Raw genomic sequence first — 112,158 nt, forward strand, 5'->3', positions numbered from 1 at the left:
GTCGAGCTCCAGGTGATCGAGGACCAGCGCACGCTGCACACCGCGGTACGCCCCCCGCTGATCAGCCGTCGGCGGCTGCTCTTCGGCGGAGGAGCGCTCACCGTGGCCGCGACGGCCGGCGGCGTCGCCTGGTTCACGCGCTCCCGCGACGAGGGGACGGGGGCCACCCCCGTACTCGACTGGACCCGTGACCTGCCCCGGCCCGGCATGGCCTTGAGTGCGGTGACCCGGACCACGCTGCTGTGCACCCAGCAGGCCACGGGGGCCTGCTTCGACCGGGAGACGGGCAAGCTCCTGTGGCAGGACGCCGACGGGCAGAATACCGACGCCCTCACCGACGACGAGCGCGTCTACACGGTCCGTACCGACGGCAAGGTGCACGCGTTCGACGGCCGGACCGGGCGGGAGCTGTGGAACGCGACCCCGGACAAGGACGAGGCTCCCCGGCTGGAGTTCACCGACGGCGCGCTGGTGGTGACGACGAGCGGCAGACGCCTCCAGGGCCTGACGGCGTCGAGCGGCGAGGTGCGCTGGACCTCGTCCGCCGTGCAGGGCGTCCTCGCGGTCGTCGGCACCTCCCCGGCCGGCACCCTGATCGTCTGGGGAAGCCCCGCGAAGACGGACCCGGCCGCGACGACCAAGGGATACGCCTCCCTCGCCCCGGAGTCGGGCGAGCGCGTCTGGGCCAAGGACCTGGTCGCCCTCTACCCGCCGGACACCGGCAAGGTGCTCTACGGCATCGACGGCGCCATGAACCTGCTCGCACTCGATCCCGCAAGCGGCCGAACGCTCCGGAGCACGCCCACGAAGCTCCCGCCGACGAACAGCGAGATCCTCGGATTCGACGGGTCCCTGAACCTGGTCGAGGGAACCCTGTTCTGCTACCCGAACACCGGCGCCAACGGCTCGACCCGCGGGCTGCTCGTCGCCTTCGACCCGGGCACGGGCAAGACCCTGTGGAGCGTGCAGACCGCCGCCCGCGGCAACCGCGGCTACGCACGCTCCGGCGCGACCGTCTGCTACCTGGACAGGAACGTCCTGCACGGAATCGACGCCGGGACCGGCGCGAAACGCTGGACGGCGGGCTCCGGCCTGGGCGAGCTGGAGTTCCTCGGCCCCCTGCGCGGACTCTTCCTCGCCGCCGGCGCCAAGGGCCTGTACGCCTTCCACGCCGAGACCGGCCGCCAGGTCTGGCACCACGCGGCCGCCGCCGGTTCCGGTACGGGCCGCTGGTCGACGCACGTCGTCGACGATCACCTCTACGCCACATGGTCCGGCAGGCTGCTCCGCTTCTCGCTGCCCCCGGCCTGACGAACGTCAGGCCGGGGCGTCCGGCCGGCCCGCGTCCGTTTCGTTCAAGACCGGGCCGCCCGGCAGCCCCTAGCGTGCGGGACATGGACACAGCACCCCGTATCGCGCCCCGCCTGGACCTCGTCGGCGTGGTGGTCTCGGACATGGCCGCCTCGCTCGCCTTCTACCGCCGTCTCGGCCTGGACGTCCCGGCCGGGGCGGAGACCGCCCCGCACGTGGAAGCCGCGCTGCCCGGCGGGCTGCGAATCGCCTGGGACACGGAGGAGACCGTGCGCTCCTTCGATCCGTCCTGGCGGCGCCCCGAGGGCGGGAACCGGATCGAGCTCGCCTTCCGGTGCCGTACGCCCGAGGACGTGGACGCGGTGTACGAGGAGCTCGTGGGCGCGGGCCACGGCGGGCATCTGAAGCCCTGGGACGCCGTCTGGGGCCAGCGCTACGCGGTGGTCCTCGACCCGGACGGCAACGGCGTGTCCCTGTTCGCGGACGCGCCGACGGCCGCTTCGTAGGCACTGAGCGTCGTGCCGGCCAAGGCCCTCGTCTCGCGCGCGAGATGGGCCTGGTCGGCGCAGCCCGCACGGAGGGCGGCCTCGGCGTACGGCAACCCGGCCCTGACCAGGGCCAGGGCGCGCTGGAGGCGGAGGATCCGGGCGAGTGTCTTGGGGCCGTAGCCGAAGGCCTCCAGGGAGCGCCGGTGCAGCTGCCGGGCGCCGAGCCCGACCGCGTCGGCGGTCTCGGCCACCGGGCGGCCCGCGTCCAGGCGGGCGACGACGGCCCGCAGCAGCGGGTCGGGGGCCGGAGTGTCCGCCGCCCTGCGCAGGGCCAGGGTCTCCAGGGCCGCGGCCGGGTCGGGGGCCTCCGTGATCCGTTCGCCGAGCCGGCGCGCCTCGGCCTCGCCCCAGAGGGCGCCGAGGGCGACCCGCCGGTCGCGCAGTTCACGGGCCGGTACGCCGAGGATGCCGGGCGCCTCCCCCGGCGCGAAGCGGATCCCCGCGTACCGCGTGACGGGCTCCGCCGGTACGTACGCCCGTGTGTCGGGTCCGGCGACGAGGAGCAGGCCGTCGGCCCAGATCAGGTCCATGCAGCCGTCGGGCAGGACGGGACGTACGGATCGAGGGGCCCCCGGGAGGGTCCTCGTCCACAGGACGGCTCCCGCGAGCCGGGACGGGCGCTCCTCGTACATCCTTCGAGCCTACGGACGACGGGACCGGACCGCCTACTCCTTCTCCCAGCCCGAGTGGATGCGCGACTTCACGTCGTCCGGGGGCAGGAACTTCGACCAGCGCTCCGGGAACTCGGACGGCATGTCCGGATCGTCCTCGTCGACGTCCTCGGCCTCGGCGCGGACGCGGGCGACCAGCTCGGCGGCCTGGACCGCGCGGGCCCGCTCGTTGGCCTCGCGGGCCGCCGCGGTGGCGACGGAGGGCCAGACGCGGTCGATGGCGGCGTTCACGGCGGCCCCGACGAGGACCGCGAAGGCGGAGATGCCGATCCAGAGGAGGACGGCGATGGGCGCGGCGAGGGAGCCGTAGATGGTCGGTCCCTCGACCTGGCTGGTGAGGTAGATCCGCAGCAGGAAGCTGCCGAGGACCCACATGCCGAGTGCGACGAGGGCGCCGGGGATGTCCTCGATCCACGGCGATCTGACGGGTACGGACACGTGGTAGAGCGTCGTGAGGAAGGCGATGGAGAGCAGGATGACGGCCGGCCAGTACAGGACGGCGACGACTTCCGTCCCCCAGGGCACCAGTTCGACGACGCGGTCGGGTCCGACGACCGCGAGCGGCAGGACGACGGCGCCGATGATCAGGGCCACGATGTAGAGCAGGAAGGCCAGGAGCCGGGTCTTGACGATGCCCCGGTGGCCGTCGAGCCCGTACATGACGGTGATGGTGTCGATGAAGACGTTCACCGCGCGCGAGCCGGACCAGAGGGCGATGGCGAAGCCCAGGGAGACCAGTTCGGGCCGTCTTCCCCGCGTGACGTCGTCGAGGAGCGGTTTGGCGATGTCGTGGACGCCCCGGTCGGAGAGGACCGTTCCGGCGGCGCGGAGGATGTTCTCCTCGATGCTCGCGACGGTGTCGGTGTTGGTCCAGTCGTCGGCGTAGCCGAGGAGGGCGATCATGCCGAGGAGCAGCGGTGGCAGCGACAGCAGCGTGAAGAACGCGGCCTCGGCGGCGAGGCCGAGGATCCGGTACTCGATGCCCGAATTGACGGTGTCCTTGAGGAGGAGCCAGACCATCTTCCGCTTGGAGACGTTGCGGTAGAGGACGCGCGCGCGGTGGAGCCTGCTCCAGGGCCGCCGCTCGGGCCGATCGGGTGTTTCGCTTGCTGCCTGCACCTGCTTACCGTATCGGCATGGCAGCGAGCACCCACACCGTGACCAACCAGGCTCCGCCCCTGGTGGGATACGACGTCTTCACGTGCGACCGGACGCTGGCGGAGGCCGTCGAGCGGCACCTCGCGCCCGAGGTCCTGGCGGAGGCCCGCGAGGAACTGGTCATCCTTGGCCAGGCCTCGGGGTCCGAGCAGGTCAGGGAGTGGGGCGAGCTCGCGAACACGTACCCGCCGCGGCTGCGGACCCACGACCGGTACGGGAACCGGATCGACGAGGTCGACTTCCATCCAGCCTGGCACCGGCTGCTCGGCAAGTCGGTGGGGGCCGGTCTCACGGACGCGTGGAGCCGCCCGGGTGGTCATGTGCGGCGCGCCGCCGGGCTCCTGGTGGTGTCGCAGGCGGAGGCGGGGCACGTCTGTCCGCTGTCGATGACGCACGCGTCGGTGCCGGCGCTGCGCGCCGAGCCGGAGCTCGCGGCGGTGTGGGAGCCGGCGGCGACCTCGCACGTGTACGAGCGGGAGCTGCGTCCCGTCGCCGAGAAGCCGGGGGCGCTGCTCGGGATGGCGCTGACGGAGAAGCAGGGCGGCAGCGACGTACGGGCGAACACGACGGAGGCGCGTCCGCTGGCGGCCGACGGGGAGTACGTCCTGACGGGGCACAAGTGGTTCTGTTCGGCGCCGATGTCCGACGCCTTCCTGGTCCTGGCGCAGGCTCCGGCGGGGCTGACCTGCTTCCTGCTGCCGCGGGTCCTCCCCGACGGCTCGCGCAACGCGTTCGCGATCCAGCGGCTGAAGGACAAGCTGGGCAACCGCTCGAACGCCTCCGCCGAGGTGGAGTTCGACGGGACGACCTGGGCGCGCCGGATCGGCGAGGAGGGGCGCGGGGTCCGGTCGGTCATCGGCATGGTGGCGGCGACGCGGCTCGACTGTGTGCTCGGCTCGGCGGCGCTGATGCGGCAGGCGGTCGCGCAGGCCGTGCACCACTGCGCGTACCGCCAGGCCTTCGGCGGGGTGCTGATCGAGAAGCCCCTCATGCGGAACGTCCTCGCCGATCTGGCCCTGGAGTCCGAGGCGGCGACGGTCCTCGCGATGCGCCTGGCGGCTGCGTACGACGCGGTGGACTCGGGTGCCCCCGGGGCGGAGCTGGAGCGGGCTTTGCTCCGTATCACCGTGCCGGTGGCGAAGTACTGGGTGACGAAGCGGTGTACGCCGGTGGTGGCCGAGGCCCTGGAGTGCCTGGGCGGCAACGGGTACGTGGAGGAGTCGGGGCTGCCGCGGCTGCTTCGCGAGTCGCCGCTCAACTCGGTCTGGGAGGGCTCGGGGAACGTCCAGGCGCTCGACGTGCTGCGGGCGCTGCGGACCGGGCCCGCGTCGTTCGACGCCTTCCTGCGCGAGGTGGGGGCGGCGCGGGGCGCTGACCACCGGCTCGACCGGGCGATCCGGGACCTGCTGGTCGAACTGGCCGATCTGGAGGGGATCGAGGCGCGGGCGCGGCGGCTCGTGGAGCGGATGGCGCTGGTGCTCCAGGGCGCGCTGCTGGTGCGGTGGGCGCCGCCGGAGGTGGCGGACGCGTTCTGCGCGTCGCGGCTCGGCGGGGACGGGGGGTCGACGTTCGGGACGCTGGCGCACACGCTGGACCTGCGGGCGGTGGTGGAGCGGGCGCGGGTGACGGTCTGATGCGTCGTACGGCTCGCGCGGGCCGGAGTGTTGAGCCGCGCGTACCAGGGGTGGACCCGTGAGGGTCGGCACGCGCGGAGAGCGGGGGTGGTGCTGCGCCGACACGGCACCACCCACCGCTCACATCACCCTCATGCACAGGGCCGGTCGGTCGCCAGAGTTGCAAAGGGTTGCAGGATTACCCGAACCGGGCCGCGCCGGACGGCCCCGAACGGCACCATGGGCAGCGACACTCCGGACATCTGCCCAGTGCAGAACCGATACAGCACCACGGGTGGCTGGGAGAGACCGATGAAGAACACGCAGCTCGACATGAAGCGGCTTGCCACCATGGACGCCGCCCAGGCCGCCCGGCTGCTGCACCGGGTCCGTGACGCGACCCTGGCGGGCCGTACGCCGCCGATCGCGCCCCGCGCGGTCATCGACGCGTCCTGGCAGCGGATGGCCCGGCTGGGGCTCGACCCCGACCAGGGCACGAGCAGCGTGCTGCTCCAGCGGGACGAGCTGGAGCAGCGGCGCAGGAGCACGCTCCTGTCCGAGGTGATGCAGACACTCAGCGGCGGCCTCGCCGGCATCGCCGACACCTCCCTCCAGATCATGGTGGTCACCGACGAGAGCGGCCGCGTGCTGTGGCGTCAGGGGAACCTCGCGGTGCTGCGCCAGGCGAACGGCATCTGTCTGGAGGAGGGCGCGGCCTGGACGGAGCACGCGACCGGGACGAACGCGGTCGGCACGGCGCTCGCCATGGGCCGGGCCGTGCAGGTGCACTCCGCAGAGCACTACGTGCAGTCGCTGCACAACTGGACCTGCGCCGCCGCGCCCGTGCACGATCCGCGCGATCAGCGGCTCCTGGGGATCCTGGACGTGAGCGGACCGGCGTCCAGCTTCCATCCGGCGATGCTGGCGCTGGTCGCCTCGGTCGCCCAGCTCGCCGAGGCGGAGATGCGCGAACGGCACCGGCGGTCGGTCGAGCGGCTGCGGGCGGTGGCCGCGCCGATCCTGTGCCGGGTGGGAGGGCGCGCCGTGGCGGTCGACGTCCACGGCTGGACGGCCGCGGTGACCGGTCTCGCGCCGGTGGACCGGATCCCGCTGCCCAAGTCCTTCCGCGCGGGCCGGGTGTGGCTGCCCTCGCTCGGCGTGTGCGCGGTGGAACCGCTGCCCGGCGGCTGGCTGCTGCGGGTGGAGGAGGAGACCCGGCCGGTGGACCCCGGCGCGGCCGCGGCGAGCCGGGTGGTCCTCGACCTGAGCAGGCCGCGCCGCTGGACGGTGGCCGTCTCGGGGGAGGCGGGCAGCTGGCAGCTGGAGCTCAGCCCCCGGCACGCGGAGCTCCTCTATGTCCTGGCGCTGCACCGCGACGGGCGGACGGCGGCGGAGCTGGCGGACGACGTCTTCGGGGACCGTACGAGGACGGTGACCGTACGGGCGGAGATGTCCCGGGTACGCCGGAACCTGGCGGGGGTCCTGGCGCACCGGCCGTACCGCTTCCGGGAGGAGGTCGCGGTGGAGATCCTCCGCCCGGAACGCCCGGCGGACCTGCTGCCGCACTCGACGGCCCCGGCGGTGACGGCGGCGCGCACGGTCGGGGACGCGTAGCGCGCTCGGCGGTAGGGGGCTCGGGTCCGGCGTTCGGTCGTCCCACTCCTTGGACACCCTGCCCATGGGGCGGCGAAAGCAACCACCCCGGTCGCCTCCCCGCGGGGGCTCGTGATGCGATGGCTCCATGCACATCACGCTCACCACCTGGTCCCTCGAACAGACCTCGCCGTCCGACCTCCGCCCCGCCCACGTCCCGGAGGGCGACGACATCACGATCGCCCGGGCCGAGGTGCCCTCGGCGGAGTACAGCCGCTTCCTCTACACGGCGGTCGGTGGCGACATCCGCTGGAACGACCGCCTGGCGCTCACGTACAAGCAGTGGCAGGAGATCGTCGAGAAGCCGGGTGCCGAGATCTGGGTGGCGTACGACCGGGGGACGCCCGCCGGGTACGTGGAGCTCGACCCCCAGCCCGACGGCGTCGTGGAGATCGTCTACTTCGGCCTGATCCCCGCCTTCCGGGGGCGCCGGATCGGCGGCCACCTCCTCTCCGAGGGCGTGCGGCGCGCCTGGGACCTGGCCGAGCGGTGGCCCGAGCGCGAGGCCACGAAGCGCGTGTGGCTGCACACCTGCTCGCTCGACGGCCCGCACGCGATGGCCAACTACGAGCGGCGCGGCTTCCGGCTCTTCGACACGAAGGTGGAGGAAGTGGAAGAGTCGGAGACCCCCGGCCCGTGGCCCGGCGCCCACGCCTGAGACACGCACCGACCACGGAGAAGGGGCCCTTACGGGGCCCCTTTTTCGTGACCCAGAACACAGCGTCTCGCTCATCGAGACATCTATGTCCAAATCGTGGACGATGCTGGACTGGGTCCAAAGTCCCGTGACACGCTTCCGTCATGTCTGGAACTGGAACTGCCTTGGTGAGTCGGCGGCACGTCGACCTCGGCCGCATGTCCAGCGCCATCTGTCCGGCGCGCTGAGACCACCAGCACCGCCGCGATATCTCCTCTGCCCGACCCTGCTGCGCACTGACGCGCCACCCTCTGACCTCAGCGCGAGTGTGCAGGTCAGAGCCGCCCTCTCGCAGTCCCGAAGGACAAGACGCCATGGCCGCCACCCCGGAAAACCCCACACCCGCCGCCGCCCGCCGCAAGACCGGGCGCCACCGTGGCGAGGGTCAGTGGGCCGTGGGGCACTTCACCCCGCTGAACGGCAATGAGCAGTTCAAGAAGGACGACGACGGTCTCAATGTGCGGACACGCATTGAGACGGTCTACTCGAAGCGCGGTTTCGACTCCATCGACCCCAACGACCTGCGCGGACGCATGCGCTGGTGGGGCCTCTACACCCAGCGCAAGCAGGGTCTGGACGGCACCAAGACGGGCGTTCTGGAGCCGGAGGAGCTGGACGACGAGTACTTCATGCTCCGGGTCCGCATCGACGGCGGCCGGCTGACCACGCAGCAGCTCCGGGTGATCGGCGAGATCTCCGAGGAGTTCGCGCGCGGCACGGCAGACATCACCGACCGGCAGAACGTCCAGTACCACTGGATCCGCATCGAGGACGTCCCCGAGATCTGGAACCGCCTGGAGGCGGTCGGCCTGTCGACCACCGAGGCCTGCGGCGACACCCCGCGTGTCGTCCTCGGCTCGCCGGTGGCCGGGATCGCCGAGGACGAGATCATCGACGGCACGCCCGCCATCGACGAGATCTACCGGCGGATCGTGGGCAACAAGGACTTCTCCAACCTGCCCCGCAAGTTCAAGTCCGCGATCTCCGGCTCGCCGCTGCTCGACGTGGCGCACGAGATCAACGACATCGCGTTCGTCGGCGTGCGTCACCCGGAGCACGGCCCCGGCTTCGACGTGTGGGTCGGCGGCGGTCTGTCCACCAACCCGAAGCTCGGCGTCCGGCTCGGCACCTGGGTCTCGCTCGACGAGGTCCCGGACGTGTACGAGGGCGTCATCTCGATCTTCCGCGACTACGGCTACCGCCGGCTGCGCAACCGCGCCCGCCTGAAGTTCCTCGTCGCCGACTGGGGCCCGGAGAAGTTCCGCCAGGTCCTGGAGGACGAGTACCTGAAGCGCAAGCTGTCGGACGGCCCCGCCCCGGAGCAGCCCGCCGGCCAGTGGCGTGACCACGTCGGTGTGCACCGGCAGAACGACGGCCGGTTCTACGTCGGTTTCGCGCCGCGCGTCGGCCGGGTCGACGGCGCCACCCTGACGAAGATCGCCGAGATCGCCGAGGCGCACGGTTCGGGCCGGGTCCGCACGACCGCCGAGCAGAAGATGCTCGTCCTCGACGTCGAGGAGTCGCAGGTCGACGGGATCGTCTCCGCGCTGGAGTCGCTCGACCTGCGGGTCACCCCCTCGCCGTTCCGGCGCGGCACGATGGCCTGCACCGGCATCGAGTTCTGCAAGCTCGCCATCGTCGAGACGAAGGCCCGCGGCGCCTCGCTCATCGACGAACTGGAGCGCCGGGTCCCGGACTTCGACGAGCCGCTCACCATCAACATCAACGGCTGCCCGAACGCCTGCGCCCGCATCCAGGTCGCGGACATCGGCCTCAAGGGCCAGCTGGTCCTGGACGACGACGGCAACCGCGTCGAGGGCTACCAGGTGCACCTGGGCGGCGCGCTCGGCCTGGAGGCCGGCTTCGGCCGCAAGGTCCGCGGCCTCAAGGTCACCGCCGCCGAGCTCCCCGACTACGTGGAGCGGGTCCTCAAGCGCTTCCAGGCGGAGCGCGAGGACGGCGAGCGCTTCGCGACGTGGACGGCCCGCGCCTCGGAGGAGTCCCTCTCATGAGCGAGCGCGCCGCACCGTTCCACTGCCCCTACTGCGGGGACGAGGACCTGCGTCCGAACGAGCAGGGTCACGGCGCCTGGGAATGCGCCACGTGCAGCCGAGCCTTCCAGTTGAAGTTCCTGGGGCTGCTCGCCTCGGGCACTTCGGGCAACACCGCTGGAAGGGAAGAGATATGACGGCCAATCACACGGCATACAGCCAGATCGAGCAGGACGCCACCGCGGCCGACCTCAAGGCACTCGCCGAGCAGGCCGGCCGCGACCTGGAGGACGCCTCGCCGCTGGAGATCCTCCGGTGGGCCGTGGACACCTTCGGCGCGCGCTTCTGCGTCACGTCCTCCATGGAGGACGCGGTCGTCGCGCACCTCGCCTCGCGGGTCCGGCCCGGCGTGGACGTCGTCTTCCTCGACACGGGCTACCACTTCGAGGAGACCATCGGGACGCGGGACGCCGTCGACGCCGTCATGGACGTCAACGTCATCACCCTGACGCCCCGCCAGACCGTGGCCGAGCAGGACGCCGAATACGGCGCGAAGCTGCACGACCGCGACCCCGACCTGTGCTGCGCGCTGCGCAAGGTCAAGCCGCTGGAGGAGGGCCTGACCGCGTACAGCGCGTGGGCCACCGGCCTGCGCCGCGACGAGTCCCCGACCCGGGCGAACACCCCGGTCGTCGGCTGGGACGAGAAGCGGCAGAAGATCAAGGTCTCCCCCATCGCCCGCTGGACGCAGGACGACGTCGACGCGTACGTCATGGAGCACGGTGTCCTCACCAACCCGCTCCTGATGGACGGTTACGCCTCCGTCGGCTGCGCCCCCTGCACCCGCCGCGTCCTGGAGGGCGAGGACGCCCGCGCCGGACGCTGGGCGGGCCGCGCGAAGACCGAGTGCGGGCTGCACGGCTGATGACCCCCACCCCTCAGACCTCCCACACCTCCCAGGAGACCCACGTGACCGGTGCCACCATCTGGCTCACCGGCCTGCCGAGCGCCGGAAAGACCACCATCGCGTACGAGCTGGCCGGCCGCCTCCGCGCGGAAGGCCACCGCGTCGAGATCCTCGACGGCGACGAGATCCGCGAGTTCCTCTCCGCGGGCCTCGGCTTCACCCGCGAGGACCGGCACACCAACGTGCAGCGCATCGGCTTCGTCGCCGAACTGCTCGCCTCGCACGGCGTGCAGGTCCTGGTACCGGTCATCGCCCCGTACGCCGACAGCCGCGAGGCGGTCCGCAAGCGCCACGCGGCCGAAGGCACCGCCTTCGTCGAGGTGCACGTGGCCACCCCCGTCGAGGTCTGCTCGGTCCGCGACGTCAAGGGCCTCTACGCCAAGCAGGCCGCCGGCGAGATCAGCGGCCTGACCGGCGTCGACGACCCGTACGAGGCCCCCGAGACGCCCGATCTCCGGATCGAGTCCCAGAACCAGACCGTGCAGGAGTCCGCGGCGCAGCTCCACGCGCTGCTCACCGAGAGGGGTCTGCTGTGACCACCGTCGTCAACGTCCACGAGGCGACCGACAGCCCGTTCGCGCTGTCGCACCTCGACTCCCTGGAGTCGGAGGCCGTCCACATCTTCCGTGAGGTGGCGGGCGAGTTCGAGCGGCCGGTGATCCTCTTCTCCGGCGGCAAGGACTCCATCGTCATGCTGCACCTGGCGCTGAAGGCCTTCGCCCCGGCGCCGGTCCCCTTCACGCTGCTGCACGTCGACACCGGGCACAACTTCCCCGAGGTCCTCGAGTACCGCGACCGCGTCGTCGCCGAGCACGGGCTGCGGCTGCACGTCGCCTCCGTGCAGGAGTACATCGACGCGGGCAAGCTGCGCGAGCGCCCGGACGGCACCCGCAACCCGCTGCAGACCGTCCCGCTGACCGAGGCGATCCAGCAGCACCGCTTCGACGCGGTCTTCGGCGGCGGCCGCCGCGACGAGGAGAAGGCCCGCGCCAAGGAGCGGGTGTTCTCGCTGCGCGACGAGTTCTCCCAGTGGGACCCGCGCCGCCAGCGCCCCGAGCTGTGGCAGCTCTACAACGGCCGCCACGCGCCCGGCGAGCACGTCCGCGTCTTCCCGCTCTCCAACTGGACCGAGCTGGACGTGTGGCAGTACATCGCCCGCGAGGGCATCGAGCTGCCGGAGATCTACTTCGCTCACGAGCGTGAGGTCTTCGCGCGCAGCGGCATGTGGCTGACCGCCGGCGAGTGGGGCGGCCCGAAGGACACCGAGACGGTCGAGACGCGGCTCATCCGCTACCGCACCGTCGGTGACATGTCCTGCACCGGTGCCGTCGACTCCGACGCCACCACGCTCGACGCCGTCATCGCCGAGATCGCCGCCTCCCGCCTCACCGAGCGGGGCGCGACCCGCGCCGACGACAAGATGTCCGAGGCCGCGATGGAAGACCGCAAGCGCGAAGGGTACTTCTAGCCATGACGAGCACGACCGAGCAGTTCGCCGAGTTCGCCGACGTCTCGGCGACCACCCTGCTGCGCTTCGCCACCGCCGGCTCCGTCGACGACGGCAAGTCGACGTTGGTGGGCCGCCTGCTGCACGACTCCAAGTCGGTCCTCACCGACCAGCTGGAGGCCGTCGAGGCCGCGTCCCTCAAGCGCGGTCAGGAGGCGCCCGACCTGGCGCTCCTCACCGACGGTCTGCGGGCCGAGCGCGAGCAGGGCATCACGATCGACGTGGCCTACCGCTACTTCGCCACCGCCCGCCGCCGCTTCATCCTCGCCGACACCCCCGGCCACGTGCAGTACACCCGGAACATGGTCACCGGCGCCTCCACCGCCGAGCTGGCCGTCGTCCTGGTCGACGCCCGCAACGGCGTGGTCGAGCAGACCCGCCGGCACGCCGCCGTCGCCGCGCTGCTCCGCGTCCCGCACGTGGTCCTGGCCGTGAACAAGATGGACCTGGTCGACTACCAGGAGCCCGTCTTCGCCGCGATCGCCGAGGAGTTCACGACGTACGCCTCCGAGCTGGGCGTCCCGGAGATCACCGCGATCCCCATCTCGGCGCTCGCCGGCGACAACGTCGTGGAGCCGTCCGCGAACATGGACTGGTACGGCGGCCCGACGGTCCTGGAGCACCTGGAGACCGTCCCGGTCAGCCACGACCTGACGGGCTGCCACGCGCGCTTCCCGGTCCAGTACGTGATCCGCCCGCAGACCGCCGAGCACCCGGACTACCGGGGCTACGCCGGTCAGATCGCGGCCGGTGCCTTCCGTGTCGGCGAGCAGATCACCGTCCTGCCGTCGGGGAAGACCTCCACGATCAGCGGGATCGACGCGCTCGGCGAATCCGTGGACATCGCCTGGGCCCCGCAGTCGGTCACGATCCGGCTCGCCGACGACATCGACATCTCGCGCGGCGACCTGCTCGCCCCGGTCGGTGACGCCCCGGCGACCAGCCAGGACGTCGAGGCGACGGTCTGCCACGTGGCCGACCAGCCGCTCGCCGTCGGCCAGCGGGTGCTGCTCAAGCACACGACCCGCACGGTCAAGGCGATCGTCAAGGAGATCCCCTCGCGGCTGACGCTGGACGATCTCTCCCAGCACCCGAACCCCGGGCAGCTGGTCGCCAACGACATCGGCCGGGTCGTCGTGCGCACGGCGGAGCCGCTCGCGCTCGACGCGTACGCGGACTCGCGCCGCACCGGTTCCTTCCTGCTGATCGACCCGGCGGACGGCACCACGCTCGCGGCGGGCATGGCGGGCGAGTCCTTCGCCACCACCAAGGCCGTCGCGGTCGTCGAGGACGAGGAGGGGTGGGACTTCTGATGTTCCAGGACATCTACGCCACCTTCGCCAAAGAGGGTGGCCGCGTGGGCGGCGGCACCCTCGGCACGGGCCAGGGAGGCGTTGCGCGATGTTGCGCGCCGACCTCCACGCACCGCGCGAGCGGTGCGACGCGGCTCCACCTTCTCCACCCCGAACGACATAAACGCAGACTTCGCAGAAGTTGACACCGAGGGGACCACTTCCCGTGCCTGCCACCACCCGTACCACCCTGCGCCGCAGCCTCACCGCCGCCACCGTCCTGCCGCTGCTGATCGGCGCACTCGCCTCCTGCGGCTACGGCTCCGACGCCAAGAACGACGAGAAGAAGGTGGCCGCCGAGGGCGCGAAGCTCTCCGCCGACACCGTACGGCTCGGGTACTTCCCCAACCTCACGCACGCCACCGCGCTCGTCGGTGACCAGGAGGGCCTCCTCCAGAAGGAGTTGGGCGGCACGAAGCTGGTGTCCACCACCTTCAACGCCGGTCCGTCCGAGATCGAGGCGCTGAACGCCGACTCGATCGACATCGGCTTCATCGGCCCCTCGCCGTCGATCAACGGCTACGCCAAGAGCAAGGGTGCCAACCTCCGCATCATCAGCGGTTCGGCCTCCGGCGGCGTGAAGCTCGTGGTGAACCCGGCGAAGATCAAGACCCTGGACGACCTCAAGGGCAAGAAGATCGCCACGCCGCAGAAGGGCAACACGCAGGACGTCGCCTTCCTCAACTGGATCGCGGAGAAGGGCTGGAAGGTCGACTCCGCCAGCGGCAAGGGCGACGTCTCGGTCGTGCGCACGGACAACAAGACGACGCCGAACGCCTACAAGTCGGGCTCGATCGACGGCGCCTGGGTGCCGGAGCCTACCGCTTCCAAGCTCGTCAGCGACGGGGCGAAGGTCCTCCTCGACGAGTCCGACCTGTGGCCGGACAAGAAGTTCGTCATCACGAACATCATCGTGTCGCAGAAGTTCCTCAAGGCCCACCCGGACGTCGTCGAGGCCTTCCTCCGCGGCGCGGTGAAGACCAACGAGTGGATCAACGCCAACCCGGACAAGGCGAAGGCCTCGGCCAACGCCAAGCTGAAGGACCTCTCGGGCAAGGCGCTGGGCGCGAAGGTGATCGACGCCGCGTGGCCGTCCATCCAGTTCACCAACGACCCGCTGGCGGCCACGCTCCAGTCCCAGGCCGACCACGCGGTGAAGGCCGGTCTCCTGGAGAAGCCCGAGCTCGCCGGCATCTACGACCTGAAGCCGCTCAACAAGGTCCTGAAGGCCGCGGGTCAGCCCGAGGTCGCCGACGCCGGTCTCGGCGTCAAGTAACCAGGCGTCAGACACCAGTGCAGCAGCCCGAGTTCAGCTTCACCAGGAGGTGACGACCATGGCCACGACCGCGACGCTCGCCAAGGCCGAGGACCGTGCGGCGGTGACCCATGCCGCCCGTATCGAGCATGTCTCCAAGTCCTTCGGCGGACCCGCCGGCGGACAGCTCGTCCTCGACGACATCTCGCTCGACGTCGCCCCCGGCGAGTTCGTCACCCTCCTGGGCGCCTCGGGCTGCGGCAAGTCCACGCTGCTCAACCTGGTCGCCGGGCTCGACCGGCCGTCCGCGGGGTCCATCGAGACCCCCGGCGGCCGGCCGGCCCTGATGTTCCAGGAGCACGCTCTCTTCCCGTGGCTCACCGCGGGCAAGAACATCGAACTGGCCCTGCGGCTGCGCGGGGTGCCCAAGACCGAGCGGCGCCCGGAGGCCGAGCGGCTGCTCGACCTCGTCCGCCTCGGCGGCTCGTACGGCAAGCGGGTCCACGAGCTGTCCGGCGGCATGCGTCAGCGGGTCGCACTGGCTCGCGCGCTCGCCCAGGACAGCGACCTGCTCCTCATGGACGAGCCGTTCGCCGCGCTCGACGCCATCACCCGGGACGTGCTGCACGACGAGCTGACCCGGATCTGGCGGGAGACGAACGTGTCGGTGCTCTTCGTCACCCACAACGTCCGCGAGGCCGTGCGGCTGGCCGAGCGCGTCGTCCTCCTCTCGTCCCGGCCGGGGCGGATCGCCCACGAGTGGACGATCGACATTCCTCAGCCGCGCCGCATCGAGGACTCCGACGTCGCGGAGCTGTCCCTCGAGATCACCGAGCACCTGCGTGGGGAGATCCGCCGTCATGGCCAGCACTGAAACCAGCCCGAAGGCCCAGAGGGCCGACGATCTCGCCGGCCTGGAAGCCGGTCTGGACGCGCTGGACAGCGTGCAGATCCGGCGGACCCCTTTCCGCGAGGTCCTCCTCAAGAAGGTGTTCCCGCCGCTCCTCGCGGTCGCGCTGGTCCTGGTGGTCTGGCAGCTCCTCGTGTGGGGGAAGGTCACCGACGAGTACAAACTCCCCGCCCCGTCCGCGGTGTGGGACAGCCTGACCACCATGTGGCTGGAGGGCACGCTCCTCGAAGTCCTCTGGACGAGCGTCTCCCGGGCACTGCTCGGCTTCCTGCTGGCGCTCGCGATCGGCACCCCGCTGGGTCTGCTGGTGTCGCGCGTGTCGTTCGTGCGCGCGGCGATCGGTCCGATCCTTTCGGGTCTCCAGTCGCTGCCCTCGGTGGCCTGGGTGGCGCCGGCGGTCCTCTGGCTCGGTCTGAACGACAGCATGATGTACACGGTGATCCTGCTGGGCGCCGTCCCGTCGATCGCCAACGGTCTCGTGTCCGGCGTCGACCAGGTCCCGCCGCTCTATCTGCGGGCCGGGAAGACGCTCGGCGCGACGGGCCTCAAGGGCGCCTGGTACATCGTGATGCCGGCCGCGCTGCCCGGCTATCTCGCCGGACTCAAGCAGGGCTGGGCGTTCTCCTGGCGTTCGCTGATGGCCGCGGAGATCATCGCCTCCTCCCCCGAGCTGGGCCTCGGTCTCGGCCAGCTCCTGGAGAACGGCCGCAACGACTTCGACATGCCGGGGATCTTCCTGGCGATCATCCTGATCCTCGTCGTCGGCGTCGCCATCGACCTGCTGCTCTTCAGCCCGCTGGAGCGTGCGGTGCTGCGCCGCCGCGGCCTGCTCACGAAGGGCTGAGCCACACCATGAACCGCCCCGTCCTCCTCGTCATCGCCCACGGCAGCCGCGACCCGCGGCACGCGGCGACCGTCCAGGCGCTCGTGCGCCGGGCCGGCACGCTGCGGCCGGGGCTGCGCGTGGAGACGGCGTTCCTGGACTTCAACCTGCCGTCGGTGACGGGGGTCCTCGACCGGCTCGCCGCCGACGGGGTACGGGACGTGGTGGCGCTGCCGCTGCTGCTCACCCGGGCCTTCCACGCGAAGGCCGACATCCCCGCCGTCCTGCGGCAGGCCCCGCCCCAGCTGAGAATCCGGCAGGCGGAGGTCCTCGGACCGTCGCCGCTGCTGATCGCGGCGGTGGAGCGGCGGTTGTACGAGGCCGGGCTCACGCCCGGCGACAAGAGCTCGACCGGGGTCGTCCTGGCCTCGGCGGGCTCCACCGACCCGGAGGCGATCGCGGTGATCGCAGAAACGGCGCGGGAGCTGCGGCGCACCGGTTGGTGCTCCGTGCGGCCCGCGTTCGCCTCCGCATCTCTCCCCCGTACGGAGGAGGCCGTCCGGGCCCTCCGTATCGACCCGGGCGTCCGACGCGTGGCCGTCGCCCCGTACGTCATCGCCCCGGGCAGGCTCCCGGACCGCATCGCCGCCGGCGCGGCCGAGGCGGACGTCCTCGCGGACGTCCTCGGCCCCTCCCCCGAACTGGCCGCGCTCCTGGTGGAGCGCTACGACGGCGCGGTGCGCGCCTCGGAGCGTGTGGCCGCGGCCGTCGGCTAGCCGCACGCGTCAGTCGAAGTCGAGACCGCCCGTGCGGGTCCTCTTCAGTTCGAAGAGGTCGGGGTGGGCGGCCAGGACGCGGAAGTGGTCGAAGAGTTCGGCGGCCTTCTCGCCGCGCGGGATGGCGCGGAGGACCGGGCCGAACCAGACCGTGCCGTCGACGTGGATCGTCGGGGTGCCGACGTACGCCCCCGCTTCGGGGTCCTTGCCCGCGTCGTGGCTGCGGCGGACGGTCTCGTCGTACGCCGGGTCGTGGGCGGCGGCGGCCAGTTCGGGCGGGAGGCCGAGTTCGGTGAGGGACTCGGCGATCACGGCGTCGAAGTCCTGCTGCTTCTTCTCGTGGATGCGGGTTCCGTACGCGGTGTAGAGCGGGCGCAGGATCTCCTCGCCGTGCTGCTCGGCGGCGGCGGCCGCCACGCGGACCGGGCCGATCGAGGCGTCGACGAGCTCGCGGTACCAGTCGGGCAGGGTGTTTCCCTCGTTGTGGAAGTACAGACTCATGACCTTGAAGCGGAGGTCGACGGGCCGGTGGCGTTCGACCTCCAGCATCCAACGGGAGGTGATCCAGGCGAAGGGGCAGGCGGGGTCGAAGTAGACGTCGACGGTGGTGCGGGGCCGGGTGGTGGTCGCGGTGCTCGTCATGCGATCGAATCTAGCCAGCGGGTGGCCCGTCGCTCTGGGCCAATCAGTGGCTGTCGGGGCGGGCCACTTGCCGTCAGCCCTCGTGGGTCATCTCGACGAGCTTGACCACCGTGTTCCAGTTCCGGGCCGTGGCCACGAGCCCCTTGACCACGGCCGGGCGGCTGACGACGTCGCCCAGCTTCGACCGGCCGAGACCCTCGGGGACGTAGAGGTAGAGCACGCGGTCGCCGAGGGCGAAGTCCTCCGGCAGGTACGCCTCCCGGTCGATCGCGGCGAAGCGTTCGGGCTCGGCGGGGCCGGAGTAGTAGATGGCGTGGAGCTGCTTTCCCTCCAGCTCGGCGGCCGGGAAGGGGCAGGCCTCGGCGACGGCCGCGAGGTAGTCGCCGTCGCGGACGAGGCAGTCGACACGGAAGCCGAAATGACGCTCGATCGCGTCCTCCAGCTCGGCGGTGAGGTCGTCCTCGGAGGCGGGCGAGTCCGTGGTGAAGACGGCGTTCCCGCTCTGGAGGTACGTGCGGACGTCCCGGTGGCCGAGGCCTTCGAGGACGGAACGGAGCTCCGCCATGGGGACCTTGCGGTGTCCGCTCACGTTGATGCCGCGCAGCAGGGCCGCGTACGTCGTCGCCATGGGTTCACCTTAGGCGGCCACCGCGCCTCGTGGGGGGCGGCACGGTGGCCGGTTCGAACACTCGCCGATGGGAGCGACCCGGGAGAAGACCCTTCACCCATCTGTGACTTATTCAACAAGGTTTCGTAATGACGAATCCATCATTTGCGGTAATAGCGGGCGAGGACCCGGTTGCCGTCCTCCTCCAGCCGTCTGCGCAGCTCGGCTGCGTCGATGGCCCCGCTGTAGTACTCCTGGAAGGCCGGGGTCGCCACCTTGTCCTTCCATTCCGGATATCCGCGCACGGCCTGCGCGGGGGCGGGCCGCAGTCGCTCGGCGACCTCGGCACCGGTCGCCCAGCCGTCCCGGGCGGTGTGCAGGGAGGGGTCGGCGAGCGCGGCCGTGCCGGTGGGCAGCATCCAGTCGCCGCGGGCGAGCCGCACCATGCTCTCCGGCCGCAGGAAGAAGTCGAGGAACTCCATCGCCTCCTTCTTGTACGGGCTGTCCTCGGCGATCGACAGGGTCTGCGGGGAGACGCCCTGGGCGAGCCCCTCGCTCCCGGCGGGGGCGGGCAGCACCGTCCACTCGAAGCCCTCGGGTGCCTGCTGGGCGATCTGCTGCCGGTAGGCGAAGCCCAGCGGGACCATGGCGTACTTGCCGGCGAAGAAGCCGGGCAGGGTGTCGGAGCCGCCGCTGCCGAGCGTGGTGCGCGGGGCGGTGCGGTCGACGACGACCTGGTCATGGACGGTGCCGGTGACGACGGCGTCCGCCTCGGTGAAGTCGACGGTGATCCGGCTGTCCGCGCCCAGGTGGAAGAGGGCGCCGCCGGCCGAGACGCCGAGGTTGAGGCTGACGGAGACGGGCTCCTTGAGCGGCCAGGCGACCGCGTACCGGTCGGGTCCCATGAAGGTGGTGAGGTCCCGGGCGATCTGCCGGAACTCGGTCCAGGTCCAGGGCTTCTCGGGGGTGGGGACGCGGACGCCGGAGGACTCCAGGATCTTCCGGTTGGCGATGATCACGCGGGGTTCCTGGAGGAAGGGGACTCCGTAGATCCCGTCGCCGAAGGTGGTGGTCTGCCAGCTGCGGGCGGGGATGTCGGCGCGCAGCCGCTCGGACAGCAGCGGGCGCAGATCGGCGAGGTCGCCGCCGTAGGCGAAGTCGCCGAGGTCGTCGGCGGCGTCGTGGATGATGTCGGGCGCCTCGCCGCCCTCGAAGGAGGTGAGGAGCTGGTCGTGGACGGAGTCCCAGCTGCCCTGGACGTAGTCGACCTGGACGTCGGGGTGGGCGGCGTTCCACTCCGCGACGAGCTGCTTGTTGGCGTCGACGGACTCCTTCTGCCAGGCGAGGGACTGGAAGCGGAGCCGTACGACGCCGTCGTCGGGGCGCTCGTCGCCGCCGGCGCAGCCGGTGAGGAGCAGGGCGAGCGCGGCGGTGAGGGTGACGAGCCGTCGTCCCATCACTTCACCGCCCCGGCCAGCATGCCTCCGGCGATCCGGCGTTGGAGGACGGCGAAGACGACGAGGGAGGGCAGGGTGGCGAGGAAGGCCGCGGCGGCGAGCGGGCCGAGGTCGGCGACGCCCTCGGCACCGAGGAAGTGGGTGAGGACGACCGGCAGGGTCTGCTTCTCGGGGGTCTTGAGCAGGACGAGCGCGAAGAAGAACTCGTTCCAGGCGGTGACGAAGGCGAAGAGGGCGGTGGCGACGATGCCGGGGACGAGCAGCGGGGCGGTGACGGAGACGAGGGTACGGAGCCGGCCGGCGCCGTCGACGGCCGCGGCCTCCTCCAGTTCGGCCGGGACGGCCTTCACGTACCCCATGAGCATCCAGAGGGCGAAGGGCAGCGACCACACCACGTAGACCATGACGAGGCCGGGGACGCTGTTGATCAGGTGCAGGTTCTTGAGGATCAGGAAGAGCGGGATGATCACCAGGACGAAGGGGAAGGCCTGGCTGATCACGACCCAGCCGGTGGCCGCCGTGGCGAGCCGGCCCCGGTGGCGGGCGGTCACGTAGGCGAGCGGGGTGGCGACGACGACCGCGATCAGTGCCGCGGCGAGCGCGGCGACCAGGCTGTTCCCGGCCGCCCTGAGCAGCGGCTGCTCGTCGAAGGCCTGCCGGAAGTTGGCGAGGGTCGGCTCCTCCGGGATCCAGGTGGGGTGGAGCGAGGCCAGCTCGGGGGCGGGCTTGAAGGCGGTGGAGATCAGCCAGAGGAAGGGGAAGGCGAGGAAGACCAGGTAGGCGAGGAGGGCGAGGTACTGGCCGATCCGCGCGGGTCTGCTCGTCCGGAGGGCGCTCACCGGTCCTGGTCCCCTTTCAGCCGGCGTACGAGGGAGAGGGCGATCAGCACCGAGACGGCGGCGACCATCACGCAGCCCATGGCGGCGGCGTAGCCGAACTGGCCGTAGCGGAAGGCCTCCTCGTAGGCGAAGAGCATGGGGAGCCGGGTCCGGCCGCCCGGTCCGCCGTTGGTCAGGACGTAGACCAGGGCGAAGGAGTTGAAGTTCCAGATGAGGTTGAGCGCGGTGATGGCGAGGGCCACGGGTCTCAGCGCGGGCCAGGTGACGGTGCGGAAGCGGCGCCAGGCGCCGGCGCCGTCGAGGGCGGCGGCCTCGTGGAGTTCGCGCGGGGTGTTCTGGAGTCCGGCGAGGAGGGCGACGGTGGTCTGCGGCATGCCGGCCCAGACGCCGACGACGATCACGGCGGGGAGGGCGGTGGCGAGTCCGGAGAGCCAGTCGTGGCCCTGGCCGAGGCCGAGGTCGCGGAGGGTCTCGTTGAGGATGCCCGCGTCGGGGTTGTAGACGAGCCGCCACATGATGCCGACGACGACCTCGGGCATCGCCCAGGGGACGATCGCGAGCGCCCGCGCCAGCCAGCGGAAGCGGAGCTTCTGGTTGAGGAGGAGAGCGAGGCCGAGGGCAAGGAGGAACTGGGGGACGGTCACCCCGACGGCCCAGACCAGGCCGATGCGGAAGGAGTCCCAGAAGAGGGTGTCGTGGAGCAGGTCCTGGAAGTTGAGGGTGCCGACCCAGCGGGTGGACTGGGTGCGGCCGGACTGGGCGTCGGTGAAGGCGAGCGCGATGCCGTAGAGGAGCGGGCCGACGCTGAGGACGAGGATCGGCAGGAGCGCAGGGAGCACCAGGAACCAGGCGCCGAAGTCGGGCCCCCGGGGGCGTGCCGGGCGGACGGTCCGCGGTGTCCGCGTCCCGCCCGGCCGCTTCGTCGCGGTCGCCGAGCTCATCGATCCGACCCCCGTCTGCCGGTGCCGCGCCGGTGGGAACCCCGTCATGGTGCTGACGGGCCGTGAGGTCGTCAAGGCGGCCTGCGCGGCCACTTAGGGGGTGGCGTGCAGATCAGGCCGGGCTCGCGGGGTCTGGCACCGCGCCTCGCCGCGTTGTCGTCACTCGCCATGACTCCGCCATGACTCCCTCCTCCGCCTTGCGATCCACGGCACCAGACCCCGCTCCCTGATCCGGCCTGATCCCCACGCCACCCCCGGCCGGATGCGAGACTTTGGCTCAAACGCACAGGTAGGGAGAGGTCGATGGACGAGGCGCGGGCGCGGGAGATCCTGGCCGCGGCGGGGCTGCCGGCAGCGGAGGCGCGGCTGCTGGCGCTCGGGGAGAACGCGGTCTTCGCCGTGGGCGACCTGGTGGCGAAGGTCGGCAGGGACGCCGAGCTGTTCGAGCGGGCCGGGCGGGAGGTGGACCTGTCCGGCTGGCTCGCCGAGGCCGGGGTCCCGGCTCCGCGGGCCGCCGAGGAGAAGCCGCGGCTCGTCGACGGGCACCCGGTCTCCTTCTGGCACCGGCTGCCCGATCCGGTCCGGCCCGCCGAGCCCCGTGATCTGGCCCCGCTGCTGCGGGCCGTGCACGCCCTGCCCGAGCCGCAGGGGTTCACGCTTCCCCGGCGTGAGCTGCTCGGCGGCGTCGAGCGGTGGCTGCGGCTCGCGGGCGAGGCGATCGACCCGGCGGACGCGGCCTTCCTCCGGGAGCGGCGCGACGCCTTCGCCCCGGCGGCCGCCGCACTCGCCCCGCGTCTGACGCCGGGTCCGATCCACGGCGACGCCCTCCCCCGGAACGTGCTCGTCGGCCCGGACGGCCCGGTCCTGATGGACCTGGAGACGTTCTCCTCCGACCTCCGCGAGCACGACCTCGTGGTGCTCGCGCTCTCCCGGGACCGCTACGGCCTGGACCCGGCGGCCTACGACGCCTTCACCGAGGCGTACGGCTGGGACGTCCGGGAGTGGGAGGGGTGCGCCGTGCTGCGGGGCGCGCGGGAGACCGCGAGCTGCGCGTGGGTGGCCCAGCACGCGCCGGCGAACCCGAAGGCGCTGGCCGAATTCGAGCGGCGGGTGCGCTCGCTGCGGGACGGCGACCCGGAGGTCCGCTGGTACCCGTTCTGACATCATGGCCCGCGTCGAACCGGCCGTCGGGAACGGGGTGTTGTGATGCGGGTGGAGTTGTCGGACGTCACGCTGGACGTCGAGGTGAGCGGCGAGGGGCCGACGGTGCTGCTGGTGCACGGCTTCCCGGACAGCCACGCCCTGTGGCGCCACCAGGTCCCGGCCCTGACCGCGGCCGGGTACCGGTGTGTCGTCCCGACCCTGCGGGGCTTCGGCGCGTCGGACCGGCCCGAGGGGGGCGCGGAGGCCTGTCACCCGATCAAGCACGTGGGCGACCTGCTGGAGCTGCTGGGTCGGCTCGACGTCGACCGGTTCCACGCGGTCGGCCACGACTGGGGCTCGGGCGTGGTGCAAGGGATCGCGCAGACCGTGCCCGACCGCGTGACGAGCCTGACGCTCATGTCGGTGGGGAGCATCGCGGCGATCCTCGGCGCCGGCTGGGAGCAGCGGCAGCGCCTGTGGCACCTGACGCTGTTCCCGTACGAGGGCCTCGCCGAGGAGTGGCTCTCCCGGGAGGACTTCGCGCATCTGCGGGACATGCTCTCCGACCACCCCGAGGTGGAGACGGTCCTGGAGCCGCTGCGCTCTCCGGGCGCGCTGACCGCCGCTCTGAACATCTACCGTTCGGGGCTGCCGATCGAGACCCAGCTGGCCCCGCCGCCGGCGCTCCCCCCGCTCTCCGTCCCGGTCATGGGCGTGTGGTCCACCGGCGACCGCTTCCTCACCGAGCGGCAGATGGTGGACACCGGCGAGCACGTGACCGGTCCCTGGCGCTACGAGCGCGTGGCGGACGCGGGCCACTGGTTCCCGCTCGACCGGCCGGAGAAGGTGAACGAACTCCTGCTCGCCTTCCTCAAGGACAACGGCTGAAGGACGACGGCTAGGAGTGGGCGAATACCGCCGGGCGGAGGGGCCAGGTGGACTCGATGACCGCTTCCGTCTCGCCCTTGCGGCGCAGGAAGGCCTGGAAGTCCTCGGCCCAGACGCGGTACCAGGCGATCTGGCGCTCGTGGAGCTCGGCCGGGTCCAGTTCGGCGACCTGGCGGTGCCGCTCGGCTATCGCGACGGCGACGCGGACGGCGGCGAGTGCGTCGGCCGCGGCCTGGTGGGCGGCTTCGAGGACGACGCCGTACTCCCCGCAGACCGCCTCCAGGGTCCGCTTGCCCCGCCGGTAGCGGTCGACGGCCCGGTCGATCGTGTACGGGTCGACGACCGGGCCGATGTCGACGCCGCCGAGCCGCTCGCTCAGCGAGGGCAGCCCGTGGCGGCGCAGCTCGGCGGAGAGGAGCGTGAGGTCGAAGGAGGCGTTGTACGCGACGATCGGGACGCCGTCCTCCCAGTACGCGGCGAGGGTCTTCGCGATCTCGTCGGCGACCTCGCGGACCGGCCGGCCCTCGGCTGCCGCGCGCTCGGTGCTGATGCCGTGGATCGCGGAAGCCTGCTCCGGGATGCGGATGCCCGGGTCGGCGAGCCAGTCCTGTCGTCGTACGACGTCTCCCCCGCCGTCGACTTCGATGATCGAGGCCGTGACGATACGGGCCTCCAGCGGATCGGTGCCGGTCGTCTCCAGGTCGAAGCCGACCAGCGTGTCGCCGTGCCAGGCCATCGGGTCCTCCTTACGTGATCTCCCCCGTGGTGGTGACCACCCTCGCACGCACCACTGACAACGCCCCCGGGCGGTGGTCGGCGACCGGTCAGGAAACCGGCCGGGAGTCGAGCCACACCGACTCGAATTCCTCCCGATATGTCTCGAAAAGTCCGTGTTCGCCGTCGCCGCTCTGCTGGCCGTGGCGCACCACGCTCCGGCCGCCGCCGCGCAGGACGAGGACCGGGGCCTCCATGCCGCGGGCCTTGCGCAGATAGGACTGCACGACGCCCACGCCGTCCGGGCCGTCGCCGTCCACCAGGTACGCGGTGAAGCGGGGCGTCTCGTCGAAGACGTGGATCTGGAAGGCGCCCGGGTCGCGCAGCTTCGACCGCACCCGGCGCATGTGCAGGATGTTCATCTCGACCGAGCGGCTGAGCTCGCCCTTCTTGAGGCCGAGTTCCCGCTCGCGCCGCTTGACGGCGCTGCTCGCCGGGTTGAGGAAGAGCAGCCGCGTCCGGCAGCCGGACTCGGCGAGCCGGACCATGCGGCGCCCGGAGAAGTTCTGCACGAGCAGATTCAGGCCTATGCCGGTGGCGTCGAGCCGGCGGGCCCCGCCGAAGAGGTCCTCGGCGGGCAGCTGCCGCTGGAGGCGGACCCGGTCGGGATGGACGGAGACCACGTCCGCGTACCGGTCGCCGACGAGGTCCTCGACCGCGTCCACGGGCAGCCGGTCGGCGGACGGCACCCCGGCCCCGCTGCCGAGGATCTCCAGGAGCCTCGCCGACGCCCGCTCGGACTGGGCGAGCACGGTCAGCGAGAGCGCCCGGTTGCGGGAGACGACGTTGCGCGTGACCTCCAGCTCGTCCAGGGCGAGTTCGACCTCGCGCCGGTCGTCGAAGTAGGGCTCGAAGCAGGGCCAGTGCTGCACCATCAGCTCGCGCAGCTGCGGCAGCGTGAGGAAGCTCAGCACGTTGTCGTCGGCCGGGTCGAGCAGATAGCCCTTGCGCCGCGACACCTCGCGCACGGCGACGGCCCGCTGCACCCACTCCTGGCCGGCGGGACCGGCCGCGGCCACGACCCACTCCTCGCCGTGCACGGGTTCGTACACGGGCCGCAGGACGGCCGCGACTACGGCCCGCAGCCGCTGCTCGACCAGGTTCAGCCAGATGTAGGCGCGCCCGGCGCGCTGCGCGCGGGTGCGCACCTCGCCCCAGGCCTCGGCGCCCCAGTCGAGTTCCGCCCCGATCTCCACCGGCCGGGCGACGGAGACCGTACCGGGCGGGACGACCGTCCCCGGCGGGACCGCCGCTCCGGGCGGGACGACCGCACCGGGCGGCACCTCGGCGGGGCCGGCCGGGCCCCCCTCGCGACCCGCGTCACCTGGGGGCAGCTCCAGACCTCCCGAGCTCACCCGCGCACCGCCTTCTGCTCCTGGAAGCCCGTTTCGACCAATCCGACAACGATCAAGGAAGGGTACTCCGCGAGCGGGAGGCGGTGCAGCAGGATCGCCAGGCTGCTTCCTCAACTCCCCAGATCGGGCTGCCCGTTCTGGGAGGCGAGATCGGACGGAGTGAGCGGATTCATAGCGGTTACGTCCCGGGGCGCGAGCTGGAAGCCCTGCCAGTGGACCGGCATCGGCTGCTGGTCCTCGTCCCGGGCGACGTGGTGGAACCCGATGTTGACCCACACGGACGGTTTGGTCAGAGTCTCACCGTTGACCCATTTGTCCACGCTGTCCCCGGCGTTGGTCCCGCAGTTCCCGGTGTTGTTGCTCGCGAACTGCTCGCAGGCCCGTGACTGGGTGAAGTACACGTCGTGCTTGGTGAAGCCGCGGCCGGCGTGGGTGTCGGTGTGGCCGGGCACGATCTCGTACGAGCGGGCGTGGCCGTCGGCGTTCTTCCCGGTGCCGCTGACCACCCGCCACCAGCGCATGTTCTTCGCGTCGCCGGCGAGCTCCTTGGTGACGACGGTGCGCTTCGTCTTCACGGTCGGTCCGCCGCCGTTGGCGGGCGGCGCGGTGACGGTGGAGTCGAACTGCTCGATCCGGTCCTTGGTGGAGCCGTCGAGGCCGAAGTCGAGCTTCCAGAAGACGTTGTGGGCGTGGCTGGTGGCGTAGGCGCGGGCGCCCTTGCCGATGGGCCAGCCGCGGCCGTCGGTGGCGTTGTAGTCGACGGGCGAGAGGCTGCCGGTGGCCCCGACGTTGGCGCCGATGGTGCCGTCGGCGGAGAACCGCCACTCGGAGATGTACTCGTACCAGCCGACCTTGTTCACGGTGTAGACGAGCAGGTCCTTGCCCTGCACCTGGTACACCTGGCCACCGGCGCCGTCGGCGGCCATGCGGTACGCGTGGCCCCGCGCCCTGGTCGTGGTGCACAGGCCCTTGACCTGGCCGACCTCGGGCACCTTGACGGTGGAGATGGTGCCGCCGGGGCACTCGGCGGGCTTGAGGTTCTGCAGGCCCCAGCCGAAGCCGGCGCCGGTGAGGTCGTCGTACTCGGCGGCGCCGTCGTCGTACGGCACGTGGATCTGGGCGAGCCGGGCGCTGGTGAGGACCTTGATGGGCGCGCCGCCGGGCGGCTGGTAGGTGACGCGGTCGAGCGTGAGGCCGGCGTCGGTGTTGTAACGCCAGCACATGTTCCAGACGGCGCCGCCTTCGAGCTTCTGCGTGATGCGGTACGCGGCGGAGCAGTCGGGCTGGGCGGGCGGGCGCGGTGCGGCCGTCGGCAGCGGCGGGGCCGGCGCGCGGGGCGCGGCGGTCGCGGGTCCCGCGGCGGCCGAGGCGGTGCCGAGCAGGACGGCCGCGGTCAGGACGGCGCCCCTCCGGCGGGTGCGCGTGGTGCGCTGGGTGGACATGGGAACGTACTCCCTCGTACGGAGATGTCTGGGAACGCGGGAACCGGGTGCGGCGGTGGTCAGCCGACGCGCGTGACGGTCCTCGCGGAGAGGTCGACGATGAGGTTCCGGGTGTTGATCCAGGCCCCGTTGAGGACCTTGGTGACGAGGCGTACGCACCGGTGCTCGCCGCAGTCGGCGAGCTGCGCGGGCACGTTCGCCTCGCGGTAGGGGCGGTAGACGTCGCCGTTGAACCACAGCTGCCCGGTGGAGGTGAGCTGCTTGCCCGTGGCGTCCTTGTAGTCCTCCTTGACGCCCTTGCCGAGCGGGCTCGCGAGGATCAGCTCCAGGGCCTCGCGCAGCTCCTCGGGGTGGGCGGAGGGCTGGACCCCGCGCTGCGCCGCGGACCTCTCGACCTTGCCCGTGCCGAGGTTGACGGTCCGGGTGACGAGCTCGTCCTTCGCGTAGTCGTAGAACCGGACCTCGGCGCGGCGCGTGCCGTCCCCGGGCAGCGGGTCGGCGAGCAGGGTGCCCAGGTGCTGCGGGCCCCGTCCGCCCTCGACGTTCTGCTGGGCGGCGGCGGCCGGCGGGGTCAGCGCCAGTCCCTCGGCCCTCGCGAGCTCGTCGTCGGTGAGCGGGTCGGAGCCGATGCCCTTCTCCCCCTCGGTCGCGGCCGGGGCCACGGTCGCCGGCGGCGGCGCGGCACCCTGCCCCTGCCCCTGCCCCTGGCCCTGCGCCTGCGCCTGTGCCCCGACGCCGGACTCCGCCGCGCCGGCGCCGTCCGCGTCCCCACTTCCTCCACCCACACCAGCCGTACCGCCGAGCGTGGTACCACCCACAGGCCTGGGCGCACCTTCCTCTGCCGCTGAAACCCCCGGGAGGCTGATCGCGACCGCGACGGCGGTTCCCGTCACCGCCATGGCCGCTCCGGCCACCACCTTCCCCAGGTGGCGGCGCGCTATTTCGTACACACTTCCCCCTCTTTCCCCCTCTTGATGTGCGGTCACCCGGTAGGACGGGGCGAAGTCCTAGGAGGTTGCCCCTCTTTCGGGCAGGATCTGGCCGAAGAACACCCCCTAAACCCGGACAGAAGAGGAAGAGTCGAATCCATGCAAGTCTGGCCGGGACAGGCGTATCCCCTGGGCGCCACCTATGACGGAGCGGGAACCAACTTCGCGGTCTTCTCGGAGGCCGCCCACAGGATCGAGCTGTGTCTGCTCCACGACGACGGCTCGGAGACGGCGGTGGAGCTGCGCGAGACGGACGCCTTCGTCCGGCACGCCTACCTGCCGGGCGTGATGCCCGGCCAGCGGTACGGCTTCCGGGTCCACGGCCCGTACGCCCCCGAGCGCGGGCTCCGCTGCAACGCCGCCAAGCTGCTCCTCGATCCCTACGCGCGGGCGGTGTCCGGGCAGGTCAAGTGGGGCGAGGCGGTGTACGGCTACCCGTTCGGGCGGCCGGACGCGCGCAACGACCTCGACTCCGCCCCGGACACGATGACCTCGGTCGTGGTCAATCCGTACTTCGACTGGGGCGACGACCGGCGCCCGCGCACCGAGTACCACCACACCGTGATCTACGAGGCCCATGTGAAGGGCCTGACGATGCTCCACCCGGACCTGCCGGAGGAGCTGCGCGGTACGTACGCGGGTCTCGCGCACCCGGCGGTGATCGGCCACCTGAAGCAACTCGGCGTCACCGCGCTGGAACTGATGCCCGTTCACCAGTTCGTGAACGACCACCGCCTGGTGGACGCGGGCCTGTCGAACTACTGGGGCTACAACACGATCGGCTTCTTCGCCCCGCACAACGCCTACGCGTCCTGGGGCGACCGGGGCCAGCAGGTCCTGGAGTTCAAGTCGGCGGTCCGGGCCCTGCACCAGGCGGGCATCGAGGTCATCCTCGACGTGGTCTACAACCACACCGCCGAGGGCAACCACCTGGGCCCGACGCTCTCCTTCCGGGGCCTGGACAACCCCTCGTACTACCGGCTCTCGAACGACCCCCGGTACTACACGGACACGACGGGCACCGGGAACTCGCTGCTCATGCGCTCCCCGCACGTCCTCCAGATGATCATGGACAGCCTGCGGTACTGGGTGACCGAGATGCACGTGGACGGCTTCCGCTTCGACCTGGCGGCCACCCTGGCCCGGCAGTTCCACGAGGTGGACCGGCTGTCCTCGTTCTTCGACCTCGTCCAGCAGGACCCGGTGGTGAGCCAGGTGAAGCTGATCGCCGAGCCGTGGGACGTGGGCGAGGGCGGTTACCAGGTGGGCAACTTCCCGCCGCTGTGGACCGAGTGGAACGGCAAGTACCGGGACTGCGTACGGGACCTGTGGCGGGGCGAGCCCCGTACGCTCGCCGAGTTCGCCTCCCGCCTGACGGGCTCGTCCGACCTCTACCAGGACGACGGGCGCCGCCCGCTCGCCTCGGTCAACTTCGTGACCTGCCACGACGGTTTCACGCTGCGCGACCTCGTCTCGTACAACGAGAAGCACAACGAGGCGAACGGCGAGGGCAATCGGGACGGCGAGAGCTACAACCGCTCGTGGAACTGCGGCGAGGAGGGCGACACCGAGGACGTCGGGATCACCGAGCTGCGCGCCCGCCAGATGCGCAACTTCCTCGCCACGCTGATGCTGTCGCAGGGTGTGCCGATGCTGAGCCACGGCGACGAGTTCGGGCGGACGCAGGGCGGCAACAACAACGCGTACTGCCAGGACAACGAGGTGTCCTGGGTGCGGTGGCCGAAGGCCAACAGCGAGGCGGAGGCCACGCTCCTGCGCTTCACCCGGTCGATGGTGCGGCTGCGGCGGGAGCATCCGGTCTTCCGGCGGCGCCGCTTCTTCCACGGGCGGCCGGTGGAGGGCACCCACGACGAGCTCACCGACATCGCGTGGTTCACCCCCGAGGGCGAGGAGATGACGTCGAGGGACTGGCAGGCCGCGCACGCCCAGGCGTTGACGGTCTTCCTCAACGGCAACGCCATCTCGGAGCCGGGGACGCAGGGCGAGCGGATCGCCGACGACTCCTTCCTGCTGATGTTCAACGCCTCGGCGAAGGAGCTGGAGTTCGTGGTGCCGGACAGCCACGGCCGGTACTGGCGGATGGTCGTGGACACCTCCGACCCGGAGGGCATGCCGCCGCAGGAGGGTCCGGAGCTGGCGGGCGGCGAGCGGGTGACGCTCGCGCCGCTCAGTCTGACCGTGCTGCGACGGCCGGCCTGACCTCCCGTACGGGAGGCGTCACCCGCACCGTCCAGGACAGCAGCGCGCAGGCCACGGCCGCCCCCACCGCCACCGCGAAGGCGGCGGGGGCGCCGTGGCCCTCGGCGAGGCGCCCCGAGACGGCGAGGGCGAGGGCCTGGCCGCCGACGATCCCGCTGGTGAGGAAGGCCATGGACTCGGCGAGCCGGGCGGCCGGCACGGTCCGCTCGGTGAGCCCGAAGACCGTGATCAGGTGCGGGGCGTAGGCGGCGCCGAGGACGACCACGACCGCGTACAGCGCGCCGAGGGAGCCGACGAAGAGCAGCGGCACGGAGAGGACGACGAGCCCGGCGGTGGCGGCGCGCCAGCGCGTGGTGAGCCCGATGCGGGCGGGCAGGGCGGCGAGGGAGAGGCCGACGGCGGCGCTCATCACGCCCATCGCCGCGTAGACGAGCCCCGCCTGCGCGGGCGCGCCGAGCTCCTCGGTGAGCGCGGTGATGCCGGCCTGGGAGGCGCCGAACATCGCGCCCTGGAGGACCATCGTGCCGCGCAGCGCGTACGCGGACCGGGGCAGTCGCGCCCGCTCGGCCGCGTCCGTTCGGGTGGCCGTCGTGGCGGTCGTACGGGCCGTGGGGTGCAGGGCGAAGGCGGAGCCGCAGACGGCGAGCAGGAGCGCGGCCACGAGGAGCGCGGCGGCGGGGTGGGCGAGGGCGGCGGCGAGGCCGACGAAGGCCGGGCCGAGGACGAAGGACACCTCGTCGAGGGTGCCCTCGAAGGAGAGCACCGCGCCGACGAGCCGGTCGTCCGCGCCGGAGCGGCGGGCGAGGGCCACCGAGCGGGTCCGGGCGAGCGGCCCGATCTGGGGGACGGTGGCCCCGGCGAGCGCGCCGAGCAGCATCAGCCAGCCGGTGGCCGCGTGGGCGAGCGCGGCGAGGACGAGGGCGGTGACGGCGACCGCGTTGGCGAAGGAGGCGGCGAGGACGACGCCCCGCTGGCCGTGCCGGTCGGCGAGGCGGCCGATGACGGGTCCGGCGACGGTCTGTCCGGCCGCGAGCGCGCCGCCCGCGAGGCCGGCCGTGGCGAGCGAACCGCTGGTCTCGGCGACCAGGAGCAGGCTGCCGAGCTGGCACATGGCCGTGGGCAGCCGGCCGAGGAAGGAGACGACCGGCAGGACCGGCCCGAGCAGCGAGAACGTGTCGCGATACATCCGGAGCATCACTGGAACGTAACGCGATGCACTCGAACGGGTGCATGGGGCGATGACACAGAAGCCCTCGCGCGGGGTACGTACGTTCGCATGACCTCCCTCCCGTCCTTTTCCTCCCGCACGGCCCCCTCCTCCTCGCCGACCGGTTCCGCCCTCCCGGCCGCCACCTACCGGCTCCAGCTCCAGCCGGATTTCCCGTTCGCCGCCGCTGAGCGGGCCGTGCCGCATCTCGCCGGGCTCGGGGTCTCGCACCTCCACCTCTCCCCCGTCCTGGAGGCGGTGCCCGGCTCGACCCACGGCTACGACGTCACCGACCACCGGTCCGTACGGGCCGAGCTGGGCGGCGAGGAGGGGCTGCGAGCCCTGGCCGCGACCGCGCGGGCCCACGGTCTCGGCCTCGTCGTGGACCTGGTCCCCAACCACATGGCGGCCTCCCCCCGGCACAACCACGCGCTGCGGTCGGTGCTCCGCGAGGGCCCGGACTCGCCGTACGCCCGCTGGTTCGACGTCGACTGGAGCGCCGGGGACGGCAGGCTGCTGCTGCCGGTGCTGCCCGCGCGGCTTCCCGAGGTACGGGACCGGCTGCGGGTCTCGGACGGGGCGCTGCACCTCGACGACCAGGAGTTCCCGCTGCGGGCCGGTACGGAGGGGCTGCCGCTCGACGAGCTGCTCGACGCCCAGTGGTACCGGCTCGGCTGGTGGAGGCTGGCCCGCACCGAGCTCAACTACCGCCGCTTCTTCACCATTTCGGAGCTCATCGGGGTGCGGGTGGAGGACCCCGGGGTGTTCGCGGCGACCCACGCGAAGATCGTGGAGCTGGTGGCGGACGGGGTGGTCGAGGGGCTGCGCATCGACCACCCGGACGGGCTCGCCGACCCGCAGGGGTACTTGGAGGACCTGGCGGCGGCGACCGGCGGGCGCTGCTGGACGGTGGTGGAGAAGATCCTCACGGGAGCGGAGACCCTGCCCGCCGCCTGGCCCGTCGCGGGCACCACCGGCTACGACGCGCTGCGGCAGATCGAGGGGGTCCTCACGGATCCGATCGGATCCGACGAACTGGCCGACGTGTACCGGGAGTTCACCCACAGCGCCGGGGACCGGGGCGGCCACTGGGAGGCGACCGCGCGGCGCGCCGCGTACGAGGTGGTGACGCACGACCTGGCCGCCGAGACGGCCGCGCTGACCCGGCTCGCGGAGCGGATCTGCACGGCCGACCCGGCACTGCGGGACCACGCGCCCTGGGCCCTGCGGACCGCGGTCCGGGAGCTGCTCGTCCGGGTGCCGGTCTACCGGACCTACCGGACGGGCGGCGAGGAGGTCCTGACCCCGGCGGCGGCGCGGGGCGCGAAGGCCGCGTTCGCCGTGCCGGAGGAGGCCTCGGCCGTCGACCTCGTACGGGAGTTGGCGCTCGGCTCGCGGGGGGACGGTCCGGAACACCGGGCGTTCCGCGCCCGGTTCGCGCAGACCTCCTCGGCTCTGCGGGCCAAGTCCGTGGAGGACACGGCCTTCTACCGGTACACGCCGCTGCTCTCGGCGAACGAGGTGGGCGGCGACGCGGGACGTCCGGCGGTGTCGGCCGACGAGTTCCACGCGTACTGCCTGCGGATCGCCCGGGACTGGCCGGCCACCGGGACCGTGCTGTCCACGCACGACACCAAGCGCAGCGCGGACGTGCGGGCCGCGATCGCGGTGCTCGCGCAGTGCCCGGAGGTGTGGGCGGCGCTCCTGACCGAGGTCGCGGGGGTTCCCGCGCCCGATCCGCACCTCGCGTGGACGGCCTGGCAGACGGCCTTCGGCTTCGGCGCGCCGGACGCGGACCGGCTCGGGCCCGCGGTCCTCAAGTCCGTACGGGAGGCGGGTCTTCGGACCAGCTGGACCGAGCCGGACACGGCGTACGAGCGGGCGGTGACCGAGTTCACGGCGGCGGGGCCCGGCCGGATCCCGCTGCGGTCGGCCTCGGAGGCGGCCTTCGCGCTGGAGCCGCACATCCGGGCCCACGCGCTCGGCGCGGCCCTCGTCCAGCTGACGATGCCGGGGGTGCCGGAGCTGTACCAGAACACGGAGCGGGAGTACCGGGCGCTCGTCGACCCGGACAACAGGGCCCCGTTCGCGATCGGCCCGGACGACGACAGGACGGCCCTGGTCCGGGCGGCGCTGCGGCTGCGCCGGGAGCGCCCGGAGGCCTTCGGCGCCACGGGCACGTACATCCCGCTGACGGCCGAGGGCCCGGCCGCCGCGCACTGCCTGGCCTTCGCCCGCTCCGGCGAGGTGATCACCGCCGTGACCCGGCTCTCGCTGCGCCTCGCGGAGGCGGGCGGCTGGCAGGACACCGAGCTGGTACTTCCGGACGGCCACTGGGCCGATGTCCTGGACGGCGTAAGGGAGTTCACCGGCGGCCCGGCGACGGAGCTGAAGCTCGCGGAGCTCTTCGCGGACCGGCCTGTGGCGATGCTCGCCCGGTTGGACGGCTGAGGCCTGTCCGGCGGACCGCGGCCCCGGCCATGATCCGCCGGACAGGCCCTGAGGGCTCCCGGGGACGGGCCCCGGGAGCGGCAGGTCGATCAGAAGCGGGAGGCTCGCGTGACCTCGCACTCGGTGTACTCGGAGCCGTCGCCGGTTCCGATGTACGGGGTGGTCACCTCGGCGCTCACGGAGGCGCCCGCCGCGACCGCGATACCGGTCTTGAGCGCGGTCGCCGGGAGGACACTGCCGCCCGCGACACCCTTGAACTTCATGGTGACGTTGTAGTCGTAGTCCATCGAGCCGTCGTTCTTGACGGTGATCCGGGCGACGAGGTTCTTGGTCGCCTGGTCGTACTTGCACTCGTTGATGATCACGTCGCGGATCGCCTTGTCGGCGCTGCTGGAGCCGCCGGGCAGGGAGCCGCCGGAGGTGCTGCCGTTGTCGTTGTGGTCGCTGCCGCCGGAACTGCTGGAGCTGCCGCTGCTGCCGCTGCTGCTGTTGTCACAGCCGCCGCCGCCGGAACCGCGGGCACCGGTCAGGGCGACGACCGCGACGGCGGCGACAGCGATGGCGCGGACATGACGCATCTTCATGTTTCAATCCCCGTTGAAAGTGGCAAGAAAGAGGGGCTCTTTGACGAGCGCACGTCACCCTAGCAGCGGTGGCGGACCCCTCGTCCAAGCCCCGGATCAGCCTCCCGGGCGGACGATCAGGCTGCGCGGGGCACGGGTGATGAGGCCGGTGGCGGCGGGACGGAAGCCGTCGGCGAGGCGTAGCCGGGGCATCGCCGTGAAGAGCGCGCGCAGGGCGTACTCGGCCTCCAGGCCGGCGAGCAGGACGGCGGGGCAGAAGCCGCTGCCGTAGGTGAGCTGGCCCGGGTCGTCGCGGAACGGGTCGAAGCGCTCGGGCTCGCGGAAGCGTTCCGGGTCCCGGCCGGCGGAGCCGACGAGCAGGGCGACGGACGCGCCCGCCGGGATGAGGCCGCCGCTGACCCGGACCTCGGAGCGGGTGCGGCGTACGGCGATCTGCACGGGCGGGTCGCGGCGCAGCGACTCGGCCCAGGCGCGGGCGGTCAGCCCGGTGGGGGCGTCGCGGAGGGCGGCGACCTGGTCGGGGTCGGCGAGGACGTTGCCGAGGAAGGAGGCGAGGGCCTTCTCCCGTACGGCGATCTGGCCGCCGCATTCGCCGGCGAGCGCCCCGGCCGCCCGGCCGCGCACGAGCCGCATCATGTCGCGGTAGGGCACGCCGACGGCGGCGGCGACGGTCCCTGCGGGCAGCCAGTGGCAGAAGTCGGCGACGAGGTCGGCCTGCGGGCGTTCGGCGATGCGGCGGGCGAGGACGTACGCCGTGCGTTCGGTGACGTTCCTCAACTCGGCCATGTCGACGTCGACATGTGCCCGCGAGCAGGGTGGGTCGCCCGGCCGGTGCCCGTGGGTGAACCGGGTGTCGGTGAGGGCGGCGGCGACGTCCGCGTACCGGCTGAGGACCCAGGCGCGCAGCAGTGGGTCGTACGTGAGCGGGAACTGTTCCCGCAGGGTCCGGTGGATCGCGTGCGGGTCGTGGGTGGCGCCGGGGTCGAGGGGGCTCGGTGCGACGGTCCGCCCGGTGGGCGCGAAGGGTTCGGCGAGTCCGGCGGGCCCCACGGGACCGGTGGCCGTCGGGTCGGCGGCGGTCCGCACCCGGCCCGGGAAGGCGGTGCCCCGGAGCGCGGTCGCGCCGGGCTCGACGGTCGGGATCGCGGCGGAGACCGTGCCCGGTGCCATCGACGGCAGTCTCGTCCAGGGGTCCCCGGACTCCTCCGGCCGGTCGTTCCGTGTGCCGCGGTCCGGTATGCCGCGGGTCGGCTCGTCGCTCATCGCGCCCCCTGTCGATCGGCGGTGGGTGCCGCGGCCGGAGAATCGTGGCGCGCGTCTCCCCACCCCATCACCGGGCGGCCCGCACGGCGCGTCACGTACCGCCGAACGGGTGATGGGCGGGGGCGGGCGGTTCAGCCGTGGGAGAGCCGGAACGACATCTGGCCGAAGCCGATCACGTCTCCGGGCCGTACGACCACCGCGCCGGAGACCCGGCGCCCGTTGACGGTCGTCCCGTTCGTCGAGCCGAGGTCGCGCAGCACCCACATCCCGCTCTGCAGCGAGAGCTCGGCGTGCAGCCGGGAGGCGGTCTCGTGGCTGAGCCGCAGGCCGTTCACCGGGTCGCGGCCGATCCGCAGCGGGTGCGGGCCGGGGAGCGGGAGCAGCAGCTTCGGCAGCCGCTCCGCGCGCCAGGCGCGCCCGATCCGCACCGTGAACGCCGACATCCGCTCGACCGCGCCGACGACCCGCCGGGTCCAGGTGCCCTCGGTCCGCAGGTCGGCGACGAGCAGGTCGAGCTCGTCCGACCGGCGGGCCTGGAGCGCGCGCTCCATCCGGTAGACGAAAGTGTCGTGCGAGAGGCGTCCCTGAGCGGCGCCCTCACGGAGCAGCCCGAGCGCACGGTCCCGCTCGGCGTCGGTCAGCCGAGGGGTGTTCGCCGGAAGCTCGAAGGGGGTCGTCACACCCGTGATTGTCGGCCCGGCAGGCCCGAAGTGTCCAGAAGGGCCCCCGACCTGGGAACTCCGTACCGGCCTGACAAGATCGCTGCTACGGTCTGCGGTCTCCACATCAGAGATCCCCAGGGGGAAACACGACGTGACCGCGTCTTCTTCTACCACTTCCGTTGCGCAGGCCGCCGGTGTGGCGAACCTCGTCATACGTCCGCTCGCGGGACCCGAGGAACTGGACCTGTTCCTCCGTCTCACGTACTCGCTCGACCACGAGCTCGCCGACGACCTCGCCACCGGCCGCCGCCTCCCCGCGTGGATGTGGGTGGCGCTGGACGGCGACCGGCTCCTCGGCCGGATCGCCTGGTGGACGAACAAGGAGGGCGCCGAGCCGCTGGCGCTCGACTTCTTCGACCTCGCCCCGGAGCTGACGGATGAGGAGCGCGCGGACATCGGCCTGCGGCTCCTGGAGACGGCGATGGCCTCGGTCGTCCCGGCGGGCACGCAGCGCCCCGAGTTCGGCCGGTTCATGCCGGCGGACTGGCGCGAGGTCCCGGAGACCCGGTCCGTCCTGGAGTCCCTGTTCGCGGTACTGGAGCGGACGGACGCCCGTCCGCTGGTCGAGCGGTTCCGGCTGGAGTGGCAGCCCGGCACGCCCGTACCGGAGCCGAAGGGCCGCCTGGAGTTCCGTCCGGTGCGGGACCGCGAGGATCTGATCGCGCTGATGACGCCCGTCATGGAGGGCACGCTCGACGCGCACGGCCAGGCCGACCTGGCGACCGGGCTCTCGGCCCGGGAGGCGGCCGAACTGCACTACGACGAAGAGCTCGCGCACTACACCTCGCCCCAGGAGTGGTGGCAGGTCGCGCAGCTGCCGGAGAGCGGCGAGCCGGTCGGCTTCGTGATCCCCGCGCGGAACAACTACCACCACACCATCGCCTACATCGGCGTGCTGCCCGCCCACCGCGGGCACGGCTACATCGACGACATCCTGGCGGAGGGCACCCGGATCCTGGCCGCCCAGGACGTGCCCCGGATCAGGGCGGCGACGGACCTGGGGAACGTCCCGATGGCGGCGTCCTTCGCCCGGGCGGGCTACGTCAACTTCGAGCGCGCGATCAACTACGTGTGGGACGCGCCGGGCGCGTCGGAGTCCTGACTGCCAGGATGGACGGGGTAGTCAGTGGTTGAGTGGCTGGTCCGTCGACGAGGGGATTCCCGTGCTCTTCGAGGTGTGGGCGCCGAGCGCCCGTAACCGGGTGATGCTGGCGCTGAACGGCACCAACCACCCCTTGGAGAGGGACGCCGAACGGGACGGCTGGTGGACCGGTGTCGTACCCGCCGAGGACGGCGACCGGTACGGCTTCGCCCTCGACCACCGGCCCGTCCTGCCGGACCCGCGCTCCCGCCGGCTGCCCGACGGCCCCGACGGCCTGAGCGCGGTCGTCGACCACTCCTCGTACGTCTGGCGGCACGAGTCCCCGCGGCTGCGGCTGCGCAGCGCGGTCCTGTACGAGCTGCACGTCGGCACCTTCACCCCCGAGGGCACGCTCGACGCGGCGACCGCCCGCCTCGGGGAGCTCGCGGGCCTCGGCATCACCCATGTGGAGCTGATGCCGCTGTGCCCGTTCCCCGGGGTGCGGGGCTGGGGGTACGACGGGGTGGCGCCGTGGGCGGTCCACGAGCCGTACGGGGGCCCGGAGGCCCTCAAGCGGTTCGTGGACGCCGCGCACGGTCTCGGCATGGGCGTGGTCCTGGACGTCGTCCACAACCACCTCGGCCCGTCCGGCAACCATCTCCCGTCCTTCGGCCCGTACTTCACGGACACGCACCACACGCCGTGGGGTGCGGCGGTGAACCTGGACGCGCCGGGTTCGGACGAGGTCCGGGCGTACTTCCTGGGGAGCGCGCTGGCGTGGCTGCGGGACTACCGGATCGACGGGCTGCGGCTCGACGCGGTGCACGCGCTCGCCGACACCCGGGCACTGACCTTCCTCGAAGAACTCTCCTCTGCCGTGGACGAGTTGGCGAAGGAGCAGGCCCGCCAGCACTTCCTGATCGCCGAGTCCGACCTCGCCGACCCGCGCACCACGACCCCGCGCACGCTCGGCGGCCTCGGCGTCCACGCCCAGTGGAACGACGACTTCCATCATTCCCTGCACACGGCGCTGACCGGTGAATCCCAGGGCTACTACGGCGACTTCGCGCGAGCCCCGATCGCGGCGCTCACCAAGACGCTCACGCACGTCTTCTTCCACGACGGTACGTACTCGACGTTCCGGGGCCGCCGCCACGGCCGCCCGGTGGACCGGGAGCGCACGCCCGCGCACCGCTTCCTGGGGTACGCCCAGACCCACGACCAGATCGGCAACAGGGCCCTGGGTGACCGCCTTTCGGCCTCCCTCTCCCCCGGTCTGCTCGCCTGCGCGGCGACCCTCGTCCTGACCGGCCCCTCCGTGCCGATGCTGTTCATGGGCGAGGAATGGGGGGCGCACACGCCCTGGCAGTACTTCACCGACCACACCGACCCGGAGCTGGCGGAGGCCGTACGGCGCGGCAGGCGGCGGGAGTTCGCGGAGCACGGCTGGTCCGAGAACGAGGTCCCCGACCCGCAGGACCCCGCCACGCGCGACCGCTCGGTGCTCGACCGCACCGAGCGCGAACGGGACCCCCACAAGCGTCTCCTCGCCTGGCACCGCCAGCTCATCGCCCTCCGCCGCACCCTGCCGGACCTGACGGACCCGGACCTGGCGGGTGTGAAGGTCGCCTTCGACGAGGAGTCCCGCTGGCTGGTCTTCCGCCGGGGCGACCTGCGGGTCGCGGTCAACCTGGGCAAGGAGCCGGCGGTGATCCCCCTCGGCTCGAACGGCCGCGACCGGGTCCTCGCCGCCTGGGACCCGGTCGACGCCCCGGGCGCGGACGGGGTCCTGCGCCTGCCGGGCGAGTCGGCGATCGTCCTGACGGACGGCTGACAGACGCAGGGCGGGCTACTCGACGATCGCCATCTCGTGCGGGGTGTTGTTGAAGCGGTGGCCCTCGCCGTCCTCCGTCGCCGTCACGATGTCCTCGATGCGGACGCCGAAGCGGCCCGGGAGGTAGACGCCCGGTTCGATCGAGAAGCACATGCCGGGGACGATCGGGAGCTCCTCGCCCTCGATCATGTACGGGGGTTCGTGCGTCGTGACGCCGATGCCGTGGCCCGTGCGGTGGATGAAGTACTCGCCGTAGCCGGCGTCCGTGATGACCTTGCGGGCCGCGCGGTCGACCTCCTGGCAGGCCGCTCCCGGGCGGACCGCCTCGAAGCCGGCCTGCTGGGCCTCGCGGACGAGGTCGTGGACGCGCTGCTCCTCGTCGGTCGGTTCGCCGACGTGGACGGTGCGGGTGGTGTCGGAGCCGTAGCCGTGCTTGAGGCCGCCGAAGTCGAGGACGACCATGTCGCCGCGCTCGATCGTCCGGTCGCCCGCCTCGTGGTGCGGATTGGCGCCGTTGGGGCCGGATCCGACGACGGTGAAGTCGACCTGGGAGTGGCCGAAACGCATGAGGAGCGCGGCGAGGTCGGCGGCGACATCGGTCTCCTTGCGGCCGGCGAAGCGGACCTTGAGGATCTCGCCGTACGCCTGGTCGGCGGCGGCTCCCGCTGCCGCGATCCGTGCGAGCTCGTGCGCGTCCTTGACGCCGCGGAGCATGGGCAGGGCCTCGGTGAGGGAGACGTACGACGTGCCGGGCAGGGCCTGCTGGAGACCGAGCAGGTGCATGGCCCAGGCGTTGTCGCTGACGCCGAACCTCCCTCCGACGTCGAGGAGCGGCGCGGTGACCGCGTACGGGTCCTTGCCGTCCGTCCAGTCGCGCAGCGTGAGCGCCGCCGCCCCCGTCGCCTTCTCGGCGTCGGGCGCCTCCAGGGTGGGGACGACGAGGACCGGCTCCTGGCCCGCGGCGAGGACGAGGACGGTGAGCCGTTCGGTGATCGCGGTCGGCTGGTAGCCGGTGAGGTAGACGAGGTCGGGGCCGGGCGCGACGAGTACACCCGCGAGCCCGGCGTCCGCCGCGGACTCGGCCGCTCGGGTCATCCGGGCCCGGTAGTCGTCCGCGGTGAAGGGCACGACCTCTTCGACGGATGCGGGGGGAGTGCTCGGCATGGGGTGCTCCTTCTCGGCGACGGTGGCGAGCGCGGCGGTGGCGGGCGCGGCGGGCAGCGGCGGGCGCCCCTCGGCGCCGGCGCCGTACAGCATCCTGCCCCCGGCCGGGCCCCGACGCGACCGCTCAGCGGCGGTCCGGGCCCTGCGCGATGAGCCGCTCAAGGAGTTCCTGGAAGTCGTCGCCGACGACGATCCGCAGGTCGCCGCGCTCCTCGTCGTGCTCGCTGAGCTGGGTGAGCGTGCCGCCGCGCCACCAGAAGACGTACGGGCTGATGGCGCCCGGCGTGTCCTCGTACCCGGAGGCGGCGAAGGAGGCCATCGCGCCGAGCGCCGGGATGATCGAGGTGTCCCGGATGGGATGGAAGGCGAGCTGGTGACGGAAGGGCAGGGCGACGAGCGCACCGTGCTCGCCGAGCGGCAGGCCGGTGACGCGCTGGGCGACGCCGTCCAGGTCGAGGACGCGGCTCGCGGTGTAGAAGGAGTCGCCGAGGATGATCTCGAAGCACATGCCGTCGGCGTCGCGGACGGTCTCGTGCTCCTCCACGGGCAGCCCGCGCAGATTGCGCAGCGCCCGGTCGCGGAGCTGTGCGTGGTCGCCGAGCCGTTCGAGCGCCTCGTCGGTGAGCATCATGACGCTCTCCGGCAGGTCGAGGGCGAGGACCTCGTAGAGCCCGGGGGCGACGGTCCTCGCGTAGCCGAAGGCGCCGGCGTCGATGCCGTCGCCGCTGACGACCCGGGGGTAGAGCTGGGCGCGGATCTGCTCCGGCCGGAGGGTCTCCAGGGCGGACGGTCCTTCCATCGCCCGGACGACCAGCTCGACATGACGGTGGATCAGCTGCGGCCAGACGCGCGCGCCCCGGCGGTCCTGGTGGCAGACGGCGGCGAGGTTGCCGAGGCCGAACCTGCGCCCCTTGTCGTCGACGACGTGGTCCGCGAAGACCGAGACCTCCAGGCCCAGCTCGGCGAAGGTGGCGCGGACCCGGCCGCGGAAGAGCGCGGCCTCCCGCTCCGAGAAGTACGCGAACTCGGGATCCCTCGGCTCGTCCTCGCCGTCCCGCTTCGGTCCTCGCCGCAGCCAGCCCACGTCAGCCCGCCTTCCGTCGCCCCGTCGCCGTTGCGCACAGGGTAGCGAGTGCATGTGTCAGCTCTTGAGCCGTCGCGCGAACTCGGCAGCCGGACCGGCGGGTTCACCGGTTTCGTCCCCGCCGTGGCCCGGGAGGAGGAGTTCGGTGCGGTGGACGAGCCGGGGTGCGACCAGCGGGACGGCGGCGGTGCCCGGGACACCGGCCGCCACGGGGAGCGGCAGGAGCGCGAGGCCGTGCCCGGCGGCGGCGAGGGCGGCGAGGGTACGGGTGTCGGTGCCCTCGTAGCGCAGGGCCGTACGGAAGCCCCGGCCGGCGGGTCCGGCGTGGACGGCCCGCAGCTGACCGAGGGGGACGCCGGCGGCGGGCGCGTCGAGCCAGCGGGCGTCCACGAGGTCGTCGAGCCGGAGCCCGGTGCGCCCGGCGAGGGGATGGCCGGCGGGCAGGACGACGGCGAGCGGCTCCTCGGCGACGCCGGTCGCGGAGAGCGGGGCGACGTCGGGCAGCCGCAGCGGGTCGCTGGGTGCGGCGATCCCGTCGACGAGTCCCGCGTCGGCCTCGCCGGTGGCGACGGCCTCGGGCACCCGCTCGCGGGGCAGGCCGTGCAGGGTGACCCCGGTGGCAGGAAGGGCGGCGAGGGTACGGGGGTGCAGGGCGAGCGGGGAGGCGGCGACGCTCAGGGTCGTACGGGGCGCGGCGGCGAACCGGCCGAGGTCGGCGCGGGCGGCGTCGAGGCGGAGGAGGAGCGCCCCGGCGTGTTCGAGGAGCCGTTGCCCGGCGGGGGTGGGTGCGACGGGCCGCCGGGTGAGGAGGGGCAGCCCGAGGTCGGTCTCCAGGGCGGCGATGTGCTGGGAGACGGCGGACTGGGTGTAGCCCAGCTCGCACGCGGCCTCCGAGAAGGAGGCGAGGCGGGCGACGGTGACGTACGTACGAAGCAGGTGCGGGTCCACGCAGGCCGCTCAGGAACCGTCGCGCGCGGTGAGCAGAGCACGGGCGTAGTGGGCGAGCGAGCGGTTGTAGCGGGGCAGCAGCGGCGCGAGGGCGCCGAGGGCGAGGGAGGCGGCCTCGCGGTCGCGGCCGGTGTCGGCGAGGGCGAGGGCGAGGAAGGCGTCGACGGCGCCGGAGAGCGCGAGCTCGTCGGCGTCGAGCCGGTCGGCGGGGATGTCGCGCTCGGCGGTGAGGAGTTCGACGCTGCGGTCGGGCCGGCCGAGGTTGCGGAGGCTGCTGGCGAGCTGGACGACGGCCCGGCGGCGGCGCAGCCCGGTGAGGCCGTGGTCGAGGGCGCGCTCGTAGAGGCGGACGGCCTCCACGGGCAGGCCGGTGGAGTCGTGGGCGGCGCCCAGCTCGAACAGGGCCGCGGCGTCGTCGGCGGGCCGCTCGGCGGCGAGTCCGGCGACGAGGGCGCGGAACGCGGCGGGCTCGTGGTCGTCGAGGTGCGTCCAGAGCGCGGCGACGCGGCGGTCCCAGTCCTGATCGGTGGAGGTCATGCGGCCACCCTATCCACGGCCGCATAAGCAAATGTGATGGAGAGTGCAGGAATCATCGTTGGACGTGAAGAGAGGCAGCCGACGAGCATGGCCGCCATGAACACGAACACCTCGCACCGCCCCACTCCCCGCATCGCCCTGGTCGGCGACCGTTCCCCGCACGTCAGGTCCCATGTCCGCGTCCCCGTCCTCCTCGACGCGCTCGCCGAGCGGGACGGGCTCGTGCTCGACGCGTACTGGATCCCGACGGGCGACGCGGAGGCGCCGGGCGCGGTGCAGGGCTTCGACGCGGTGTGGGTGCTGCCGGGCAGCCCGTACGCGAGCGAGGCGGGGGCGCTGGCCGCGATCCGTACGGCCCGCGAGGACGGCATCCCCTTCCTCGGCACCTGCGGCGGCTTCCAGCACGCCCTCCTTGAGTACGCGCGGAACGTCTGCGGCCTGTCCCGCGCCGCGCACGCCGAGAACGACCCGGCGGCGGACTCCGGCGACCTGCTGATCGCGCCGCTCGCCTGCTCGCTCGTCGGCCACGAGGGCGTCGTCCGGGTCACCCCCGGCTCGCTCGCCGAGCGCGCCCTCGGCGCGGAGCGGACCACCGAGCGCTACCACTGCGAGTACGGCCCGGACAGCCGTCACCTCGACACCCTGCGGGCCCACGGGCTGCGTTTCACGGGCGCGGACGAGGAGGGCGGGATCCGCGTCGCGGAACTCCCCGCGCACCCCTTCTTCCTGGCGACCCTGTTCCAGCCGGAACTCGCGGGCGACGGCACCCGCCCGCACCCCCTGATCCGCGCCCTGGCGACGGCGGCGGCAGGGCACGCGGGGAAGCGGGCCGTTTCGGCAGGGGCGGGGTCCTAGGGGTTCAGACGCGCGGCAGGTGGTTGCTCACCACGTCGAGCAGCTGCTCCGCTTCTTCCGGGGAGCTGAGCCCGCGCTTGGGCAGGACCTCCGCGAGCAGGATGTTCGGGTCGCGGCTGAGGAGCACCACGTGGTCACGGGTCTCGCGGTAGCCGCGGAAGACCGACCAGCGCTGGAGGAGCGTCACGTGCTCGGTTTCGGTCGTGATCCCCGTCCCGCTCACGGAGGCCCGGTACTCGCCCTGCCATTCGACCGTGCGCAGCGCGTGGTTCGCCTGGATGTGGGGTGTCGCCCAGATCAGGACGGCGCAGAAGGCGGCGAGCGCGATCGGCACGGTGAAGCTCCGCTGCGCGACCACGAGCAGCAGGGCGCTGCCGCCGAACAACAGCGTGAAACCCCATCGGACGAGGTGGAGGCGCCGCAGCCGCTCGCGCACGAGAACGGCCGTGAGGATGTCGGCGCGCGTCGGCCGGTAGACCAGCTCGACCGCGTCCTGGACGCTGCTCTGCCCTGATTCCGTGACCATGACACGCGATCGTACTGTCCCGCTAACTCATCCTCACGATCAGGTGCGCGCGGTCCCGACTCCGGGCCACCACACGGGCGTTGACCTCGTCCGAGTCGTGGACCCAGCGCTCGGCCCGGGCCCGGTCCTTGCCGAAGCGGACGTGTCGCTCGACGAGTCGGGGGACGCGGCGGCGGTCGTCCAGGTCCAGGTACCAGACCTCGTCGAGGAGGGGCAGGGCCGCGGCCCAGGGGCCCTCGTCGTGGAGGAGGTAGTTGCCCTCGGTGACGACGAGCGGGACGTCGGGCGGTACGGGTACCGCCCCGGCGATCGACTCCTCGAGCGAGCGGTCGAAGGCCGGGGCGTAGACGGTGGTGCCGGGCGCGGGGGCGCGGAGCCGGGCGAGGAGAGCCGTGTACCCGGCGGCGTCGAAGGTGTCGGGAGCGCCCTTCCGGCCGGCCCGGCCGAGGCGCTCCAGTTCGGCCTGCGCGAGATGGAAGCCGTCCATCGGGACGAGGACGGCGAGCCCGTCGAGGCGCGCGACGAGCCGGGCGGCCAGCGTGGACTTCCCCGCCCCGGGCGCGCCCGCGATGCCGAGTATCGGCCGGTGGCGCGCGCCGGGCCCCGGCGTCTCCCCTTGCCCCTGCCCCTGCCTCTGCCCCTGCTCCTGCTCCTGCTCCGCGAGGGCGCGCGCCCGGGCGGCGAGCCGGTCGAACTGCTGCGCGTCCATGCGCGGCATTCTCGCACCGGGCGAGCCGGTTGACGCGGGTAGATTCCTCCGTATTACTTTTGACCCCATGCCGTCCATCGCACTCGTCACCCTCGTCGTCCGTGACTACGACGAGGCCATCGCCTTCTACACCGACGCCCTGGGCTTCGACCTCGTCGAGGACACCGACCGGGGCGACGGCAGTCGCTGGGTCGTCGTCCGCCCGCGCGGCGCGGCCGGGGTCGGCGGCCTCGGCAACGCGGGCCTGCTCCTGGCCCGCGCGAAGAACGAGGCCGAGGCGGCCTCGGTCGGCAACCAGACGGGCGGCCGGGTCGGCTTCTTCCTCCACACCGAGGACTTCGCCCGCGACCACGCCCGGATGACGGCGGCGGGGGTCGTGTTCAAGGAGGAGCCGCGCCACGAGCCGTACGGCTCGGTCGCCGTCTTCGAGGACCTCTACGGCAACCGATGGGACCTCCTCCAGCCGGCGGACGACGCCCCCTCCTCGTAGCGACGCCTACGCCTGCCCGGACAGCCGGTCGAGCCGGTCGCGCTGGGCCGGTGTCAGACGGAGGTCTGCCGCCGCGACGTTCTCCTCCAGGTGTGCCACGCGCCCGGTGCCCGGGATCGGGAGGATCACCGGCGAGCGGTCGAGCAGCCACGCGAGGGAGACCTGCGCGGGAGTGGCGTCGAGTTCGGAGGCGACGGCGGCGATCTCGGCCGCCGCGCCGCCCGGCGCCTCTCCGGCGACGGGCCGCCACGGCAGGAACGCGATGCCCGCCGCCTCGCAGGCCGCGAGCACGGGCTCGTGTTCGCGGTCGACCAGGCTGTAGCGGTTCTGCACGCTCGCGATGTCGACGATCTCCCGCGCCCTGTCGAGTTCGGTGACGGTGACCTCGGACAGGCCGATCCGTCCGACCTTGCCCTCCGCCTGGAGCTCCCGCAGGGCCCCGAGCTGGTCGGCGAGGGGCGTTCCCGGGTCGATGCGGTGCAGCTGGAGCAGCTCGATCCGCTCGACGCGCAGCCGCCGGAGAGCCTGCTCGACCTGGTCGCGCAGGGCGTCCGGCCGTGCGTCGTGCTTCCACCCCTCCGCCGAGTCCGTACGCACGATGCCGACCTTGGTGGCGATGAGCAGCCCGTCGGCGTACGGGTGCAGGGCTTCGGCGAGGAGCTCTTCGTTGGCGCCCCAGCCGTACATGTGAGCGGTGTCGATCAGCGTGACGCCGAGCTCGACGGCCCGGCGGGCCACCTGGAGGGAGGCCTCGCGGGCCTCACCCGGCCCGGCCGGCAGGCGCATGGCTCCGAATCCGAGCCTCCGCACGCTCAGGTCCCCGCCGATACGAAACGTGGTCGCTGTCATCTCTCGTCTCCACCCCTGGTCAAAGGGCAAGGCTAACAACGCGGTTGATCCGGACGGCGGGCGAAAACCGCTGTCGCTCGGCCCGCCGCTCTCCCTACACTCACGTCTCGGCGCACCGATCGGTGCGTCGGGAGCCGTCCGACCGAGGGGAGAAGACCGTGCGCAGCCACCGTGCCGTCGCCGTGTCCTCCTCCCGTGCCCGGTACGACGTGATCCTCGCCTCCTCCGCCGAGCGGTGGCGGCTGCGCGCCCGCCATCGCCGCCCGTGACGACGTCACACACCTGACCTTCGTCCGGGAATCGCGCTGCCCTGTTCTCCACGCAGCAGCGAAAGGCACGACACCGTGCGTACGAACCTCACGCCCGTCATCCGCAACCTCGGCATCCTCGCCCACGTCGACGCGGGCAAGACCACCGTCACCGAGCGGATCCTCTTCCTCACCGGTGCCATCCACAAGCGCGGCGAGGTCCACGACGGCACGACCGTCACCGACTTCGACCCGCAGGAGCGGGACCGGGGCATCACGATCTTCGCCGCGGCCGTCAGCTGCGACTGGGCCGGCCACCGGATCAACCTGATCGACACACCGGGTCACGTCGACTTCTCCGACGAGGTCGAGCGCTCGCTGCGCGTCCTCGACGGCGCCGTCGCCGTCTTCGACGCCGTCGCGGGCGTCGAGCCGCAGAGCGAGACGGTGTGGCGGCAGGCGGACCGGCACGGCGTCCCGCGCATCGCGTTCGTCAACAAGCTCGACCGCGCGGGCGCGGACCTCGACGGCGCCGTGGAGTCGATCCGTACGCGGCTCGGCACCGTCCCGCTCCCCGTGCAGCTGCCGATCGGGCGCGAGGACGGCTTCACCGGCGTCGTGGACCTGGTCCGGATGCGGGCGTACGTGTGGGCCGACGGCGCCGACACGTACACCGTCCTGCCGGTCCCCGACGGGCTCCGGGACGAGGCCCGGCACCGCAGGCGACGCCTGGAGGAGACGGTGGCGGAGCTGCACCCGGCGGCTCTGGACGAGTTCTGCGCGACGGACGCGCTCTCCGCGGAGACGCTCACGGGCGCGCTCCGCGACCTCACCCTCACCGGCGAGGCCGTGGTCGTCCTCTGCGGCTCGGCCTACCGCAACCGTGGCACCGAGCCGCTCCTCGACGCCGTCGTCGCGTACCTCCCGGCACCGTCCGACATGCCTCCGGTACGCGGCGAGACGCCGGCGGACCCCGCGGCACCGTTCACGGCGCTCGCGTTCAAGGTGACCGCGACGGCCACCGGCCGCATGACCTACGTCCGCGTCTACGCGGGCACGCTCACGAAGGGAGACACCGTGCTCGACACCACCACCGGCCGCACCGAGCGGATCTCCCGCATCCTGCGTGTCCAGGCCGACCGGGCGACGGAGCTGGACGCGGCGCGCGCCGGGGACATCGTCGCCGTCGTCGGCCCGAAGACCGCCCGCCCGGGCGCGACGCTCTGCGCTCCGGACGCGCCGGTCGTCCTCGAACCGCCGACGACCGCCGACCCGGTGGTCTCGGTCGCCGTGGAGGCCCGCCGGAGCACGGACACCGGCCGTCTGGCGACGGCGCTCGCCCGGCTCTCCGAGGAGGACCCGTCGCTCGTCGTACGGTCCGACCCGGAGACGGGCCAGACGGTCCTGTCGGGCCTCGGCGAACTGCACCTGGAGGTCGCGGTGGAGAAGCTCCGGCGCGACCGGGGCCTTGAGGTGACGGTCGGCCGTCCGCAGGTCGCGTACCGGGAGACGGTGGCGAAGGGTGTCACCGGTCTGCTCTACCGTCACGTCAAACAGGACGGCGGCGCGGGCCAGTTCGCCCACGTGGTCGTCGACGTCGAACCGACGGGCTCGGACTCGGACTCGGAATTCACCTTCCGCTCCACGGTCACGGGCGGTCGCGTACCGCAGGAGTACATCCGCGCGGTCGAGGCCGGCTGCCGGGACGCACTCGTCGAGGGCCCCCTCGGCGGCCACCCGGTGACGGGCGTCCGGGTCACGCTCACGGACGGCGCCACGCATCCGAAGGACTCCTCGGAGATGGCGTTCCGCACGGCGGGCCGCTTCGCCCTGCGCGAGGCGCTCCGCGCCAGCGCGATGACGCTCCTGGAACCGGTGGCCGAGGTGACGGTCACCGTCCCGGCGGAGTCGGTCGGCGCGGTCCTCGGCGACCTCGCGGCCCGCCGGGGCCGGGTGACGGACCAGACGACCCGCTCCGGTACGGCGGTGGTGTCGGCGACGGTCCCGCTGGCCGAGCTCTTCGGCTACGCGTCCCGCCTCCGCGGCCGCACCCAGGGCCGGGGCACTTTCACCACCAGCCCCGCGGGGTACGCCCCGGCTCCGGCCCCGTAGGACCACCTGAACGTCGACGCGTCGGCCCGCACATCCAGTGCGGGCCGAACGCACGGCGGCGCCGGAGCTCTACGGCGCCAGGGTGCGCAGAACGCAGAACTCGTTGCCCTCGGGGTCGGCCATGACCACCCAGCTCCGGTCCGGCCCCTGGCCCACGTCCACCTTGGTGGCGCCGAGGCCGATCAGCCTGGTCACCTCGTCCTCGGTGCTGACGTCGATCGGGCTGATGTCGAGATGCAGCCGGTTCTTCACGGTCTTGCCCTCGGGCACCTTGTCGAAGCACATGGTGGGCGGCATCTGGCGGGCCCGGACTTCCTCGGCGGTCGGCACCCAGGAGCCGATCTCGATCAGACCCTCGTTCCGGTCGATCACCTTGAAGTCCAGGACCTCGCACCAGAAGGCCGCGAGCGCCTCCGGATCGTGGCAGTCAACGGCCAACTCGGTGAACCTACTTGTCATGACACTCCCAGATAGCGTGGAAACGGCTCAGGGTACGTCGCTCGTCCGGCAGATCCGAGTTCTTTTACGGACGGTCGGCGGCGCCAGTGCCGAGGCCGATGCGATCGGCCACCACCCGCTGGAAATGGGCGCACCGGGTGACGTCCTCGTGGTCGCAGCCGAGAGCGCATTCGATGAGTGCGAGGGACGCCTGAGCCGCCGCGATCCGCGAGCGCAGCGCCTCGGCCTCCTCGCGCAGGAGGCCCCTGCGCCGGGCGGGATCGGCGGTGGCGACCAGAGCGCGGATGGTGTCGAGGGCGAGCCCCGCCTCCTTGGCGCGCAGGATGACGGCGACGCGTGTGAGGTCGGCGGCCCCGTAGCGGCGGCGGCCGGCGGCGTCACGCGCGGGCGTGAGCAGCCCCACCTCCTCCCAATGACGGAGGACGTGCGTGGCCAGACCGAAACGTTCCGCGATGGCCCCGATGCTCATCGCCTCGCACGCGCTTGACTTCATGCCGACATTAAGTCGCAGCCTGGCACTCATGACCAAGGAAACGGAGCATGACGGCCGGTCGACGGACGGTCTCATCGCGCGCCTGGACGCCGCCGACCGACTGCCCGGCGCCCACGAACTGCGCTCTCTCTCCTACGACATGATCGGAGCCGGGCCAGGAGAGTCCGTGGTGGACGTGGGCTGCGGCGCCGGACGAGCGGTGAGGGAACTGTCCGAACGGGGCGTGCGAGCAGTCGGCGTGGATCCGAGCGAGCAGATGATCGCCGTCGCCCGAGGCCGGTGGCCCGAGGAGGACTTCCGGATCGCGGGGGCGTACGAACTGCCGCTGACGGACGGCTCGGTGGACGGCTACCGGGCAGACAAGGTGTTCCACGAACTGGCAGAGCCGGAACGGGCGTTGGCAGAAGCCCGCCGAGTGCTCACGCCCGGAGGGCGGATCGTCCTGATCGGCCAGGACTGGGACACTATCGTCATCGACTCCGACGATCCGGCCCTCACCCGCACCCTCGTCCATGCCCGCGCCGACCTGACCACCGCCCCACGCGCCGCCCGCCGGTACCGCAGCCTGCTGCTGGACGCCGGCTTCGACGACGTGGCGGTCGAGGTGCACACCGGCGTGTTCACCGGCCCGGCGATGCTGCCCGTGCTCCTCGGACTGGCGGAAGCAGCCCGCTCGACCGGACTCGTCACCCACGAGCAGGCCGACACCTGGATGACCGAACAGCGCACGCGGGCCGAGACCGACCGGCTCTTCCTGGCACTGCCGATGTTCATGACCACGGCGACGGCACCACGGTAAGGCGTGGTGGGCCGGCGGTACGTCAACTCTGCCGGCCGCCTCGCGAACGACATCACTCGCTGATCTGAGTGTGTGCCGGTCCTGAGTCGTAGCGGTCGAGAAACGCGTTCGCCGGGAGGTCGAGCGCATGCAGTTTGGAGAACACCTCCGTACCCGCGCCCATCTCCTCGTCGCCGTCGGAGATCCGGTATGCCTGCACCATGTCGAGGACTTCGAGGTCGCCCTCCCTGGCGTACTCGGCCGACTCCCGCTCGGCCAGTTCGACGGCCTCGTCGAGGGACCGTGCTCGGAACAGCACGACACGCTCCTCGAAGGGACGGTTTTCCCAGGTCAGCCATCTATAGAAGGTTCTGGCGCTGTACCACGCCTTCGGCTCATGCCTCATTGCCGGTCCGCCATCCCCTCACGCCAAACCGTGATCATGGCAAAGGAAGATCCACGTTCGCAACAGGTCTTAGTCCCTTTTGCCCCGGCGTACGAGAGCGACGATCGCGCCGGGCGCCAGGACGATCGCCGCGACGAGCATCACGAGGAGGGTGGGGGACTCGCCCTGGTAGGAGTCGCTGACCTCCACCTGCGAGGCGAAGAAGCCGGCAACCAGAACGAGGAGAACCGAGACACCCAGAACGATCATCCCCCACGCCCTGCCGGCCGGGATGCTGCGCATCGGGATGAGCGAGATCGACAACCAGACCACTGCGACGACCAACAGCACGGTCGGTGAACCAGACATCGGCACTCCCAAATCATCGTCAAGCCACCTCACATGGCTTCGAAGAACTTAGGACGGATGCAGCACGCGCGACGTGTCATGCGTGCAGGGAACCTTGTTGCCTGTGCATTGTTGAATGCAGCCTCTGCGCCTCGACCTCGTTGCGTGGCATGACTGGCCTCTGCCACTCTGGTGCCTGGCTGACTGCGCTGGGGGCGACTTGTGAGGGTAGGAGCCGAGGCGTTGCACCGCAGTGCCGACAGCGGGTCCCGACCCGTGCCTGTCCGGTGAGCCCCGTCCTGGACACCACCTCTGTTCCACCGCGAGACCGGGAAGAGGTGGTCCGGTACGCCGTGTGGGAGTCCGTCGTACGGATCGATATCGAACACCATCTGCCGCCCGATGACCTCGCGGTGCACATCGGGCTGGATACCGTAGGGCCCATCGGGGTCTGCTCGGCGCGAGCGACTGCGCTCACTATTCAGCGGACTCCGCGGCTGGCGCGAGAGGATGTCGAGCCGGCCGTCTTTCTTGGCCTTCAGGTGACCGGGACCAGTGTGGTGGTGCAGAACGATCGCGAAGCCCTGCTGAAGCCGGGAGACTTCGCCCTCTACGACACGTCCACCCCCTACACCCTCCTCTTCAACGAGGGGGTCGACCAGCACTTCCTCCGTTTTCCCCGCGCGGCACTCGCGCTGCCCGAGAGGTCGCTCCGGGATGTCACCGCGGTAGCCCTCACCTCCGACAACCCTCTTGCTCGTCTGGCCTCTGCCTACTTTCGCCAACTGGCCGTCAGCGAAGAGCTGCACCGGGGCCGGCCCGCTGAAGCGGTCGTGGAGCCCAGTGTCGAACTCGTCCGGGCTGTCGTGGCAGCCCAGGTCGGAAAGGCGGACCTGGCCCGGGGGCCACTGGCGGAAACACTCGGCCTGCGCATCACGCACTACATACGGGCACACCTCGCAGATCCCGACCTGTCGGCGACGCGGATCGCCGCCGCGCACGGCATTTCGGTCCGTCATCTCTACACCGTGCTGGCCCGGTCGGGTATCAGCCTCGGAGACTGGATCCGCACGCACCGCCTGGCGGAATGCAAGCGGGAGCTGGCCGCCCCACAGGGTCGGCACAAGACCATTGCGGCGATCGGTCGAAGCTGGGGCTTTGCCGACGCGACCCACTTCAGCAAGGTGTTCAAACAGGCCTATGGCATCTCGCCCCGGGCCTGGCGCGACCACAACCGCCCCCAACCCTCCGCCTGAAGGAAAGCATCGTTCCGCCCGTCGCCGCCTCGATCCGTCTCACTGCCGACGGCTGCTGTCGTCCCTCACCCCTGTGTCCTGATCGGCGGCCAGGCTGGCGACGGACCCGCCTTTATGGACGTCTTGGCCAGCATGCGTGTTCGGCGTCGCCGTGGGCAGCCTCGGAGCGAGCCTGATGATCGCAGGCATCTTGTCTGGTCCGCGCGCCGCGGCTGCCGACATCCGCGCTTCTCCCCGGAACCGCCCGCCGTGCAATTCTCCGACAACGCGCTTGAGCCGGCCCCTCGACGTAGGTGCCGCTCGCCAGTGCGATCTCCTGATGAGCAGGACCGTAGCCCGTCCTGGGCCAGGTGACGGTGGACCGGGGCCGTGCTGAGATGACCGGAGGTATGCCCACCTCTACGTTCGCAACAGGTCCTAGTACCAGAACGCCTTGACGACGGCGCGGTGTGCGGTGGCCGCGCGGCTGTAGAAGTCCCGAAGGCCGGTGTGGTGGGCAACGTAGTTCTGCTTGGCCGCGCCTTCCGGGTCCTCCCACTGAGCGTACGGCGCGGTGAGTTTGGCCCCCTCCACCTGCCAGAGTGCTTCGAAGGAGGCCCCGGCGAGCAGGTCCGCGACCGTGGCGACCTCGTCCGGAGCAAGGATGACGAAGGGCGACTGCCGGTCCGTGTGGGCGGGGACGATCCGACCCCCGTAGATCGGCAGTTCCCATGACGAAGTCCCGCCGATGAGCGTGGGCCCTGCCAGGTAGAGGTCGTTAAGGGGGCCGAAGTCCTTGGCTATGGACTCCGCGATGCCTGCCGCGTACTCGGCTTCGTGGTTGTCCCAGGCCGCGCTCATGAACTCTTCCAGCGAGGCGTGGTCGTCCCGGACCTCATTCTCTGCCACCGCTCGAAGGTGAAGGTGAAAGCCCATGTCTTTGTCTCCTCGTGACTGCCTGAGTCGATCTTGCATGACGGTCTACCCGCCTGAGGGACACGCAGGCCGGCCGCTCCGGGTCCGGGGCAGATCGAGCTCCGCCCGTACGGTCTTCCCGACCGGTACGCGGTCGAGCACCGTCCACCGCGAGGCCAGCGCCTCGACGAGGAGCAGACCACGCCCGCCCTCGCCGTCGATGAGCCTGGCACGGTCCGGCGCCCCGCAGGGCGGCCGGCGCTCGCCCCTGGTGTCGGAGACGTCGACCCGGAGCAGCAGCCCGGGCGTGTACGTGAGCGTCAGCTCGCAGTCGCGCCCGGGCACCCGCCCGTGGGTGACGGCGTTGGCGGCGAGCTCGGCGACGAGCAGCTCGACGGTGCCGGAGGCCTCGGAGCCGTACGGGAAGCCCCAACGGTGGAGCTGGTGCACGGCGAGGCGGCGGGCGAGCCGGGCTCCGCGCGGGGTGGAGCTGAAGCGCTGCACGAACACACGTACGGTGACGGGCACTTCGCGGGTCACGGGGGTGGTCATGGGGCCAATGTGGCGCCGCGCAGGGCTGGTTACCAGGTCAGAAACTCGTACGCCGCGACAGCGTACGAGTTCACGCTCTGGACGGTACCGGTAACTACCCGTGACGATGGGTGCGTTCCAGGCGAGCGCACGGGTGCGGGAGGTGGCCGGGTGATGGACGAGGTTCCGGACGAAGTGACGGACGAGGCGTCGGACGAGGCGACGAACGGGGGCGAACCGGAGTCGACGGACAGCCTGAAGGCCTTCGGAGAGGTGGTCAAGGCCTTCCGCAAACGGGCCGGACTCACGCAGGAGCGCTTCGCTCCGATGGTGGGGTACTCGGTGCCGACGGTGGCCTCGATCGAGCAGGGCAGACGCTTTCCCCCGGCCGCCTACGTGGACCGGTCGGAGGTGGTACTGGACGCCTTCGGGGCGATCCGGGGTGCGGCGAAGCACGTGGCGCGGAACCCGGGGCTCGCGAGTTGGTTCCGCCAGTGGGCAAAGCTGGAGGCCCAGGCGGTGACGCTCTACACGTACGAGAACCGGCTGGTGCCGGGTCTGCTCCAGACTCCCGCGTACGCGAAGACACTGTTCGACGAGCAGATCCCGGCGTTGGGCGACGAGGAGGTCGAGACGAAGCTCGCGGCCCGCGTCAAGCGGATGAAGCTGCTGACGGACCGCCCCCACACCATCTACAGCTTCATCGTGGAGGAGCACGTCCTGCGCCGCCAGACGGGCGGTCCTGAGGTCATGCGCGAGCAGGTCGCACACATCCTCGGCATCTGCGCACGCCGCAACATCGACTTCCAGATCATGCCGCAGTCGCGCGGGCACCACGCAGGTCTCAGCGGACCCATGCGTCTCCTGGAGACCCCGGAGAACAAGTGGTACGCATACTGCGAGGGACAGGAGAACGGCCTCCTCCTCTCGGACCCCAAAGTGGTCAGCATCCTCCAGAAGCGGTATGCCAGGATGCGGGCACAGGCTCTGTCCTTCGAGGAGTCCGTGAGCCTGCTGCGGGAGATGCGAGGAGCACCATGAGGACCACAGACCTGGCCTGGTTCAAGAGCAGCTACAGCAGTGGCAGCGGAGACGACTGCGTCGAAGTCGCCCTCTCCTGGCATAAGTCGAGCTACAGCAGTGGCGGTGACGGCGACTGCGTCGAGGTCGCCTCCTGCCCCTCCACCGTCCACATCCGCGACTCCAAGAACCCCACCGGCCCCCAACTCGCCCTCTCCCCCGCCATGTGGACGGATTTCCTCGCCCGCCTGGCCTGAGACGGCGAACGACCGGAAGCATCACTCCTTGCCCCGGAGCCGCAAAGCGGCGGAGTTCTCAGCGCCTCCAGGGTGGCGGTCGGACGGGCCGCTTCTGTTTCTCGATGCACTCCTTGGGCGATGCTCGCCGGTGCGCCGACGTAGGGGCCTGCGAGGTGGGTGCGGGATCAGAAGACGGCCCCCATCCCGATGCCGTTGATCCGGCCGGTGCACTCGGCGCGCAGGTATCGGGAGCTGACCCTCGTCGGCTGGTGGCCGGGCTGGCGGTTTGATTCTCGGCGGGTGGCGACTTGTCGCCAGGAGGGCCGTTGCTGTCGGTGGCCGGCTCTAGGGTGGCGGTGAGGGGGTGGGCTGGGGTGATTCGTGCGTACAAGTCCCTGATGCGGCCCACTGTGGGCCAGCGGGTCGCACTGGGCGAGATGCTGCGCGATCACTGTTCCCTCTACAACGGGGCACTCCAAGAGCGCCGTGACGCCTACCGGCACGTGTCGAAGACGAGCATCAAGTATGGCCAGCAGTCCGCACAGCTCAAGGACATCAGGGCGTTTGCCCCGGAGCGGCAGGGCCGCTGGTCATTCTCGTCGCAGCAGGCGACCTTGCGCCGGTTGGACAAGGCGTTCGCCGCGTTCTTCCGCCGGGTCAAGGCCGGCGACACCCCGGGCTACCCACGTTTCCGGGGCGTCAACTGGTTCGACACGGTGGACTTCCCCAGGGACGGCGACGGCTGCCGCTGGGACTCCACCCCGCGCGACCCCGCCACCCGCGTACGGCTCCAGGGTGTGGGGCACGTCAAGGTCAACCAGCATCGGCCGGTGGTCGGCACGGTCAAGACCGTGTCCGTCAAGCGTGAAGGCAAGCGCTGGTACGTCATCCTGACCGCCGAACAGATGCAGCCCGAGCCGTTGCCCCAGACGGGCAGAGTGGTCGGCATCGACATGGGCATAGCCTCGTTCCTTACCACCTCCAACGGTGAGCATGTCGCCAACCCCCGCCACGGCCGTAAGGCCGCTGCGAAGCTCGAAGCCGCACAGCATGCCCTCGCCCGGTTCCCGCGTGTTCGCCGCGACAAGCGCACCGCCAACCACCGGCGGGCCGTCCAGAAGGTTGCCGACCTGCACCGCAGGGTCTGCCGTCTGCGGCTCGATCACGCGCACAAGACCGCTCTTGACCTCGTGCGGGAGCACGACTTCATCGCGCACGAAGACCTCAAGATCCGCAACATGGTCAAGGCCCCTGCGCCGAAGCCCGCCCCCGAGACGTCGGGCGGATTCCTGCCCAACGGGGCCGCCGCGAAGGCCGGACTCAACCACTCGATCAACGATGCCGGATGGGGGGTGTTCCTCACGATCCTCACCAGCAAGGCTGAAAGCGCCGGTAGGGAAGTGATCGCCGTGGACCCCCGCAACACCTCCCGGACCTGCCCCGAATGCGGGCACGTCTCAGCGGAGAACCGGCCCACCCAGGAGAAGTTCCACTGCCAATCCTGCGGCCACTCGGCGCACGCGGACACGGTGGGCGCCCTGAACGTCCTACGGGCCGGGCTGGTCCGTCGCGAAGCCCCACCGGCATAGCGAGAAGCCCCCTCATTCATGAGGGGGAGGAGTCACGTCCTCGGTTCGTCACAAACCAGAGAGGAACGGCATAGCGTGGCGGCGCCGGTACAGAATCGGATCGTCAGCCACATCGTTCTAGCCAAGTGATGCACACGGGGGTTCACCATGGGCGCTGCCCGGAAGAGTTGGAAGACGTACGCCCTGGGAGCCGCGGCGGTCGCCGCGCTCCTCTCGTCCACGGCCTGTCAGCCGGGCGGCGGCTCGGACGACGGGGCGTCGGGTGCGACGCCCTCGGGTAGCGCGAGCGCGACGACCGGCTCCGAGCAGCCCAGCACTCCGGGTGCGACCGAGACCACCGCGCCCAGCGAGTCGGCCGCCCCGCCCGTCGCGACCGACTCCGCCACGCCCGGCGACGGCGGCGGAGACGGGGGCAGCACGGCGGCCGCCGAGGCATGCGTCGACGACGACCTCTCGTACGACACGTCGTACTGGCCGAGGGATTCGGGCCAGCACCTCCTCCTCACCGCCACCAACAACTCCGACAAGCCCTGCACGCTCTACCACTACCCGTTCGTCTATTTCGGCCAGGAGACCGAGAACCCCCTCGGCCCGATGGAGTCCAAGCCGACGGCCATCGCCACGATCGGGCCGAAGGAGAAGGCGTACGCGGGTATGAAGCTCTTCCTCGGGGGCGAGAAGACGGTCACCTACGAGTCGTTCGGGCTCGCTCTCGCGAACCCCAAGCAGGCCGAGCAGGGAGCGCCGCTCGACATCGCGGTGTCCGACGAGGTCAAGTTCGTCACGGTCGGCCCCAACCCCTCGGTCACGTTCTGGAACCGCGACCGCCGCGAGGTCGAGAAGTACGTCTTCAAGGCCAGGTGACCGTGCCGTCCGCCTTCACCTAGCGTCGGGCTTGCTCGGCTGCGGCGACCTCGGCTGCTGTCGCCGTGGCCCTCCGGCCTGCCTGGACCTGCTGGAGTCGCTTGATCGTGGCAGCCAGCACGTCATGGGCGTCGGTGGGATCCCCGCCCGCGTCCTTGACCCGGACTCGGAGGACGACGGTGCCGGACCTGCTGTAGCCGTAGACCGTGCCGCTCGATCCGGTGTACGCGAGGAAGACCGATTCCTCTCCGACCTGAGAGGGCATCTTGGCGGGAGTCTTCTCGTCCCGGTCCTGCCACCGGTCGTACGCCGTCTTCGCGTGCACGGCGTTGTCGAACTGGCAGACGTCCAGATCGATCTCCCGCGAGCGGGTCGATCCCTGGTAGTCGTAATCGCCGCTGCCTGCCCGCTGCCAACCGGCCGGGGCGGGGGCCTCCGAGGGAGCACAGTCGTCTGGCTCCCCCGGCATGGTCTTGTGCAGGCTGCCGGGGTAGTAGCCGGGGACCACGTCCTCGGCGTCGGGGATCGCCTGGGTGAGCTCGCCCCGGCTGAGCTGCCTGGTCAGCGGTACGTCGGTGTCGTCCCTGAAGGGCTGCACCTCGCCGGTCCTGCCCGCGGACGGCTTCCCTGCGGCTGCCGGCGGCGCCCCTTCCGGAACCTCGCCCCCCGAGCAGGCGGAAAGCGTGAGACAGGTCAGAAGGGCGGTCGCTATGGCGAGGTGACTACGTGTCATGTGATCAAGATAGCCAAGCCTCGGTCGCCCGCGGTCGGGCCGTCGTGATCGGCCGCGGTGCCCGGCCTGACCGACGCCTGACCGACCACCCGGTCGGCCGACCACCCGGCCGGCCGCGATACTGGCCGCCATGACCAGCACACCCGCCGCCACGACCGCCCCGTTCTCCCGGATCAAGATCCGTACCGGGGCCCTGGTGTTCTGCGGCGACGACGTCGCCCTCATCCGCCGCGACCGCGCCGACTCCACCCACTACACCCCGCCCGGCGGCAACGTCGAGCACGGCGAAGACCTCGACCAGGCCCTCGCCCGCGAACTCGCCGAAGAGCTCGACCTCGACACCGCCCTGGCCGAAGGCGGCGACCTGATGTGGGTCGTCGACCAGCGCGTCACCCGCCCCGGCCCCACCCCGCCCCCGCGCAAACTCCACCTGATCTACCGCCTCCACATCACCCCCGAACTCCGCGCCACCCTCGCCGAGGTCGAACAGGACGAACTGCCCGACGGCAGCCACGAGATCGGCGTCGTCGAATGGATCGACTACCGCAAGACCGCCGAACTGCCCATCTTCCCGCCCATCGGCCCAGCCCTCGCCGCCCTGCCCGACCCCCGCGCCACCGTCACCGATGCCGCCCTCCCCGCCGTCACCGACGAGAACTACACCTGGGTGTGACCGCCGGCCCGCCCAGCGTGGGGTGCCGCGCGGCGGCCCGGTCCGGTCGGCGATCGTGATGCGGGTCATCTGCCCGCGAGGGCCCTGTGCCAGGATGCGGGGACCGGCCATCCACCGCACAGGGACGAGTCGGCGCCGTACGACACGAGGAGCGCCACGATGGACACGAACCCCGCCGTCTACCTCTCCGGGCTGTTCTCGCTCGACGGGCGCACCGCGCTCGTCACCGGCGGCAGTTCCGGTATCGGACGGGCCATCGCCGGGGCGCTGGCCCGGGCCGGGGCGCGTGTGGTCGTCCTGGCGCGCAAGGAGGGCGAGCTCGTCGCGACCGTGGACGAGCTGACGGCCGCCGGCTGCCGGGCCGGCTGGGTGAGCGCCGACCTGAGCACCCGCGAGGGCATCAAGGCCGGGGCGGAGGCGGCGGCGGCCGTCTTCGGCGAGCCGGACATCCTGGTGAACTCGGCCGGGATCAACCTCCGGCCCCCGCTCGGCGAGTTGGGTGACGAGGTCTGGGACACGACGATGACCGTGAACCTCGAGGCGCCGTTCCTCCTCGGTCAGCGCTTCGGCCCCGGGATGGCCGAGCGGGGCTTCGGCCGGATCATCCACGTCACGTCCCAGCAGGCGCATCGCGCGTTCGTCCAGAGCGGGGCGTACGGGGTGTCCAAGGGCGCGCTGGAGTCGCTGGCCCGCTCGCAGGCGGAGGCCTGGTCCCCGCACGGCGTCACGGCCAACACCCTGGTGCCCGGCTTCGTGATGACCCCGCTCAACCAGCGGCTCTCCTCCGACCCGGAGAAGGTGGCCGCCCTGGCCGCCCGCACGATGGTCGGCCGCAACGGCCTCGCCGAGGACTTCGCGGGCGCGGCCGTCTTCCTGGCGAGCGCGTCCTCCGCGTACGTCACGGGCCAGTCGCTCTTCGTGGACGGCGGCTTCTCCGTCCACTGAGCCGTCAGGGGCGGAGTGGAACTCCCGACCAGGCGGCCAGGGCCTCGGCGCAGGTGTGCAGGATCGCCGCCGTGGGGGCGAGGGACGCGGCCGGGGCGGCCGAGAGGGTCAGGACGGGTCCCTCCGCCGGGTTGCCCACCGTCACGGCGCACTCCACCGTGGCGGACGGACCGTCCGTGCCCGGCGGGGCGGTGACCGTCAAGGTCAGTTCGCAGCCGCCCGCGCGGACGCCTGCGGCGTCGAGGCGGGCGGTCATCGCCGCGATCAGCGGTTCGGTACTGCTGTCCAGGGAGCCCGGGCCCAGCGGGAAGACCTCGTCCACGGCCACGACGCCGATGCCCCGCAGGGTGGTCGCCCGCAGGCGCACTGCCCGGGCGCCGTACACGCCGCTGCTGTGCAGGACGTAGACGGCGACGAGCGCGGCTCGTACGGCGGCGGCGAGGTCGGCGGAGTCGCCGCCCTCGCCGGGCAGCGGGAAACGCCGACGGGGCGCGCGGAGTCGTGTCGGTGCGATCCCCTCCGCGAGCGCCGTCAGGCCCTCGCGGACGGTCGCCCCGAGGAGCCAGGCGCCGCCGGGGCCGAGCAGGACGAGCCGGCCTTCCTCGTCGACGGCGAGCAGCGCGTCCGTGTCCGTACGGCCCAAGGGGAAGAGCCGGACTCCCAGGTCGGCCGCGAGCCGGTCGAGCTGCGGGGCCGCGAAGCGGGCCTCGCGGGGGTCGACGACGCAGCCGGTGGCGGCGACCTCGCGCCCGCCGTCCGGGGCGGGCGGGACGCGCAGGCCGTGGAACTCGCGGACGGCCCGCTCGGCGGCGGGGAAGACGCTCCCCCCGCCGACCGTCACCGTCGTGAGGATCGCCAGCATGGCGGCGTCCCCCGCGTCACGCCCCTGCCGCCAGCCGGCCTTCGTCAGTACGTCGTCCACGTCGTCCACGTCGTCCACGTCGTCCACGTCGTCCACGTCGTCCACGTCGTCCACGGGAAGGTCACGCCTCGCCGTGGAGGACGTCGATGCCGAGCCGGTCGAGGAGCGCCGTGCAGGAGCGGCAGACCTCGGCCTCCGTACCGTGCTCGGGGTCGCCGTGCGGGCGGATCTTACGGGCGACGAGCGCGGCGCCCTCGAAGTGCGGGGCCGCCTCGTCCAGGGTGATGGTCCGGCCGTCGGCCCGCTGCCGGTCGAGACCGTAGAGCTCGTCGGAGACGAGCGCGGACTCGGCGCAGTAGCCGATGAACGGCTCGCGCAGGGACGGCGGGAGCGCGTCGAAGAACTCCTGGACGGCGGGGTGAAGGTGAGGCTCGCCGTCACCGGCGAGGTTGGTGTGGCTGGTGATCGTGCCGTGCATGAGCAACGACGCGGCCGTGCCGGGAATCAGGTCAGACATAGAAATCCTCCGCGTCCTGCAGGGGCCAGCGGAAGAGGCCGATCATGGCCTCGTGCTTGCCAGTGCCCAGGTAATAGTTGCCGAAGCTGTTCATGTTGAAGAAGCGGCTCTGCTCGTCGATGACGAACACTTCCCCCTCGCCGGAGTCCCAGCCGATCGGGAAGAGGCGCACTCCTCCCAGGCCACGGCTCAGCTCCGCCATGTCCTCGAAGAGAGCGCACCAGACGGGGACGGGCGTGAAGTGGAAATGATCCTCGCGCTGGACGTCGTGCATCACCCGGAGCCCGGCGTGCTCGGTGAGGAAGTCGGTCGCGGCGGCGAACGGCTCCACCGGGAACCCGTCCTTCCGGCTCTCCTCGACGACCTCCGCCACGAACGCCGAAGCCTGCTCGGCGGCGTCGCGACCGGAATACCAGCCGTACGCGGCGAACCAGGCGTCGACGTCCGCGGGGACACGGAGATGAGGCACAGGGAGCTCCTAACCCGCCGCCGTGCCGGGCGCCAGGTCAGACAAAGTAGTCCTCCGCGTCCTGCATGGGGGCGTGGGCGAGGCTGATCATCGCCTCGTGCTTGTCGGCGCCCATGTAGTAGGCGCCCGTGTGGTGCAGGTAGAAGAACCTGCCCTGCTCGTCGACGAGCACCGGGGACGAGTCCGAGCTGTCGAGGCCGACCGGGAAGAGCCGTACGCCGAGGTCGCGGCTCAGTTCGGCGACGTCGGCCGGCGCCGACCGGTAGCCCAGGTAGGGGGTGAAGTAGAGGTACTCCTCGCGGGGGGCGTCGATCGTCAGGCGCAACCCGCCGTGTTCGGTGAGGAAGGCGGTCGCGGCCTCGAAGGGCTCCACGGGGGAACCTGCTTCTCGGTACTGCTCGGCGACCTCCCTCATCATCGCCGTCGCCTGATCGGTCACGACGCGGCCGGGGAACCATCCGTGTTCCCCGAACCAGGCGTCGACGTCCTCCCGGGTTTCCATTCGCGGCACGGGAACTCCTTATCCGGTGTAGGCGGAGACACCCGCCATGTCCATTGCGATCTCGCACGATCGGCACGGGGCTTTGTACTCGCCGTGGCCGAGGGGGTGCGGTTTGACCTGGTCGCCGATCTGCACGCTGTAGACCTGTGATCCCCGCATGGCCTCGCGTACGTCGTCGGCCGACTTGATCGAGGTGCCGTCGGGGTCGAGGCTCCGCAGCCGGTCCGAGACCAGGTTGGCCTCCGCGCATTTGCCGTGTCCCGCGCCCGGGTTCCTGCCTTCGCCTTCGATCTGCGCCTTGACGTCGTCGTAGATCGATTGCATGGCGGGGTGCAGGTCGGGCAGCTTCTGGCCGGCTCCCTTGGTGGAGCTGGAGTGGCTCGTGACGGTTCCGTCGTGCAGGAGGCTACCGGAGCACGCCAGGTCGATCAGGTTTGTGCCCGGCGGGAAGTGGGTCTTGGCCAGGTCGATCTGGTGCTTGGGGTCGTTCGGGTTGTTCGGATCGGCTTTCCGCGCCTTGTCGGCGAGGTCGCGGGCCTCCTGGACGAGCGCCGCCCGCTGCTGTTCGGGCGTCAGGTGGCTGACATCGAGCGGGTCCGTCCGGTGGTGCCTCATGTTGCCGGCGGAGCTGCCGTGCCACGGCGGGGCCGGTGAGATGCGGTTTCCGCCGGGGTTGTTGCCGCTGCCGCTGCCCGGGCCGTTGCCGCCACCGCCACCTCCCCCGCCGTTCCCGCCGCCGCCCCCGCCGTTCCCGTTGTTGTCGTGGTCGCCCTTGCGTTGGCGGGCGAAGCGGTCGCGGAGGTTGTCGTCGGTGTTCTTGTGGTCGACCGAGATCTGCTTCACGGCCTTGGGCAGCGTCTGGCCGACGTGGTCGCCCATGTTCTTCGCGGCCTTGGTGAGCGCTTCGAGGGCCTTGTCCGCGACCGGGTCGATCGCGTCGGCGATCGAGTCACGGCCCCGGGTCCGGCCGTGCGCGGTCTTCGCCTTCGTGAGTTTGCCCGCGGTCTTGCCGTGGATGCCCGCGCTGACGGTGTTGAGCTGGGTGGAGGCGTGGGTGTGCTCGGCATGCTCGATGTGCAGGTTCTTCAGCCCCCCGCCCTTCGACCCGCCACCGCCGCCGGCCGAGGCCAGGCTCAGGGCCTCCTTGCCCGACTGGACGCCCTCCTTGAAGCCGTCCTGCCCGGCGTCCTTGGTCTGGTCGAGGTCCACCCCGTCCTGCAGACCGATCGCCACCGCGCCGAGCTGGACGACGAGGTCGGCGGCCATGCCCTCAAGGGCGGCCACCGCCGGCTCGGTCATCGCGGCCACGACGTAACCGACGGCCTCCTCCACGCACTCCTTGATCAGCCGTTTGATGACCTCTTGCGTGGCCCGCATCGCCGCCGCGCCGATCAGCGCCGACAGTCCGCCCGTCACCGGGATCAGGGAGATCGCGATACCGGCCTCGGCCGCGAGATAGCCCAGCTGGACGAGTGCGGCGAGCTTCATGCCCTCGATCGCGCCCGCGGCCGTGTCCAGAGCGCCCGCGACCGTCCGCGCCGCACCCGAGATGTCCTTCAGATGCTTGGTCTTGATCTTCGCCCAGTGCTCGTTGAGCGCGTCGAGCGCCTCGCCCTCACCCGACGACAGCAGCCGCTCGAAGTGGTTGTTCGCGAGCTGACCGTCGTCCTCCAGGTCCTCCGCGAACTCCCTGAGAGCGTCCGCCATCTCGCGGTACGCGTCCTCGTCGACATTCGGCCACGCCACCCCGATCAGGTCGAGAAGTGTGTCCGCCCAATCCGGAACCGTGACTGCCACGTTCCCCTGCCCCCCGTTGAAGACTGTTTGCAATCCGCAATAGTCCTACCACAGGGGGCTGGTGACGAGGCGTCCGGGCATCAGCCCTCGTCCGGCTCCAGGCGCAGCGAGATCGAGTTGATGCAGTACCGCTGGTCCGTCGGCGTGGGGTAGCCCTCACCCTCGAAGACATGGCCCAGGTGCGAGCCGCAGCGCGAGCAGCGGACCTCGGTGCGGACCATGCCGTGGGAGGTGTCGTCGATCAGCTCGACCGCCGCGGAGTCCTTGGGGTCGAAGAAGGAAGGCCAGCCGCAGTGCGACTCGAACTTCTCGTTCGACGTGAAGAGCTCCGCGCCGCAGGCCCGGCAGGAGTACACGCCCTTCGTCTTCGTGTCCGTGTACTCCCCGCGGAAGGCGGGCTCGGTGCCCGCCTGACGCAGCACCTGGTACTCCGCCGGGGTGAGCTCCGCACGCCACTGCTCGTCCGGCTTCTCGACCTCGTACGCGGTCATCGGATGCTCCTCAGTTCGACAGGTGGTCCAGGATGCGCGGTCCGAGGTCCGTGACGTCGCCCGCGCCCATCGTCAGAACGAGATCGCCGGGCTTGGCCATTCCCGCGATGACGTCCGGGACGGTCGCCTTGTCGTGGACAGGCGTGACGTCGGCGCCGGCCCGCTGCGCGGCGGCGATGATCAGCTCGCTGGTGATGCCGGGGATCGGGTCCTCGCGGGCCGGGTAGATGTCGAGGACGACCGAGGCGTCGGCGAGGGCCAGCGCGTCGCCCATCTCCTTGCCGAGCTCCTGGGTGCGGGAGAACAGGTGGGGCTGGAAGACGACGAGCAGGCGCGCGCCACCGGCGGCGCCGCGCATGGCCTCCAGGTCGGCGGTCATCTCCGTGGGGTGGTGCGCGTACGAGTCGATGACCTGGACGCCCGCGGCCTCGCCCTTGAGCTGGAGGCGGCGGCCGACGCCGGTGTAGGCGGTGAGGGCCTGGGCCAGCTCGGCCGGGTCGATGCCGACGCGGGCGCCGGCGGCGAGGGCCGCGGCGGCGTTGTGGGCGTAGTGGCGGCCGGGGACCGAGACGGTGAAGGTGTGCTCGACGCCGTCGAGGAGGACGACGACCTCGCTCTTCATGCCGTTCGGGGCGATCTTCAGGATCCGGGCGTCGGAGTCCTCGGACTCGCCGACCGTGACGATGTTCAGGCCGTCGCGGTCCGCGACCCGGCGGGCCAGCTCGCGGGCGCCGGCGTGCTCGCCGACGACCAGGGTGCCGCCCGGGCGGATCTTGGCGGTGAAGGCCTCGAAGGACTCGTAGATCTCGTCCATGGAGGCGTAGTTCGCGTGGTGGTCCAGCTCGACGTTGAGGACGATCGCGACCTCGGGGTCGTACTTCTGGAAGCTGCGGTCGCTCTCGTCGGCCTCGGCGACGAAGACGTCCCCGGAGCCGTGGCGGGCGTTGGTGCCGGGGCCGGCGAGGTCGCCGCCGATGGCGTACGAGGGGTCGAGGCCCAGCTCGGTCAGGGCGACGGCCAGCATCGACGTGGTCGTCGTCTTGCCGTGCGTGCCAGCGACCGCGATCGCGCGCAGGTCGTCCATGAGGGAGGCGAGCGCGTCGGAGCGGTGCACGACGGGGATGCCGAGCTCGGCGGCGCGGGCCAGCTCGGGGTTGTCGGCGCGGATGGCGCTGGAGACGACGACGGCGGAGGCGTCGTCGGCGAGGTGCTCGGCGGCGTGGCCGATGTGCACGGTGGCGCCGAGGGCACGCAGGGCCTCGGCGGTCGGGGACTCCTTGGCGTCGCTGCCGGCGACCTTGGCGCCGCGCTGGGCGAGGATCTTCGCGATGCCCGACATTCCGGCACCGCCGATGCCGATGAAGTGCGGCCGTTCCATGGCGGCAGGGATGGCGGGTGCCATGTGGATCTCTCCCCGGGTGGGTCTGGCTGTGTCGTACTGGAAGGACCAGCCTAGTGGCTCGCGCCGGGCGGCCCGGGGCACGGAGGGGTCGGACGTGTCCCCGGCCCGTGAGAGGCCGCCGTGTCCGCGCCCCCTGCACGGGGCGCGGACACGGACCCTCGGTGTTCCTTACTCCTCGCTGTGGGCGAAGAGCTTCAGTACGGGTACGCCCACCTTGTGGCGGGCCCGGGAGGCCCAGTCCCGGTGGAAGAACTCCTCCACGTAGTGCGGAGCGGTGAGAACGATCACCTCGTCCGCCTCCGACTCCTCGACCACCGCCTTCATCTTGGTGAGCGGGTGGTCCTCGACGACCTGGCCGACCGCTTCGCAGCCGGCGTCTCTCAGGGCCTGGAGCGAGTGCTCCAGGGCCAGCTCGGCGGGGACCCGGGCGGCCTTGCCCTCCGGTTCCCCGCCCTCGTGGGCGGCTTCCTTCAGTTCGCCCATGGCGACGTCGTCGATGGCACGCAACAACACGTCGGCCTGGTCACCACGCGGCTGCATCAGGACGATGAAGGACACGCCCTCGTCGCCGTGCAGCGTGGTGACGAACTCCACGTCGACGGAGGTCAGGGGCTTCTCGATCATCAGAACGCTTGTGAACACCTCAGGAGCCCTTCTGCGGAAACCATCCTTCCCCGTGCCCGCACGGGGTCTGCGACATAAGTGTGCCCAGCGGACGGAAAGCGGAACGACAAATTCCGCCGATTGTCAGATCCGACGGTAGCGGGTGAAGAGGAAGCCGTCCTGCTCCAGCACGGAAGCCACGGAGAAGCGTGTCGGGACGGCCACCGAAGGACCCCCGGCGATCCGCTGGGCGCCACCCGCGGTCATCGTCGGCGAGAGCGTCAGACACAGCTCGTCGAGGACCTCCGCCGCCACGAACTGACCCAGCAGCCGGGGCCCGCCCTCGGTCAGCTGGCGCCGCAGCCCGCGCTCCGCGAGGACCGCGACCGCGCGGGCCGGGTCCACGCCGGCCCCGTCGCCCGCGACCAGCACCTCGGCGCCCGCCTTCCGGGCGGCCTGTACGCGCTCGGCGGGCGCGGCGGCCCCCGTGAGGATCAGCGTCCGCACCAGCGGCTCCGTGAAGAGCGGCAGCGAGAAGTCAAGGTCGAGGGAGGCGGTGACCACGGCGATCACGGGTGCGGGACCCTGCCCGGCGGCGGCCCGGCGGGCGGCGAAGGCCTCCCGTGCCCTGGCCGGGCGGTACCCCTCCAGGCGTACCGTTTCCGCGCCCACGACGATCACGTCGGCGAGCCCGCGAAGGGTGCCGAAGATCCGCATGTCCGTCTCGGAGGAGAGCGGCTGGGAGCGGCCGTCGTGCTGGCCCGCCCCGTCGAGGGACGAGACCATGTTGGCCCGCAGCCACACACGGTCACCCTCCGGGTACGCGTAGGCGTCGGCCAGCTCGTCGAGGGACCATTCCCGGCCACCGGCCGGGGCCTCCGCGGTGGTCCCCGCACCGGTCTCCGGGGCCTCCCCCGCGGTGGTCTCGTGGGCTGTCATGTCCGTCACAGGGAGCAGGCGTCGCATCCTCGCAGTCTGACATGGCGCTTACAGTGGGGAACTGTGTCGACCCACGCCCTCACCGAAGCGGCTTCCACCGAAGCGGCCCCGCTCTCGCTCTGCTCCCGAGAGCCCCACGTCCCCGCCGACCGTCTCGTCGCGGAGATGGTGCCGCCGCCTCGCTTCGACTCCGTCCGCTTCGACACGTACCTGCCGGACCCGAACCAGCCGAGCCAGACGGACGCCGTCAAGGCCCTGAGCGGCTTCGCCGAGGGCCTCGGCGGGGCGCACGCCACCGGCGCCGGGAAGCGCCGCTGGTTCGCCAAGAAGCCGGCCGCCCCGAGCGGGCCGCGCGGGGTCTACCTGGACGGCGGGTACGGCGTCGGCAAGACCCACCTGCTGGCCTCCCTCTGGCACGCGACCCCCGCCGAGCCGGCGCTGAAAGCTTTCGGCACCTTCGTCGAGCTGACCAACCTGGTCGGCGCGCTCGGCTTCCAGCAGACGGTGAAGACCCTCAGCGGGCACCGTCTCCTCTGCATCGACGAATTCGAGCTGGACGACCCGGGCGACACCGTCCTCGTCTCCAGCCTCCTCGGCAAGCTCGTCGAGGCGGGCGTGGCCCTCGCCGCCACCTCCAACACGCTCCCCGGCAAGCTCGGCGAGGGCCGCTTCGCCGCCGCCGACTTCCTCCGCGAGATCCAGGGCCTCTCCGCGCACTTCATGCCGCTGCGGATCGACGGCGAGGACTTCCGCCACCGCGGCCTGCCCGAGGCCCCCGCCCCGTACTCCGACCAGGTCGTCACGGAGACCGCGTACGCGACGCCGGGCGCCTCCCTCGACGACTTCCCGCACCTGCTCGACCACCTGGCCAAGGTGCACCCGAGCCGGTACGGCGCGCTCACCGACGACCTCGCGGCGGTCTGCCTCACCGACGTCCAGCCGGTCCCCGACCAGTCGACGGCGCTCCGGCTCGTCGTCCTCGCCGACCGCCTCTACGACCGTGAGATACCCGTCCTCGCCTCCGGACTGCCCTTCGACCGGCTCTTCAGCGACGAGATGCTGAACGGCGGATACCGCAAGAAGTACTTCCGGGCGATCTCCCGGCTCACCGCGCTCGCGCGCGACGCGAAGGGGCTTGTGGCGCAGTAGCTTGGGGGCCGTACCCGATCGAAAGGGATCCACCATGGCCACCGTGCGTCACGCCCACACCGTCTGGCAGGGCGACCTCCTCAAGGGTTCCGGCGTCGTCACCCTCGACTCGTCCGGCCTCGGCTCGTACGACGTCTCCTGGCCGGCCCGGAAGGACGAGCCGAACGGCAAGACGAGCCCCGAGGAGCTCATCGCCGCCGCGCACTCCTCCTGCTTCTCGATGGCCTTCTCCGGCGGTCTGGCCAACGCGGGCAGCCCGCCGACTCGCCTGGAGACCCAGGCCGACGTCACCTTCCAGCCGGGCAAGGGCATCACGGGCATCCACCTGACCGTGCGCGGCGAGGTCCCGGGCCTGGACGCCGACCAGTTCCAGGCGCTCGCCGAGGACGCGAAGAAGAACTGCCCCGTCAGCCAGGCGCTCACCGGCACGACGATCACGCTCACCGCCGAACTGGCCTGACGCCGGATCAGTTCACGCGCCACATGAGGCTGTTGTGGCCCGCATGGTTCACGTGTCACCACAGTGCGTGATACACACATGCGGGTCACACGTCACAGCACACTCCACAGCACAGTCCACAGCGCACGTCACTGTGCACAGCACACGCCTGTCCGCCAACAGGAAAGTGGGTTGCCTCATGTCCGCGACACGACGTCAGATCCTCTCCCGCACCGGCGCGTCCGTCGCCGGGATCGCCTTCACCGGCGCGCTCTCCGAACTCTTCGCCGGCAGCGCGGTGGCCGCGAGAGGAGCGGGGTACGGTCCTCTCCTCCCCGACCCCGCCGGGCTCCTCGACCTCCCGGCCGGCTTCCGCTACAAGGTCCTCTCCCGGCAGGGCGATCCGCTCCGCTCCGGCGAGGGACCCGTCCCCAGCAACCACGACGGCATGGGCGCCTTCCCCGGCCGGCGCGGGCGCGTGCACCTCGTCCGCAACCACGAGAACCGGGTCACCGGGCTCATCGGCGTCCCCACCGTCCCCGGCCTGACGTACGACCCCGCCGCTAAGGGCGGATGCACGGCCCTCGAACTCGACGGCCGGAACAACGTCCTCGGCGAGCGCGTCGCCATCGCCGGGACCGCCGTCAACTGCGCGGGCGGACACACCCCTTGGAACACCTGGCTGACCTGCGAGGAGACCGAGGACAAGGCCGGGACGAACGGCTACACCAAGGACCACGGCTTCATCTTCGAGGTCGACGGAGCCGACCCGCGCCGCACCGGGGCCGTCCCCCTCACCGCGATGGGCCGCTTCCAGCACGAGGCGATCGCCGTCGACCCGTCGAGCGGCATCGTGTACGAGACGGAGGACGCCTTCCAGCAGCCCTTCGGCCTGTTCTACCGCTTCCTCCCGCGCAAGCCGCTCGGCGGCACCGGTTCGCTGCGCGCGGGCGGCGCCCTGGAGGCGATGCGGGTGCCCGGCGTACCCGACCTGTCCGTGATCCAGGAGACCGGCGCGCGCTTCGAGGGCGTCGAGTGGGTCCCCGTACCGGATCCGCAGGCGGCCGAGACCCCGATCAGGCTCCAGGACTTCGGGCCGAAGGGCATCACGCACGCCCAGAAGCTGGAGGGCTGTTACTGGGGCGGACGGGCCGTGTACTTCGTGTCCTCCTTCGCCCGCCTCACGGACGGCTCGGGCGCGACCCACTTCGGACAGGTGTGGAAGTACGAGCCGCACCGGCGCCGCCTCACGCTCGTCGTCGTCTTCGGCCCGAGCACGGACATCCAGCTGCCGGGCGAGTCGCCGGACAACATCTGTCTGACGCCGAGCGGCGGCCTGATGGTCAGCGAGGACGGCGACGGGGCGCAGCACGTCTACGGGGTGAGCAGGAAGGGGGAGGTGTACCCGGTCGCCCGGGGGGCGCAGAACATCGGGACGCCCGAGGCCCCGGAGTGGGGCGAGTTCGCGGGCGTCACCTTCTCCCCGGACGGCTCCACGATGTACGTGAACTGCTACACGCCGGGGACGACGTTCGCGGTGACGGGCCCGTGGTGCTGAGCTGAGGCGGTTCGCGGGCGCGGTCGCGGTCGCGGTCGACCTGGTTCCGTCGCAGGATCGGGGAAGGACGAGTGGCGCGGCGGAAGGGTCACGCGGTGGCGAAGAAGAAGGACGACCGGAAGAAGGCGGACCGGAGGCCGAAGGGGCGGTTGCATCCGCAGGACACGCCCCTGCGGGACGTGCTCCGCGTGCCGGAGGGCGAGCGGCTCGACCTCACCGCGTACGACGCCTCGGCGACCCTGGCCGGCCCCGCCGACAAGGCGGCCGGCCTGGCCGCCACCGCCGCCCTCGCACCGCGCCTCGCGGACCTCCAGGAACGCCTGTACGCGTCGAGCACGGCGGGCGACCGGCGCCGGCTGCTCCTGGTCCTCCAGGGCATGGACACCAGCGGCAAGGGCGGCACGGTCAAGCACGTCATCGGCCTCTTCAACCCGTCCGGCTGCCGCATCCGCGCCTTCAAGGCGCCAACCCAGGAGGAAAGGAACCATCCGTTCCTCTGGCGGATCATGAAGGCGCTCCCGCAGCCGGGCGAGATCGGCATCTTCGACCGCTCGCACTACGAGGACGTCCTCATCGCGCGCGTCCGCGACCTGGTCCCGCGCTCGCAGCTCGGCCGGCGCTACGGCCAGATCAACCGCTTCGAGAAGTCCCTCGCCGACGACGGGGTGACGGTCGTCAAGATCTTCCTGCACATTTCGTACGAGGAGCAGCGCAACCGGCTCCTGGAGCGCCTGGACAACCCCGAGAAGCACTGGAAGTTCAACGCGGGCGACATCGAGGAGCGGGCGGTGTGGCCGGCGTACCGGGAGGCGTACGAGATCGCCCTCGAACGCTGCACGACGGACGAGGCCCCGTGGTACCTGGTCCCGGCGGACCGCAAGTGGTACCGGAACTGGGCGATCAGCAAGCTGCTGCTCGAACATCTGGAGACGCTGGACCCGACGTACCCGCCGGGGGACTTCGACGTGGACGAGTGCCGGCGGCGGCTCCTGCTGACGTGAGCGGCGCCATCGTCCTCCCCTTCCGCCGCGAGCGGGCCGCGCACGCTCAGGCGATGGTGCGTCAGCTCAGTGCGTGGACTCGGGTGCTGCTGCTGTCGAGTCGCGAGCGCTAGTCACTTTGATCGGTTAACTTCCGATCGTGAACATTCCTGTACGAAAGATGGCGGCGTTCGTTCTCCTGGGCGCCGCTCTCGTCGGCTGCGGCGGGGGCGCCGCCGAGAAGCCGAGGGCGCCGAAGGCGAAGACCCCGACCGCGTCCCACAGCCCGTCGGCCGGGGCGAGCGCGGCCGCCGGCCCGAAGCCCGCGCGCGTGCCCGCCGCGCCGCCCACCATGGCGCCGGGGCCCGGGGGGCTCACCCCCGTCTACAGCCGCCGCGCGCAGGGCACCGAGAAGGTCGTCGCGCTCACCTTCGACGCCGACATGACGGCCGACCAGGGCCCCCGGGCCGCGGGCGGCGAGCGTTTCGACAACCCCCAGCTCATCGCGACCCTGCGCCGGCTCAAGGTGGACGCCACCGTCTTCATGACGGGCCGCTGGGCGGAGGAGTACCCGGACCAGGCCAAGTCCATCGGCGGCGACCCGCGCTTCGAGATCGCCAACCACTCCTACAGCCACTACGCCTTCGCGTCCCCCTGCTACGGCCTCCCGACCGTCGCGGGACCTGACATGACCGCCGACGTGCAGCGGGCCTTCGACGCCTTCCGGGACGCCGGTGCCGTCAACGTCGTCCCGTACTTCCGCTTCCCCGGCGGCTGCTACGACGACGCGGCCCTGCGCGCGCTCGGCCCGGCCGGGGTGACGGCGGTCCAGTGGGACGTGGTCAGCGGCGACGCCTTCGCCAAGGACGCGGACGCCGTCGCCGAGCAGGTGCTCGACGGGGTGAAGCCCGGTTCGCTCGTCGTCATGCACTGCACGCGCAGCGCCGCCCCCGTCACCGAGGAGGCGATCCGCCGGATCGTCCCGGAGCTGCGGGCGCGCGGCTACCGCTTCGTGAAGGTCTCGGAGCTGATGGGCGGCCGCTGAGCGTATTCCTCCGGCTGGGCCCGTCAGCCCGAGCAGGCCGTGCGCTGGGCTTCCTGCCACTCGCAGACCGGGCAGAGCGTGATCCCCTTGGTCGACTCCGGGTACTCGGTCGGCTCCTGGCACAGCACGCACGAGGCGAACGGTCCCTCGGCCGCCGGTTCGGGCTTCGGGCCGGTGGGCCCGGGGGTTCCGTCGCAGTACGACGTGGACTCGGTCATACCTTCGAGCGTACTCACTCCAGTCGTGCTGTGGCCCGGCAGGCGAGGGCCGCCGTCGCCGCCGCGAGGAGCACGGCACCGGCACACGCGAGCCAGGGAAGGTGCGCGGTCGTCGTGCGGGAGCCGGTGACCAGCACGGTCAGGGCGTGCTTCGCCGGGGAGCCGGTGGTGACGAGGGCGAGCAGCGAGCCGGACACCAGGGCCGTGACCGACCAGCCGGTGGCCTTGACGAACGGGCGGGCGGTCAGCGCGCCGACGGCGGCGCCCGTCAGGACGCAGGCCGCCGTCGCGAGGAGCCCGGCGCCCGTGGCGGCGAGCGGGCCGATCCCGCGCCGGTCGCCGATCGCGGTGAGACCGAGGACGGCGGCCACGCCGAGGAGGCCCGGCAGTGCGGTGCCGATGACGAGTGCCGCGAGGTGGGCGCGGCTCCGGCCGGCGGCCGCGGCGACGACGTGCCGGGCGGCGGGCGGTTCCTGGGTGAGGCAGATCCGCACGCACCAGGCCGTCACCGGCACCAGGGGCGCCGCCGAGAAACCGAGGGCGCCGAGCACGGGTTCGCCGGCGCGGACGCCGACGGCGAGGAAGGCCGCGTACAGGAGGAGCGGTGCGAGCCAGCGCTGCGAGCGGAGCAGCAGACCCGTCTGGTAGCGCAGGAGCGCCGTCATACCCGGACGCCTTCGGAGTCGAGTCGGTGGATGTGCCAGGAGGCGGCGAGGAGCGCCCCGAGCAGGGCGTCGGAGTGTGCCGCGGCCACGGTGAGGACGAGGAGGCCGGCGGGGTCGGCCGGGTCCGGCGGCTCGGTGGCCGGGGCGCCGGGCAGGCCCTCCGGAAGGGGCTTGCCGCCGGAGGCGGTGATCCGCACCCGGGGGCCCTGCGGGACGTCCCGCGCGGCGGGCGCCACGGCCCGTACCGCACCCGCCTCCACCTCGTACACCGCGTCCGCCTCCCCCGCCAGGCGGCGCGGGTCGTGGTCGACGAAGACGGCCGTGCCGCCCGCCGCGACCCGTTCCCGGACGGCGCGGTCGAGTGCGGTGCGGGCCGTGGTGTCGAGGCCCGTCCAGGCCTCGTCGAGGACGAGGAGGTCCGGGTCGGCGATGAGGGCCTGGGCGACGGCGACCTTCTGGCCGGTGCCCTTGGAGAGTTCCGCCAGTTCGGTACGGGCGTGCTCCCCGGCCCCGAAGCGCTCCAGCCACTCCCCGGCGCGGGCCCTGGCCACCGCCCGGCCGAGGCCCTGGACGCGGCCCAGGTGGACCAGGTAGTCGGCGGCCGTGAAGGGCAGCGCCGCGGGGAAACGCTCGGGGACGTACGCGGTGCGGGGCGGGCGGCCGGTGATCCGGCCCTCGCTCGGTGCGTCGATCCCGGCGATCAGCCGGAGCAGGGTCGACTTGCCGGTGCCGTTGGTGCCGACGACCCGGACGAGGGTGGAGGCGGGCAGGTCGAGGACGGCCCCGCGCAGGACCCACGGCCCGCGCGGGCCGTACCGGCGCCCGGCCCGCTCCAGCCTCAACTCGACGAGTTCTTCTGCGGGGTGAGCTCGCTGGGCCGGACGACGACGAAGCCCTGGCCCTCCAGCTTGAGCTGCACCGCCTCGCCCGAGCCGCCGCGGATCATCGAGCCGACGGACTGCGAGCGGTGCAGCGAGGTGCGGAGCTGCTCGCTCCATCCGACGACGGCGTCGGTGTCGACGTACACGGGGGCCTGCGGGGAGATCGGGATGACGATGGGGCTGCCCTCGCAGATCAGCGCCACCTTCCCGTAGCCGGAGAAGACGGAGTTGAAGATGCCGCCGCCGGTGACCCCGGCGCCCTTCACGGTCTTGATCTCGTAGTGGAGGGTGGAGTCGAAGCAGAGGACGTTGCGGCCGTTGACCGAGAAGGCGTCGCCCTGCTCGATCTCGATGATGAAGCAGTTCTGCGCCTCGTGCGCGAACCAGGCCTCGCCCTGGCCGCGCACGGCCATCAGCGCCAGGCCCTCGCCGGTGACGGCCCGCTTGAGCAGGCCGCCGATGCCCTGGCCCTTGCGCTCGAAGTGGAGGTCGCCGCGGAAGGCGATCATCGAGCCCTGGCGGGCGTGCATCTCTCCATTGACGGTGTACTTGACCGACTTCGCGTTCTGCAGGGTCATGCCCGGGAAGCCGGCCGCCTCGGCGAGGTGTTCGCCGGCGAAAAGATCGCTCTTCATGCAGGGCATCCTGGCCCGGAAGCATCGATTCCCACAAGAATCCCCCGTCGTCGGCCGTACGCCACGGGGTGGCAGACTTGCCGGGTGAGCAGCGACGAGACCGACCTCCGCGATGAGAAGCCCCAGTTCGTCCTCCCCCTGGTGGTACGGATCGAGCGCGACGCGCCCCCGTCGCGCACCGACGCCCTGGAGACCGCCGCGCGGGCCGTCCTGGAGATCCTCGCCGACGACCGTTCCCTCGGTGAGGGCGAGTGGGCGCAGCTCATGACGGACTGGCAGGACGCCCGGATCCGCAAGGTCGTGCGCCGGGCGCGCGGCTCGGAGTGGCGGAAGGCCGGAGCGCTCCCGGGGATCACCGTGACCGGCGCGGAGGCGGAGGTACGGGTCTTCCCGCCGGTGCCGCTCGACGGCTGGCCCAAGGAGCTGGCCAAGCTCCAGGTGTCGGGCACCGACCTCGACGACCCGGTCGCGCCCGGCCCCGTACCGGACGGGGCCGTGACGCTCTGGATCAACCCCGGTCTCGACATGTCGGCGGGCAAGACGATGGCGCAGGCCGGACACGGCGCGCAGCTGCTGTGGTGGGCGATGCCGGACGCGGACCGGAAGGCCTGGCAGGAGGCGGGCTTCCCGCTCGCGGTGCGCACCGCGACGCCGGAGCACTGGGCCGCGCTCGCGGCGGGCGACAGCGGGCTGCCCGTGGTGCGGGACGCCGGATTCACGGAGATCGCGCCCGGGAAGACGGTCGTGTCCGAGGGGAGTCACCTCTTCGCTTCTCACCTGCGGCTGCCCCGGCCGTAGGAGACTCGGGGCATGAGCTCGCACTTAGGCCACCGGGCCGGCCAGGCCGCGTCCCTGCTGCTTCTGTTCGTCCTGGTGGGGATCGACGCCTGTACCCGCCGCCCCCGCAAAGGAAAGCTCCGGAAGATCGCCAGGTCGGACGAGGTCCGGCGGAAGCGGGAGCGCGCCGAGCGTGAACTGCGGGCGCGCGCCGAGGAGATCGGCAGGTCCGGGCCGTGGGGTCCGGCCCTGCGCACCACACTGATGGACGTGTGCTCCCGGGGTGGCGGCAGGAACTTCCTCGACCAGAACGCCCCGAAGCAGCCCGCCATGGACTGCATGATGCGGGTGCACCTGTACTTCGTCGTGGACGGTCCCGCAGGGGACGCCGTCGCGAGCGTCAAAGGCGGGGAGCTGCTGTCCTGGGACTCACCCGGTGACAACGCGCGGGCGAGGATCTCGGAACCGTGCTCCGTGCGGCACAAGGCGATCCTCCGCACCTGCGTGTCCGATCCCGCCGGCATCACCCTCCGCGCGCTGCGGGAACGCCCGGGCACGCTCGTCGAATGGACGCTGACCACGAGCTACCACACGGTCCCGCGCACCAGGTGAGCCGTCACTCCGCCTCCGGTCGGGTGCGGCGGGCGTAGGCGCGGGCGGCGCGGGCGCGGTCGCCGCAGCGGGTGGAGCACCATGTGCGGCGGCCGTTGCGCAGCAGGTAGCGGCGGCACGGGGTGGAGCCGCAGCGGGTGAGGCGCTCGGCGTCGGGGCCGGTGAGGAGGTCGGCGGCGTTGGCCGCGAGGGTCGCGAGGGCGCGGCCGAGGATCTGGTCCGTGGGGCAGGGCGCCGCGCGGTAGGGGCCGTTCTTCTCGTCCCAGTACAGCAGGGCGGCCGTGGGGGCTTTGCTCAGTGCGTCGTTGACGGCGGAGACCGCCATGGGCAGGGCGGGCAGCCCCGCGACGCGGGCGGCGCACAGCGAACCGATGTGTTCGCGCAGGGAGCGCAGTTGTGCCGCGCACATCTCCTGCACCCCGGCGTCGGCCGGCGCGAGGCCGTGCTCGGTGAGCCACCGGTTCGTGGCCTCGGGGGTCCCGAGGAAGTCCATGGAGTGCCCTCCGGGCAGCGCGACGGCGCTGTTCACGAAGGCGAGGGCGGCGTACTCCTCCTCCCCCGGCGCGGGCGGCAGCACGGATTCGGCGGTCTGCGTCGACGTCTCACTCATGGTTCTCATGGTACGGGTTGCGCTTATCCGTGAGGCATGGGCTATGGTTCTCACGGATGGATCGCCACTTATTCGTGAGGTTTTGATGACTGACATCAGCACGCCCACCCAGCACGAGCAGCTCCCCGTCCGCGTCCTCGGCGGCCCGACCGCGCTCTTCGAGTACGGCGGCCTGCGCTTCCTCACGGACCCCACCTTCGACGCGCCCCGCGAGTACCCCGTGCGCGGCGGCCTGCTGACCAAGACGGCGCCCGCCTCCGCCGCACCGGCCGAACTCGGCCCGATCGACGTGGTGCTGCTCTCCCACGACGAGCACCCCGACAACCTCGACGCGTCCGGCCGGGCCCTGCTCGCGGACGTCCCGCTGACCCTGACCACGCCCGGCGGCGCGCAGCGCCTGGGGGCCGGGGCCAAGGGCCTCGCCGACTGGGAGCCGGTCGTCCTGGACCGCCCCGGCGGCGGCACCGTCACCGTCACGGGCGTGCCCGCCCTCCACGGGCCCGGCACCCGCGAGGAGGTCGAGCCGGTCACCGGCCAGGTCGTCGGATTCGTCCTGACCGGGCAGGACCTGCCCACGGTCTACGTCAGCGGCGACAACGCCTCGCTCGCACTGGTCGAGGAGATCGCCGAGCGGTTCGGTCCGGTGGACACGGCCATCCTGTTCGCCGGGGCCCCGCGCTTCACCCAGCTCTTCGACGGCGCTGTGATCGTCCTCGACAGCGCACAGGCCGCCGAGGCGGCCGGGATCCTCGGCGCCCGCCGCGTGGTTCCCGTCCACTGCGACAGCTGGGCCCACTTCACCGAGAGCCGGGACGACGTGGTCGCCGCGTTCACGAAGGCCGGTCTTGCCGACCGGCTCGATCTGGGCGGAGCCGCCCTCCGGACGCCGGAACCTCAAATGTAGCTCTGAACGTCCCCCTCCCGGGGTTCGAACGTCTCCACGGGGGTCATCACGTGGATGACTGAGGACCGAAGGACGGGGGACGGGACATGGGGGACATGGCGGAACTCGGCATCGGCATCGGCTGGCGTCCCGAGATCGCGGAGGCGGTGGAGGCGCTGACCGGCGTCGACTGGGTCGAGGTGGTCGCGGAGAACATCTGCGCCGACCACCTGCCCGACTCGCTGACCCGCCTGCGGGAGCGCGGCGTGACGGTCGTCCCGCACGGGGTGTCGCTGGGGCTCGGCGGCGCGGACCGGCCGGACCCCGCGCGGCTCGCGGCGCTCGGGGAGAAGGCGGTGGCCCTGGGGGCGCCGCTGGTCACGGAGCACATCGCGTTCGTACGGGCCGGGGGGCCGCTCACCGCGTCGCCGCTCCTCGAAGCGGGCCACCTGCTGCCCGTGCCCCGGACCCGGGACGCGCTCGACGTGCTCTGCGAGAACGTGCGCATCGCGCAGGACGCGCTGCCCGTGCCGCTCGCCCTGGAGAACATCGCGGCCCTGATCGCCTGGCCCGGGGAGGAACTGACGGAGGGACAGTTCCTGGCGGAGCTCGTGGAACGTACGGGGGTACGCCTCCTCATCGACGTCGCCAACCTCCACACCAACCACGTCAACCGCGGCGAGGACCCGGCGAAGGCCCTGTCCGAGCTGCCGGTGGAGGCCATCGCGTACGTCCACGTCGCGGGCGGCGTCGAACGCGACGGCGTCTGGCACGACACCCACGCGCATCCGGTGCCGGGTGCCGTGCTCGACGTTCTGGCGGACCTCGCCTCGCGGGTCTCCCCGCCCGGCGTCCTCCTGGAGCGGGACGACGACTTCCCGCCGGCGGAGGAGCTGGCGGCGGAGCTGACGGTGATCCGGGAGACGGTACCCGCTGTGGGCATGTGTTCCGCCGGGGCTGGGGCTACCTCCCGGACGGAGCTCATGGGGCGGGTGAGCACGGCCCACCCGCGCGGCGCCCGATCGTCGGTACCCGCATCCCGACGAGCGCCGCTGCTCATCGGCGCCGGTGCCCGCGTCTCGGGCGGGCCGATGCCGGGCGCCCCCGTCGTACAGGAGCACGCACCCGTGCACGAGCCCATGCACGAGCCCATGCCGCAGGAAGGCGCACGCCAGCGCGTCGCGCTCGCGCAAGCCTCGCTGCTGTCCGCGCTCGTCGCCGGAACCCCCGCCCCCGAGGGCTTCGACAGCCGGCGCCTCGGGGTGCAGAGCCGGGCGCTCGCGGCCAAGCGGGCCGGTGTCGTCGCGAAGGTCGCCCCCGAGCTGCCGGAGATCCTCGGCAAGGGCTTCCGGCCCGCGTTCCTCGCGTACGCCAGGACCCGCCCCATGACCGGCGGCTACCGCCGTGACGCCCTCGACTTCGCCGAGCACCTGCTGCTCGCCGACCGCCCCGAGGACCCGGCCGCCCGACGGCGGCTCACGGAGTGGTGGCAGGACCGTTCCGGCAGCCGTCCCCCCGGCCGCGCCGTCCGGCTCGCCCGGGCCGCCCGCCACGCCCTCGTACGGAGGTCGTCGTGAACACCCTGGTCGTCGTCTTCTACGTGGCCGGCGCCGCCGGCATCGCGCTGCTCGTCACCCGCGTCGTCCGGTCGCGCGGCGGATCCGGCGGGCCGGTCCACGACCGGTACGAGGCCGCCTTCCTGAACGGCGGCCCGGCACGGGTCGTCGACACCGCCATCGCCGCCCTCCAGTACGACGGCCGGATCGCGATCGGCGGCCCCGGCATCGTCGCGGTCGTCCGGCCCGTCGCGCACGACCCGGTGGAACGCGCCGTGCTCCAGGAGCACGCGGCCGCCCCGCACGGGGCCCTGCACCACCTGCGGCTCGCCGCGATGCGGCACCCGGCGGTCCAGGAGATCGGCGACGGGCTCGCGGCGCGCGGGCTGATCGTGGAACCGGCGCGGCGGAGCAGCACCCTCGGCTGGTGCCTCGCGCTCGGCCTCACGGCGTTCTTCCTCTTCCCCGTCTCGGTCGTCCTCACGGTCCTCGACCTCGCCACAGCACAGGAGATGTCGGTGCCGTTCGTGGTGAAGGTGCTGCCCGCCCTGTTCGCCGCCGGGGTCACGGCCATCTCGTGCGGGGCGGTCGCCTCGAAGCGGATCACCTCGGCCGGGCAGGCCGCCCTCGCGGCGTACGGCAGGACCCATGGCCACCTCGCGGACGCCGGTCATCTCGTGGCCCTGTACGGGCTGCGGGGTCTGCCCGACCCGGTGCTGCGGGAACAACTCCTCGCCGCCGCCCGGGTGTACGCGCCGCCGCGGGGACGCGGGCGCGGAAGGCGGCCGGCGGCCGCGCATCACTCCACCGCGGACTACGCCGCCGGTGTCGCCGTCGCGTGGTGCGCGGAGAACAGCTTCTGCGGCGGGGGCGGCTCCTCTCCTGGCGGAGGCTCCGGTTCCTGCTCGTCCGGTTCGTGTTCCTCCGGTTCGTGCTCGGGCGGAGGGTCGAGCTGCGGCGGCGGAGGCGGCGGCAGTTCCTGTTCGAGCTCCAGCGGCAGTTCGTGCTCCAGCTCCAGTTCCAGCGGGAGTTCGTGTTCCAGCTCCAGCAGCTGATCACCCGTTCGAGTGGCGGGCCTGCCGGTCCTGTCGTAGAACTCGGACATGGTCTGGGTTCCGCTTCTCCTCGTGGCGTGCGTCGTGGCCGGCATCGGCTGCGCGCGGCTGTGCCGGGCCACCCTCGTGGCGGCCCGGCCCGCTCCGTCGTCCCCTACAGGGGACGACGCGGAGCTCACCGTCCTCGAAGCCGCCTACCTCGCCGGCGGTCCGCTCCGGGTCACCGATCTCACCCTCGTCACCATGCACCGGGAGCGGCGGCTGCTGCTCGCCCACACCGGCTGGGCGACGGTCGTGGACTCCTCCACCGGCTCACGGGACGAGTGGGAGAGCACCGTACTCGGTGCCATCGGGCCCGGCGGGCAGTCCCCGATCCCCGCGGTCCGTCCGGCGGTGGCCGCCGCCGACGCGGTGCGGGCGCTCGCTCAGCGGCTCGTCGACCGGGGGCTCGCCGTGTCCGAGTCGGGCCGCCGGGAGATCGCGGCCGGGGTCCGCGCGGTGCGGGCCGCCTTCCTGCTGTCCCTGGCGCTCGGGACGGCGGCGGCGCTCCTCGTGCCCGGCGCCGAACGGGCCCCGGTCGTCGCCGCGTTCGCGCTGCCGCTGCTCGCCTGCGGGCTCTGCCTGCTGATCGGCCGCGTCGAGGTGTACCCGTACACCCGCTGGGCGTCCCCCGCCGGGCAGCGGCTGCTCTCCGGCCTCTCCCCCGCCGATCCGCTCACCGCGCTCGCGACCCGCGGCCCCGCCGTCCTGGAGCCGGAGCTCCGCGCGGCACTCCGGGGACACGCTCCGGTACGCCTGCCGTAGGGGGAAAAAGGGCCCGGAAATGACGCCGGTGCGGCGCGCATCATGCGCGCCGCACCCGGAGCCGGACCCGGTGTCGCTGGACGGGAGGGCAATGAAGACGCCCGCCGTCTGATCTTCCGGGTCAAGGGGTGGCGCGCCCGGCCGGGAGCCGGGCCGCCACCAGGTTCGTACGGCCGTGTCAGGCCAGGCCCGCCACCAGGTCGGCGACGCTCTTGCGGCGACCGGTGTAGAACGGGACCTCCTCGCGGACGTGCATCCGCGCCTCGGAGGCGCGCAGGTGGCGCATGAGGTCGACGATGCGGTGCAGCTCGTCGGCCTCGAAGGCGAGGAGCCACTCGTAGTCGCCGAGCGAGAAGGAGGCGACCGTGTTGGCGCGGACGTCGGGGTAGCCGCGGGCCATCTTGCCGTGGTCCGCGAGCATCCGGCGGCGGTCCTCGTCCGGCAGCAGGTACCAGTCGTAGGAGCGGACGAAGGGGTAGACCGAGACGTAGTCGCGCGGGTTCTCGTCGGCCAGGAAGGCCGGGATGTGCGACTTGTTGAACTCGGCGGGGCGGTGCAGCGCCATGTTGGACCAGACCGGCTCCAGGGAGCGGCCCAGCTTGGTGCGGCGGAAGAGGTTGTACGCCTCCTGGAGCTCGTCGCTCGTCTCGGCGTGCCACCAGATCATGACGTCGGCGTCGGCGCGCAGACCGGACAGGTCGTACGAGCCGCGGACGGTGATGTCCTTGGCGGCGAGCTGGTCGAACAGCTCCTGGACCTCGTCGGCGTAACCGGCGCGGTCCTCGGGCAGAACATCGCGCAGCTTGAACACAGACCACAGGGTGTAGCGGATGACCTCGTTGAGGTCCTTCGCCTTCTTACCGGCGTTCGGGATCTTTTCGGGCGCACTCATACGCCTATTCTCGCCCGTCACGAGGAGTGCCCCGCACCGGGGTCGGTCCTTTTCGACGTGGCGATGATCTCGTCGGCCGCTCGATGGGCCGAGGCGACGCACGCGGGGATGCCGACGCCGTCGTACGCGGCGCCCGCGACACGCAGTCCGGGAAGGGCGGCGACGGCCTCGCGGACCCGGGCGACGCGGGCGAGATGGCCCACGGGGTACTGGGGCAGGCCGCCGGTCCAGCGGGTGACGGTGGTGGCGACGGGGCGGGCGGTGAGCCCGGTGGCGGCGGCGAGGTCCTTGAGGGAGGCGGCGACGAGGTCGGTGTCCTCGCGGTGGACCTGCGCCTCCTCGCCGTGGCGGCCGACGGAGGTGCGCAGCACGAAGAGGTCGGGAGCCCCGTCGGCGACCCACCGCCACTTCTGACTGGAGAAGGTGGACGCCTTGATCGTGTGGCCGTCGACGGGCGGCACGAGGAAGCCGGAGCCGTGGAGGGCGGGCATGTCCGCGCGGCGGAAGGCAAGGGTGATCAGGGCCATGGAGGCGTACGCGATCTCCGCCAGTTCCGTGGAGGCGGCGGGCGCGTGGCCGGCGAGGAGCGCGGCGGCGGGCCCGGCGGGGGTGGCGAGAACCACGGCGTCGGCGGCCAGGACCCGGTCGCCCGCTTCTCCCACCACGACCTCCCAGCCGGCCGGTCCGGTGCGGCGCAGGGCGGTGACGGGGGTACGGGTGAGGATCTCGCCGCCGGCGGCGCGGATCGCGTCGGCGACGGCGCCGGGCAGGGTCCCCACACCGCCCTCCAGGCCGAGGAAGACGGAGCCGCCGAGGCCGGTGGCGGCGCCCGCCGCGTCGGCCGGGACGGCGGCTCCGGCCTGCTGGACGGCGTGGACGGCGGCGGTGAGCGTGGGGTGGCGGCGGGCGGCCTCGAAGAGGGCGGGGACGGCGGCCTTCATCGAGATGCGGTAGGCGTCACCGGCGTAGACGCCGCCGAGAAGGGGCTCGACGAGCCGGTCGACGACCTCGTGGCCCATGCGCTCGGCGACGTACGCGCCGATGGCGATGTCGTCGCCGATCCCGGTCGGGGGCAGCTCGCGGTCGAGGCCGATCCGGCGCACGCCCTCCTCGGAGAGCAGCCCGTCGACGGCGCGGGCGTCGCCGGGGACGCCCATCACATGGCCCTTGGGCATGGGGGTGAGCTCGCCACGGGACCAGACGGACGCGGTGGTCGTGGCCGGCGCCTGGAGCCGGTCGCCGAGGCCGACGGCCCGGGCGAGGGCCACGGCCTCGGGGCGGCGGGCGAGCAGCGACTCTGCGCCGAGGTCCACGGGCGCGCCCGCGATCTCCCCGGCGAGGAGCTTGCCGCCGAGGCGGTCGCCCGCTTCGAGGAGGGTCACCCGGTGGCCGGCGGTGGCGAGCCGGAGGGCGGCCGCGAGTCCGGCGATCCCGCCTCCGGCGACGACGACGTGGGGTCCCGTGGTGTCCGCGTTCATGGGACCACTCTCTCAAATCGCCCGCGCGCTCCCGATCCGAGGCCGGAACGTGACCGCATCGCTACCGCCGGACGGCAACCCGCACCGAGGCCTCCCACGTCCAAGGGGCACGACTCGCCACCATTCCCTGGGGGGAAGCATGAACAGAACACGAACGGTGTCACGGGCGGCCCGGACGACGGCGGCCGCCGCGCTCCTGACGGCCTCGCTCGTCCTGACCGGCTGCGGCGCGGGCGACTCGGCGGACCACGGCGGCGGCAAGAGCCAGAGGGACCTGAGCGCGGCGAAGCCCGCCTCCGGGGACGCGAAGGCCGAGGGCGCGGCCGACGCCGCCTCGGGCAGCGAGCAGCAGTCCGCGGCGCCGGGCAAGGCCGTGCGGCAGCAGCAGCACGTCATCCGTACGGCCTCGCTGACCGTGGAGGTCGAGGACGCGGCGAAGGCCCTGGTCACGGCCCGCAGGGTGGCGACGGGCGCCGGCGGTCTGGTGGAGAACGAGTCGACGGAGCGGTTCGACGACACGTACGTCACCTCGCACATCGTGCTGCGGGTGCCGCAGGAGCAGTACGACGCGGTCCTCATCGAGCTGGCGGGCACGGGCAAGCTCCTCGCCCGCAAGGCGGACGCCAAGGACGTCACCGAGCAGGTGGTGGACGTGGAGAGCCGGATCGCCACGCAGCGGGCGAGCGTGGCGCGGGTGCGGGCGCTGATGCAGCGGGCGGAGAAGCTGGCCGACGTGGTGACCCTGGAGGGCGAGCTGAGCCGCCGCCAGGCGGACCTGGAGTCGCTGCTCGCCCAGCAGTCCTCGCTGAAGGACCGGACGACGCTGGCGACGATCACGCTCGAACTGACCGAGAAGGAGAAGCCGGGCGCCGACAAGAAGGAGGACGAGGGCCGCCCCGGCTTCGGTGACGCCCTGTCCGGCGGGTGGAACGCGCTGGTGGGGGCACTCGCCTGGATCGTGATCGTCCTGGCCGCGCTGGCCCCGTGGCTCGCGGTGGCGCTGTTCGCCTTCGTCGTCTGGCACCGCCTGCTCCGCCCGCGCCGCGCGGCACGCCGGGCCACGGCCCCGGCCCCGGCCCCGGAGACCGGCCCGCTGCCGGAAGCCAACGCGGCCGGGGTCACCGCGGCTCCGGAACCCCCGGAGACCCCCGAGAAGTAGTTTCTTCTCATGACTGAACGACTGATCGTGATCGGGGGCGACGCGGCGGGCATGTCCGCCGCGTCGCAGGCGCGCAGGCTCAAATCCGCCGGGGAGCTGGAGATCGTCGCCTTCGAGCGCGGTCACTTCTCCTCGTACTCGGCCTGCGGCATCCCGTACTGGGTCGGCGGGGACGTCGCCGCGCGGGGCGAGCTGATCGCCCGTTCCCCGGAGGAGCACCGGGCCCGGGACATCGATCTGCGGATGCGGACCGAGGTGACCGCGATCGACGTGCCGGGGAGGCGGGTCCTCTCCCGGGACCTCGACGCGGGTACGGAGGCGTGGACGGGATTCGACAAGCTGGTGATCGCGACCGGGGCCCGGCCGATGCGTCCGCCGCTGCCGGGGATCGACGCGCCCGGCGTGCACGGGGTGCAGACCCTCGACGACGGCCAGGCACTGCTCGACTCGCTGGCCCGGACGCCGGGGCGGCGGGCGGTCGTGGTCGGCGGCGGCTACATCGGCGTGGAGATGGCGGAGGCGCTCCTCTCCCGGGGGTACGACGTGACGGTCCTGACCCGGGGCGAGCAGCCGATGGCGACGCTCGATCCGGACATGGGCCGGCTGGTGCACCGGGCGATGGACGGCCTCGGGATCACGACGGTCGTCTCCGCGGAGGTGACGAAGATCCTGACCGGCACGGACGGGCGGGTGCGGGCGGTGGCCACGGTCGCCGACGAGTATCCGGCGGACGTGGTGGTCCTGGGGACGGGCGTCGTGCCGGAGACCTCGCTCGCCCGGGCGGCGGGGTTGCCGCTGGGCGCGTCCGGCGGGCTGCTCACCGACCTCGCGATGCGGGTGCGGGGCCACGAGGACATCTGGGCGGGCGGTGACTGCGTGGAGGTCCTGGACCTGGTCTCCGGCCGGGAGCGGTACGTGCCGCTGGGGACGCACGCGAACAAGCACGGCCAGGTCATCGGGGCGAACGTCGGCGGCGACTACGCCACCTTCCCGGGAGTGGTGGGCACGGCGGTGTCGAAGGTGTGCGACCTGGAGATCGCGCGGACGGGGCTGCGGGAGAGGGACGCCCGGGAGGTGGGGCTGCGGTTCGTGACGGTGACGGTGGAGTCGACGAGCCGTGCGGGCTACTACCCGGGGGCCGCGCCGATGACGGTGAAGATGCTGGCGGAGCGGCGTACGGGACGGCTGCTCGGGGTGCAGATCGTGGGGCGGGAGGGCGCGGCCAAGCGCGTGGACATCGCGGCGGTCGCGCTGACGGCGGGGATGACCGTGGAGGCGATGACGGCCCTGGACCTGGGGTACGCGCCACCGTTCTCGCCGGTGTGGGACCCGGTGCTGATCGCGGCCCGGAAGGCGACGGCGGCTGTTCGGGCGGCGGGATGACCCGAGCGGCGGCGTGACGCGGGGTGACGAATTGCGGGAGCGTCGTCACCATGAGTGTCTGGTCGCATGATCAGACACACCGCGCGTACGCTCTGCGCCGCCTCGCTCGTCATCGCTCCGCTCGCCCTGTCCGCGACCCCGGCCCACGCGGTCACGACCTGCACGGTCAACGGCTTCCCCGTGACCGGAACGGTCGTGTCCGGCACCGCCGGCAGCGACGTCATCCGCTGCGCCTCGGTCGCCGGCGGCGACCAGGTCAACGGCCTCGGCGGCAGCGACACCATCATCGTCACCGGCTCGGTCGCCGGTCTGGTGACCGGCGGTCCGGGCGCCGACTACCTCAGCACCCCCGGCACGATCTCCGGCACGGTGTCCGGGGGTGACGCGGCCGACTACCTCACGGCCGGGACCGTCGCCCCGAGCGGCGCCGTCACGGGCGGGCTCGGGAACGACTTCCTGCGGGTCTCCGCCAACGCGGGCGTCGTCGACGGCAGCCTCGGCTTCGACTTCTGCCGGGTGGGCGTCGGCAACGCACCGATCAACTGCGAGGGCTGAGGCACCTCGACCCTCACACGGACGGCCGTCGGACGACGGTCAGACGGCCGTCCGCGTGTGCACGTAGTCGACGAGGCGGGTCAGGGAGTCCGGATCCATCGACGGCATGACGCCGTGACCCAGGTTGAAGACGTGCCCCTCCAGGCCCTTCGCGGCGGCGAGGATCTCGTCCGTCTTCGCCTCCACGACCTCGCGCGAGGCGAAGAGCACGGCCGGGTCCAGGTTGCCCTGGAGCGCCTTGCCGGGGCCGACGCGACGGGCGGCCTCGTCGAGCGGGACGCGCCAGTCGACGCCGACGACGTCCGCGCCCGCCTCGCCCATGAGGCCGAGCAGCTCGCCCGTACCCACGCCGAAGTGGATGCGCGGGACTCCGTAGCCGGCGACCGCGTCGAAGACCTTCACCGAGGCCGGCATCACCGAGCGGCGGTAGTCGGCCGGGGCGAGGGCGCCCACCCAGGAGTCGAAGAGCTGGACGGCGGAGGCGCCGGCCTCGATCTGCACCTTGAGGAAGGCCGAGGTGATCTCGGCGAGGCGGTCGAGCAGGTCGGCCCAGAGCTGCGGGTCGCCGTACATCATCGCCTTGGTGCGCTCGTGGCTGCGCGACGGGCCGCCCTCGACGAGGTAGCTCGCGAGGGTGAAAGGCGCGCCCGCGAAGCCGATGAGCGGGGTCTCGCCCAGCTCGGCGGTGAGCATCCCGATGGCCTCGGTGACGTAGTGGACGTCCTCGGGGGTCAGGTCGCGCAGCCGGGCCAGGTCGGCGCGGGTGCGGATCGGCTCGGCGACGACCGGGCCGACGCCGGGCTTGATGTCGAGGTCGAGGCCGATGGCCTTGAGCGGGACGACGATGTCGCTGAAGTAGATGGCCGCGTCGACCTTGTGCCGGCGGACCGGCTGGAGCGTGATCTCGGTGACCAGCTCGGGGCGCATGCACGACTCGAGCATGGGGATGCCCTCGCGGACCTTCAGGTACTCGGGGAGGGAGCGCCCGGCCTGCCGCATGAACCAGACGGGGGTGTGCGGCACGGGCTCGCGCCGGCATGCCTTGAGGAACGCGGAGTCGTGCGTCCGCGACTGCTGCTTCGTCTGCTGGCCCTGCGGGCGGTCATTGGCACTCACGCCCAGAATCTTCGCATGTGGCGGGAAGCCGCTCGTCCGGGCCGGGTGTCCCTCCCCGCACCGAGGCCCCGTTCCGCCTACTCTTCCCCGCATGGCTGCGGCTCAGGGACATTTTTCCGATCATTCCGACGGCAAAAGAGGGACGGACGAGACAGCGGACAGTACGGAGACGAACCCGGTACCCGCCGCCTTCCGGCGTGCGGTGGAGGCGCTGCGATCGGCGCGACTGCGTTCCGAGATCGAGATCGACCCGACCAGGCCCCCGCAGCGCCTGGCCCCGTACGCGTACGCGGTGGAGGCGGCCGTCGTCGACGGCGAGGACGATCTCGCGGACGGACGGCTCGTGCTGCTGCACGATCCGGACGGCCACGAGGCATGGAAGGGGACGTTCCGGCTGGTGACGCTCGTCCGGGCGGAGCTGGAGCCGGAGATGGCGGCGGACCCGCTGCTCCCCGAGGTGTGCTGGTCCTGGCTGACCGGGGCCATGGAGGCACGCGGGCTCGCGTACGGGGAGGCGAGCGGGACCGTCACCATGGCGGGCTCGCACTATTTCGGCGGGCTCGCGGACCGGAGGCCGGCGACCCAGATCGAGATCCGGGCCTCCTGGACGCCGCGCGAGGGGCTCGGCGGGGTGCCGGACACGGGGGCGCACCTGGCGGCCTGGTGCGATCTGCTCTGCCAGATCGCGGGGCTGCCGCCCGCACCGGCCGAACCGGCGCCGGGGCCGACGGGGACGGTGTCGGGCGCGGGGGTCGTCTCGCTGCCCCAGCGGCGTGGCCCCCAGCAGGTGTAGGAGCCCTCGGGCGGGTTCTCCGGCGGGCCCTCTCCCGCGGGACGGGAGGGGGCTCGCGCGGGTCCTGGCGAGGGCGCGATCGGGGCTCGCGCGAGGCTCCGATCGGGGGTCCGCTCGTAGGATGATCGATCACGCGTCCGAATTGCCCTAATTGTTACTCACCAAATCGTGATCTTTCCCTAAAGGAGGGGGGCCCAGCTGCCGAAGGAGTCAGTGACCCCTTCAGCAGCACGGGTTCGCCCCCCGGCTTCATCCCCGAGCCGGCTCCGTCCCGCATCCTTCCCCCCAGGAGGCCTGGTGTCCGTTCTCCTCGAGCAGCCCGCAAGCCTGGTCGCCTACCGCCCGAACAAGCCGACGGCCATGGTCGTCGTGGCCGACCCGCGCGTCCGCTCCACCGTGACCCGCCACCTGTGGGCCCTCGGAGTACGCGACGTGATCGAGGCTTCTTCCATCGCGGAGGCACGTCCCCGCGTCGGCAATCCACGCGACATCTGCGTGGCCGACGTCCACCTGCCCGACGGCAGCGGCCTGACCCTGCTGTCCGAGACCCGCGCCGCGGGCTGGCCCAACGGCCTCGCCCTCTCGGCCGCCGATGACATCGGCGCCGTACGCAACGCCCTGGCGGGCGGCGTGAAGGGCTATGTCGTCACCGGTACCCGTACCAACATCGGTCACCCGACCCGGCCCGGAGCCGCACCCATCGGTTCCGCCGCCGCGCGTCTCGGCCACCGCCGCCCCCCGGGTGCCCCGAGCCACCCGGGCGGCTACCGCGAGCTCTCCGGCCGTGAGGTCGAGGTGCTCCGGCTCGTCGCGGAGGGCCAGTCGAACAAGGCGATCGGCGTCTCCATGGGCCTCTCCGCCCTCACCGTCAAGAGCCACCTCGCCCGCATCGCCCGCAAGCTGGGCACCGGCGACCGCGCCGGCATGGTCGCGGTGGCCCTTCGGACGGGCATCATCCACTGACGGAAGGCCGGTGGAAAGCCCGCGCCTGTCGACGGAACGTTCCGTCGACAGGCGCTTGCCGTTCACCGATACCCTTGACAGGTGACCGACGCCCAAGAGACCGCAGCAGACACAGCACTGCGCACCACCGGGGGCGGCCCCCCGGACGACGATGTCCCTGCGAATGGGCTTCCGATCCCGTTGCTGGAGCCCCGCGAGGGGGTTCCGCCCGTCGTCGAGACCGACGAGGCCCTCGCCGAGGTGATCGCCGCGTTCGCCGCCGGGACGGGCCCCGTGGCCGTCGACGCCGAGCGTGCCTCCGGCTACCGCTACGGGCAGCGCGCCTACCTCGTCCAGCTCCGTCGCGAGGGCGCGGGCACCGCGCTCATCGACCCCGTGGGCTGCCCCGACCTCTCGGGGCTCGGCGAGGCGCTCGCCGGGACCGAGTGGATCCTGCACGCCGCGACCCAGGACCTTCCGTGCCTGCGCGACATAGGCATGCTCCCCACCTCGCTCTTCGACACGGAGCTGGCCGGGCGGCTCGCGGGCTTCCCGCGCGTCGGCCTCGGCGCGATGGTCGAGTCCGTCCTCGGCTACGCCCTGGAGAAGGGCCACTCGGCCGTCGACTGGTCCACCCGCCCGCTGCCCGAGCCCTGGCTGCGGTACGCGGCGCTGGACGTCGAACTCCTCGTCGACCTGCGCGACGCGCTGGAGAAGGAGCTCGACCGGCAGGGGAAGCTGGAGTGGGCGCACCAGGAGTTCGACGCGATCGCCGCCGCGCCGCCCGCCCCGCCGCGCAAGGACCCGTGGCGCCGCACCTCCGGCATGCACAAGGTGCGCCGGCGCCGCCAGATGGCGGTCGTACGGGAGCTGTGGACGGCCCGTGACAAGGTCGCCCAGCGGCGGGACGTCTCCCCCGGCAAGGTGCTGAGCGACGCGGCGATCGTCGAGGCGGCGCTCGCGGTGCCGGTGAACGTGGCCGCGCTGACGGCGCTGCCCGGCTACGGCAACCGGATGGGCCGCCGCCAGCTGGAACAGTGGCAGGCGGCGGTGGACCGCGCCAGGGCCCTGCCGGAGAGCGAGCTCCCGCAGCCGGGCCAGCAGGTCGCGGGCCCGCCCCCGCCGCGCGCCTGGGCGGACAAGGACCCGGTCGCGGCGGCCCGCCTCTCGGCGGCCCGCGCCTCGGTCTCGGCCCTCGCGGAGGAGCTGAACCTCCCCCAGGAGAACCTGATCACCCCGGACACGGTCCGTCGGGTCTGCTGGGAGCCTCCGACCCCGGCGACCCCGGAGGCGGTGGCCACGGCCCTGGCGGGCTACGGCGCCCGCCCGTGGCAGGTCGAACTGGTGACCCCGCTCCTCCTGGAGGCGTTGTCGGCGACTGAGTGACCCCGCTCCGAGAGAGCCCCCGGCCGCGTGCGGCCGGGGGCTCCGTCGTCACGGGGGACTCCTGCGGGACTCCTACGGGACTCCTACGGGGCCGGGCTGAGGTTCCCGTCGGTGTCCATGTCGAAGACGCCCTGGGTCTTGCCGTCGACCTTGAGGTGCTTGAGCCAGTGCTTCGAGAGGTTGTGCACGTTCTTGTGCTGCATCTCCCACACCACCGAATGCCCCGCGCAGGCCAGTTTGACCATCAGCTTGTGCGGACCCGCGACGGCGTCGTAGAGCGAGGGGACCGAGAAGTTGAGTTCCGGGTTCGGGTTGGGCGGCGACGTGTTCACCTGGCGGTCGTACTCCCCGTACACGATCAGCACGGGCACGCCGCCGCCGAGCACCCCGCCCTGCGCCGCGGTGGTGTCGTTCCATCCCCACCGCGCGAAGTTCCTGATCCGGTTGAACCCCGTCGGGGGTCCCCATGTGCTGCCGATCGGGTCGTTCGCCATGATCGCGTCCCATGCCACGTCGACGATGCCGGGCGCGCGCTGCCCCGCGCAGGGCGCCTCCGCTGCCCAGCCCGTATCGAATCCGCCCTTGCCGCCGATGAAGGTCGGAAAGCCCGACACCGGCAGCGTGGCCGGCGGGTTCGACGTTCCCAGGGGCGGGTAGATCGGCGCCAGCAGGAACAGGTTCGCCACCTTGTCGGGGTTGTTGACCGCGTACGGCCCCATGGTGAACGCGGCGGCGGACCAGCCGATGAACGCGACCTTGTCCACCTTGCACTCGGCGCGGATGAACTCGACGACGGTGTTCAGTTCGTCCCGGTCGCTGTTCGAGTTGGTCAGCTGGAACGGGTAGCTCGGCGGGCCCGGAACGAATCCCGGTGGCCTCGGCGTCAGCAGGGGCTGCTGGGCCGGGTTGACGTTGTGGGGGTCGTCCATCTTGGGACGCGGGGAGCGACCCGACCCCTGGAGGTCCATCATGAAGACGTCGTAGCCGGCCTTCGCCAGCGCCTCGGCCCAGCTGTACGACTCGTGCTGGAGGTCGAAGCCGGCCAGCACCGGGACGCTCCGGCCGTGGAGCATGAGGACCGGCGTACGCGGCCCGCTGTCGGACGTGTCGCGCCGCTCCCGTACGAAGAGCTTGACCGGGTCGCCCGCGTTGGCGGGGACGGTGGATGTGTGAGGGACCTCGTGGTCGGTGGTGACGATCGGCATAGGAGTCCGTTCCGGCGCAGAGCCGGGGCCTCGTGCCCCGGCCGGGCCAGCCTCCGCCCGCCGGCGGGTGTCCGCGGCGCGACGCGGCCGCTGTCGTGGGCCATCGGGCTGCAGGACCCTTCGATCGGTCGGGCGTACGCGGGGGGCGCGCGGCCGTCCCGGCGGGATCCTCTCCGTGTGACCTTCGCCGCTTGCTCCCCAGGGGCTGGGCAGCCCGGTTACCCGCAAGTAGCATGGGGGAAGCAAGCGCACGCTTAGGCGTGCGCGGCAGCAGCAGTGCCATTCCGCACCTGGAGGAGAGCCATCGTGCCTCGTAGCGTCAGGGACGTCGTCTTCGTCGACGGCGTCCGCACCCCGTTCGGCAAGGCGGGCCCGAAGGGCATCTACCACGAGACTCGCGCCGACGACCTCGTCGTCAAGGCCATCCGGGAGCTGCTGCGCCGCAACCCCGGCCTCGACCCCGCGAAGATCGACGAGGTCGCCATCGCCGCGACCACGCAGATCGGTGACCAGGGCCTGACCCTCGGCCGTACGGCGGGCATCCTCGCCGGGCTGCCGCAGTCGGTGCCGGGCTACTCGATCGACCGCATGTGCGCCGGTGCCCTCACGGCCGTGACGAGCGTCGCCGGTTCGATCGCCTTCGGCGCGTACGACGCCGTCATCGCCGGTGGCGTCGAGCACATGGGCCGTCACCCCATGGGCGAGGGCGTCGACCCGAACCCGCGGTTCGTCAGCGAGAAGCTGGTCGACGAGTCCGCCCTGTTCATGGGCATGACCGCCGAGAACCTGCACGACCGCTACCCGAGCATCACCAAGCAGCGCGCCGACGAGTACGCCGTGCGCTCGCAGGAGAAGGCCGCCAAGGCGTACGCCGACGGCAAGATCCAGCAGGACCTGGTGCCGATCTCGGTCCGCCGTACCGACGCCTCCACCGGTGAGACCGGCTGGGGCCTGGTCACCGCCGACGAGCCGATGCGCCCGGGCACCACCCTGGAGTCGCTCGCCAACCTGAAGACGCCGTTCCGCGTCCACGGCAACGTGACCGCGGGCAACGCGGCCGGTCTCAACGACGGCGCGACCGCCTCGATCATCGCCTCCGAGGACTTCGCCCGCGAGCACGACCTCCCGGTCAAGATGCGCCTCGTCTCGTACGCCTTCGCCGGCGTCGAGCCCGAGGTCATGGGCTACGGCCCGATCCCGGCGACCGAGAAGGCCCTCGCCAAGGCCGGTCTGTCGATCGAGGACATCGACCTCTTCGAGGTCAACGAGGCCTTCGCGGTCCAGGTCCTCGCGTTCCTGGAGCACTACGGCATCGCCGACGACGACGCCCGCGTCAACCAGTACGGCGGCGCCATCGCCTACGGCCACCCGCTCGCCTCCTCCGGCGTCCGTCTGATGACGCAGCTGGCCCGCCAGTTCGAGGAGAACCCGCAGGTCCGCTACGGCCTCAACACCATGTGCGTCGGCTTCGGCATGGGCGCGACGGTCATCTGGGAAAACCCCCACTGGGAGGGCAAGTGAGCACCACCGCCGAGCTTCTGAAGGGCGCCGCCGCGCTCTTCCCCGACGAGGTCGTCACGAGCGCCCACGTACGGCACTTCGAACTCCCCGCCGGTGCGGGTCGGTTCGCGCTGATCACGCTGGACAACGGCTTCGACCACACCAAGCCGACCACCTTCGGCCCGCAGTCGCTCGCCAACCTGAACACGGCGATCGACCAGGTCGAGGCCGAGGCCGCCAACGGTGAGATCACCGGCGTCGGCATCACCGGCAAGCCGTTCATCTTCGCCGTCGGCGCCGACCTCAAGGGCGTCGAGCTGCTGAAGAAGCACGACGAGGCCCTCGCCATCGGCAAGGGCGGCCACGACGTCTTCAAGCGTCTGTCCGCGCTGGCCGTGCCGACCTTCGCGTACTACAACGGCGCGGCCATGGGCGGCGGCGTCGAGGTCGGTCTGCACTGCACCTACCGCACCGTGTCGAAGGCCCTGCCGGCCTTCTCGCTGCCCGAGGTCTTCCTCGGCCTGGTGCCCGGCTGGGGCGGCTGCGCGATCCTGCCGAACCTCATCGGTGCCGAGAAGGCCGTCTCGGTCGTCATCGAGAACTCGCTGAACCAGAACCGTCAGCTCAAGGGCAAGCAGGTCTTCGAGCTCGGCATCGCCGACGCGCTCTTCGAGGGCGCGGACTTCCTGGAGCAGTCGCTGATCTGGACGGCTTCCGTCCTGAACGGCTCCGTCACCGTCGAGCGCCCCGAGATCGACCGCGGCGAGGGCTGGGACCAGGCCGTCGCCAAGGGCCGTGCCATCGCCGACTCCAAGGTGCACGGCGCCGCCCCGGCCGCCTACCGCGCCCTCGACATCATCGAGGCCGCCAAGGACGGGGACCTGCAGAAGGGCTTCGACGCCGAGGACCAGGCCCTCGCGGACCTGATCATGGGCGGCGAGCTGCGCTCCGGCATCTACGCCTTCAACCTGGTGCAGAAGCGCGGCAAGCGCCCCGCCGGCGCCCCGGACAAGTCGCTGGCCCGCCCGGTCACCAAGGTCGGTGTCGTCGGCGCCGGTCTGATGGCGTCCCAGCTGGCCCTGCTCTTCCTGCGCCGCCTCGAGGTGCCGGTCGTCCTGACCGACATCGACCAGGAGCGCGTCGACAAGGGCGTGGGCTACGTCCACGCCGAGATCGAGAAGCTGCTCGGCAAGGGCCGGATCAACCAGGACAAGGCCAACCGTCTCAAGGGCCTGGTCTCCGGTGTCCTGGACAAGGCCGCCGGCTTCGCGGACGCGGACTTCATCATCGAGGCCGTGTTCGAGGAGATGTCCGTCAAGCAGAAGGTGTTCGCGGAGGTCGAGGCGGTCGCCCCGGCGCACGCGATCCTCGCCACCAACACCTCCTCACTGTCGGTCTCCGAGATGGCGTCGAAGCTCCAGCACCCGGAGCGCGTGGTCGGCTTCCACTTCTTCAACCCGGTCGCGATCCTCCCGCTCCTGGAGATCGTCCGCGGCGAGCAGACGGACGAGGCCTCCCTGGCCACCGCGTTCGGTGTCGCGAAGAAGCTGAAGAAGACCGCGGTCCTGACGAAGGACGCCCCGGCGTTCGTCGTGAACCGCATCCTCACCCGCTTCATGGGCGAGATCCAGAACGTCATCGACGAGGGCACCTCGGTCGAGACCGCGGAGAAGGCCATCGAGCCCCTCGGTCTGCCGATGTCCCCGCTGGTCCTCCTGGAGCTCGTCGGCCCGGCGATCGGTCTGCACGTCTCCGAGACCCTGAACCGCGCCTTCCCGGACCGCTTCACGGTCTCCCCCAACCTGAAGGCCGTCGTCGAGGCCGGCAAGCGCGGCTTCTACGTCTACAAGCCCGAGAACGGCTTCAAGCCGGAGCTCGACCCCGAGGTCGCCGCCCTCCTCGTCCAGGGCGACTCCGTCCTGACCGAGGAGCAGGTCCGCGACCGCGTCCTGGACGCGGTGGCGCAGGAGATCGGCCTGATGCTGGAGGAGGGTGTCGTCGCCGAGGCGCAGGACATCGACCTCTGCCTGATCACGGGCGCGGGCTGGCCCTTCCACCTGGGCGGCATCACGCCGTACCTGGACCGTGAGGGCGTCTCCGAGCGCGTCAACGGCAAGCGTTTCCTGGCGCAGGGCGTGGCGAGCGTCCCGGCGTAACACCGGAGCTCACCCCCTCAGGGCGTACGCGAACGGCCCCGGCACCTTCACCAGGTGCCGGGGCCGTTCGCGTGTATCGAGGCGGGCGGGTCAGCCCACGGGGCGCCAGCTCTCCAGCAGGAGGCCGTCCGCCGCGGCCTTCTGGCGCGTGGTGATCAGCGTCCCCCCGCCGGCCAGGGCCATCGCGACCAGGCGGCCGTCGAGCCCCCGGGTGAGGACCGTCGCCAGCTGCCCGCGCGGCTCCCCGGTCTCCGACCAGCGCGCGCCCGACTCCTCCTGCTCGCTCGGGTAGGCGGCGAGGGCGAGCCGGCCGTCGGCCGACTGCTGGGCGAGGACCGTGCAGTCGAAGCCGTCGATCAGACAGCGGGTCGCGGCCAGCCGGCCCGTGCCGATCGCGTCGGCGAGGCGCGTCGGCGCCAGGCCGCGTCCCGGGGACCAGGCGCGGACGCCGCCGTCCTTGTCGCAGTAGAAGAGCGTCACATGGCCCGAGGGGCCGGTCACCGCGGCGAGCGTGCCGGGGGCCGCCTCCGCGGGCACCACGTCCTGGCGGACGGGCTTGGCCCCGGGCTCCTCCTGGACATAGCGGAGCAGGCCCTTCGCGGTCGCGGTGAGGAGCTCGACGCGTCCCTGGCCGTTGACCGCCGCGACCGGGGACGCGTCGGTGCCCGAGCCGTGCAGGTCCCACCACGGGTGCCAGCCGCCCGCGTCCTTCTGCGCCCGGACGCTCAGCCCGCCGCCGCCGTTCCGTACGAAGGCGTACGCGCGGCCCTGGGCGTCCACGGCGACGGCCGGGTTGCCCGTCCACGGCCCCTTGCCGTTCGAGTGGCCGATCGAGCGCCACGCGACGGCCGGACGGCCCGTCTGGAACTGGATGCTGTGCACCAGCTCGACATGTCCCTCGTCCCCGGCCGTGGGCCGCAGACCGACGAGGTGGACGTAGCGGTCGGCGCCCTGGCCGACCGCGAGGAAGGGTGTCAGACCGTCGCCGCCGAGGGAGACGGGTCCGCTCCAGCCGCCGTCGGGCTCCTCGGTCCAGCGCACGACCTCGCCGTCCCGGGGCAGGTACACGCTGAACCGTCCCTCCTCCCCTCTGGTCAGCCAGCCGCCCTGGAGGAGAGGGGCGGAAGTGGAACCGTGGGCAGAGGCTGTGGGGGCCTGGGATCGATTCGCCATGGGGGGATCCAGCGCTCCGGTCGTCGGGGGAGTTCGGGTACGAACCGACTGTAGTCGCCCGCCCGAACCCCGCTGCCCGCCCGGTGCCTTGCCCGCTCAGTACTTCGCTTCCCGGCCCTCCCGGCCCAACCGGCTGTGCCCGCGCCCGTACAGGAAGTACACGACGATGCCGATCGCCATCCACACGGCGAAGCGGAACCAGGTCTCGCCCGGCAGATTGAGCATCAGCCAGAGCGAGGCCGCGATGGAGAGGCACGGCAGCACCGGCACCCAGGGGGTGCGGAAGGCGCGGTGCAGGTCGGGGCGGGTCCGGCGGAGCACCATGACGCCGACGGCCACCATGACGAAGGCGAAGAGCGTGCCGATGTTCACCAGGGTCGCGAGCTCGTTGATGCTCGTGAAGCCGGCGACGATGGCGATGATCACGCCGAGGAGGATCGTCGGGCGGTACGGGGTCTTGAACTTCGGGTGCGTGACGGAGAAGAAGCGCGGCAGCAGGCCGTCGCGGCTCATCGCGAAGAACACGCGGGTCTGGCCGAGGAGCAGGATCAGACAGACCGTGGTGAGGCCGACGGCGGCGCCGAAGCTGATCACGCCCGCGTAGAAGGGATGCCCTGCGGCCTTGAAGGCGTCGGCGAGCGGGGCGCTCACGGAGAGCTCCGTGTAGTGCTGCATGCCGGTGACGACGAGTGCCACGGCCACGTACAGCACGGTGCAGATGAGGAGGGAGCCGAGGATGCCCCGGGGCATGTCCCGCTGCGGCAGCTTGGTCTCCTCGGCGGCGGTGGCCACCACGTCGAAGCCGATGAAGGCGAAGAAGACGACCGAGGCGGCGGTGAAGATGCCCATCACGCCGAAGTTGGTCGGCTCGTAGCCGAAGATGAGCTGGACGAGCGGGGAGTCCCAGTTGGAGCCGCCGCCCTCCGGGGTGACGGCCGGCGGGATGAAGGGGTCGTAGTTGTCGCCGACGATGAAGAACAGGCCGGCGACGATCACGATCATCACGACGGTCACCTTGATCGCCACGACGACCGCGGTGATCCGGGCGGAGAGCTTCATGCCCAGGACGAGGATGACGGTCAGCACCAGGACCAGCAGGAACGCCAGGATGTCGAAGGTGCCGCCGACCGCGTCCGGGCCTTCCAGCGAGGCCGGTAGATGCCAGTCGATGTTGTCCATCAGCGAGCGGACGTAGCCTGACCAGCCGACGGCCACCACCGCCGTACCGAGCGCGAACTCCAGGACGAGGTCCCAGCCGATGATCCAGGCGGGCAGCTCGCCGATCGAGGCGTACGCGAAGGTGTACGCCGATCCCGCCACCGGCACCGTCGAGGCGAACTCGGCGTAGCAGAGGGCGGCGAGGGCGCAGACGATGCCGGCCGCGACGAAGGCGAGGGCCGTCGCCGGTCCCGCGTTCTCCTTGGCCACCTTGCCGGTGAGGACGAAGATGCCGGTGCCGATGATGACACCGACGCCGAAGACGGTCAGATCCCAGGCCGACAGGGATTTGCGGAGCGCGTGCTCGGGCTCCTCCGTGTCGCGGATCGACTGCTCGACCGACTTGGTCCGGAAGATTCCGGAATTCGCCCGTGGCTGTTGGTCCGTACTCACCCTGGCACCTCCGCGCCGTGCCTGACGTCGATCTCGGAGCCTCCGTGGACGGGAGGCTGAGATGACGCCTGCCCGCAGAACGTCAGAAATGCACGCGAAAAGGCCGGTCGGCACCCGGGAGGGTGAACCGACCGGCCCAAAGGTTACGCAGTGTGACCGGAATGCGCTGGTGCGGACTCAGTCGCGCGCGGGCTCCACGGCCTTCGCGCTGGTCTCGAACCGACCGTCGAGACGCGAGACCAGACCGGTGACCTGGCGGGCGATGTCCGGGGCGGTCAGCCCGATCTCGGCCATGACCTCGGCGCGCGAGGCGTGGTCGAGGAAGCGCGGCGGGATGCCGAAGTCACGCAGCGGCACGTCCACGCCGGCGTCGCGCAGCGCCTGCGCGACGGCCGAGCCGACACCGCCCACGCGGCTGTTGTCCTCGACGGTGACGACGACCCGGTGGCCCTCGGCGAGCGGGGCGAGGGCCTCGTCGACGGGCTTGACCCAGCGGGGGTCGACCACGGTGGTGGAGATGCCGTGGTTGTCGAGCAGGTCGGCGATCTCCAGGCACATGGGCGCCAGGGCGCCCACGGAGACCAGGAGGACGTCCGGCCGGTCGCTGCCGGGCTCGCGGAGCACGTCCATGCCGCCGACGCGGCGCAGGGCCGGTACGGCGGGGCCGACGGCGCCCTTGGAGAAGCGGACCACGGTCGGGGCGTCGGTGACCTCGACGGCCTCGCGCAGCTGGGCGCGGACCTGGTCGGCGTCGCGCGGCGCGGCGAGCCGCAGACCGGGCACGACCTGGAGGATCGACATGTCCCACATGCCGTTGTGGGAGGCGCCGTCGGTGCCGGTGACGCCGGCCCTGTCCAGGACGAAGGTGACGCCGCACTTGTGCAGGGCCACGTCCATCAGGACCTGGTCGAAGGCGCGGTTGAGGAAGGTCGCGTAGACCGCGAAGACGGGGTGCACCCCGCCGGTGGCGAGGCCGGCCGCGGAGACCGCGGCGTGCTGCTCGGCGATGCCGACGTCGTACACCCGGTCGGGGAAGGCCTTGGCGAACTTGTCGAGGCCGACGGGCTGGAGCATGGCCGCGGTGATCGCGACGATGTCCGCGCGCTCCTTGCCGAGCTCGACCATCTCCTGGGCGAAGACGCCCGTCCAGTCGGCACCGGAGGAGGAGATCGGCAGGCCGGTGTCGGGGTGGATCTTGCCGACGGCGTGGAAGCGGTCGGCCTCGTCCTGGAGCGCCGGCTGGTAGCCGCGGCCCTTCTCGGTGAGGCAGTGGACGATGACCGGGCCGCCGAAGCGCTTGGCGCGGGTCAGCGCGGACTCCAGGGCCTCGATGTCGTGGCCGTCGATGGGGCCGACGTACTTGAGGCCGAGGTCCTCGAACATGCCCTGAGGGGCGATGAAGTCCTTGAGGCCCTTCTTGGCGCCGTGCAGGGTCTCGTAGAGCGGCTTCCCGACGACCGGGGTGCGCTCCAGGATGTCCTTGCCGCGGGCGAGGAAACGCTCGTACCCGTCGGTGGTGCGCAGGGTCGCCAGGTGGTTGGCGAGGCCGCCGATGGTCGGGGCGTAGGAGCGCTCGTTGTCGTTGACGACGATGACGAGCGGGCGGTCCTTGGCGGCGGCGATGTTGTTCAGCGCCTCCCAGGCCATGCCGCCCGTGAGGGCTCCGTCGCCGATGACGGCGACGACGTGGTCGTCCTTCTTCAGGACCTCGTTGGCCTTGGCGAGGCCGTCGGCCCAGCCGAGGACCGTCGAGGCGTGCGAGTTCTCGATCACGTCGTGGTCGGACTCCGCCTGCGAGGGGTAGCCGGACAGGCCGCCCTTCATCTTGAGCTTGGAGAAGTCCTGGCGGCCCGTGAGCAGCTTGTGGACGTAGCTCTGGTGTCCGGTGTCCCAGAGGACCTTGTCCTTCGGGGAGTCGAACACGCGGTGCAGGGCGATGGTCAGCTCCACCACACCGAGGTTGGGGCCGAGGTGCCCGCCGGTCTTGGAGACGGCGTCCACGAGGAACGTCCTGATCTCGTTGGCCAGCTGGTCCAGCTGTTCCGGGGAAAGCCGGTCCAGGTCTCGCGGTCCCCTGATACGGGTCAGCAGAGCCACCCGTGCCTCCTTGCGTTTGAGCTGGTCGAGCTTGCCGGTTTGTCGAGTCTAATGTTCCGTCTTGGATCGTGGGCATCGGGCCAGGGGGTGAGGCGTCACCCTCATGGCGGACATCCCGCTGATCTGTACGGCTCTGTACGCGCTGGTGCACTGCTCCGGACGCAGCAGTGCCCGGCGCCGGTTTCGCGGCGCCGGACACTGTGGCGAGCGTTACGCACGGGACGACCCTACGCGCGGCCGGCCGTCTTCTGCGTCTTGCGGGAGACCGAGTCGATGATCACGGCGATGAGCAGGACCGCTCCGGTGATCATGTACTGGATCGCGTTCGAGGACAGGTTCATCTGGTTGAGGCCCTGGACGATCGACTGGATGACCAGGATGCCGAGGAGCGCCGACCAGACCTTGCCGCGTCCGCCGAAGAGGGACGTGCCGCCGATGACCGCCGCGGCGATGCACATCATCAGCTGGTTGCCGCCGCCGAGGGAGCGGTCGGCGCCGCCGGTCGCGGAGGCGAGGAAGAGGCCGCCGATCGCGCCCATGGTGCCGGAGATCATGAAGACCGAGATCCGGATCCACGAGACGTTGATGCCGGCGCGGCGGGCTGCCTCGATGCCGCCGCCGACCGCGAAGACCTGACGGCCGTACGTGGTGCGGCGCAGCACGAAGTCGGTGACCAGCAGGATCACCAGGAAGATCACCAGGGAGAGCGGGAGGCCCTGCTCCTGGTTGAAGCCGTACGCGGCGACGAGGACCAGGACCGCCAGGACGGCGGTGCGCAGGATGATCTCGCTCTGCGGGCGGTGCGGCAGCTCGGCCGCCTTGCGGCGGCGGGAGTCGCGCAGCTGGGCGAGGTAGAAGGCGGCGACGACGGCCACGGCGAGGCCGTAGGCGGCGGCGACGTCGGAGAAGTAGTACTTCGTGAGGTCGCCGACGAAGCTGCCGATCGGGGTGGGGATGGTGGACCGGTCGCCCATGACCCAGGTCTGCAGGCCCGCCCAGCCGAGGAAGCCGGCGAGGGTGACGACGAAGGCGGGCACGCCGATCTTGGCGAAGACCAGGCCGTGGAAGGCGCCGATCAGGGTGCCGGAGAGGATGCCGAGGACGATCGCGAGGCCGTCCGGCATGTCCGTGCCGAGGACACCCCAGACCGCGCCGGCCAGGCCCGCCACGGAGCCGACGGCGAGGTCGATCTCGCCGAGCAGCAGGACGAAGACGATGCCGACGGCCATGATGCCGGGGCCGACCGCGTACAGCGTGATCTGGTCGAGGTTGTACGAGGTGATGAAGTTGCCGGTGAGGGCCTGGAAGACGATGCCGATGACGATGAGGCCGACGACGACCGGGAGCGAGCCGATCTCGCCGGAGCGGATCTTGCGCTTGAACTCGTCGACGTAGCCCTTGAGGCCCTGCTGGCGGACGAGGAGGCGGGGGTCGACGGCGGGGATCGCCGCGGCGGCCGGGGCGTCCTCGCCCGTACGGGGGTCGGGCACGGCGGCCTGGTCGCTCGCGGTGGAAGGGGTCTTGCTCACTTCGCTACCTCCGCGTTGCGCGCCTGGCGTCGGGTCACGGCGTTGTCCGTGGCTCCCGTGATCGCGGCGATGATCTCTTCGTGCGTGGTGGTGGCCACCGGGAAGGTGCCGTTGTTCCGGCCCAGGCGCAGCACCGCGACGGTGTCGGCCACGGCCTTGACGTCGGCCATGTTGTGGCTGATGAGGATGACGCCGAGACCCTGCTCGCGCAGCCGCTCGACCAGGTCGAGGACCTGCGCGGTCTGCTCGACGCCGAGGGCGGCGGTCGGCTCGTCCAGGATCACGATCTTGGGATTGCCGACGAGGGCGCGCGCGATGGCGACGACCTGCCGCTGGCCGCCGGAGAGGGCGGCGACGGGGATGCGGACGCTGGGGATGCGGATGGAGAGGGTCGAGAGGAGGTCCTTCGCCCGCTTCTCCATGGCGACCTCGTCGAGGACGCCGCCCTTCTTGATCTCGCGGCCGAGGAACAGGTTGGCGACGACGTCGAGGTTGTCGCAGAGCGCGAGGTCCTGGTAGACGGTCGCGACACCGAGGTTCTGGGAGTCGTGGGGGCGGTTGATCTCGACCGGCTCGCCCTCCCACTCGATGGTGCCCTCGTCGATGGGGTGCACGCCGGCGATCGTCTTGACGAGCGTCGACTTGCCCGCTCCGTTGTCGCCGACGAGCGCGACGACCTCTCCTGCGTGGACTTCGAGATCGACACCGGAGAGGACCTGAACCGCTCCGAACCGCTTGAAGATCCCGCGCAACGCCAACACGGGCGTCTGGGACACGTGAACCAACTCCTTCGCCGCCGTTGCGGCGGCGGGCCTGGCGCGCCGCCCGGGCGGCGCCGAAATCTGAGGGGGGCTTGCACGTCCGGCTCCCGGACCGACAGCGGGGTCTGGGTCGGCCGGGAACCGGACGGCGTGGGTGGGGACGGAGCCCGTTCGTGGCGCGTCCGACGCCGCGCGCTCCTTCACCTCTTGCACGTGACGTCCGGCCGGGAGGGCCGGTCGTACGGGCGGGGAGGCGGGGACGGGGCGGTCGTACGCGGTCACGGGGACCGTCGCCGGGGGGCCGGGCCCTCGCGGGGCCCGGCGGGGCTCAGGACGAGACCCGGAGGGTTACTTGATGCCCAGCTCGGTGCACTTGGCGGCGAGGTCCGCGGTGCAGACGTCGGCGGCCTTGTAGATGCCGTCGGCGATCACCGTGGTCTGGATGTTGGTCTTGTCGACCACGACCGGCGGGAACAGCGTGGAGGGCACGCCGTCGGTCGCGCCCTGGGCGCCGAGCTCCTTGCCCTGGAGCAGGTTCACCGCGAACTTGGCGGCCTCGGGGGCCAGCTGGAGCGGCGACTTGTAGATCGTGAAGGTCTGCGAGCCGGCGACGATGCGCTGGATGCCCGCGACCTCGGCGTCCTGGCCGCCGACCGGGACGTTCTTCACGCCGGCGTTCTCGAGGGAGGTGATGATGCCGCCCGCCATGCCGTCGTTGGCGGAGTAGACGGCGCCGATCTTGTCCTTGCCGACCGAGGAGATCGCGGCGGACATCTTCTCGCCGGCGACCTTCGGGTCCCACTCGCCGGACGCCTCGTAGGCGATCTTGCCGACCTTGCCGTCGAGCGCGGTGTGGGCGCCCTTCTTGAACAGAGCGGCGTTCGGGTCCTTCTCGTCGCCGTTGATCATCACGACGTTGGCGGTGGCGGCCTTGGGGCCGAGGGCGGCGAGCAGCGCCTGGCCCTGGAGTTCGCCCACCTTGTTGTTGTCGTGGCTGACGTAGGCGTCGGCGCCCGGGACGGCACGGTCGTACGCGACGACCTTCACGCCCTTCGCCTTCGCGTCCTTGACCCAGCCCGCGGCCTTGGCCGAGTCCACCGGGTCGAGGGCGATGACCTTGACGCCGTCGGCGATCAGCTGGTCGAACTGCTGCTTCTGCTTGACGACGTCGGAGACGGCATTGTTGTACACGATCTCGCAGTCGGAGCAGGCGGCCTTGACGGCCTTCTCGAACTGCGGCTTGTCCAGGGCCTCGTAGCGCGAGGTCTTGTTCTCGGGAAGGAGCAGACCGATCTTGGTCGAGCTGCCCTTGTCTTCACTGTCTCCGCCACCGGCCTGGCCACAGGCGGCGAGCGAGAGGGCCATCGAGACCGCGGCCGTGGCTATGACGGCGCGACGCGTCACTGCGTTCATTGGGGTTGCCTCCCTGACGAGGCCGCGACGTTGCGGCCGAGGATGCACGAAGTCAACTCGGCCGCAACACCGCCGTCAAGAAGTAAATTCTTAACGAGATGACAACGGTGCCGTTCGTTATCTAAGTGAAGGCAGGCGTGGAGGTCGGGGCGGCCGTCGGCAGCGGGCTCTCCAACAGGGTCGAATCGCCCATCTCGCTCAGGACGAGGGCGAGGGCGCCGAGCACCTCCGCGCGCCCGCCGAGCGCCCCCTGGGTCAGCGAGAGCTGCCGGGCGGCGCTGGGGATCGCGTACCGCGAGACGGAGTCCCTGATGGGCGCGAGGACCAGCTCGCCGGCCTCGGCGAGGTCGCCGCCGAGCACGACCCGGCTGGGGTTGAGGAGGTTGCAGAGGTTGGCGATGCCGCTGCCGATGTGGCGGCCGACGTCGGCGATGACCCGGCGGCAGCCGGGGTCGCCCGCCCGGGCCAGCTGGACGACCCGTTCCATGGTCAGGTCCGGGCCGTGGCTGGGCTGGAGGAGCGGCAGGACGTAGCGGGCGGCGGTGAAGGTCTCCAGGCAGCCGCGGTTGCCGCAGCGGCAGACCGGTCCCGACTCGTCGAGGGTGATGTGCCCGATCTCGCCCGCGGTGCCGCCGGGCCCGCGGTAGACCCGTCCGTCGATGACGAGGCCGGCGCCGACGCCGCTGGCCACCTTGATGTAGGCGAGGTCCTTGACGCCCCGCCCGCTCCCCCAGACCAGCTCGCCGAGCGCGCCCAGGTTGGCGTCGTTGTCGACGTGCACGGGGACGCCGAGGCGGCCGGAGAGCTCCTCGGCGGGGTTGATGCCGCTCCAGCCCGGGAGGATCGAGGTCGAGCCGAGCCTGCCGGAGGAGACGTCGATGGGTCCCGGTACGCCGAGACCGACGCCGATGACCTTGTCGCGGCCGATCCCGGTGGCCGCGATCAGCCGGGTGACCAGCTGTTCCGCCCGGTCGAAGCCCTCGGCGGCGGAGGCGTCCACGTCGAGCGGCTCGGCCTCCTCGGCCAGGACCTGGTGGGCGAGGTTGCCGACGGCGACCCGCAGATGCGTGTGGCCGAAATCGACGCCGATGACGATGCCGGCGTCCCCGGAGAGCGAGACGCTGCGGGCCCTGCGGCCGCCCGCGGAGGTGGGGACGACCTCGACCGTCCCGCCGTCCTTCAGCTCCCGCACGATGTTGGAGACCGTGGCTGCGGACAGGCCCGTCGCCCGGGCGATCTCCGCCTGGGTGAGCGAGCCGGCCATGCGTACCGCCCGGACGACCCGTTCGAGATTGGCCCTGTGCAGAGACGTCTGCGACCCCGGAGTCTCCATCGACTCACTCACTCCCACCGATTTCTCCAACATGTGAACTCTAAGGGGACGCTTTCGGCTTGCTCCCCGTCAAGACCTTGAGCGGTGGGCTTCGGGTGTCACGGCACACGAAGGGCCCCCGGCGCGGCGGCGCCGGGGGCCCTTCGGGGCGGGAGAGCGGGCCTTCGGGGCCCTGGTGCGGCTGTCGTGGCTACTTCACCGCGCCGGCGGTCAGACCGGCCACCACCTGTCGCTGGAAGATGATGTACGCGGCGAGGACCGGCAGCATGGCCATCACGAGACCGGCGAAGAGACCGGACCAGTCGCCCTTGTAGCCCTGGCTGACCGCGAGCTGCACGAGGCCCTGCGAGAGCACCTTCTGCTCCTGCTCCGTGTTGAGCACGGTGGGCAGCAGGTACTGGTTCCACTGCCCGAGGAAGTTGAAGATGCCGACGCTGATCAGGCCCGGCTTGGCCATGGGCAGCATGACCTGGAAGAAGGTCCGGGTGTGCGAGGCGCCGTCGATGCAGGCCGCCTCCGCCACCGAGCTCGGCAGGGTGCGGAAGAAGGCCGTGAGGAAGAAGACCGTGAACGGCAGCGAGTACGCGATGTAGACGAGGATCAGGCCGTGCAGCGAGTTGAGCAGGGCCATGTTCTGCATCACGTAGAAGAGCGGCACCAGCGCCAGGATGATCGGGAAGCTCATCCCTCCGATGAAGAGGAAGTAGATGAAGCGGTTGCCCGGGAAGTCGAAGCGGGCCAGCACGTAGGCCGCCATCGAGCCGAAGAGGAGGGTGCCGATGAGCGAGCCGCCGACCACCAGGACCGTGTTCAGGAAGTAGTCGCTCATGTGCGCGTCGGTCCAGGCGCGCGACCAGTTCTCGAAGTGCAGCTTGTCGGGCAGCGACCACGGCGCGGTGAAGATCGCCTTGTCGGTCTTGAAGGAGGTCATGACCGCCCAGAGCAGCGGCATGACGACCATGATCGCCCAGATGATCAGGACCCCGTGCGAGAAGACGTTGAGGACCCCGCCCTCACGCTTGGGCTCCTTGCGCGCGACGGGGGCCGCCGTCTTGATCGGAGCGGTGTCCGCGCCACCCGGGGAGCCGGGGGTCTTGTCGAGGCCGGTGGAGGCCGTGTCGGTCGTCTTCATCAGAACTCCAGCCGCTCGCGCCGGCCCACCTTCATCACGAGGGCCGCGAAGGCCAGCGTGACGAGGAGGAGCGCGACACCGATGGTCGTTGCGTAGGCGGCCTGACCGTCCCGGAATGCCTTCTGGTACACGTACAGCGGCATGACGATGGTGGAGTAGTCGGGCCCGCCGCCGTTGGGGCCGACGGTCATGATCTGGACGACGGCGAAGGACTCCGCGCCGAGCGCGAGGATGCCCATGTAGATCCACCCGGACTGCACCGTGTCCCAGAGCAGCGGCAGGGTGATCTTGAAGAAGGTGGTGAAGCGGTTGGCGCCGTCGAGCAGGGCGGCCTCGTAGAAGTCCCTCGGAATGGAGGCCATGCCTGCCGAGAAGAGGACGACGAAGAAACCGACCGTGGACCAGACGAGGACCACCATCACGCAGATGAGGGCGAGGTCCGGGTCACCCAGCCAGTCCGGCTGGATACTGCCAAGACCGACGAGCTTCAGCGCGGAGTTGATGGCTCCGCTGTTCGGGTTGTACGCGAACTGGAAGAGCAGCGCGACAATCACGATCGACAGCACCTGCGGGAAGAAGTACACGATCTTGTAGAACGATGATCCGCGCACTCCCGCGATGGCCGCTCCCCGGCGGCGCCGACCGCCGACATTGAGCATGAACGCGAAGAACAGCGCGAGCCCGACGGTCACCAGTGGCAGCACCACGGCGAAGGTCAGACTGTGCTGGAGAGATTTCCAGAAGATCTCGTCGTCCAGCATTCTGCTGTAGTTGTCGAATCCGACCATTCCGAATTCGGGACTCAGTCCGGTCCAGTCCGTGAACGAGTAGTAGATGGACTGGATGAACGGCCAGATGACGAAGAGCGCGTAGAGCGCGAGGGGAGCCGCGAGGAACCCCACGATGAAACGGTTCTTGCCGTGCTGCATTCCTACCGACCCCGATCTTCCCGCGGAGGCGCGCCGCCGGTGCCGCGCGCGAAGGAACCGGGGCCCGCTCCCGGTCGGCGGGAAGGGGCCCCGGCACTGCTCACTGGTGCTTGTAGTGCTTGATGTTCGGGTCCTTGGCCGCCTCGTCGGCGAACTTCTGGATCTTCTTGATCGTCTCGGCCGGGGTCGCGCGGCCGGCCATCATCTCGCCGATACAGGCGACGCCGATCTTCTCCTTCTGCAGGGCGACGTACCAGTCCTGCAGGCGCGGGTTGACGACGTTCTGGCCGGCCTTCTGCAGGGCGGCGACACCGGACTTGAGGCCCGGGGTCAGCTCGATGCCGTCGGTGCCGCCATTGAAGGCGGAGAGGGACTTCACGGACTGCGTGAAGTTCTTCGACGAGGCCTCGCTGAGCATGATGCGCAGCTGCTCCATGCCGCCCTCGGCGTTCGCCGCCTTGGCCGGGACGATGAAGGGCTCGCCGCCGGAGGCCCACATGGTGCCGAAGGGCATCTTGTCGGAGGCGTCGAGGCCGGTCGGCGCGGAGACGGCCAGGTCGAAGTCGGCCGGCATGGTCTTCGCCGCCTCGTTCTCGACCCAGGAGCCGTTCGGGATGAAGAGCGCCTTGTTCTCGGTCCAGGCGGTCTGCGACTGGATGTGGTCGAGGCCGGGGGTGCCCTTGAGGATGTAGCCCTTGCGCTGGAGCTCGTAGTACGCCTCGAAACAGGCCTTGACCGCGGGGTGCTCCCAGGCCTTCGGCTCCAGGTTGTCGATGGCGTCCAGGACCTCGCGGCCGCCGACCTTGCCGATCATCGGGTAGAGCGAGAAGGGCAGGTAGTACGGGTGCTTGCCCGCGTACGTCCAGCCGGCGATGCCCTTCTTCTTGGCCTTCTCGCAGACGGCCAGCATCTCGTCCCAGGTCTCGGGGTACTTCGCATCGAGGGAGTCGAGCAGCTTCTGCGAGTACCAGACGCCGTAGACGGTGTAGGCGTAGTAGAGGACCCAGACCGGGGCCCCGTCGAACTGGCCCATCTCGACGATGCCGGGCCGCAGGGTGTCGCGGACCGTCTTCTTCGGGTCGTCGATGGAGGGCGCGTCGAGGAGGGCGGTGAGGTCCGCCAGCTGCTTCTGGCCGACGAGGACGCCCATGTCCATCTGCTCGGCGCCGGAGTTGTCGATGAGGTCCGGCGGGTTGCCGCCGTTGAAGCGCGGCTGGAGGACCGTCGTGATCTTCTGAGTGGGGGTGAACTTGACCTTGGCCTTGGGGTAGTTCTTCTCGTAGATCGTGATCGCGTCCTTGGCGTACTGCTGGCCGAAACCGCCGTCGAAGAGGACGAAGTCGAGCGCCGCCCCCTCGTTCACCCCGAGCGGGTTCTTTTCGGACTTCGTACCCTTCTCGACCTTTTCGTTACTGTCGCCGCTGCTGCTCGCGCAGGCGGACAGGAAACCCATCGTCGGAACCGAGATCAGACCGATCGCCGCGGAACGCTTGATCAGATCGCGACGGCCGAGGCCGCCCTCATTGGTGTGTGCGGAGGTGGATCCCATGCTCAAGTCCTCGCCTTCATTCAGGACTCAGGCGGTGTACCGGTCGCCCGTACTCACTCGCCACAGGCGAAGGGCCCCGCCACCGCGGTCATTTGCAGCCGGGTCGTGCACGCGTCATGCCGTCGTCGGAGTGTTCCGACTGGGCTGGACGCCGACAGGTATAGTCCACTTCCCTTCACCTGAGCAAGATCGAAAGCAGGTTTCCGCAACCATCTTTCCCGAGTTGAGACCTCCGGGATAAGCGCGCCGAATCTGCGGCGTTTCGTCCAACCGTTGGCCCCGTAACACCCTTGACAGCACATCAGACCTCCACATATTGGAGGCGTTGCCGCGCCATTGATGGGACCCAACCGTGCGGAGATGGGAGGTGAAGGGGCAAAGGCGGACATACGTCCGTGACCGAAACAGTTGTGTCACAGACACCCCGTGAGATGAAGATTCTGTAAGGAGGATCCGGGATCATAGAGGTCTCGCCGACGCCCGTCCTCGCGACGGAGGCGCGGCGAACCTGCCTGTTTCCTACGCATATGGAGTCTTACGTGGCCAACTCTTCTGGCCTGAACCGCACGGGTGTTCTGTCCCGTGTCACTGTCGCGGCGATAACGGCCGGCCTGCTCGCCACCACGACGGCCGCCGTCGCGGCGGACGCGCCGGTCGCCACCCCGCGCGCGGCGGAGGTCTCCGTCGCCGCACCGCAGTCGGACCGCGTGTCCGCCGCCGGCGCTTCCGACGCAACGGCCCGCGCGGAGGTCCGCTACCTGCAGGGTGTCTCCGGCGACCTCCTGTACTACTACCAGCCGACCGGCGAGGGCGGCTACGCGAGCCGCAAGTACGCCAATGACACCTGGGGGGGCATGAAGTGGGCCCAGCAGGCGGACAACGACGGTAACGGCATCGCCGACGACCTCTGGGGCTGGAGCAAGGCCGGCCGCCTCTCGTACGCCGCGGGCGAGTCCTCGTCCACCCAGCTCGTCGACGTCGGCGGTGGCTGGAACATGTACAGCAAGCTGCTCTCCCCGGGGCAGCTCGGTGGCGGCTCCGCGGCGGACATCCTCGCCCGCGACTCGAGCGGCAACCTGTGGCTGTACCTCGGCTACGGCAACGGCAAGCTCACCGGCCGTTACAAGGTCGGTCCCGGCTGGAACTCGTACAGCCAGATCGCCGGTGTCGGCGACCTGAGCGGTGACGGCAAGACCGACATCGTCGCCCGCGACGGCAGCGGTGTCCTGTACCTGTACAAGGGCACGGGCAACTACCGCTCGCCGTTCGCCACCCGCACCAAGATCGGTGGCGGCTGGGGCGGCTACAACCACCTCATGGGCGTCGGCGACATCACCGGCGACGGGCGCGCCGACCTGCTCGCGCGTGACACGTCCGGCAGGCTCTACCGCTACTCGGGCAAGGGCATCGCGTCGTCGCCGTTCTCGGGCCGTGTCCTGATCGGCACCAGCGGCTGGAACACCTACCGCATGATGTTCTGATCATCGCCTCCGGCGCAGCGAAAGGGCCCCGCTCCTCTTCCGAGGAGCGGGGCCCTTTCCCGTTACCGGATCCGGTGGCGTCAGCCGCGGATGAGGTTGCGGAGCACGTACTGCATGATGCCGCCGTTGCGGTAGTAGTCCGCCTCACCGGGGGTGTCGATGCGGACGACCGCGTCGAACTCGACACCGGTGTCGGTGGTGACCTTGACCGTGCGCGGCGTGGTGCCGTTGTTGAGCTCCTCGACGCCGGTGAAGGAGAAGGTCTCCTCGCCGGTCAGACCGAGGGACTCGGCGTTCGCGCCCTCCGGGAACTGGAGCGGCAGGACGCCCATGCCGATGAGGTTCGAGCGGTGGATGCGCTCGTACGACTCGGCGATGACGGCCTTGACGCCGAGGAGCGCGGTGCCCTTGGCGGCCCAGTCGCGGGACGAGCCGGAGCCGTACTCCTTGCCTGCCAGGATCGCGAGCGGGGTGCCCTGCTCGATGTAGTTGCGCGAGGCGTCGTAGATGAACGACACCGGCGCGTCCGCCTGGGTGAAGTCGCGGGTGAAGCCGCCCTCGGTGCCCGGCGCGATCTGGTTGCGCAGGCGGATGTTGGCGAACGTGCCGCGGATCATGACCTCGTGGTTGCCTCGGCGCGAGCCGTAGGAGTTGAAGTCACGACGCTCCACACCGTGCTCGGTGAGGTACTTGCCGGCCGGGGTGTCGGCCTTGATGGCACCGGCCGGGGAGATGT

General features: G+C 71.7%; 111 protein-coding genes and 1 pseudogene (2 of these 112 only partly in view). 53 read left to right on the forward strand and 59 right to left on the reverse strand.

Annotation, left to right across the window (positions count from 1 at the left end):
• Both OG357_RS08630 and OG357_RS08635 read left to right on the forward strand, forming a co-directional pair.
• A protein-coding gene (locus OG357_RS08630) for a protein kinase domain-containing protein (protein WP_329625528.1) crosses the window boundary here: on the forward strand, positions 1-1,311 show its 3' portion. Its footprint begins 870 nt before the window's first position; the window shows 1,311 of its 2,181 coding nt (coding positions 871-2,181); the start codon falls outside the window, past its left edge; its stop codon occupies positions 1,309-1,311.
• Positions 1,312-1,394: 83 nt separating this feature from the next.
• Positions 1,395-1,817, forward strand: a complete 423-nt coding sequence (locus OG357_RS08635; RefSeq protein WP_329620597.1) for a VOC family protein — start codon at positions 1,395-1,397, stop codon at positions 1,815-1,817.
• Here OG357_RS08635 and OG357_RS08640 read toward each other — a convergent pair.
• Both OG357_RS08640 and OG357_RS08645 read right to left on the reverse strand, forming a co-directional pair.
• Positions 1,745-2,491 (reverse strand): helix-turn-helix domain-containing protein, encoded by a 747-nt coding sequence (locus OG357_RS08640; RefSeq protein ID WP_329620598.1) that lies wholly within the window; start codon positions 2,489-2,491, stop codon positions 1,745-1,747. The two genes, OG357_RS08635 and OG357_RS08640, sit on opposite strands and share 73 nt — an antisense overlap.
• A gap of 33 nt (positions 2,492-2,524) precedes the next feature.
• Positions 2,525-3,649: a YihY/virulence factor BrkB family protein gene (locus OG357_RS08645; RefSeq protein WP_329620599.1), complete on the reverse strand. Its 1,125-nt coding sequence runs from the start codon at positions 3,647-3,649 to the stop codon at positions 2,525-2,527.
• Positions 3,650-3,666: 17 nt separating this feature from the next.
• Here OG357_RS08645 and OG357_RS08650 point away from each other — a divergent pair, with 17 nt between their 5' ends.
• The 14 genes from OG357_RS08650 to OG357_RS08715 all read left to right on the forward strand — a co-directional run bounded on the left by OG357_RS08650 (position 3,667) and on the right by OG357_RS08715 (position 17,232).
• Positions 3,667-5,322: an acyl-CoA dehydrogenase family protein gene (locus tag OG357_RS08650; RefSeq protein WP_329620600.1), complete on the forward strand. Its 1,656-nt coding sequence runs from the start codon at positions 3,667-3,669 to the stop codon at positions 5,320-5,322.
• Between the two features lie 291 nt (positions 5,323-5,613).
• Entirely contained in the window at positions 5,614-6,915 is a 1,302-nt protein-coding gene (locus tag OG357_RS08655) for a GAF domain-containing protein (protein ID WP_329620601.1), read from the forward strand.
• A 127-nt stretch (positions 6,916-7,042) separates the two neighbouring features.
• Positions 7,043-7,612: a GNAT family N-acetyltransferase gene (locus OG357_RS08660; RefSeq protein WP_329620602.1), complete on the forward strand. Its 570-nt coding sequence runs from the start codon at positions 7,043-7,045 to the stop codon at positions 7,610-7,612.
• Positions 7,613-7,755: 143 nt separating this feature from the next.
• Entirely contained in the window at positions 7,756-7,839 is an 84-nt protein-coding gene (locus OG357_RS08665) for a putative leader peptide (protein WP_312846743.1), read from the forward strand.
• 126 nt (positions 7,840-7,965) lie between these two features.
• A complete protein-coding gene (locus tag OG357_RS08670; RefSeq protein ID WP_329620603.1) occupies positions 7,966-9,663 on the forward strand; it encodes a nitrite/sulfite reductase in 1,698 nt (565 codons plus the stop codon).
• The gene (locus OG357_RS08675) at positions 9,660-9,839 is read left to right on the forward strand and encodes a hypothetical protein (RefSeq protein WP_329620604.1); all 180 of its coding nucleotides are present in this window, start codon (positions 9,660-9,662) and stop codon (positions 9,837-9,839) included. Before OG357_RS08670 ends, OG357_RS08675 begins: the two co-directional genes overlap by 4 nt.
• Complete coding sequence (locus OG357_RS08680) at positions 9,836-10,567, forward strand: phosphoadenylyl-sulfate reductase (RefSeq protein ID WP_329620605.1); 732 nt, start codon at positions 9,836-9,838, stop codon at positions 10,565-10,567. Before OG357_RS08675 ends, OG357_RS08680 begins: the two co-directional genes overlap by 4 nt.
• Positions 10,567-11,145 (forward strand): adenylyl-sulfate kinase, encoded by a 579-nt coding sequence (cysC, locus tag OG357_RS08685; RefSeq protein WP_329620606.1) that lies wholly within the window; start codon positions 10,567-10,569, stop codon positions 11,143-11,145. The genes OG357_RS08680 and cysC overlap by 1 nt, the downstream gene beginning before the upstream one ends.
• Positions 11,142-12,077, forward strand: a complete 936-nt coding sequence (gene cysD / locus OG357_RS08690) for a sulfate adenylyltransferase subunit CysD (RefSeq protein WP_317600255.1) — start codon at positions 11,142-11,144, stop codon at positions 12,075-12,077. Before cysC ends, cysD begins: the two co-directional genes overlap by 4 nt.
• A gap of 2 nt (positions 12,078-12,079) precedes the next feature.
• Entirely contained in the window at positions 12,080-13,429 is a 1,350-nt protein-coding gene (locus OG357_RS08695) for a sulfate adenylyltransferase subunit 1 (RefSeq protein ID WP_329620607.1), read from the forward strand.
• A gap of 205 nt (positions 13,430-13,634) precedes the next feature.
• The gene (locus tag OG357_RS08700) at positions 13,635-14,744 is read left to right on the forward strand and encodes an aliphatic sulfonate ABC transporter substrate-binding protein (RefSeq protein ID WP_329620608.1); all 1,110 of its coding nucleotides are present in this window, start codon (positions 13,635-13,637) and stop codon (positions 14,742-14,744) included.
• 58 nt (positions 14,745-14,802) lie between these two features.
• Positions 14,803-15,597: an ABC transporter ATP-binding protein gene (locus OG357_RS08705; protein ID WP_329620609.1), complete on the forward strand. Its 795-nt coding sequence runs from the start codon at positions 14,803-14,805 to the stop codon at positions 15,595-15,597.
• Positions 15,584-16,477 carry an ABC transporter permease gene (locus OG357_RS08710; RefSeq protein WP_329620610.1) on the forward strand — a complete coding sequence of 298 codons (894 nt, stop codon included), beginning with the start codon at positions 15,584-15,586 and terminating at the stop codon, positions 16,475-16,477. Before OG357_RS08705 ends, OG357_RS08710 begins: the two co-directional genes overlap by 14 nt.
• 8 nt (positions 16,478-16,485) lie before the next feature.
• The gene (locus OG357_RS08715; RefSeq protein ID WP_329620611.1) at positions 16,486-17,232 is read left to right on the forward strand and encodes a sirohydrochlorin chelatase; all 747 of its coding nucleotides are present in this window, start codon (positions 16,486-16,488) and stop codon (positions 17,230-17,232) included.
• Between the two features lie 9 nt (positions 17,233-17,241).
• Here the strand turns inward: OG357_RS08715 and OG357_RS08720 are convergent, their stop codons facing one another.
• From OG357_RS08720 to OG357_RS08740, 5 genes are all read right to left on the reverse strand, one after another.
• Positions 17,242-17,874 (reverse strand): mycothiol-dependent nitroreductase Rv2466c family protein, encoded by a 633-nt coding sequence (locus OG357_RS08720; protein WP_329620612.1) that lies wholly within the window; start codon positions 17,872-17,874, stop codon positions 17,242-17,244.
• 73 nt (positions 17,875-17,947) lie between these two features.
• The gene (locus OG357_RS08725; protein ID WP_329620613.1) at positions 17,948-18,502 is read right to left on the reverse strand and encodes a DUF1697 domain-containing protein; all 555 of its coding nucleotides are present in this window, start codon (positions 18,500-18,502) and stop codon (positions 17,948-17,950) included.
• Between the two features lie 140 nt (positions 18,503-18,642).
• Entirely contained in the window at positions 18,643-19,938 is a 1,296-nt protein-coding gene (locus OG357_RS08730; RefSeq protein WP_329620614.1) for an ABC transporter substrate-binding protein, read from the reverse strand.
• On the reverse strand, positions 19,938-20,777 hold the full coding sequence (locus OG357_RS08735; RefSeq protein ID WP_329620615.1) for a carbohydrate ABC transporter permease: 840 nt from the start codon (positions 20,775-20,777) through the stop codon (positions 19,938-19,940). Before OG357_RS08735 ends, OG357_RS08730 begins: the two co-directional genes overlap by 1 nt.
• A complete protein-coding gene (locus tag OG357_RS08740; protein WP_329620616.1) occupies positions 20,774-21,718 on the reverse strand; it encodes a carbohydrate ABC transporter permease in 945 nt (314 codons plus the stop codon). Before OG357_RS08740 ends, OG357_RS08735 begins: the two co-directional genes overlap by 4 nt.
• 303 nt (positions 21,719-22,021) lie before the next feature.
• Between OG357_RS08740 and OG357_RS08745 the strand changes: the two genes are divergently transcribed.
• A complete protein-coding gene (locus OG357_RS08745; protein ID WP_329620617.1) occupies positions 22,022-22,879 on the forward strand; it encodes a phosphotransferase enzyme family protein in 858 nt (285 codons plus the stop codon).
• A gap of 45 nt (positions 22,880-22,924) precedes the next feature.
• Complete coding sequence (locus OG357_RS08750) at positions 22,925-23,749, forward strand: alpha/beta fold hydrolase (RefSeq protein WP_329620618.1); 825 nt, start codon at positions 22,925-22,927, stop codon at positions 23,747-23,749.
• A 10-nt stretch (positions 23,750-23,759) separates the two neighbouring features.
• Here the strand turns inward: OG357_RS08750 and OG357_RS08755 are convergent, their stop codons facing one another.
• The 4 genes from OG357_RS08755 to OG357_RS08770 form a co-directional block, all read right to left on the reverse strand.
• Positions 23,760-24,485 carry a 3'-5' exonuclease gene (locus tag OG357_RS08755; RefSeq protein ID WP_329620619.1) on the reverse strand — a complete coding sequence of 242 codons (726 nt, stop codon included), beginning with the start codon at positions 24,483-24,485 and terminating at the stop codon, positions 23,760-23,762.
• A gap of 88 nt (positions 24,486-24,573) precedes the next feature.
• Positions 24,574-25,878 carry an SAV2148 family HEPN domain-containing protein gene (locus tag OG357_RS08760; protein ID WP_329620620.1) on the reverse strand — a complete coding sequence of 435 codons (1,305 nt, stop codon included), beginning with the start codon at positions 25,876-25,878 and terminating at the stop codon, positions 24,574-24,576.
• Between the two features lie 110 nt (positions 25,879-25,988).
• The gene (locus OG357_RS08765; protein WP_329620621.1) at positions 25,989-27,320 is read right to left on the reverse strand and encodes a copper amine oxidase; all 1,332 of its coding nucleotides are present in this window, start codon (positions 27,318-27,320) and stop codon (positions 25,989-25,991) included.
• Positions 27,321-27,379: 59 nt separating this feature from the next.
• Positions 27,380-28,138 (reverse strand): Tat pathway signal sequence domain protein, encoded by a 759-nt coding sequence (locus tag OG357_RS08770; protein ID WP_329620622.1) that lies wholly within the window; start codon positions 28,136-28,138, stop codon positions 27,380-27,382.
• 270 nt (positions 28,139-28,408) lie between these two features.
• Between OG357_RS08770 and glgX the strand changes: the two genes are divergently transcribed.
• Complete coding sequence (gene glgX / locus OG357_RS08775) at positions 28,409-30,529, forward strand: glycogen debranching protein GlgX (protein ID WP_329620623.1); 2,121 nt, start codon at positions 28,409-28,411, stop codon at positions 30,527-30,529.
• On the opposite strand, the gene OG357_RS08780 is transcribed toward glgX, so the two are convergent.
• Positions 30,498-31,715 carry an MFS transporter gene (locus tag OG357_RS08780; RefSeq protein ID WP_329625529.1) on the reverse strand — a complete coding sequence of 406 codons (1,218 nt, stop codon included), beginning with the start codon at positions 31,713-31,715 and terminating at the stop codon, positions 30,498-30,500. The genes glgX and OG357_RS08780 overlap by 32 nt on opposite strands.
• A gap of 90 nt (positions 31,716-31,805) precedes the next feature.
• On the opposite strand from OG357_RS08780, the gene treY reads away from it, so the two are divergent.
• On the forward strand, positions 31,806-34,187 hold the full coding sequence (treY, locus tag OG357_RS08785; RefSeq protein ID WP_329620624.1) for a malto-oligosyltrehalose synthase: 2,382 nt from the start codon (positions 31,806-31,808) through the stop codon (positions 34,185-34,187).
• An 89-nt stretch (positions 34,188-34,276) separates the two neighbouring features.
• On the opposite strand, the gene OG357_RS08790 is transcribed toward treY, so the two are convergent.
• The 3 genes from OG357_RS08790 to OG357_RS08800 all read right to left on the reverse strand — a co-directional run bounded on the left by OG357_RS08790 (position 34,277) and on the right by OG357_RS08800 (position 36,714).
• A complete protein-coding gene (locus OG357_RS08790; RefSeq protein ID WP_329620625.1) occupies positions 34,277-34,771 on the reverse strand; it encodes a hypothetical protein in 495 nt (164 codons plus the stop codon).
• A gap of 96 nt (positions 34,772-34,867) precedes the next feature.
• Positions 34,868-36,034 (reverse strand): cytochrome P450, encoded by a 1,167-nt coding sequence (locus OG357_RS08795; protein WP_329620626.1) that lies wholly within the window; start codon positions 36,032-36,034, stop codon positions 34,868-34,870.
• Positions 36,035-36,165: 131 nt separating this feature from the next.
• Positions 36,166-36,714, reverse strand: a complete 549-nt coding sequence (locus OG357_RS08800; RefSeq protein WP_329620627.1) for a DUF1707 and FHA domain-containing protein — start codon at positions 36,712-36,714, stop codon at positions 36,166-36,168.
• A gap of 178 nt (positions 36,715-36,892) precedes the next feature.
• Between OG357_RS08800 and OG357_RS08805 the strand changes: the two genes are divergently transcribed.
• Together OG357_RS08805 and treZ are read left to right on the forward strand one after the other, a co-directional pair.
• On the forward strand, positions 36,893-37,858 hold the full coding sequence (locus OG357_RS08805) for a GNAT family N-acetyltransferase (RefSeq protein WP_329620628.1): 966 nt from the start codon (positions 36,893-36,895) through the stop codon (positions 37,856-37,858).
• Positions 37,859-37,919: 61 nt separating this feature from the next.
• Complete coding sequence (gene treZ, locus OG357_RS08810) at positions 37,920-39,671, forward strand: malto-oligosyltrehalose trehalohydrolase (RefSeq protein ID WP_329625530.1); 1,752 nt, start codon at positions 37,920-37,922, stop codon at positions 39,669-39,671.
• A gap of 15 nt (positions 39,672-39,686) precedes the next feature.
• Here treZ and OG357_RS08815 read toward each other — a convergent pair whose 3' ends face one another.
• The 4 genes from OG357_RS08815 to OG357_RS08830 all read right to left on the reverse strand — a co-directional run bounded on the left by OG357_RS08815 (position 39,687) and on the right by OG357_RS08830 (position 43,404).
• Positions 39,687-40,835 carry an aminopeptidase P family protein gene (locus tag OG357_RS08815; RefSeq protein ID WP_329625531.1) on the reverse strand — a complete coding sequence of 383 codons (1,149 nt, stop codon included), beginning with the start codon at positions 40,833-40,835 and terminating at the stop codon, positions 39,687-39,689.
• Positions 40,836-40,959: 124 nt separating this feature from the next.
• Entirely contained in the window at positions 40,960-41,919 is a 960-nt protein-coding gene (locus OG357_RS08820) for a hypothetical protein (protein ID WP_329620629.1), read from the reverse strand.
• Between the two features lie 57 nt (positions 41,920-41,976).
• On the reverse strand, positions 41,977-42,867 hold the full coding sequence (locus OG357_RS08825; RefSeq protein WP_329620630.1) for a LysR family transcriptional regulator: 891 nt from the start codon (positions 42,865-42,867) through the stop codon (positions 41,977-41,979).
• A gap of 9 nt (positions 42,868-42,876) precedes the next feature.
• Positions 42,877-43,404: a tetratricopeptide repeat protein gene (locus OG357_RS08830; RefSeq protein WP_329620631.1), complete on the reverse strand. Its 528-nt coding sequence runs from the start codon at positions 43,402-43,404 to the stop codon at positions 42,877-42,879.
• 96 nt (positions 43,405-43,500) lie between these two features.
• On the opposite strand from OG357_RS08830, the gene OG357_RS08835 reads away from it, so the two are divergent.
• Positions 43,501-44,259, forward strand: coding sequence for a CTP synthase C-terminal region-related (seleno)protein (locus tag OG357_RS08835; RefSeq protein ID WP_329620632.1), 759 nt, complete (start codon positions 43,501-43,503; stop codon positions 44,257-44,259).
• A 4-nt stretch (positions 44,260-44,263) separates the two neighbouring features.
• On the opposite strand, the gene OG357_RS08840 is transcribed toward OG357_RS08835, so the two are convergent.
• On the reverse strand, positions 44,264-44,785 hold the full coding sequence (locus OG357_RS08840) for a YcxB family protein (RefSeq protein WP_329620633.1): 522 nt from the start codon (positions 44,783-44,785) through the stop codon (positions 44,264-44,266).
• 22 nt (positions 44,786-44,807) lie between these two features.
• Complete coding sequence (locus OG357_RS08845; RefSeq protein WP_443066645.1) at positions 44,808-45,503, reverse strand: nucleoside/nucleotide kinase family protein; 696 nt, start codon at positions 45,501-45,503, stop codon at positions 44,808-44,810.
• A 58-nt stretch (positions 45,504-45,561) separates the two neighbouring features.
• Between OG357_RS08845 and OG357_RS08850 the strand changes: the two genes are divergently transcribed.
• On the forward strand, positions 45,562-45,984 hold the full coding sequence (locus OG357_RS08850; protein ID WP_329620635.1) for a VOC family protein: 423 nt from the start codon (positions 45,562-45,564) through the stop codon (positions 45,982-45,984).
• 6 nt (positions 45,985-45,990) lie between these two features.
• On the opposite strand, the gene OG357_RS08855 is transcribed toward OG357_RS08850, so the two are convergent.
• Positions 45,991-46,833: an aldo/keto reductase gene (locus OG357_RS08855; protein WP_329620636.1), complete on the reverse strand. Its 843-nt coding sequence runs from the start codon at positions 46,831-46,833 to the stop codon at positions 45,991-45,993.
• A gap of 344 nt (positions 46,834-47,177) precedes the next feature.
• Here OG357_RS08855 and fusA point away from each other — a divergent pair, with 344 nt between their 5' ends.
• A complete protein-coding gene (gene fusA / locus OG357_RS08860) occupies positions 47,178-49,193 on the forward strand; it encodes an elongation factor G (protein WP_329620637.1) in 2,016 nt (671 codons plus the stop codon).
• A gap of 69 nt (positions 49,194-49,262) precedes the next feature.
• Here the strand turns inward: fusA and OG357_RS08865 are convergent, their stop codons facing one another.
• Both OG357_RS08865 and OG357_RS08870 read right to left on the reverse strand, forming a co-directional pair.
• Complete coding sequence (locus OG357_RS08865) at positions 49,263-49,652, reverse strand: VOC family protein (protein WP_329620638.1); 390 nt, start codon at positions 49,650-49,652, stop codon at positions 49,263-49,265.
• 64 nt (positions 49,653-49,716) lie between these two features.
• On the reverse strand, positions 49,717-50,145 hold the full coding sequence (locus OG357_RS08870) for a MerR family transcriptional regulator (RefSeq protein WP_329620639.1): 429 nt from the start codon (positions 50,143-50,145) through the stop codon (positions 49,717-49,719).
• A 28-nt stretch (positions 50,146-50,173) separates the two neighbouring features.
• On the opposite strand from OG357_RS08870, the gene OG357_RS08875 reads away from it, so the two are divergent.
• Positions 50,174-50,944 (forward strand): methyltransferase domain-containing protein, encoded by a 771-nt coding sequence (locus OG357_RS08875; protein WP_329620640.1) that lies wholly within the window; start codon positions 50,174-50,176, stop codon positions 50,942-50,944.
• Between the two features lie 52 nt (positions 50,945-50,996).
• Here OG357_RS08875 and OG357_RS08880 read toward each other — a convergent pair whose 3' ends face one another.
• Positions 50,997-51,329, reverse strand: a complete 333-nt coding sequence (locus tag OG357_RS08880; RefSeq protein ID WP_329620641.1) for a DUF4288 domain-containing protein — start codon at positions 51,327-51,329, stop codon at positions 50,997-50,999.
• Between the two features lie 69 nt (positions 51,330-51,398).
• Complete coding sequence (locus OG357_RS08885) at positions 51,399-51,677, reverse strand: hypothetical protein (RefSeq protein WP_329620642.1); 279 nt, start codon at positions 51,675-51,677, stop codon at positions 51,399-51,401.
• Positions 51,678-51,943: 266 nt separating this feature from the next.
• Here OG357_RS08885 and OG357_RS08890 point away from each other — a divergent pair, with 266 nt between their 5' ends.
• Positions 51,944-52,912 carry a helix-turn-helix domain-containing protein gene (locus OG357_RS08890; protein ID WP_329620643.1) on the forward strand — a complete coding sequence of 323 codons (969 nt, stop codon included), beginning with the start codon at positions 51,944-51,946 and terminating at the stop codon, positions 52,910-52,912.
• A gap of 417 nt (positions 52,913-53,329) precedes the next feature.
• Here OG357_RS08890 and OG357_RS08895 read toward each other — a convergent pair whose 3' ends face one another.
• Positions 53,330-53,866, reverse strand: a complete 537-nt coding sequence (locus tag OG357_RS08895) for a DUF1877 family protein (RefSeq protein ID WP_329620644.1) — start codon at positions 53,864-53,866, stop codon at positions 53,330-53,332.
• 6 nt (positions 53,867-53,872) lie between these two features.
• Positions 53,873-54,358 (reverse strand): ATP-binding protein, encoded by a 486-nt coding sequence (locus OG357_RS08900; RefSeq protein WP_329620645.1) that lies wholly within the window; start codon positions 54,356-54,358, stop codon positions 53,873-53,875.
• A gap of 153 nt (positions 54,359-54,511) precedes the next feature.
• Between OG357_RS08900 and OG357_RS08905 the strand changes: the two genes are divergently transcribed.
• The 4 genes from OG357_RS08905 to OG357_RS08920 all read left to right on the forward strand — a co-directional run bounded on the left by OG357_RS08905 (position 54,512) and on the right by OG357_RS08920 (position 58,049).
• On the forward strand, positions 54,512-55,378 hold the full coding sequence (locus OG357_RS08905) for a helix-turn-helix domain-containing protein (protein WP_329620646.1): 867 nt from the start codon (positions 54,512-54,514) through the stop codon (positions 55,376-55,378).
• Complete coding sequence (locus tag OG357_RS08910; protein ID WP_329620647.1) at positions 55,375-55,614, forward strand: DUF397 domain-containing protein; 240 nt, start codon at positions 55,375-55,377, stop codon at positions 55,612-55,614. Before OG357_RS08905 ends, OG357_RS08910 begins: the two co-directional genes overlap by 4 nt.
• A gap of 356 nt (positions 55,615-55,970) precedes the next feature.
• Complete coding sequence (locus tag OG357_RS08915) at positions 55,971-57,185, forward strand: RNA-guided endonuclease InsQ/TnpB family protein (RefSeq protein ID WP_329620648.1); 1,215 nt, start codon at positions 55,971-55,973, stop codon at positions 57,183-57,185.
• Between the two features lie 147 nt (positions 57,186-57,332).
• Positions 57,333-58,049 carry a DUF4232 domain-containing protein gene (locus OG357_RS08920; RefSeq protein ID WP_329620649.1) on the forward strand — a complete coding sequence of 239 codons (717 nt, stop codon included), beginning with the start codon at positions 57,333-57,335 and terminating at the stop codon, positions 58,047-58,049.
• A gap of 19 nt (positions 58,050-58,068) precedes the next feature.
• Here OG357_RS08920 and OG357_RS08925 read toward each other — a convergent pair whose 3' ends face one another.
• The gene (locus OG357_RS08925) at positions 58,069-58,782 is read right to left on the reverse strand and encodes a hypothetical protein (protein WP_329620650.1); all 714 of its coding nucleotides are present in this window, start codon (positions 58,780-58,782) and stop codon (positions 58,069-58,071) included.
• A 130-nt stretch (positions 58,783-58,912) separates the two neighbouring features.
• Here OG357_RS08925 and OG357_RS08930 point away from each other — a divergent pair, with 130 nt between their 5' ends.
• Entirely contained in the window at positions 58,913-59,455 is a 543-nt protein-coding gene (locus OG357_RS08930; protein ID WP_329620651.1) for an NUDIX domain-containing protein, read from the forward strand.
• A 159-nt stretch (positions 59,456-59,614) separates the two neighbouring features.
• On the forward strand, positions 59,615-60,400 hold the full coding sequence (locus OG357_RS08935; RefSeq protein WP_329620652.1) for an SDR family NAD(P)-dependent oxidoreductase: 786 nt from the start codon (positions 59,615-59,617) through the stop codon (positions 60,398-60,400).
• A gap of 4 nt (positions 60,401-60,404) precedes the next feature.
• On the opposite strand, the gene OG357_RS08940 is transcribed toward OG357_RS08935, so the two are convergent.
• From OG357_RS08940 to OG357_RS08980, 10 genes and pseudogenes are all read right to left on the reverse strand, one after another.
• Complete coding sequence (locus OG357_RS08940) at positions 60,405-61,376, reverse strand: SUKH-3 domain-containing protein (protein WP_329620653.1); 972 nt, start codon at positions 61,374-61,376, stop codon at positions 60,405-60,407.
• 7 nt (positions 61,377-61,383) lie between these two features.
• Positions 61,384-61,779 carry a YwqJ-related putative deaminase gene (locus OG357_RS08945; RefSeq protein WP_329620654.1) on the reverse strand — a complete coding sequence of 132 codons (396 nt, stop codon included), beginning with the start codon at positions 61,777-61,779 and terminating at the stop codon, positions 61,384-61,386.
• On the reverse strand, positions 61,772-62,248 hold the full coding sequence (locus OG357_RS08950) for an SUKH-3 domain-containing protein (protein ID WP_329620655.1): 477 nt from the start codon (positions 62,246-62,248) through the stop codon (positions 61,772-61,774). Before OG357_RS08950 ends, OG357_RS08945 begins: the two co-directional genes overlap by 8 nt.
• Positions 62,249-62,285: 37 nt before the next feature.
• Positions 62,286-62,750 carry an SUKH-3 domain-containing protein gene (locus tag OG357_RS08955; RefSeq protein ID WP_329625532.1) on the reverse strand — a complete coding sequence of 155 codons (465 nt, stop codon included), beginning with the start codon at positions 62,748-62,750 and terminating at the stop codon, positions 62,286-62,288.
• A gap of 18 nt (positions 62,751-62,768) precedes the next feature.
• Positions 62,769-63,365 carry a YwqJ-related putative deaminase gene (locus tag OG357_RS38825; protein WP_443066799.1) on the reverse strand — a complete coding sequence of 199 codons (597 nt, stop codon included), beginning with the start codon at positions 63,363-63,365 and terminating at the stop codon, positions 62,769-62,771.
• A gap of 117 nt (positions 63,366-63,482) precedes the next feature.
• A pseudogene (locus OG357_RS38830) lies at positions 63,483-64,547 on the reverse strand (WXG100-like domain-containing protein); the annotation flags it as partial.
• A gap of 80 nt (positions 64,548-64,627) precedes the next feature.
• The gene (gene msrB / locus OG357_RS08965) at positions 64,628-65,038 is read right to left on the reverse strand and encodes a peptide-methionine (R)-S-oxide reductase MsrB (protein ID WP_329620656.1); all 411 of its coding nucleotides are present in this window, start codon (positions 65,036-65,038) and stop codon (positions 64,628-64,630) included.
• Between the two features lie 10 nt (positions 65,039-65,048).
• Positions 65,049-66,440 (reverse strand): UDP-N-acetylmuramate--L-alanine ligase, encoded by a 1,392-nt coding sequence (gene murC, locus OG357_RS08970; RefSeq protein WP_329620657.1) that lies wholly within the window; start codon positions 66,438-66,440, stop codon positions 65,049-65,051.
• Positions 66,441-66,608: 168 nt separating this feature from the next.
• A complete protein-coding gene (locus OG357_RS08975) occupies positions 66,609-67,082 on the reverse strand; it encodes an indole-3-glycerol phosphate synthase (protein WP_329620658.1) in 474 nt (157 codons plus the stop codon).
• Positions 67,083-67,187: 105 nt separating this feature from the next.
• A complete protein-coding gene (locus tag OG357_RS08980; protein WP_329620659.1) occupies positions 67,188-68,009 on the reverse strand; it encodes a pyrimidine reductase family protein in 822 nt (273 codons plus the stop codon).
• Positions 68,010-68,045: 36 nt separating this feature from the next.
• Between OG357_RS08980 and zapE the strand changes: the two genes are divergently transcribed.
• The 5 genes from zapE (at position 68,046) to OG357_RS09005 (ending at position 73,153) form a co-directional block, all read left to right on the forward strand.
• Entirely contained in the window at positions 68,046-69,131 is a 1,086-nt protein-coding gene (gene zapE / locus OG357_RS08985; RefSeq protein ID WP_317600153.1) for a cell division protein ZapE, read from the forward strand.
• Between the two features lie 34 nt (positions 69,132-69,165).
• A complete protein-coding gene (locus OG357_RS08990; RefSeq protein ID WP_329620660.1) occupies positions 69,166-69,591 on the forward strand; it encodes an OsmC family protein in 426 nt (141 codons plus the stop codon).
• Between the two features lie 178 nt (positions 69,592-69,769).
• Positions 69,770-71,128, forward strand: coding sequence for an alkaline phosphatase PhoX (locus OG357_RS08995; RefSeq protein WP_329620661.1), 1,359 nt, complete (start codon positions 69,770-69,772; stop codon positions 71,126-71,128).
• Between the two features lie 149 nt (positions 71,129-71,277).
• Positions 71,278-72,129: a PPK2 family polyphosphate kinase gene (locus OG357_RS09000; protein WP_329625533.1), complete on the forward strand. Its 852-nt coding sequence runs from the start codon at positions 71,278-71,280 to the stop codon at positions 72,127-72,129.
• 160 nt (positions 72,130-72,289) lie between these two features.
• Positions 72,290-73,153, forward strand: a complete 864-nt coding sequence (locus tag OG357_RS09005) for a polysaccharide deacetylase family protein (RefSeq protein ID WP_329625534.1) — start codon at positions 72,290-72,292, stop codon at positions 73,151-73,153.
• 23 nt (positions 73,154-73,176) lie between these two features.
• Here OG357_RS09005 and OG357_RS09010 read toward each other — a convergent pair whose 3' ends face one another.
• Genes OG357_RS09010 through OG357_RS09025 form a run of 4 tightly spaced genes read right to left on the reverse strand, consistent with a single transcriptional unit; the run spans position 73,177 to position 75,552 of the window.
• The gene (locus tag OG357_RS09010) at positions 73,177-73,371 is read right to left on the reverse strand and encodes a hypothetical protein (protein ID WP_317600142.1); all 195 of its coding nucleotides are present in this window, start codon (positions 73,369-73,371) and stop codon (positions 73,177-73,179) included.
• Positions 73,372-73,385: 14 nt separating this feature from the next.
• Complete coding sequence (locus tag OG357_RS09015; RefSeq protein ID WP_329620662.1) at positions 73,386-74,036, reverse strand: ABC transporter; 651 nt, start codon at positions 74,034-74,036, stop codon at positions 73,386-73,388.
• Positions 74,033-74,878: an ATP-binding cassette domain-containing protein gene (locus tag OG357_RS09020; RefSeq protein WP_329620663.1), complete on the reverse strand. Its 846-nt coding sequence runs from the start codon at positions 74,876-74,878 to the stop codon at positions 74,033-74,035. Before OG357_RS09020 ends, OG357_RS09015 begins: the two co-directional genes overlap by 4 nt.
• Positions 74,875-75,552, reverse strand: coding sequence for an AIM24 family protein (locus OG357_RS09025; protein WP_329620664.1), 678 nt, complete (start codon positions 75,550-75,552; stop codon positions 74,875-74,877). Before OG357_RS09025 ends, OG357_RS09020 begins: the two co-directional genes overlap by 4 nt.
• An 84-nt stretch (positions 75,553-75,636) precedes the next feature.
• Between OG357_RS09025 and OG357_RS09030 the strand changes: the two genes are divergently transcribed.
• The gene (locus tag OG357_RS09030; RefSeq protein ID WP_329620665.1) at positions 75,637-76,350 is read left to right on the forward strand and encodes a peptidyl-tRNA hydrolase; all 714 of its coding nucleotides are present in this window, start codon (positions 75,637-75,639) and stop codon (positions 76,348-76,350) included.
• Positions 76,351-76,362: 12 nt separating this feature from the next.
• Positions 76,363-76,941 carry a hypothetical protein gene (locus OG357_RS09035; protein ID WP_329620666.1) on the forward strand — a complete coding sequence of 193 codons (579 nt, stop codon included), beginning with the start codon at positions 76,363-76,365 and terminating at the stop codon, positions 76,939-76,941.
• Positions 76,942-76,945: 4 nt separating this feature from the next.
• Here OG357_RS09035 and OG357_RS09040 read toward each other — a convergent pair whose 3' ends face one another.
• The gene (locus OG357_RS09040) at positions 76,946-77,560 is read right to left on the reverse strand and encodes a CGNR zinc finger domain-containing protein (RefSeq protein WP_443066646.1); all 615 of its coding nucleotides are present in this window, start codon (positions 77,558-77,560) and stop codon (positions 76,946-76,948) included.
• Positions 77,561-77,636: 76 nt separating this feature from the next.
• On the opposite strand from OG357_RS09040, the gene OG357_RS09045 reads away from it, so the two are divergent.
• The 4 genes from OG357_RS09045 to OG357_RS09060 all read left to right on the forward strand — a co-directional run bounded on the left by OG357_RS09045 (position 77,637) and on the right by OG357_RS09060 (position 81,849).
• Positions 77,637-78,455, forward strand: coding sequence for an MBL fold metallo-hydrolase (locus OG357_RS09045; protein WP_329620668.1), 819 nt, complete (start codon positions 77,637-77,639; stop codon positions 78,453-78,455).
• Between the two features lie 95 nt (positions 78,456-78,550).
• Positions 78,551-80,011 carry a DUF692 domain-containing protein gene (locus OG357_RS09050; RefSeq protein WP_329625535.1) on the forward strand — a complete coding sequence of 487 codons (1,461 nt, stop codon included), beginning with the start codon at positions 78,551-78,553 and terminating at the stop codon, positions 80,009-80,011.
• Positions 80,008-81,045 (forward strand): TIGR04222 domain-containing membrane protein, encoded by a 1,038-nt coding sequence (locus OG357_RS09055; protein ID WP_329620669.1) that lies wholly within the window; start codon positions 80,008-80,010, stop codon positions 81,043-81,045. The genes OG357_RS09050 and OG357_RS09055 overlap by 4 nt, the downstream gene beginning before the upstream one ends.
• 48 nt (positions 81,046-81,093) lie before the next feature.
• Positions 81,094-81,849 (forward strand): TIGR04222 domain-containing membrane protein, encoded by a 756-nt coding sequence (locus tag OG357_RS09060; RefSeq protein ID WP_329620670.1) that lies wholly within the window; start codon positions 81,094-81,096, stop codon positions 81,847-81,849.
• A gap of 178 nt (positions 81,850-82,027) precedes the next feature.
• Here OG357_RS09060 and hemQ read toward each other — a convergent pair whose 3' ends face one another.
• Complete coding sequence (hemQ, locus tag OG357_RS09065; RefSeq protein WP_329620671.1) at positions 82,028-82,741, reverse strand: hydrogen peroxide-dependent heme synthase; 714 nt, start codon at positions 82,739-82,741, stop codon at positions 82,028-82,030.
• Between the two features lie 17 nt (positions 82,742-82,758).
• Positions 82,759-84,219, reverse strand: a complete 1,461-nt coding sequence (hemG, locus tag OG357_RS09070; protein ID WP_329620672.1) for a protoporphyrinogen oxidase — start codon at positions 84,217-84,219, stop codon at positions 82,759-82,761.
• Positions 84,220-84,358: 139 nt separating this feature from the next.
• Between hemG and OG357_RS09075 the strand changes: the two genes are divergently transcribed.
• The 3 genes from OG357_RS09075 to OG357_RS09085 all read left to right on the forward strand — a co-directional run bounded on the left by OG357_RS09075 (position 84,359) and on the right by OG357_RS09085 (position 87,316).
• Positions 84,359-85,378 (forward strand): DUF4349 domain-containing protein, encoded by a 1,020-nt coding sequence (locus tag OG357_RS09075; RefSeq protein ID WP_329620673.1) that lies wholly within the window; start codon positions 84,359-84,361, stop codon positions 85,376-85,378.
• Positions 85,379-85,387: 9 nt separating this feature from the next.
• Entirely contained in the window at positions 85,388-86,761 is a 1,374-nt protein-coding gene (locus OG357_RS09080) for an FAD-dependent oxidoreductase (protein ID WP_329620674.1), read from the forward strand.
• A gap of 66 nt (positions 86,762-86,827) precedes the next feature.
• Entirely contained in the window at positions 86,828-87,316 is a 489-nt protein-coding gene (locus OG357_RS09085) for a hypothetical protein (protein ID WP_329620675.1), read from the forward strand.
• A gap of 39 nt (positions 87,317-87,355) precedes the next feature.
• Here the strand turns inward: OG357_RS09085 and hemE are convergent, their stop codons facing one another.
• Positions 87,356-88,432, reverse strand: a complete 1,077-nt coding sequence (gene hemE / locus OG357_RS09090) for a uroporphyrinogen decarboxylase (RefSeq protein ID WP_329620676.1) — start codon at positions 88,430-88,432, stop codon at positions 87,356-87,358.
• Between the two features lie 91 nt (positions 88,433-88,523).
• On the opposite strand from hemE, the gene OG357_RS09095 reads away from it, so the two are divergent.
• From OG357_RS09095 to OG357_RS09105, 3 genes are all read left to right on the forward strand, one after another.
• Positions 88,524-89,225 (forward strand): DUF3000 domain-containing protein, encoded by a 702-nt coding sequence (locus OG357_RS09095; RefSeq protein WP_329620677.1) that lies wholly within the window; start codon positions 88,524-88,526, stop codon positions 89,223-89,225.
• Positions 89,226-89,522: 297 nt separating this feature from the next.
• Positions 89,523-90,188: a response regulator transcription factor gene (locus OG357_RS09100; protein WP_017242457.1), complete on the forward strand. Its 666-nt coding sequence runs from the start codon at positions 89,523-89,525 to the stop codon at positions 90,186-90,188.
• A gap of 81 nt (positions 90,189-90,269) precedes the next feature.
• On the forward strand, positions 90,270-91,553 hold the full coding sequence (locus OG357_RS09105) for a ribonuclease D (RefSeq protein WP_329620678.1): 1,284 nt from the start codon (positions 90,270-90,272) through the stop codon (positions 91,551-91,553).
• 83 nt (positions 91,554-91,636) lie between these two features.
• Here OG357_RS09105 and OG357_RS09110 read toward each other — a convergent pair whose 3' ends face one another.
• On the reverse strand, positions 91,637-92,758 hold the full coding sequence (locus tag OG357_RS09110) for an alpha/beta hydrolase (RefSeq protein WP_329620679.1): 1,122 nt from the start codon (positions 92,756-92,758) through the stop codon (positions 91,637-91,639).
• 306 nt (positions 92,759-93,064) lie between these two features.
• Here OG357_RS09110 and OG357_RS09115 point away from each other — a divergent pair, with 306 nt between their 5' ends.
• Positions 93,065-94,279: a thiolase family protein gene (locus OG357_RS09115; protein WP_024755102.1), complete on the forward strand. Its 1,215-nt coding sequence runs from the start codon at positions 93,065-93,067 to the stop codon at positions 94,277-94,279.
• Positions 94,276-96,414 carry a 3-hydroxyacyl-CoA dehydrogenase NAD-binding domain-containing protein gene (locus tag OG357_RS09120; RefSeq protein ID WP_329620680.1) on the forward strand — a complete coding sequence of 713 codons (2,139 nt, stop codon included), beginning with the start codon at positions 94,276-94,278 and terminating at the stop codon, positions 96,412-96,414. Before OG357_RS09115 ends, OG357_RS09120 begins: the two co-directional genes overlap by 4 nt.
• A 90-nt stretch (positions 96,415-96,504) precedes the next feature.
• Here OG357_RS09120 and OG357_RS09125 read toward each other — a convergent pair whose 3' ends face one another.
• From OG357_RS09125 to ngcE, 10 genes are all read right to left on the reverse strand, one after another.
• A complete protein-coding gene (locus OG357_RS09125) occupies positions 96,505-97,482 on the reverse strand; it encodes a hypothetical protein (protein WP_329620681.1) in 978 nt (325 codons plus the stop codon).
• A 201-nt stretch (positions 97,483-97,683) separates the two neighbouring features.
• Positions 97,684-99,198: an amino acid permease gene (locus OG357_RS09130; RefSeq protein ID WP_329620682.1), complete on the reverse strand. Its 1,515-nt coding sequence runs from the start codon at positions 99,196-99,198 to the stop codon at positions 97,684-97,686.
• A gap of 177 nt (positions 99,199-99,375) precedes the next feature.
• Positions 99,376-101,295 (reverse strand): 1-deoxy-D-xylulose-5-phosphate synthase, encoded by a 1,920-nt coding sequence (dxs, locus tag OG357_RS09135; protein ID WP_329620683.1) that lies wholly within the window; start codon positions 101,293-101,295, stop codon positions 99,376-99,378.
• A 227-nt stretch (positions 101,296-101,522) separates the two neighbouring features.
• A complete protein-coding gene (locus OG357_RS09140) occupies positions 101,523-102,824 on the reverse strand; it encodes a sugar ABC transporter permease (RefSeq protein ID WP_443066647.1) in 1,302 nt (433 codons plus the stop codon).
• Entirely contained in the window at positions 102,821-103,609 is a 789-nt protein-coding gene (locus OG357_RS09145; protein ID WP_329620684.1) for an ATP-binding cassette domain-containing protein, read from the reverse strand. Before OG357_RS09145 ends, OG357_RS09140 begins: the two co-directional genes overlap by 4 nt.
• A gap of 324 nt (positions 103,610-103,933) precedes the next feature.
• Positions 103,934-104,998: a sugar ABC transporter substrate-binding protein gene (locus OG357_RS09150; RefSeq protein WP_329620685.1), complete on the reverse strand. Its 1,065-nt coding sequence runs from the start codon at positions 104,996-104,998 to the stop codon at positions 103,934-103,936.
• Between the two features lie 121 nt (positions 104,999-105,119).
• Positions 105,120-106,331, reverse strand: coding sequence for an ROK family transcriptional regulator (locus OG357_RS09155; RefSeq protein WP_329620686.1), 1,212 nt, complete (start codon positions 106,329-106,331; stop codon positions 105,120-105,122).
• Between the two features lie 190 nt (positions 106,332-106,521).
• Positions 106,522-107,463: a carbohydrate ABC transporter permease gene (locus OG357_RS09160; RefSeq protein ID WP_329620687.1), complete on the reverse strand. Its 942-nt coding sequence runs from the start codon at positions 107,461-107,463 to the stop codon at positions 106,522-106,524.
• Positions 107,463-108,392 (reverse strand): carbohydrate ABC transporter permease, encoded by a 930-nt coding sequence (locus tag OG357_RS09165; RefSeq protein WP_329620688.1) that lies wholly within the window; start codon positions 108,390-108,392, stop codon positions 107,463-107,465. Before OG357_RS09165 ends, OG357_RS09160 begins: the two co-directional genes overlap by 1 nt.
• A 100-nt stretch (positions 108,393-108,492) precedes the next feature.
• Positions 108,493-109,941 carry an N-acetylglucosamine/diacetylchitobiose ABC transporter substrate-binding protein gene (ngcE, locus tag OG357_RS09170; protein ID WP_329620689.1) on the reverse strand — a complete coding sequence of 483 codons (1,449 nt, stop codon included), beginning with the start codon at positions 109,939-109,941 and terminating at the stop codon, positions 108,493-108,495.
• Positions 109,942-110,480: 539 nt separating this feature from the next.
• Between ngcE and OG357_RS09175 the strand changes: the two genes are divergently transcribed.
• Positions 110,481-111,422 carry an FG-GAP repeat domain-containing protein gene (locus tag OG357_RS09175; RefSeq protein WP_329620690.1) on the forward strand — a complete coding sequence of 314 codons (942 nt, stop codon included), beginning with the start codon at positions 110,481-110,483 and terminating at the stop codon, positions 111,420-111,422.
• Between the two features lie 80 nt (positions 111,423-111,502).
• Here OG357_RS09175 and acnA read toward each other — a convergent pair whose 3' ends face one another.
• Positions 111,503-112,158, reverse strand: the final stretch of a protein-coding gene (acnA, locus tag OG357_RS09180) for an aconitate hydratase AcnA (protein WP_329620691.1). The gene runs 2,062 nt beyond the window's last position; 656 of the gene's 2,718 nt are visible here — the last part of the coding sequence; its start codon lies beyond the right edge, outside the window; the stop codon is at positions 111,503-111,505.

This window comes from Streptomyces sp. NBC_01255 (assembly GCF_036226445.1).
Lineage (GTDB): Bacteria > Actinomycetota > Actinomycetes > Streptomycetales > Streptomycetaceae > Streptomyces.

Bases quoted from the DNA above. Each gene is read 5' to 3' on its own strand.
- OG357_RS08635 (WP_329620597.1), top strand. From the start codon at position 1,395: ATGGACACAGCACCCCGTATCGCGCCCCGCCTGGACCTCGTCGGCGTG.
- OG357_RS08640 (WP_329620598.1), bottom strand. From the start codon at position 2,491: ATGTACGAGGAGCGCCCGTCCCGGCTCGCGGGAGCCGTCCTGTGGACG.
- OG357_RS08650 (WP_329620600.1), top strand. From the start codon at position 3,667: ATGGCAGCGAGCACCCACACCGTGACCAACCAGGCTCCGCCCCTGGTG.
- OG357_RS08655 (WP_329620601.1), top strand. From the start codon at position 5,614: ATGAAGAACACGCAGCTCGACATGAAGCGGCTTGCCACCATGGACGCC.
- OG357_RS08660 (WP_329620602.1), top strand. From the start codon at position 7,043: ATGCACATCACGCTCACCACCTGGTCCCTCGAACAGACCTCGCCGTCC.
- OG357_RS08665 (WP_312846743.1), top strand. From the start codon at position 7,756: ATGTCTGGAACTGGAACTGCCTTGGTGAGTCGGCGGCACGTCGACCTC.
- OG357_RS08670 (WP_329620603.1), top strand. From the start codon at position 7,966: ATGGCCGCCACCCCGGAAAACCCCACACCCGCCGCCGCCCGCCGCAAG.
- OG357_RS08675 (WP_329620604.1), top strand. From the start codon at position 9,660: ATGAGCGAGCGCGCCGCACCGTTCCACTGCCCCTACTGCGGGGACGAG.
- OG357_RS08680 (WP_329620605.1), top strand. From the start codon at position 9,836: ATGACGGCCAATCACACGGCATACAGCCAGATCGAGCAGGACGCCACC.
- cysC (WP_329620606.1), top strand. From the start codon at position 10,567: ATGACCCCCACCCCTCAGACCTCCCACACCTCCCAGGAGACCCACGTG.
- OG357_RS08695 (WP_329620607.1), top strand. From the start codon at position 12,080: ATGACGAGCACGACCGAGCAGTTCGCCGAGTTCGCCGACGTCTCGGCG.
- OG357_RS08705 (WP_329620609.1), top strand. From the start codon at position 14,803: ATGGCCACGACCGCGACGCTCGCCAAGGCCGAGGACCGTGCGGCGGTG.
- OG357_RS08710 (WP_329620610.1), top strand. From the start codon at position 15,584: ATGGCCAGCACTGAAACCAGCCCGAAGGCCCAGAGGGCCGACGATCTC.
- OG357_RS08715 (WP_329620611.1), top strand. From the start codon at position 16,486: ATGAACCGCCCCGTCCTCCTCGTCATCGCCCACGGCAGCCGCGACCCG.
- OG357_RS08720 (WP_329620612.1), bottom strand. From the start codon at position 17,874: ATGACGAGCACCGCGACCACCACCCGGCCCCGCACCACCGTCGACGTC.
- OG357_RS08725 (WP_329620613.1), bottom strand. From the start codon at position 18,502: ATGGCGACGACGTACGCGGCCCTGCTGCGCGGCATCAACGTGAGCGGA.
- OG357_RS08730 (WP_329620614.1), bottom strand. From the start codon at position 19,938: ATGGGACGACGGCTCGTCACCCTCACCGCCGCGCTCGCCCTGCTCCTC.
- OG357_RS08740 (WP_329620616.1), bottom strand. From the start codon at position 21,718: ATGAGCTCGGCGACCGCGACGAAGCGGCCGGGCGGGACGCGGACACCG.
- OG357_RS08745 (WP_329620617.1), top strand. From the start codon at position 22,022: ATGGACGAGGCGCGGGCGCGGGAGATCCTGGCCGCGGCGGGGCTGCCG.
- OG357_RS08750 (WP_329620618.1), top strand. From the start codon at position 22,925: ATGCGGGTGGAGTTGTCGGACGTCACGCTGGACGTCGAGGTGAGCGGC.
- OG357_RS08755 (WP_329620619.1), bottom strand. From the start codon at position 24,485: ATGGCCTGGCACGGCGACACGCTGGTCGGCTTCGACCTGGAGACGACC.
- OG357_RS08765 (WP_329620621.1), bottom strand. From the start codon at position 27,320: ATGTCCACCCAGCGCACCACGCGCACCCGCCGGAGGGGCGCCGTCCTG.
- glgX (WP_329620623.1), top strand. From the start codon at position 28,409: ATGCAAGTCTGGCCGGGACAGGCGTATCCCCTGGGCGCCACCTATGAC.
- OG357_RS08780 (WP_329625529.1), bottom strand. From the start codon at position 31,715: ATGTATCGCGACACGTTCTCGCTGCTCGGGCCGGTCCTGCCGGTCGTC.
- treY (WP_329620624.1), top strand. From the start codon at position 31,806: ATGACCTCCCTCCCGTCCTTTTCCTCCCGCACGGCCCCCTCCTCCTCG.
- OG357_RS08790 (WP_329620625.1), bottom strand. From the start codon at position 34,771: ATGAAGATGCGTCATGTCCGCGCCATCGCTGTCGCCGCCGTCGCGGTC.
- OG357_RS08795 (WP_329620626.1), bottom strand. From the start codon at position 36,034: ATGAGCGACGAGCCGACCCGCGGCATACCGGACCGCGGCACACGGAAC.
- OG357_RS08815 (WP_329625531.1), bottom strand. From the start codon at position 40,835: ATGCCGAGCACTCCCCCCGCATCCGTCGAAGAGGTCGTGCCCTTCACC.
- OG357_RS08830 (WP_329620631.1), bottom strand. From the start codon at position 43,404: ATGACCTCCACCGATCAGGACTGGGACCGCCGCGTCGCCGCGCTCTGG.
- OG357_RS08835 (WP_329620632.1), top strand. From the start codon at position 43,501: ATGAACACGAACACCTCGCACCGCCCCACTCCCCGCATCGCCCTGGTC.
- OG357_RS08840 (WP_329620633.1), bottom strand. From the start codon at position 44,785: ATGGTCACGGAATCAGGGCAGAGCAGCGTCCAGGACGCGGTCGAGCTG.
- OG357_RS08845 (WP_443066645.1), bottom strand. From the start codon at position 45,503: ATGCCGCGCATGGACGCGCAGCAGTTCGACCGGCTCGCCGCCCGGGCG.
- OG357_RS08850 (WP_329620635.1), top strand. From the start codon at position 45,562: ATGCCGTCCATCGCACTCGTCACCCTCGTCGTCCGTGACTACGACGAG.
- OG357_RS08855 (WP_329620636.1), bottom strand. From the start codon at position 46,833: ATGACAGCGACCACGTTTCGTATCGGCGGGGACCTGAGCGTGCGGAGG.
- OG357_RS08865 (WP_329620638.1), bottom strand. From the start codon at position 49,652: ATGACAAGTAGGTTCACCGAGTTGGCCGTTGACTGCCACGATCCGGAG.
- OG357_RS08870 (WP_329620639.1), bottom strand. From the start codon at position 50,145: ATGAAGTCAAGCGCGTGCGAGGCGATGAGCATCGGGGCCATCGCGGAA.
- OG357_RS08875 (WP_329620640.1), top strand. From the start codon at position 50,174: ATGACCAAGGAAACGGAGCATGACGGCCGGTCGACGGACGGTCTCATC.
- OG357_RS08880 (WP_329620641.1), bottom strand. From the start codon at position 51,329: ATGAGGCATGAGCCGAAGGCGTGGTACAGCGCCAGAACCTTCTATAGA.
- OG357_RS08885 (WP_329620642.1), bottom strand. From the start codon at position 51,677: ATGTCTGGTTCACCGACCGTGCTGTTGGTCGTCGCAGTGGTCTGGTTG.
- OG357_RS08895 (WP_329620644.1), bottom strand. From the start codon at position 53,866: ATGCAAGATCGACTCAGGCAGTCACGAGGAGACAAAGACATGGGCTTT.
- OG357_RS08900 (WP_329620645.1), bottom strand. From the start codon at position 54,358: ATGACCACCCCCGTGACCCGCGAAGTGCCCGTCACCGTACGTGTGTTC.
- OG357_RS08905 (WP_329620646.1), top strand. From the start codon at position 54,512: ATGGACGAGGTTCCGGACGAAGTGACGGACGAGGCGTCGGACGAGGCG.
- OG357_RS08910 (WP_329620647.1), top strand. From the start codon at position 55,375: ATGAGGACCACAGACCTGGCCTGGTTCAAGAGCAGCTACAGCAGTGGC.
- OG357_RS08920 (WP_329620649.1), top strand. From the start codon at position 57,333: ATGGGCGCTGCCCGGAAGAGTTGGAAGACGTACGCCCTGGGAGCCGCG.
- OG357_RS08925 (WP_329620650.1), bottom strand. From the start codon at position 58,782: ATGACACGTAGTCACCTCGCCATAGCGACCGCCCTTCTGACCTGTCTC.
- OG357_RS08930 (WP_329620651.1), top strand. From the start codon at position 58,913: ATGACCAGCACACCCGCCGCCACGACCGCCCCGTTCTCCCGGATCAAG.
- OG357_RS08935 (WP_329620652.1), top strand. From the start codon at position 59,615: ATGGACACGAACCCCGCCGTCTACCTCTCCGGGCTGTTCTCGCTCGAC.
- OG357_RS08945 (WP_329620654.1), bottom strand. From the start codon at position 61,779: ATGTCTGACCTGATTCCCGGCACGGCCGCGTCGTTGCTCATGCACGGC.
- OG357_RS08955 (WP_329625532.1), bottom strand. From the start codon at position 62,750: ATGGAAACCCGGGAGGACGTCGACGCCTGGTTCGGGGAACACGGATGG.
- OG357_RS38825 (WP_443066799.1), bottom strand. From the start codon at position 63,365: ATGAGGCACCACCGGACGGACCCGCTCGATGTCAGCCACCTGACGCCC.
- msrB (WP_329620656.1), bottom strand. From the start codon at position 65,038: ATGACCGCGTACGAGGTCGAGAAGCCGGACGAGCAGTGGCGTGCGGAG.
- murC (WP_329620657.1), bottom strand. From the start codon at position 66,440: ATGGCACCCGCCATCCCTGCCGCCATGGAACGGCCGCACTTCATCGGC.
- OG357_RS08980 (WP_329620659.1), bottom strand. From the start codon at position 68,009: ATGCGACGCCTGCTCCCTGTGACGGACATGACAGCCCACGAGACCACC.
- OG357_RS08990 (WP_329620660.1), top strand. From the start codon at position 69,166: ATGGCCACCGTGCGTCACGCCCACACCGTCTGGCAGGGCGACCTCCTC.
- OG357_RS08995 (WP_329620661.1), top strand. From the start codon at position 69,770: ATGTCCGCGACACGACGTCAGATCCTCTCCCGCACCGGCGCGTCCGTC.
- OG357_RS09005 (WP_329625534.1), top strand. From the start codon at position 72,290: ATGGCGGCGTTCGTTCTCCTGGGCGCCGCTCTCGTCGGCTGCGGCGGG.
- OG357_RS09010 (WP_317600142.1), bottom strand. From the start codon at position 73,371: ATGACCGAGTCCACGTCGTACTGCGACGGAACCCCCGGGCCCACCGGC.
- OG357_RS09015 (WP_329620662.1), bottom strand. From the start codon at position 74,036: ATGACGGCGCTCCTGCGCTACCAGACGGGTCTGCTGCTCCGCTCGCAG.
- OG357_RS09025 (WP_329620664.1), bottom strand. From the start codon at position 75,552: ATGAAGAGCGATCTTTTCGCCGGCGAACACCTCGCCGAGGCGGCCGGC.
- OG357_RS09035 (WP_329620666.1), top strand. From the start codon at position 76,363: ATGAGCTCGCACTTAGGCCACCGGGCCGGCCAGGCCGCGTCCCTGCTG.
- OG357_RS09040 (WP_443066646.1), bottom strand. From the start codon at position 77,560: ATGAGAACCATGAGTGAGACGTCGACGCAGACCGCCGAATCCGTGCTG.
- OG357_RS09045 (WP_329620668.1), top strand. From the start codon at position 77,637: ATGACTGACATCAGCACGCCCACCCAGCACGAGCAGCTCCCCGTCCGC.
- OG357_RS09050 (WP_329625535.1), top strand. From the start codon at position 78,551: ATGGCGGAACTCGGCATCGGCATCGGCTGGCGTCCCGAGATCGCGGAG.
- OG357_RS09060 (WP_329620670.1), top strand. From the start codon at position 81,094: ATGGTCTGGGTTCCGCTTCTCCTCGTGGCGTGCGTCGTGGCCGGCATC.
- hemQ (WP_329620671.1), bottom strand. From the start codon at position 82,741: ATGAGTGCGCCCGAAAAGATCCCGAACGCCGGTAAGAAGGCGAAGGAC.
- hemG (WP_329620672.1), bottom strand. From the start codon at position 84,219: ATGAACGCGGACACCACGGGACCCCACGTCGTCGTCGCCGGAGGCGGG.
- OG357_RS09075 (WP_329620673.1), top strand. From the start codon at position 84,359: ATGAACAGAACACGAACGGTGTCACGGGCGGCCCGGACGACGGCGGCC.
- OG357_RS09080 (WP_329620674.1), top strand. From the start codon at position 85,388: ATGACTGAACGACTGATCGTGATCGGGGGCGACGCGGCGGGCATGTCC.
- OG357_RS09085 (WP_329620675.1), top strand. From the start codon at position 86,828: ATGATCAGACACACCGCGCGTACGCTCTGCGCCGCCTCGCTCGTCATC.
- OG357_RS09095 (WP_329620677.1), top strand. From the start codon at position 88,524: ATGGCTGCGGCTCAGGGACATTTTTCCGATCATTCCGACGGCAAAAGA.
- OG357_RS09110 (WP_329620679.1), bottom strand. From the start codon at position 92,758: ATGCCGATCGTCACCACCGACCACGAGGTCCCTCACACATCCACCGTC.
- OG357_RS09150 (WP_329620685.1), bottom strand. From the start codon at position 104,998: ATGAACGCAGTGACGCGTCGCGCCGTCATAGCCACGGCCGCGGTCTCG.
- OG357_RS09155 (WP_329620686.1), bottom strand. From the start codon at position 106,331: ATGGAGACTCCGGGGTCGCAGACGTCTCTGCACAGGGCCAATCTCGAA.
- OG357_RS09160 (WP_329620687.1), bottom strand. From the start codon at position 107,463: ATGAAGACGACCGACACGGCCTCCACCGGCCTCGACAAGACCCCCGGC.
- OG357_RS09165 (WP_329620688.1), bottom strand. From the start codon at position 108,392: ATGCAGCACGGCAAGAACCGTTTCATCGTGGGGTTCCTCGCGGCTCCC.
- ngcE (WP_329620689.1), bottom strand. From the start codon at position 109,941: ATGGGATCCACCTCCGCACACACCAATGAGGGCGGCCTCGGCCGTCGC.